Consider the following 114434-nt stretch of genomic DNA (forward strand, 5'->3'; position numbering starts at 1 on the left):
TGCGGGGGCACCCCGAACGTCCCGTACAAAGGCGTGCGGAACACCACGCGGCGCCTGCCACGTCCCCGACCGGACCGGCAGGCGCCGCGGCATGTCCGCCGCATCCCACGGACGGCGGCCGGGCGTCCCTACGAGACCTGGAACGTCTCCCCGTACACCTGCCAGCGCAGCGGCGGACGCAGGTCGAGGTTGCCCTCCCGCAGGAAGCGGCGCTGGGTGGTGTCGACGCGTGAGGTGTCGACGCCGGGGTGCCGGATCAGCATGGCGCGGCGGCGGGCGTCGAGGAACGCGCCGAGGTAGGCGGCCTCGCCGCCGCCTTGGGCCGGGGTGCGGGCCTGGCGCGTCGCACGCGCGCGGATGCCGTCGAAGCTGGTCGGTCCCGTGCCGGGGCCGTGGAAGACGAGAGCGTCGTAGTAGATGAACTGGCCCAGCGCGCCCAGTCCGTCGGCCCGGCCCCGGCGGACCGCCGGATCGAAGTAGACGCGGTCGCGCTCGGCGTCCTGGGCGGCCCGGAAGGCGGGGACCCGGGACTCGGCGCGCCAGGCGTCCGGGAAGCCGGGGTCCAGACCCTCGTGCGAGTCGCTGCCGTCGACGCGGCGCAGGGCGGGCAGATAAGGGGCGAGCGCGTTGTCCGGGTGGGCGCGGGTGTAGCCCTCGACGAGGGCCAGCAGATCGTGGGTGCCGGTGCAGAAGCCGATCAGGCCCGCGGTGTAGCCCTGGCCGTCGCCGATGTCCTCGACATAGCCGTACGCGCTGCGCCAGTCCAGGGTGCCGTTCTCCGCGCTGGCCACGATCTGCTGGGCGAGTTCCTTCTGTGCCGGGGCGGCGAGGCCGGGCGCGGTCGCCCGCGCCCCGGCCGCCGAACCGTCGCTCTGCGCGCGGTGCCGCGGCGGTGCGGATCGCTGGGCCTGTACGGGTCGTTCGGACGGTGCCGACCTGGCGGACTGTGCGTTGCGTTCGGCCTGTGCGCGGTGTTCGAGCCGCACCGGGCGTTCGTCCTGGGCGGGTTGTGCGGTCTGCGAGGGGGTGAGCAGGTACACCGTCGACGCCACTGCGGCGCAGACCAGGGCGGCGGCACGTTTCATGCCGCACACCCTAGAGCGGGAATGTCTTGTTCCTTGTCATTTCATCATCATTGGCCGGTGTGTGAACAGATGGGCGAGCCGGGGCCGGTAGGGGACGCTGTGCGCCATGGTCGCGATCTGTCGCACCCGGCCCGGGGGATCGTCACCGCGTAGCCGGTCCGACGCCCGCTGATTGTCCGCACCGTTGGCTCGGCCGGTCCGCCGTGGCACCCTGAGGACGTTGATCCGAGGGGGAGGCGACGACGCATGGCTGACGGCGCGCGATCGGTGAACGAGGGCGCGGGCGGCGGGAGTTCGGGGCGGCGGGGCGAGCCCGGCCGGGGCGAGCGGGTCGCCGACTGGGCCGACGGACGGCTGGGACTGTACGCGCTGGCCAGGGCCAACCTGCGCAAGGTGTTCCCGGACCACTGGTCGTTCATGCTGGGCGAGATCTGTCTGTACAGCTTCCTCGTCCTGCTCCTGACCGGCGTCTACCTCACCCTGTTCTTCGAGCCGAGCAGCGCCGAGGTCGTCTATCACGGCACGTACGTCCCGCTCAACGGCGTCACCATGACGAAGGCCTACGAGTCGACGCTGCACATCAGCTTCGACGTGCGCGGCGGGCTGCTGATCCGGCAGATCCACCACTGGGCGGCGCTGGTCTTCGTCACCGGCATGCTCGTGCACATGATGCGGGTGTTCTTCACCGGCGCGTTCCGCAAGCCGCGCGAGGTCAACTGGCTCTTCGGCTGGCTGCTGTTGTTCCTCGGCATCCTCACCGGACTGACCGGCTACTCGCTCCCCGACGACCTGCTGTCCGGCACCGGGGTACGGTTCGCGGACGGTGCGATCCTGTCCGTCCCGATCGTCGGCACGTACCTGTCGTTCTTCCTGTTCGGCGGGGAGTTCCCGGGGCACGACATCATCTCGCGGTTCTTCCCCATCCATGTGCTGCTGCTGCCCGGGATCATGCTGGGGCTCGTCGTCGCCCATCTCATCCTGGTGTTCTTCCACAAGCACACCCAGTACCCGGGGCCCGGACGCGACCAGGAGAGCGTGGTCGGCATGCCGTTCATGCCGGTCTACATGGCGAAGGCGGGCGGGTTCTTCTTCCTGGTCTTCGGCGTGCTGGCGGTGATGGGCGCGATCGCGAGCGTCAACCCGGTGTGGGCGTTCGGGCCCTACCGCCCGGACCTGGTGACGACCGGAGCCCAGCCCGACTGGTATCTCGGCTTCTCCGAGGGGCTGATCCGGGTCATGCCGGGATGGGAGATCGACGCCTGGGGCCACACCCTGGAGCTGGGCGTGCTGATCCCGTTCTCCCTCTTCCCGCTGATCCTGCTCGCCATCGGCGTCTACCCCTTCGTCGAGGCGTGGATCACCGGGGACGGGCGCGAGCACCACATCCTGGACCGGCCGCGCAACGCGCCCGTGCGCACCGGCCTCGGGGCGGCCTGGCTGGCGCTGTACGCGGTGCTGCTGATCGGCGGCGGCAACGACATCGTCGCCACGCATCTGCATCTGTCCATCAACACGATCACCTGGTTCGTGCGGGTGTCCGTGTTCGCCGCCCCGGTGGTCGCCTTCACGGTGACCAAGCGGATCTGTCTGGGGCTGCAGCGCCGCGACCGCGACAAGGTGCTGCACGGGCGGGAGACGGGCACCATCAGGCGGCTGCCGCACGGCGAGTACGTCGAGGTCCACGAACCCCTGGGCCCAGGCGCGCTGTTCACCCTCACCCAGCACGAGCAGAGCCCGCCGTACGCGATCGGGCCGCTCGTCGACCACAACGGCGTGCGGCGGCCGGTCACCGTGTCCCAGCGGGTGCGGGCGCGGCTCGCGCGGGCCATGTTCGGCGCCGGCAGCCGTATCCCCAAGCCGACGCCCGAGGAGTACCGGGAGCTGACCGGCGGGCACGGGCCCGGCCACGGCCACGGGCACTGACGCCCGCCCGGACCGGCCCTCGCCCGGCCGCTTCACCGCTCGGGCGGCCAGTTGCGCAGCAGCACGTCGAGGGCGTCCAGGATCCGCGTCCAGGTCTCCTGGGTGTCGGGGGCGCTGTGGCTGAAGCCGCCGCCCAGCTCCAGGCTGACGTAGCCGTGGAAGACGCTGCCCAGCAGGCGGACGGCGTGCGTCTGGTCCGGTTCGGCGAGGTCGTAGCCGCGCAGGATCGCGCGGGTCATCCGGGCGTGCCGGCCGCCCGCGCTCGCGGCCGCCGCCTCGGGGTCCAGTCGCAGCTGGGCGGCGGCGTAGCGGCCGGGGTGCTCGCGGGCGTAGTCGCGGTAGACGTCGGCCAGGGCCGTCAGGGCGTCCTTGCCGGCCCGCCCGGCCAGCGCGACGTCCCCCCGGTCGGCGAGCTCGGCCAGCGCCAGCAGCGCGATCCGGGTCCGCAGATCGTCGGAGTTCTTCACATGCGAGTACAGGCTCGCGACCTTGACGTCGAAGCGCCTGGCCAGCGCGGAGACGGTCACCTGGTCGAAGCCGACCTCGTCGGCGAGTTCCGCGCCCGCCCGGACCAGGCGTTCCGTGCTCAGCCCCACGCGCCCCATGATCGTCTCCCGCCCGGATCCGCCGCTCGGCGCGGCGGGCTGTCTGCCGACGGCCATTATGCGCTACCCGTAACGGATTAAGTATTTGCCTAAAGATTTTAGGCAAATTAGCCTGACGGACATGAAGCCGCTGACCGAACAAGAGATCCGCGCCGCGTTCGTGAACTGCACCAAGGGCGAGGCGAAGCGCCTGTCCGTGCCGCGCGACCTTGCCGACCGGCCCTGGGACGACCTCGACTACCTCGGCTGGCGGGACCCCCAGGCCCCCGACCGGGCCTACCTCGCCGCGGAGCTGGACGGCCGGCCCAGAGCCCTCCAGCTGCGCTCGACCGCCTCCGGCTCCTGGCAGGCCCGGCGCAGCATGTGCACGATGTGCCTGACCACCCACTCCGGCGGCGTCTCCCTGATGGTCGCGCCCAAGGCGGGCCGGGCCGGCCAGCAGGGCAACTCCGTGGGGGCCTACATCTGCAGCGACCTCGCCTGCTCGCTGTACGTGCGGGGCAAGCGGGACGCGGGCGCCGGCGCCCGGTTGCACGAGACGCTCACGCTGGAGGAGAAGATCGAACGCACCGTGGCCAACCTCGCCGCGTTCATCGCCAAGGTGACCGCCTGAGGCTACGCGTGGGCACGCAGCACCTCCGCCCGGCACTCGTCCGGCGTGCCCCAGGCCGTGCGCAGGGCGCGGGCCTTGGTGAGCCAGAGCGACAGGTCGTACTCCGCCGTGTACCCGATCGCGCCGTGCAACTGGAGCGCGGCGCGCGCGCTCGCGTACGCCGCCTCGCCCGCGCTCGCCTTCGCCGCCGCGACGTCCGCCGCCGTCATCGTCACGGCGGCCCCCAGCACCAGGGGGCGGGCGAACTCCAGGGCGATCTTCACGTCCGCCAGCCGGTGCTTGACCGCCTGGAACGAGCCGATGGGCGCCCCGAACTGGACGCGTCGGCCGACATGGGCCACCGTCCGCTCCAGCAGCGCCAGGCCGACGCCGAGGGCCTGGGCGGCGGTGGCGAGCCTGGCCCACAGCAGCGCCCGGTCCACGGCCGGGGCCGGGGTGAGGAGTTCGCCGCCCGGCAGCAGACGGGTCAGCCGACGGGCGGGGTCCAGGGACGGCCGCACCGGGCCGTGACCGGGCGCGAGGCGCAGGCCGTCGGCGGCCAGCGCCAGCCGGAGCGTGGCCGCGTCGCCGTCCAGGGCGTAGGAGCCCTCGCGGGCCACCGTCGCCGTCGACCGGCCCGAGGCCAGCGCCGCGAGGAACCGCTCGGCCGGCCCCGGGTCGCGCAGCAGGGCCGCCGCGGCGACCGTCTCCACCAGCGGGCCCGGAACCGCGTGCCGCCCCAGCTCCACGAAGGCCACGGCCAGCTCCACCGGCCTGGGCCCGAGCCCCTCGTACTTCTCCGGGACCGCCAGGGCGAAGACGCCCGCGTCGGCGATCCGGGACCACAGCGCGCGCCCGCTCCCCCGCTCCCCACGGCTCCAGTCCCGGACCGCCGCCGCGGTGCCGGCCGCGCCCAGCATCGCGTCCAGCGACTGCGCGAACGCCCGCTGTTCGGCGTCCAGCAGGAACCGCATCGGTCCGGACGCCTGCGGCCAGGTCATGTGCGGCGTCCCTTCGGCAGGCCGAGCAGGCGCTCGGCGACGATGTCGCGCTGGATCTCGTTGGCGCCCGCGTAGATCGGCCCGGCGAGGGAGAAGACGTACCGCTCGGCCCAGTCGGTGTCGCCCCGCTCCCCTTCCTCGCCCAGCAGGTCCAGCGCCGTCTCGTGCAGCGCTATGTCGTACTCCGACCAGAACACCTTGTTCAGGCTCGACTCCGGGCCGAGCCGCTCGCCGGCCAGGAAGCGGTGGGCGGCCGCCCAGGTGAACAGCTGGTACGCGCGGGCGCCGATCAGGGCGTCGGCGACCCGGTCCGCGGCGCCGGGCGGACTGCCCCGGTCCTGCCACAGCGCGTGCAGACGCTCGGCCGAGGCGAGGAAGCGGCCGGGGGAGCGCAGGGTGAGCCCGCGCTCGTTGGCCGCCGTCGACATCGCGATGCGCCAGCCCTCGCCGGGCCGGCCGATCACGTCCTCGTCGGGCACGAACACCTCGTCCAGGAAGAGCTCGGCGAAGGCCGGTTTCCCGTCGAGGCGGCCGACGGGGCGGACGGTGACGCCGGGGGCCCGCAGGTCGAACATGAAGTATCCGAGGCCCCGGTGCGGCGCGCCGGCGTCCGGGTCGCTGCGGAACAGACCGAAGGCACGATCGGCGAAGGCCGCGCGCGAGGACCACGCCTTCTGGCCGCTCAGCCGCCAGCCGCCGTCCGCGCGGACCGCCCTCGCGCGCAGCGCCGCCAGGTCCGAGCCGGCCTCGGGCTCCGACCAGGCCTGCGCCCAGACGACCTCGCCGGCGGCCATCGCGGGCAGCACACGGGAGCGCTGCTCCTCGGTGCCGTGGTCGAACAGGGTCGGGGCGAGCAGGCTCACGCCGTTCTGGCTGACCCGGCCCGGGGCGCCGGCCGCGTAGTACTCCTCCTCGAAGAGCAGCCAGCGCGTCAGCCCGCAGTCCCGCCCGCCGTAGCGCGTCGGCCAGTTCACCGCCGACCAGCCGCCCGCCGCCAGCTCGGCCTCCCACGCGCGGTGCGCGGCGAAGCCCTCGGCGGTCTCCAGGGAGGGCAGCGGCACCGCCGGCACATGCGCGTGCAGCCAGGCCCGGGCCTCGGCGCGGAACGCCTCGTCGGCGGGGGAGTGTGCGAGGTCCACGGCCACCCTCTTTCCCGGACGGTTCTTCCCTAACAAGTGTTTGGTAGGTTAGCGTGCTGTCATGACGAACGTCGAGGGTCCGCCGTACGTTCCCGGGCACGCGCTGCTCGACGGACGCAGCGCGGTGATCACCGCGGCGGCCGGCGCGGGCATCGGCGGAGCCACCGCGCGCCGCTTCCTCGAAGAGGGCGCGCGCGTCCTGATCAGCGACGCCCACCCGCGCCGGCTCAAGGCCCACGAGGCCGAACTCGCCGAGGAGTTCGGCCCGGCGGCCGTGACGGCACAGCCCTGCGACGTCACCGACGAGCGCCAGGTGCGCGCCCTGTTCGACGCCGCCGTCGCGGCGCACGGACGGCTGGACGTCGTCGTCAACAACGCCGGCCTGGGCGGCACCTCACCGCTCGCCGACATGAGCGACGACCAGTGGACACGGGTCCTGGACGTCACACTGAACGGCACCTTCCGCTGCACCCGGGCCGCGCTGCGGCTGATGCGGACGAGCGGCGGCGGCGTCATCGTCAACAACGCCTCCGTCGTCGGCTGGCGCGCCCAGGCCGGACAGGCGCACTACGCCGCCGCGAAGGCGGGCGTGATGGCGCTGACCCGCTGCGCGGCCGTGGAGGCGGCCGCCTACGGGGTGCGGGTCAACGCCGTCTCGCCGAGCCTCGCCATGCACCCGCACCTGGCGAAGGTCACCACGCCCGAACTGCTGGCGGAGCTCACCGAACGCGAGGCCTTCGGGCGGTACGCGCAGCCCTGGGAGGTGGCCAACGTGATCGTCTTCCTGGCGTCGGACTACTCCTCGTACATGACGGGCGAGGTCGTCGCCGTCAGCAGCCAGCACGCCTGACGACCGGAGCAGCCCACAATGGACCCGTGCCGACCAAGAAGAAGCCCCAGGTGACCGCCGCGCCCGCGCGCCGCGGCGAACTGCTCAACACGGCCGCCGAGGTCTTCGCCGAGCAGGGTTACAACGCGACCACCGTGCGCAAGATCGCCGACCACGCGGGCATGCTCGCGGGCAGCCTCTACTACCACTTCGACTCCAAGGAGTCGATGCTCGAGGAGATCCTGCGCACCTTCCTCGACGAGCTGTGGCACGGCTACGACACCGTCCTGGCCGCCGGCGAGGGCCCCCGCGAGACGCTCGAAGCGCTGGTCACCGAGTCGTTCCGGGAGATCGACCGGCACCGGGCCGCCGTCGCGATCTACCAGAAGGAGAGCCGCCAGCTCGTGGCGCAGGAACGGTTCGCGTTCCTCGCCGACTCGCAGCGCAGGTTCGAGAAGGCATGGCTGTCCACGCTGGAACGCGGCGTGGCGGAAGGGGTCTTCCGCGCCGACCTCGACGTCCGGCTCACGTACCGCTTCGTCCGCGACACCGTCTGGGTCGCCGCGTCCTGGTACCGGCCCGGCGGACAGCACAGCCCGGAGGAGATCGCCCGGCAGTACCTGTCGATGGTGCTGGACGGGATCGCCGTACGTCAGCGGCAGGCGCACAGCCGCAGGTGAACAGCGCATCTGGACAGCCGTATGCAACAGCGCATGTGAACAACCGCAGGTGAACAGTCCGAGCAAGTGCCCCTTTCCCTGAGGGAGTCGCCATGGCCGAGGCCTACATCGTCGAAGCGGTCCGTACGCCCGTGGGGCGGCGCGCAGGAGGTCTGTCCGGGGTCCACCCGGCCGACCTCGGGGCGCACGTGCTCAAGGAGCTCGTCTCGCGCGCGGGCGTCGATCCGGCGGCGGTCGAGGACGTCGTCTTCGGCTGCCTGGACACCGTCGGCCCGCAGGCCGGGGACATCGCGCGGACCTGCTGGCTGGCCGCGGGACTGCCCGAGGAGGTGCCCGGCGTGACCGTGGACCGACAGTGCGGCTCCTCGCAACAGGCCGTGCACTTCGCCGCGCAGGGCGTGTTGTCGGGAACGCAGGACCTGGTCGTCGCGGGCGGCGTGCAGAACATGTCGCAGATCCCGATCGCGTTCGCCACCCGGCAGGCCGCCGAGCCGCTCGGCTTCACCCAGGGCCCCTTCGCGGGCAGCGAGGGCTGGCGCGCCCGCTACGGCGACCGGCCCGTCAACCAGTTCGCCGGCGCGGAGATGATCGCCGCCAAGTGGGGCATCACCCGCCGCGACCAGGAGGAGTTCGCGCTGCGCTCGCACCGGCGGGCCGTCCGCGCCCTCGACGAGGGCCGCTTCACGCGCGAGACGGTCGCCCTCGGGGAGGTCACCGCCGACGAGGGGCCGCGCCGGGACACCTCCCTGGAGAAGATGGCCGCGCTCAAGCCCGTCATCGACGGCGGCACCGTCACCGCGGCCTGCTCCTCGCAGGTCTCCGACGGGGCGGCCGCCCTGCTGCTGGCCTCCGAGGACGCCGTCCGCGCACACGGGCTGCGGCCCCGGGCCCGCGTGCACCACCTCTCCGTACGCGGCGAGGACCCCGTCCGCATGCTCACCGCCCCCATCCCGGCCACCGCGCACGCCCTGAAGAAGACCGGGCTCACGATCGACGACATCGACCTCGTCGAGATCAACGAGGCCTTCGCGCCCGTCGTCCTGGCCTGGCTGAAGGAGACCGGCGCTGACCCGGACCGGGTCAACGTCAACGGCGGCGCCATCGCCCTGGGCCACCCCCTCGGCGCGACCGGCGCGAAGCTGATGACGACCCTCCTGCACGAACTCGAACGCACCGGCGGCCGCTACGGCCTGCAGACCATGTGCGAGGGCGGCGGCCAGGCCAACGTGACGATCATCGAACGGCTCTGAAACCCTCCAGGGACGCCAGCACCGTTTCCGCCTCCCCCATCACACGCCCCACCAGTTCCGCGCACGACGGCAGGTCGTCGATCACCCCGGCGACCTGCCCGGACGCCATCACCCCGGCATCCGTGCGCCCCTCCACCATCGCCGACCGCAACAGCATCGGCGTGTTCGCGGCGAGCAGCACCTGACTCCAGGAGAGGTCCTTGCCGTGGCGCAGCGCCAGCCCGTCGCGGGCCATCTGCCGCCAGGTCAGACCCGACAGCCTGCGGAAGGCGGCCGCGTGCCGCACCGCCCGCAGCAGGGCCCCGGTGCGCCCCGCGCCCTCCAGGGCGCCCACCAGCTCCGAGCGCAGCATGCGGTGCGGAAGACCGTCCACCGCCCGGGTGACGATGACGTCCCGCACGGTCGCCGCCAGATACCGGGCCTTCACCGCGTCCGGGACCGGCGAGTCCGAGGTGAGCAGGAACCGCGTGCCCATGGCCACGCCCGCCGCCCCGTACGCCAGCGCCGCCGCCAGCCCCCGTCCGTCGAAGAACCCGCCCGCCGCCACGACCGGGACGTCAACGGCGTCCACCACCTGCGGCAGCAGCACCGTCGTGGCCACCTCGCCGGTGTGGCCGCCGCCCTCGCCGCCCTGCACGATCACCGCGTCCGCGCCCCACGCGGCGACCTTCTCGGCATGCCGGCGGGCCCCGACGGAGGGGATCACGACGACGCCGGCCGCCTTGAGCTCGGCGATCAGCTCAACGGAGGGCGCGAGCGCGAAGGACGCCACCCGGACCCCCTCCTCGACGACGATCCGCACCCGCTCGCCCGCGTCCGCCGCGTCGGCCCGCAGATTGACGCCGAAGGGCGCGTCCGTGCGCGCCTTCACCTCCCGCACCGCTTCCCGCAACTGGTCCAGGGTCATCGTGGCGGAGGCCAGCACGCCCAGCGCCCCCGCGTTCGCCGTCGCCGACACCAGGCGCGGACCCGCGACCCATCCCATCCCGGTCTGCACGATCGGGTGGCGCACCCCGACCAGCCGGGTCAGTGCCGTCTCCATCAGCCGGCGACCTCCCGCGCGCGGGCCCCGTCCGGATCGATCACCTCACGGATCAACCGCAGCTCCGCGGCCGTCGGCTCCCGCGTGTACGGCACCTCGGGCGGCACCACGAGGTCAAAGGCCGTCGCCTCGCGCACCTGCTCGACGCTCACCCCCGGATGCAGCGACGCCAGCCGCATCGAGCGGTCGGGGGTCGCGAAGTCGAAGACGCCGAGGTCGGAGACGACCCGCGGGATGCGGTGGTGGCGCGCGCCGCCCGCACGGTCGTAGCCCACTCCGCACACCATGTCGACCCTCTCGACGAACACCCGCCGCGAATGCCTGGGGACCCAGTAACTGGTCGGATTGTTCAGGGTGTTGACCGGAGCGCCCCGCACGCCGAGCAGCTGGCGCACCGGCTTCGCCCAGTCGCCGATGCAGGAGATGTTCTGGTTGCCGTACCGGTCGATCTGGCTCGCGCCCATCATCACGTGCCGCCGCCCCCCGGTGACCAGCTCCAGATGCAGGCGGTAGGGCAGCCAGCCCTCCACCGTGCCGTCCACGCCGACGAGCAGCGCCTCGCCGTCGGTCAGCAGCAGCTCCGGCGAGAACGTCCGCCGGGCGAGCCGTGCGCCGACCGAGGGAATCACGCCCATCGGGCTCGCCAGGATCTCGCCCGCCCCGCGCCACGCCTCCGCGCAGGCGACGACGCAGTACTCCGCCCGTGTCGCCGTGCTCATGTCGCCTCCCCTGCCGCCGCCCGGTACGCCTGCTCGTCCCCGGCGAGGAACCGGTCCGCGAACTCCGGCCACGGCGTGCTCGCGTAGAGCTTCTGGAACGCCTCGTCCCGGCCGTAGTCGGGGGCGCAGGACGTGAAGTGCGCCCCCTGGGGCGCCTCGACGACACCCGTCACCGTGTGCCGCTTGATCAGCAGCGACTGCGGCGGCGCCTCCTTCGTCAACTCGGCCGTGTCGACGATCCGTTCACAGCTGACGTACGCCGCGTCCGCGGCCTCGCAGAAGAGGTCGTCGAAGTACGGGTCCGGGCCCAGGTACTGCCCGTTGCCCCGCCGGTCGGCCCGGTTGACGTGCACCAGGGCCGCGTCCAGCCGCAGGGCCGGCATGGCGACGAACGTCTCGGCGTCCTCGTACGGCGACGTCACCGTGCGCAGCCCGGGGTTGACCCGCATCACGTCCGAGCCGAGGCCCGCGCGCACCGGCAGGAAGGGCAGCCGGTGCGCGGCCGCGCGCAGCCCCCACAGGAACATCGCCTCGTCGACCTCCGTCAGCTCGAAGGCGCCCCGCTCACGGGCCGCCCGGTAGTGCGGTTCGAGGGGGATCGAGTCGAGGGTGGCGAACGCCGCGACCAGTCTGCGGACGCGTCCGGCCGCCGCGAGCATGCCGACGTCCGGGCCGCCGTACGAGACCACCGTGAGGTCGGTGACCGGCGAGCGCAGCAGCGCCCGCACCAGCGCCATCGGCTTGCGCCGCGAACCCCAGCCGCCGATGCCGACGGTCATGCCGCTCTCCAGACGGGAGACGGCCTCGTCGGCGCTCATCGTCTTGTCACTCACCCGAGCTCCTCTCGTCGGCCGCCGAGCCGAAGGCGGCGCGCACCCGGTCGGCGACCCCGCCGACGCTCGCCTCATAGGTGAAGCCCTGCTCGAAGCGGTAGCTGCGGCGCACGTCGACGGGATCGATGCCGTTGAGAGCCGCCTTCGCCAGCCGCAGCAGCTCGCCGTCCTTCGCGGCGATCTCCCCGGCCAACTCCAGTGCGGTCCCCTCCAGTTCGTCCGGGGGCGTCACCCGCCACACCGAGCCGTGCGCGTGCAGCTCGGCTGCCGAGACCGTCCGCGCCGTGTAGTACAGGGCCCGCAGCAGATGCTGGGGCACCAGCCGGGCCAGATGCGTGGCCGCGCCCAGCGCGCCCCGGTCCAGCTCGGGGAGCCCGAACACGGCGTCCTCGCTCGCCACGATCACGTCCGCGTTGCCCACCAGCCCGATGCCGCCGCCCAGACAGAAGCCCCGCACCGCCGCCACCACCGGGACCTCGCACTCGTACACCGCCGCGAAGGCCTCGAAGCAGCCGCGGTTGGCGCCGACGAGCGCCTCCCCGCCCCGCGCCTGGATCTCCTTGATGTCGACGCCCGCGTTGAACCCCCGCCCCTCGGCCGCGAGCACCACGCATCGCGTCGCCGGATCGCGGCCGGCCGCGCGCACCGCGTCCGCCAGGGCGAACCAGCCCGCCACCGGCAGCGCGTTCACCGGCGGGAAGTCGACCACGACCAGCGAAATCCCCTTTTCCGGGGACGAGGTGGAGACACCCATGGAAGCATCAGCTACCTTTCCACCAAACGTTTGTTAGGTGGAAGGTAGCAGCGAATGGAGCTGAACGGGAAGGTCGCCGTCGTCACCGGAGGCACCCGCGGCGTGGGCGCCGGCATCGCGCGCTCCCTCGCCCGCGCGGGCGCCGACGTCGTCGTCTGCGCCCGCCGCCCGCCGCCGAACCCCCCCGACCAGGCCCGGTTCGTCCCGCTGGACGTGTGCGACGCCGACGCCGTCCACGCCTTCTTCGCCGAACTGCCCCGACTGGACGTCCTCGTCAACAACGCCGGCGGCGCCCCCTACCGCCCGCTCGCCCACGCCGACGCCCGACGGCACGCGCGCGTGATCGAACTCAACCTCCTCGCCCCCCTGACGGTGTCCCTGGCCGCCCACGACCACCTCGCCCGCACCCAGGGCTCCGTTCTGATGATCGGCAGCGTCAGCGGAGCCCGCCCCTCGCCCGGGACCGCCGCGTACGGCGCGGCCAAGGCCGGCCTGGAGAGCCTCGCCCGCTCCATGGCCGTGGAATGGGCCCCCCGGGTGCGGGTGAACACCCTGGTCGTCGGCATGGTCCGCACCGAGCTGAGCCACCTCCACTACGGGGGCGACGACGGCCTGCGCGCCGTCGCCCGCACCGTCCCGCTCGGCCGGCTCGCCGAACCCGCCGACGTCGGCGCCGCGGCCGTCTTCCTCGCCTCCGACGCGGCCCGCTATATCAGCGGGGCGAGCCTGCTCCTGCACGGAGGCGGCGAACGGCCCGCCTTCCTCGACGCCGCAACGGCCAACAAGGAGACCTGAGATGAGCGCACTCTGCGACGGACGGGTCGTCGTCGTCACCGGCGCCGGACGCGGCCTCGGACGCGCCCACGCCCTCGCCTTCGCCGCGCAGGGAGCCCGCGTCGTCGTCAACGACCTCGACGTGGCCCTGGACGGCGCCCCCGGCGCCGCCCGTGCCACCGGCGCCGCCCGCCCCGACGGTCCGGCCGCCGCCGTGGCCGCCGAGATCCGCGCGGCCGGCGGCGAGGCGGTCGCCCACGGCGGGGACATCGCCGCCTCCGAGGGCGCCGCGTCCCTCGTCACGACCGCCCTGGAGGCCTACGGCCGCCTCGACACCCTCGTCAACAACGCCGGATTCCTGCGCGACCGCATGCTCGTCAACCTCGACGAGGACGACTGGGACGCCGTCCTGCGCGTCCACCTCAAAGGCCACTTCCTCACCCTGAAACACGCGGCCGCACACTGGCGCGCCGAGGCCAAGGCCGGCCGCACACCCGACGCCCGCGTCGTCAACACCTCCAGCGGCGCCGGACTGCTCGGCTCCGTCGGGCAGGGCAACTACAGCGCCGCCAAGGCCGGCATCGTCGCCCTGACGCTCGTCGCCGCGGCAGAACTCGCCCGCTACGGCGTCCAGGTCAACGCGATCGCTCCCGCCGCCCGCACCCGCATGACGCAACGCGCCTTCGCCGAGGCCATGGCCGCCCCCGCCACCGGCTTCGACGCCATGGCCCCCGAGAACGTCTCCCCGCTCGTCGTCTGGCTCGGCTCGGCCGCGAGCCAGGGCGTCACCGGGCGGGTCTTCGAGGCCGAGGGCGGCCGCATCACCGTCATGGACGGCTGGCGGCCGGGCCCGACCGCGGACCGCGGCGCGCGGTGGAGCGCCGCCGAGGCGGGGGAGGTCGTACGGAAGCTGCTGACGGCCGCGGCGCCCCCCGGGTCGGTCTACGGCGCCTGAGCCCCCGCCAAGAACGGTCCGGGCGCCCGCGTCGACCCCCCGAGTCGTCCGGTGAGCCGAGTCGTCCGGTGAGCCGGGTCATCCGGTGAGCCGGGCCGTCGCCCTGCGCTGCGCCTCGGTCATGACGGCGAGGAAGCGGTTCACCGTCTCCAGCTCCCCGGCGTCGAACTCCTCGCACGCGGCGACGATGTCACGCGCCCAGTCCTGGAAGAACACGGCCAGTTCGGCGAGCTCACCGCACCGGCCGCCGACACCCTCGCCGTGCGCTACGGCCGTCTCGTCCTGGGCGCCGGCGCACTGCTCATGGCCGCCGGCTTCGCCTGGGTGGGCGCGGCCGTCGCGGGCAGCGCCGACGCGCACACCGGGGCCTGGCCGCTGGCCCCGGTCTGTTCGTCGCCGGCGCCGGACTCGGCTTCCTCGTGGTGCCCCTGGTCAACGTCGTCCTGTCCGCCGTGCCCGCCGACCTCGCAGGCGGCGCGTCCGGCATCTTCTCCACCGCCCAGCAGTTCGGCGGAGCCCTCGGCGCCGCGCTCATCGGCACCGTCTTCTTCGGCCACACACAGGACGGTCCGACGCAGGCACTGGGCGCCGCCATGCCCTGGGTGACCGGCGGCTTCATTGGCTGCGCGATCCTGTGCGCCCTGCCCCCGCGCGCGGCGACCTCCCGACCGACCGACGCCTGACCACCCCTGGGCCAGTATCCGACGCCCACCGGCCGGCACCCACGCCCACCGGCCGACCGGTGTCCGAAGACCGCCCTGCCGACCCGTAGGACGGCCCTCGGGCCCCGCCCGCAGGACGGCCCTCGGGCCCCGCCCGTAGGACGGGCCTCGGGCCCCGCCCGTAGGACGGGCCTCGGGCCCCGCCCGTAGGACGGGCCTCGGGCCCCGCCCGCAGGACGGGCCCTCGGGCCCCGCCCGCAGGACCGGTCTACGTGTCGCACTCCAGCACCGTGCGGCACAGCCCGCACCGGGCCCGCACCCGGCCCCGCACCGGCACCCGGATCCGCTGGTGGCAGGTGGGACACGGGAACGTCACCCGCAACGGCCCGGCGGCCGGATCCGCGGCGAACGCGTACGGCACGTCTCCCGCGCCCGCGTTCCCCGCGGACCCGTGCCCCCGCCCCTGCCCGTGGCCCTGCGCCTGACGACGGTCGCGGGCGTACCGCCGACGGCCCGTCCAGCCCGCCGCCGTCAGCGGCGGCTGCCGCTCGTCGAGACGGGCCCGCTCCAGCCCCCGCTCGTACGCCGTGTACGCCTGGGCACTGGTGAACCACAACGACGGGTCCTCACCGAACGCCAGGGACCGCTTCGCCAGCACGTACCCGAACTCCTCCGGCGTGAGATACCCCAGCTTCTGCGACGACGCCCCGTCCTCCCGGTACGCGTCCAGCAGCAGCCAGCCCGCCCCCAAGTACGTCGTCGCCGTGTCCGTGAGGATCTCGTTGTCCCGCGTCCCCGGGAACGACAGATCCACCCGGTGCAGATACACATGCATGATCTCGTGGGCCAGAGCCGCCCCGATGTCCCGCCGATGCCCCCGGAAACGGTCGTTCAGCTCCACGAAGTACTCCGGGCCCGCCGTCAGCTCCACGTTCGCCGCATGCTGCATCTCACGGAACGCCACGACCATCCGCGCGTCCGGCAAGCGGAAATGCCGCACCAGCTCGCGCGCCACCCGCTGCGCGCCCAGATGCAGATCGTCCGTGTCGCAGAAGGCCACGTCGGCCGGCGGCACACTCGTCGCGAACTGCTGGACGGTGTCGTACGACAACCGCCGGTACAACGCCGTGACAGCCGCCCGCACCGTCTCCAGATGCGGAAAACCGTGCTCGACCGGTCCGCCGTCGGCCACGCCACCACCCCCAGGACGCGTGCACCCGGTTCCACTGTACGGGCAGCGCGTCCCCCCCCCCGCGAAGGCATGCCCTAGGGTGATCGCCCATGACCACCAGCAACACCCCCACCAGCAACAGCCCCACCAGCAACACCCCCACCGCTGACGCCTCCGGACCCGGCGCCCCCGCCGTCGACCCCGCCGTCCGCGAAGAGCTCGCCCGGCTGCGCGACAGCATCGACAACATCGACGCCGCCGTCGTCCACATGCTCGCCGAACGCTTCAAGGCCACCCAGCAGGTCGGCCACCTCAAGGCCCGCCACCAGCTGCCCCCCGCCGACCCCGCCCGCGAGGCCCGCCAGATCGAGCGGCTGCGCACCCTCGCCGAGAACGCCAAACTCGACCCCGCGTTCGCCGAGAAGTTCCTCACCTTCATCATCGCCGAGGTCATCCGCCACCACGAGCGCATCGCCGAGGACAACGCCGCCCCGACCGGTGACTGACCGGCGACGGACCGGCGACGGACCGGTGACCGCCCGGCGACTTATTGGCGACCGACCGGCGGCCCGGCGCTCGGCGCGAGAAGCGACATAGCGCGCGTACCGATCCGCCCCTGTGCCCGGCCTGCGGTATCAGGCAGCATGTCGTGCATGTCCGTACTGACGCGCGACGAAGCGCTAAGCCGTGCCAAGCTCCTCGACGTCCACCGCTACACCATCGAGCTCGACCTGACGACCGGCGACGAGACCTTCGAGTCCGTCACCGTCATCCGGTTCGCCGCGCGCGCCAACGGAGACACCTTCGTCGAGGTCAGGCCCGACACTCTGCACTCCGTCACCCTCGACGGCGAGCCTCTCGACCCCGGGACGCTCGACGGCGGCCGGCTCGCCCTCGACGGCCTCACCGCCGGCGACCACGAACTGCGCGTCCGGGCCGACATGCGCTACTCCCGCACCGGCGAGGGCATGCACCGCTTCACCGACCCCACCGACGGCGAGACCTACGTCTACACCCAGCTGTTCATGAACGACGTCCAGCGCGTCTTCGCCGCCTTCGACCAGCCCGACCTCAAGGCCGTCTTCGACGTCTCGGTGAAAGCCCCCGAGAACTGGACCGTCCTCGCCAACGGCATCACCGAACACCTCGGCGAAGGCCGCTGGCAGGCCGCCGCCACCCCCCTTGTCTCCACCTACCTCGTCGCCGTCGCCGCCGGCCCCTGGCACACCGTGCGCACCGAACACCGCGGCCTGCCCTTCGGCCTGCACTGCCGCCGCTCCCTGGCCTCCCACCTCGACGCGGACGCCGACGAACTCCTCGGCATCACCCGCGCCTGCTACGACCGCTACCACGAGAAGTTCGAAGAGCCCTACCCCTTCGACTCCTACGACCAGGCGTTCGTGCCCGAGTTCAACGCCGGCGCCATGGAGAACCCCGGCCTCGTCACCTTCCGCGACGACTTCGTCTACCGCTCCGCCGTCACCGACACCGAACGCCAGACCCGCGCCATGGTCATCGCCCACGAGATGGCCCACATGTGGTTCGGCGACCTCGTCACCCTCCGGTGGTGGGACGACATCTGGCTCAACGAGTCCTTCGCCGAGTACATGGGCTACCAGACCCTCACCGAAGCCACCCGCTTCAAAGACACCTGGACCGAGTTCGGCGTCGTCCGCAAGTCCTGGGGCTACGACGCCGACCAGCGCCCCTCCACCCACCCCGTCGCCCCCGAGAACGTCGACGACACCGCCTCCGCCCTGCTCAACTTCGACGGCATCTCCTACGCCAAGGGCGCCTCCGCGCTGCGCCAACTCGTCACCTGGCTCGGCGAGAAGGGCTTCCTCGCCGGCATCAACACCCACATCGCCCGCCACAGGTTCGCCAACGCCACCCTCGCCGACTTCATCGACTCCCTCGCCGCCCACACCGACCGCGACGTCCACGCCTGGGCCGACGCCTGGCTGCGCACCACCGGCGTCGACACCCTCACCCCCACCGTCAGCGGCGCCAACGGCGACCGCACCCTGACCGTCGCCCACCACGGCAGCCGCCCCCACCGCGTCGCCGTCGGCCTCTACGACCTCGACCTCGCCGACGAGGGCCGCCACCTCACTCTGCGCCGACGCCTCGAAGTCGACATCCCGCAGAGCGACCCCCAGCCCATCGGCAAGCTCCCCGCCCTCCTCCTGCTCAACGACGGCGACCTCACCTACACCAAGATCCGCTTCGACCCCGAGTCCTTCGCGACCGTCCGCGGCAACCTCTCCGGGCTGCCCGACCCGCTCACCCGCGCCGTCGTCTGGAACGCCCTGCGCGACGCCGTCCGCGACGACGAACTCGCCCCCACCGCCTACCTCGAAGCGGCCCGTGCCCACCTCCCGCAGGAAACCGACCTCGCCGTCGCCCAAGGCGTCCTCGCCTTCGCCGCCGGCCAGATCGCCGACCGCTACGTCACCCCCGAGCAGCGCCCCGCCGTGCTCGCCACCCTCACCACCCTGTGCCGCGACCTCATCCGCCGCACCGAGGACGGCGACCACCCCGGCCTGCGCCTCATCGCCGTACGCCACCTCATCGCCGTCGCCGCCCACCCGGACACCATCGCCGCCTGGCTCGCCGACGGCATCGTCCCCGGCGGCCCCGAACTCGACCCCGACCTGCGCTGGCGCGTCCTCGCCCGGCTCGCCGTCCTCGGCGCCACCGACGCCGACGCCATCGCCGCCGAACTCGACGCCGACCCCTCCGCCACCGGCCGGGAAGGGGCCGCCCGCTGCCGGGCCGCCCTCCCCGACGCGGACGCCAAGGAACAGGCCTGGGCGGCGATGTTCTCCTCCGACGGCCTCTCCAACTACCTGTTCAACGCCACCGCCCAGGGCTTCTGGCAGCCCGAACAGGCCGACCTCGTCAGCGGCTACGTCCCCCGCTTCTTCGAGGACGCCGTCACCGTCGCCGCCCGCCGCGGCCCCGCCATCGCCGAGGCCGTAGGACGCTGGGCGTTCCCCGCCCACGTCGTCGACCCCGAGATCCTGCGTCTGGGCGAGCAGTGTCTCGCGACCGCCGGACCGACCCCGGCCCTGCGCCGCAAACTCGTCGACCAGCTCGACGACCTCACCAGGGCCCTGCGAGTCCGCACCACCGGCCGGCCCCACCCGTGACCGATCGGCTGGCCCGCTGGTGACTGACCGGCGGGCCTGCCGGTGTCCGATCGGCTGGGTCTGCCGGTGTCCGACCGGCGGCCTGTGGGCGACAGCTCGCCGCGCTTGCACGCAAACGCGCGCACGAGGGAGGCGCGCCCGCCCACGCGCGCCCGTACGCAGATCCCTCTAACGCGGGTCCCGGCGCAGCACAGCCCGGCGCACGCCCCCTTCGCGCGGTCCCGCCCGCCGGTTGCCCACCCCGGCAGCCGGCGTCGGACCGGGGTCCTCCAGGACGAAGCCCGACCGCTCCAGGAAACGTTCCCCGGGCTCCCACCCCGGCGGGACCGTCGCCGTCACCCGCGTGACGCCCCCCGCACGCGCCAGCAACGCGCCGGCCACCGCCCGCCCCAGACCCCGCCGCCGGGCCCCCGGCGCCAGCAGGAACATCCCCACCGCCACCGCGCCCGGCTCCGGGTGATCCCGCACGGCGTCCACCACACCCGCCACCGACCCCGCCCACTCCACCAGCAGCACCACCTTGTCCTGCGGCGCCGCCCCCTCCGGCAGCGCGTAGAACAGGCTCTGCACATCACCCGGCGCCGACGGCAGCCCCGTCGCCGCGACGAACCAGTCCTCGCACTCCTCGAACAGTGCGAGCAGCGCGGCCTCGTCCCCGGGACCCGGCTCACGCAGCACCACCGGCTCACCCTCCCACTCCAGCCCCAGGCCCCGCCCGGGCACAGGCCCCGGACCCGGACCCGGCACAGACTCCGGCTTCCTCACGCTCCCCACCTCACTCGACCGTAGACGTCCGGCAGGGGCGCACACCCCCACCCGCAATTCCCCTACGGGAGTACCCCCTTTCGAGTACCGATCTCCGGGCTTTCGGGCGCGCCCGCGCAACCCCGTACAAGCTGGAATCCCGCTGCCCCGCGCCAGCCCGGAGAAGCCCCATGAGCACGCCACCCCTCGCCTCAGGGCCCCACGGACCCGACGCCCTGAGGCCGTTGCTCGCGACCGTCCTCGACGCCCTCGACGCCGGCGCCCGCTCACGCCGCGGCCCGCTCCCCGCCGGCGGACCCGACGCCGTGACCGCCCGACTCGCCCACGCGGTGGGCGACATCCTGCCGACCGACGGCGACCCCCACGCCCTGCGCACCCTCGTACACGCCCTCGCCGAAGGCTCCGCCGACCCCGCCCACCCCCACTGCACCGCCCACCTGCACTGCCCGCCCCTCGCCGTCGCCACCGCAGCCGACCTCGCCGCCTCCGCCCTCAACCCCTCCCTCGACTCCTGGGACCAGGCCCCCGCCGCCTCCGCCCTCGAAACCCTCGTCACCCGCACCCTCGCCGCCCTCGCCGGCCTCGCCGACGCCCTCGTCACCACCGGCGGCACCGAAGCCAACCAACTCGCCCTCCTCCTCGCCCGCGAGGCACACGGACCCGCCCTCCGGCTCATCTGCGGGGCCAACGCCCACCACTCCCTGCCCCGCGCCGCCTGGCTCCTGGGCCTCCCCCCACCTCTGATCCTCCCCACCCCCACCGGCACCCTCGACCCCGCCGCCCTCCACCGAGCACTCACCACCCGCCCCGGCCCCCACCCGCCCGTCGTCGTGGCCGCCACCGCAGGCACCACCGACGCAGGCCTCATCGACCCCCTCCCCGCCATCAGCGCCCTGTGCCGCACCCACGGCGCCCGCCTCCACATCGACGCCGCCTACGGAGGCGGACTCCTCTTCAGCGACCGCCACCGCCCCCGGCTCGCCGGACTCGACACCGCGCACACCGTCACCCTCGACCTGCACAAACTCGGCTGGCAACCCGCCGCCGCCGGACTCCTCGCCGTCCACGACCCCCACGACCTCGCCGCCCTGCACCACCACGCCGACTACCTCAACGCCGCCGACGACACCGACGCCGGCCTCCCCGACCTCCTCGGCCGCTCCCTGCGCACCACCCGCCGCCCCGACGTCCTCAAGATCGCCGTCACCCTCAAGACCCTCGGCCGCACCGGCCTCGGCGCCCTCGTCGACCAGGTCTGCGAACACGCCCGCCACCTCGCCGACCTCATCACCGCACACCCCCGCCTCGAACTCCACGCCCCACCCACCATCAGCACCGTCCTCTTCCGCCCCACCGACGCCACCGACGCCACCGTCGCCGAGATCCGCCGCCGCCTCCTCACCGACGGCCGAGCCGTCCTCGGCCGCGCCCGCCAAGACGGCCGCCTCTGGTTCAAAGCGACCCTCCTCAACCCCCACACCCGCCCCGCAGACCTGACCGCCCTCCTGCACCTGGTGGAAGGAAGCACCCCCACATGAGCACGCCCCCACCCCACGACACCCCCCGCGACACCGACACCCCCCGCGACCTCGTCGGCATCGGCATCGGCCCCGCCAACCTCTCCCTCGCCGCCCTCGCCCACCCCCTCGCCGAGCTCGACGCCGTCTTCTACGAACAACGCCCCCGCTTCGACTGGCACCCCGGCCTCCTCATCGACGGCGCCCGCGTCCAGGTCCCCTTCCTCGCCGACCTCGTCACCCTCGCCGACCCCACCAGCCCCTGGAGCTTCCTCAACTACCTCAGAACCCACCACCGCCTCTACCCCTTCTACTTCGCCGAGCGCTTCCACACCCACCGTGCCGAATACGACGCCTACTGCCGCTGGGTCGCCGACCACCTCCCCGGACTCCACTTCCGCCACCAGGTCGACGCCGTCCGCTGGAACACCGAACACGACGTCTTCGAAGTCGACTTCACCCACCTCGACGCCGACGGCGAAGCCGAAGCCCTCGGCCGCACCCACACCCGCAACATCGTCCTCGGCATCGGCACCCAGCCCCACGTCCCCGACCCCCTGCGCCCCCTCGTCGACGCCCCCGGCGTCCCCGTCGTCCACGCCGCCGACTACCTCACCCACCGCGACACCCTCCTCGCCGCCGGCCACATCACCGTCGTCGGCTCAGGACAGTCCGGCGCCGAGATCTTCCTCGACCTCCTCCGCCACCGCCCCACCGGCCGCGAACAACTCCACTGGATCGGCCGCACCCACGCGTTCGCCCCCATGGAGTACTCCAAACTCGGCCTCGAACACTTCACCCCCGACTACACCCGCTACTTCCACGCCCTCCCCGAGAACGTCCGGGACCGCCTCACCGACGCCCAGTGGCAACTCCACAAAGGCATCGACGCGGGCACCCTCTCCGCCATCCACGACGAGCTCTACCGCCGCACCCTGGACGGCGACTGGCCCGACACCGTCCTCACCCCCGGCGTCCGCGTGCGCACCGCCGGCCGCATCGCCACCACCAAAATCGAACTCCACCTCGAACACATCCAGCAGAACACCCGCACCCGCCTCACCACCGACGCCGTCGTCCTCGCCACCGGCCACCGCGAACGCCCGCTCGACCGCATCCTCGCCGGCCTCGACCCCTACATCCGCCGCGACAACAGCGAACGCCCCCGCATCGACGAACACTTCCGCCTCGTCCTCGACCCCTCCGTCACCGCCACCGGCTGCAACGTCTACGTCCAGAACGCCGAACGCCACACCCACGGCGTAGGCGCCCCCGACCTCGGCCTCGCCGCCTGGCGCAGCGCCACCATCCTCAACACCCTCACCGCCAAGGACCCCTACCCCCTCCCCACCCGCACCGCCTTCACCACCTTCGGCCTCGCACCACAACCCCAGCACCGCGTCCCACCCGCCCGACAGGCCCCCGCCCTCACCCCCCTCGTCGACCGCCGGTAGCAACCACCGCCCACCCCCACCCGCGAACGCGAAAGGCGGTGATCACGCAGGAGCCGACCCGGCCACCGCGCAACCACCGCCCACCGCCCACGGACCCCGGACGCCTAGAACACCGGCGTACCGTCCCGCGTCAGCTTCCAGTCCACCGACGCGAAGTCCTTCGGATCCAGCACACCCTTCGCCGTCACCCACTCCGCGATCCGTGTACGGATCTCCGTCGACTCCGACCACAACTCCTGCGCCGACGCCACATGCGGGAACGCCCCACCGCCATTGGCCCGGTAATTGTTCACCGCCAGCACGAACTGCTGCCCATCCGCCAACGGCGCACCCTGGAACGTCAGATTCCTGATCCGCGAACCGGCCGGCTGCGCCACGTCGATGTCGTACGACAACCCCGACACATAGTCATAGTTGTAATCCGGCCGGTTGTTCGCGTTCGTCAGCTTCTCCACGTCCACCACCGCACCGGCCGCCGTCTGCACGAAATACTCCGCCGAGTACTCCAGATACGCCCGCACCTGCGCACCCGTCAGCAACTTCGCCACCAACGTGTTGTCGTACACGTACAGACCCGACAGGTCCCGGATCGTCACCTTGCCCGCCGGGATCTCCGACGTCCGCGAGAACGGCGACGCCTGCGCGATCACCGGCAGCGACGCGTACGACGTCCCCGCCAGCGCCGCCTTCACCACGTCCTCCTGCACCTTGGTGATCAGGTCGATGATCGGGGCGTCCTTGTACCGCGCCTCCACCGTCGTCAACGTCTCCGTCGCCGACCCCACCACCTGATTGACGTACTTCACGACCTTCGCGTGCTCGTCGCTCAGCAACTTCGTGATCTTCGGGTCGTCCGCCACCGTGTTGGAGTTCAACACCTTCGACGCAACGGACTCGACGACCCACTTCCCCTTCTCGAACACCAACGACACGTCGAACACCGACAACCGCTCCGCGTAAGCCAACGGCTCCGAAAGCACCACCGTGCGGCCCGTCTTCGCGTTCGTCACCCGCAGCTCGGGAATCTCCACATGCGCGTGCCCGACCAGAATCGCATCGATGTCCGGCACCTGCTGCGCCACCAGAGCCGCGGAATTCTCCACATACGGCAGCTGATCACCGTACGACGACGTACCCGACGAACCCGAGTGCGCCGACACGATCACCACATCCGCGCCCAGCGACTTCAGCTTCGGCACCCACTTCGCCGCCTGCTCCTCCAGGCCCGGGAACGCCAGCTTCCCCTGCACATACGCCTTGTCCCAAATGGCGATACCCGGATTCGTCAGACCGAGCACCGCCACCTTGACCGGCGGCGCCCCCTTCACACAGAACGTCTTCATCACATACGGCGCGAAAGCCGGCCGCAGCGTCTTCGCGTCCACCGCATTCGCCCCGAGCAACGGGAACCGCAACTGCGACTCGAACTTCCGCAGCGTCTCGATCCCGTAGTTGAACTCGTGATTACCCAGCGCCGCCGCGTCATACCCGATCGCGTTCATCGCCAGCGCCATCGGATGCACCGGACCACCCTTGGCGGTGATCGGGTCCACCTTCGCGTAGTAATACGTCAGCGGAGTGCCCTGGATCGTGTCGCCCGCGTCCAGCAGCAGCGTGTTCTCGCGCCCCTTCTCCTGCCGGATCCGGTTCACCAGCGTCGAGATCCGCGCCAGCCCCTGCGCGTTGCCCGCCGCGTCCTTGTACTCCGCGTCCTTGAAGTAGTCCCAGTTGAAGACATGACCATGCAGGTCCGTCGTCCCCAGCACCGTCAACGCGTACCGCTTCGGCTGCCGCACCGGCTTCCCCGCAGCCGCCGCCTGCGCCGACGGAGCCGCCGCCGCACCCGCGATCGCCACCCCCGCCCCGGTCGCAGCGGACTTCTTCAGGAACTTCCGGCGGTTCAACGGCATGTCTCTTACTCCTCGGGGGAAGGCCAATGACGCGCGTAGATTCTGACCCGGCCACGGCCGACCGCAACAGATACAGGAGGTTGCGATCTGGTGACCAGCACGGTCAACTCCGCCCAGGGAACAGGGAAAGCCATGACAAGGTAGGACGTATGGCCACCCCCCGGAACCCCCCGTACGGCACCCCCCAAGCCCCCCTCCTCACCGTCCACGGCCAAGCCGAACTCGAAGTCGACCCCGAGATCGCCCGCCTCGCCGTCACCCTCACCGCCCGCGGCCGCGACCGCCGCACCACCCTCGACGACCTCACCCACCGCAACACCGCCACCCTCACCCTCATCAAGTCCTACGGCGAAGCAGTCGCCGACCTCTCCACCGGCGCCCTGTCCCTCACCCCCGAACTCGGCCAACACGGGCGCGGCGAACGCGTGCGCACCTACCACGGCACCGTCCACCTCACCGCCGACCTCACCGACTTCACCGCCCTCGGCGAACTCGCCACCCGCCTCGCCGACCTCGACCTCACCACCGTCGACGGCCCCTGGTGGACCCTCCGCCCCCACTCACCCGCCCACCGCCGCGCCCGACAGCAGGCCGTGCACGACGCACTGCGGCGGGCCAGGGAATACGCCGAGGCCCTGGACACGACCCTGGCCGCGCTGATCGAACTGGCCGACACCGGCTCCGCCGTCACCGGCCTGCACCCCCAAACCCGCCGCACCGCCCGCATGACCCGATCGGCCGCCACGGCCAAAGACGAATCCACACCCGAACCCCTGGATCTCGAACCCCAGCGCCAGCAGGTCAGAGCAGAGGTCAGCGCCCACTTCACGATGAATCCACCACAACTCTGACCGGACTCCGACCGGACTCCGACCGTCCCCCGAATTCACCCATTCGAGAAAATGCTCATCAGAGCGGCCGGCCGCACAATTTATAAGTTGTCAACAACCCTTCACCAAAAGGTTGTTGAGCAGCCATGTGCCACCAATTCCCTACCCGCCGGTAAGACATAAGCTCGAAACATGCGCCGAGCGAAAATCGTCTGCACCCTGGGCCCCGCCACCGACACATACGACCAGCTCAAAGCCCTGGTCGACGCCGGAATGGACGTAGCCCGATTCAACCTCAGCCACGGCACCCACGCCGAACACGAGGAGCGCTACCACCACGTACGCAAGGCCTCCGACGAGACCGGCCGCAGCGTCGGAACCCTCGCCGACCTTCAAGGCCCGAAGATCCGCCTCGGCCACTTCACGCACGGCCCCGTACTCCTCGAACGCGACGACATCTTCACCATCACCGTCGAAGAAGGCATCGCAGGCGACGGCACCCTCTGCGGCACCACCCACGCCGGCCTCGCCCAGGACGTCACCCCCGGCGAACGCATTCTCGTCGACGACGGCAAAGTCTGCCTGGAAGTCACCGACGTCGACGGCCCGTGCGTCCACACCCGCGTCATCGAAGGCGGCGTCGTCTCCGACCACAAGGGACTCAATCTCCCAGGCGTCGCCGTCTCCGTCCCCGCCCTCTCCAAAAAGGACGAAGACGACCTTCGCTGGGCCCTGCGCACCGGCTTCGACGTCATCGCCCTCTCCTTCGTCCGCACCGGCCGGGACATCCTCGACGTCCACCGCATCATGGACGAGGAAGGCCGCCGCCTCCCCGTCATCGCCAAGATCGAGAAACCCCAGGCCGTCGAGAACATCGACGACATCGTCGCCGCCTTCGACGGAATCATGGTCGCCCGAGGCGACCTCGGCGTCGAAATGCCCCTCGAACAGGTCCCCATCGTCCAAAAGCGCGCCATCACACTCGCCAAACGCAACGCGAAACCGGTGATCGTCGCCACCCAGATGCTCGACTCCATGATCGAGAACTCCCGCCCCACCAGAGCAGAGGCCAGCGACGTCGCCAACGCCGTCATCGACGGCACCGACGCCGTCATGCTCTCCGGCGAGACCAGCGTCGGCAAACACGCCGTCCAGACCGTCCGCACCATGGCGAAAATCGTCGAAGCGGCCGAAGAGGACATCCTCGCCAAAGGCCTCCCCGAACTCACCGAGAACAACAAACCCCGCACCCAGGGTGGCGCCGTCGCCCGCGCCGCCGCCGAGACCGGCGACTTCCTCGACGCCGCATTCCTCGTCGCCTTCACCCAGAGCGGCGACACCGCCCGCCGCCTCTCCCGTTACCGCTCGCCGATCCCGCTCCTGGCCTTCACCCCGGAACCCGCGACCCGCTCCCAGCTGAACCTCACCTGGGGCGTCGAGACCTTCCTCGGCCCGGCAGTGGCCTCCACCGACGCGATGGTCGACCAGGTCGACGAACTGCTGCTGCGCTACGGCCGCTGCCGCAAGGGCGACGTGGTCGTGATCACGGCAGGCTCCCCGCCCGGCGTCTCGGGCTCGACGAACCTGGTCCGCGTCCACCACGTGGGCGAGGACGACAGCCCGAAGTAGACCATCGGGGGGTCAGTGCTTGGGGCCTACGTGGGCGTCCATGAGGCCACGGACGCCTTGTGGGCGACGGAGATGTTGAACGGGATTCCGTTGCGCGTGCAGTAGGTCCAGTCGACACCCAGCTTGTCGAGCGTGTCCGTGTAGAGCCCCCGGATGTCGTCGGACAGGTTGGTGAAGAAGTAGCGCGGGTATGCGTAGCGCTTGCGCGCACCGCCGATGGTCTTCTCGGTCCAGTTGGCGATGCGACAGCCGTCGGAGTGGATGAGCCCGCGGATGAAGTGCCAGGGGTGTTCGTCGACGATGGCCTGCTGCCAGGGTTCCAGGGAGATTCGGCGCTCGTGTTTCCTGCCGGGTCCGTGCTGGGGTAACAGATCGGGCCAGTGCGCGTAGTAGCCGACGACCGATACGTGGCCCGCGGCCTGGACGCGGTACGCGGTGTGCGCGGGATTGACGGCGAGCAGAGCGGCTTCGCAGGCGTCGATCAGGCCGGGCCAGGAGTACGCCATTCGGTCGGTCGGCGGGCCGGGAAGCGGGGCCGCCATGCGGGGCAGCGGTTCGAGTCGGCCCCGCCAGGAGCGGATTGCGGCCCGCGAGATGCCTGTCTCCCGGCTGACCGAGTTGAGACTGCGGCCCTGGGCGATCAGTGCGACAGCTCGCTTGCGTGTGCTGACGTCGTACATGCGGCCACTCTGTGAGAGTGGTCGCGGCGGCACGCAGCAAAAAGCGGATGTTCACGAGAACGGGAACATCCGCTTTTCTTTCGCGACCTTGGGAACCAAGGAAAAGTGCCCCGAGTCGGATTCGAACCGACGCTGGATGGGTTTTGAATCCATGGCCTCTACCGCTGGGCTACCGGGGCCCCTTCGAAACGAAGGTCAGCGGTCACCCGCTGTGTCACCACCTTACCGCAGCTGGGTAGGCTCTTGTCAGCAGTACCCGCCCCTGAACGAGGAGCCCCCGTGACCGCCCCCGAGTCGCCCCAGCCCGTAGACGCGCCCGACGACGACAAGTCGCACGTGCCTCCGCTGACGACCCGTGTCGTCATCGCCGAGGACGAGGCGCTGATCCGCCTCGACCTCAAGGAGATGCTGGAGGAGGAGGGCTACAGCGTCGTCGGTGAGGCCGGTGACGGTGAGCAGGCCGTCGAGCTCGCCCGTGAGCACAAGCCGGACCTGGTGATTCTGGATGTGAAGATGCCGAAGCTGGACGGCATCTCGGCCGCGGAGAAGATCGCCGAGGAGCGCATCGCGCCGGTGCTGATGCTGACGGCGTTCTCGCAGCGCGACCTGGTGGAGCGGGCGCGGGACGCGGGTGCGATGGCGTATCTGGTGAAGCCGTTCAGCAAGAGTGACGTGGTGCCGGCGATCGAGATGGCGGTCTCGCGTTTCACGGAGCTGCGTGAACTGGAGAACGAGGTCGCCGACCTCACCCTGCGGCTGGAGACGCGCAAGCTGGTGGACCGGGCGAAGTCGATCCTGCAGACGGAGTACGGGCTGACGGAGCCGGCGGCGTTCCGGTGGATCCAGAAGACGTCGATGGACCGTCGGATGTCGATGCAGCAGGTGGCTGAGGCGGTCATCCAGGACGCGGAGGAGAAGAAGGCGAACAAGGGTTAGTCCCTGCGGCGCCCTGTGCGCATGACGAGGCCCGCGCCCGGAGAAGGGGCGCGGGCCTCGTCGTGTGTGAGGGGGGTGGGTCAGTCCTCGCCGAGGTAGGCCTTGCGGACGGACTCGTCGTGGAGGAGGTCCTGGCCGGTGCCGGAGAGGACGATCTTGCCGATCTCCATGACGTGGCCGTGGTCGGCGAGCGAGAGGGCGGCCTGGGCGTTCTGCTCGATGAGCAGGATGGTCATGCCCTGGGACTTCAGCTCGGCGATGGTGGCCATGATCTTCTGCATCATGATGGGGGAGAGGCCCATGGAGGGCTCGTCCAGCATGAGGAGTTTGGGCTGGGACATGAGGGCGCGGCCCATGGCGAGCATTTGCTGTTCGCCGCCGGAGAGGGTTCCTGCGGCCTGCTTGCGGCGTTCTCCCAGGATGGGGAAGAGGTCGTAGGCGCGCTGGATGTCCTTTTCGATGCCTGCCTTGTCGGAGCGCAGGAATGCTCCGAGCTGGAGGTTTTCGGCGATCGTCAGCCGGGGGAAGATATGGCGTCCCTCGGGGGAGTGGGCGAGGCCGAGGGCGACGATCTTGTGTGCGGGGATGCCGCTGAGGGGTTTGCCGTCGAAGAGGACGCGGCCTGCGGCGGGCTTGAGGAGCCCGGAGAGGGTGCGCAGGGTGGTGGTTTTGCCGGCGCCGTTGGTGCCGATCAGGGTGACGATCTGTCCGGCTTCGACAGAGAAGGAGATGCCCTTGACGGCTTCGATCTTGCCGTAGGCGACCTTGAGGTCTTCGACCTCGAGCAGCGCGGTCACTGGGCGGTTCCTTCCTTGCTGGTGGCGCTCTCCGCGTCGTCGCCGGCGGTGGCTTCCGCCGCTTCGACTTCGGCGAGTTCTTCGGCGCCGGGGGAGCCTTCGAACGGGGTGCCGAGGTAGGCGGCGATGACGCGTTCGTCGGCCTGGACCACCTCGGCGGGGCCTTCGACGATCTTCTCGCCCTGGACGAGCACGGCGACGCGGTCGCAGAGGTTCATGATGAACCGGATGTCGTGCTCGATGACGAGGACGGCGATGCCCTGGTCGCGGATGGCGAAGATGAGTTCTTCGGTGGCGCGGGTTTCCTGGGGGTTCATGCCTGCGGTGGGCTCGTCGAGGAGCAGCAGGCCGGGTTCGCTGGCGAGTGCGCGGGCGATTTCGAGCTTGCGCTGTTCGCCGTAGGGGAGGTTGCGGGAGAGGTGGTCGGCTTTGTGTGCGAGGCCGATGAACTCCAGCAGTTCCATGGCGCGTTCGCGTGAGGCGGTTTCCGCCTTGCGGAAGCCGGGGCCGCGCAGGAGGGCGGACCAGAGTCCTTCTTTTGTCCTCGTGTGGCGGCCGACGAGCACGTTTTCCAGGACGGTCATGTTGGCGAAGAGCCGGATGTTCTGGAAGGTGCGGGCGATGCCGGCGCTGGTGACGAGGTGGGGTTTGGGCGGGAGGACTTTGCCCTTGTAGGAGACCTTGCCTTCGGTGGGGACGTAGAGGCCCGTGAGGCAGTTGAAGAAGGTGGTCTTGCCGGCGCCGTTGGGGCCGATGAGGCCGACGATCTCGCCGGTGTTGACGGTGAGGTCGACGTCGCGGACGGCGGTGAGGCCTCCGAAGCGCATGATGACGCCGCGGGCTTCGAGGACGGGGCTGGTGCTTGTGGTGGTGGTCATGTGGGTTACGCCCCTGCCTTGGTGACGCCGACGGTGGAGGCGGGCAGGCCTTGTTCGGGGATGTCGAGCTGGTCTGTTTCGTGGAATTCGAGTTGGCGTCGGCGGTTGGCGATGATGCCTTCGGGACGGAAGCGCATGAGGATGACGAGGGCGACGCCGAAGGCGAAGAGTTGGTACTCCTTCAGGAAGCCGAGCTTCTCGGGGAGGAGGTAGAGCAGGGTGGCGCCGAGGATGGGTCCGTTGACCGTGCCCATGCCGCCGAGGACGACTGCGGCGAGCAGGAAGGCGGAGTTGGGCGGTACGGAGCCGGCGAACTGGTAAGGGGCCGGGTTGACGCTGTAGCCGACGTGGGCGCTGACGGTGCCGGCGAGGCCGGCGAGGGAGGCGCCGAGGGCGAAGGCGATGAGTTTGACCCGGAAGCCGTTGATGCCCATGGCGGTCGCGGCGGTCTCGTCTTCGCGGATGGCGATCCAGGAGCGGCCGATGCGGGAGTCGGCGGCGCGGTTGAAGACGACGACGACGATGCCGGTGATGATGAGCATCAGCAGGAAGTAGTTCGCGAAGCGGCCGAGGGTGATCGAGCCGATGTCGTGTGCGTTCCCGAAGTTGAACCCGAAGATGTCGAGGTCCGGGATCATCGAGATGCCGTTGGGGCCGTTGGTCAGGTTCGGGCCGGAGGATCCGTCGAGGTTGTTGACGGAGATGCGGAAGATCTCTCCGAAGCCGAGGGTGACGATGGCGAGGTAGTCGCCGCGCAGGCGGAGGGTGGGGGCGCCGATGAGGACGCCGAAGACGAGGGAGGCGGCCATGCCGGTGAGCATGGCGGCCCAGAAGGGGAACTGGACGCCGGAGAAGCGGGAGAACTCGGAGCCGGAGACGAGGGCCGCGGCGTAGGCGCCGACGCCGAGGAAGGCGACGTAACCGAGGTCGAGGAGTCCGGTGAGGCCGACGACGATGTTCAGGCCGAGGGCGACGGTGGCGACGACGAGGATGTTCACGCCGAGGTTGGCGTTGTGCTCGTTGTTCTCGACGAAGGGGAAGACCGCTGCGGCGAGGAACGCCATGGAGGTGGCGAATCCCTTGTGGCGGGCGTTGAGTTCGGCGAACCGGTCGAAGAGTCCGGCGGACTGGAGTGCCCAGGTGCCGAGGACGACGAGCAGCAGGTAGCCGATGAAGGTCTCGCTGGCGTCCGGGTCGACGCCGATGCCGTAGGTGAAGACGATCAGTGCGACGGCGGTGGCGCCGGTGATGACGAGGCGCTCGGCCCAGCCGGGGATCTGCTGGGCGGCGGGGATGCGGTCGGGCTTGCTGACCCAGTCCTTGAAGGTGTCGCCGGGGCTGGGGAGGGCGAGGGCGCCGACGAGGGCGATGAGGGAGCCGAGGGCGGCGATGTAGGCGCCGGGGTCGAGGGCGACCAGGCCCTTGAGGTCGACGGCGATGGCGATGGCGCTGAACCAGCTGACGGCGAACGCGGAGGCGGCGGCGAGGGCGACGGGCGCGGTGGCGCCTGCCGGGTTGAGCCAGCGCAGGCCGCGGACGTCGAAGAGGGTGAGCGCGAAGAGCAGGGTGAGCGCACCGGCGACGAGGTCGAGGATCTGCAGGCCGGCCGGGGAGCCGTAGTAGGTGAGGTCCCCGGGGAAGTCGGCCGTGTAGGTCCACGACATGAACGTGCTGGCGATGGTGGCGACGGCGCCGACGGCGATCAGGCTGCGCGCGGCGGTCTGGGGGAGTGCGATCAGGCCGCGTGCGGGGGCGGTGATCTCGGCGGTGTTGTCGGTGGTTGCCATGGTGTTCACGCCCTGTCCGCGACGCGTTCGCCGACCAGGCCTTGTGGCCTGAACAGCAGTACGAGGATGAGGAGGACGAAGGCCCAGACGGAGGACCAGCCGCCGCCGCCGAGCTGCTGCATGCCGGGGATGCCGTCGATGTAAGAGGTGGCCATGGTTTCGGCGAGGCCGAGGACGAGGCCGCCGATCATGGCGCCGTAGATGTTGCCGATGCCGCCGAGGACGGCTGCGGTGAAGGCCTTGAGGCCCATCTGGAAGCCCATGTTGTACTGGATCGAGCCGTAGCGCAGGCCGTAGGAGACGGCGGCGACGGCGGCGAAGAAGCCGCCGATGGCGAAGGCGATCACGATGATCTTGTTGGTGTCGATGCCCATGAGCTGGGCGGTGTCAGGGTCCTGGGCAGTGGCCTGCATGGCACGGCCGGTGCGGGACATGCTGACGAAGAGTGCGAGGGCCGCCATGCAGAGGGGGGCGGCGACGATGACGAAGAGGGATCCGCTGCTGATGCTGATGGACCCGAGGTGCCAGGGTCCGGCCTCGATCTGGGGGAAGTTGCGGTCCGTCTTGGCGTCCGGGTACCAGTTGAAGACGGCTTGCTGGAGTGCCAGGGAGAGGCCGATGGCGGTGATGAGGGGTGCCAGGCGTGGCGCGCCGCGCAGTGGTCGGTAGGCGAACCGTTCCGCCCCGACAGCGATGAGGACGGCGACGAGTCCGCCGCCGATGAGCATGGCGGGGAGGGCTATCCACATGGATGTGCCGTCGGGCAGGACGTACAGGTAGACCGTGAGGGCTCCGAAGCCTCCGGTCATGAAGATCTCGCCGTGGGCGAAGTTGATGAGCTGGACGATGCCGTACACCATCGTGTAGCCGATGGCGATCAGCCCGTACATCGAGCCGAGGAACAGCCCGTTGGCCAGCTGCTGCGGCAGGGTGTTCACCGCATGGCCTCCATGTGGGTGTGGAAGTGAAGGGGGGGGCATGAGCGGGCCGCGCGGTGACGTGTGGTCTTGGCCGCGCGGCCCAGGGGTCTAGCTAGCGGCGGAGTGGCGTCAGCCGTTGAACGTGCCGCTCTTGACGGCCTTCCACTTGCCGTCGACGACCTGGTAGACGGTGAGCTGCTTGTTGGTGGTGTCGCCGTACTCGTCGAACGAGACGGGGCCGGCGATGCCGTCGAACTTGGTCTTCTGGACTTCGTCCACGATCTTGGCGCGGGCGCCGTCGGGGATCTTGCCGTCCTTCACGACGTTGGCGATCGCCTTGATGATGGCGGTGGCGGCGTCGTAGGAGTAGCCGCCGTAGGTGCCGTAGTCGCCCTTGAGGCCGGAGGCCTTGTACTTCTTGATGAAGTCCGCCGCGGAGGGCAGGGAGTCGACGGGCTGGCCGACGGAGGTGACCAGGTCGCCTTCGGAGGTCTTGCCGGCGGTCTGGATGTAGGTGTCGCTGAACATGCCGTCGCCGCCGAACAGCGGGACCTTGACGCCGCCGTCCTTGAGCTGCTTGGTGAGCTTCTCGGACTCGTCGTACTGGCCGCCGTAGTAGACGAGGTCGGCCTTGGAGTTCTTGATCTTGGTGACGAGGGCGGAGAAGTCGGTGTCGCCGGTGTTGACGTGGTCTTCGCCCGCGACCTTGCCGCCGCTCTTGGTGAAGCCGGCCTTGAAGAGCTTGGCCAGGCCCGCGCCGTAGGTCTGCTTGTCGTCGACGACGAAGACGTTCTTCTTCTTCAGCGTGGTGGACGCGTACTCGGCGGCGAAGCCGCCCTGGAGGGCGTCGGTGGTGGCGGTGCGGAAGTACGTCTTGAACGGGCGGGTCTTCGACGTCTGCCAGTTCTTGCCCTGGGTGAGTTCGGGGGCCGTGTTCGAGGGCGAGATCTGGACGAGGTTGGCAGTGGCGAAGACCTGCTGCATCTGGGTGGCGACACCCGAGTTCAGCGGGCCGACGACGCCGAGCACCTTGTCGTTGTTGACGAGCGCGGTGGCGTTCTGCTGGCCGCTGGCCGGGATGGCCTTGTCGTCGAGCGCCTGGACCTTGAAGGTCACGCCGGGAACGGTGTTGTTCTTGTTGGCGTCGTCGACGGCGATCTGGACGCCGCCCTGGATGCCGAGTCCGGTGGCCGAGTTCTGACCGGTGAGCGGAGCGTCAACGCCGATGATGATCTCGGTCTTCCCGCCGCTGTCACCGCCCTTGTTGTCGTCGCGCGAACCGCAGGCGGTGAGGGTGAGCGCTCCCGCGGACAGCGCGGCGGTGATTGCGATGATCGAACGTTGACGCACGAATCAGGTTCCTTTCCCTGGCACGGCGGTCCCCCCTGGAACGCGCCGAGTCGAGCGCTGGGCCGAATTGACTTCCAAACCGGTGGCGCGGTGACTGGGCGTGACTCTAAGCGGGTGAAGGGAACGTGGAGGAGGGTCTGACGAAGGCTGTGACGCTCTTGTTATGACACGAGGTAATGCAGAGCGGTACTTGGCGGGTGGAACAGCTGAATGTGGGGTGATTCGTCCTGTCCACATGGTGAGAATGCGCAGGACGGCTCGGAGTGAGGTCAGGCGTCTCGGGCTTTTTGGTGGTGACGTTAAATCGTTGCTGCAGGCGACCTGTAGGGCTGCGGAGAGGTCGCGGGCGAAGCGGGGACCCAGGGGAAAGCGGCGAAGCCGTATTGCATGCGCATTACGTAGAGTTACGCCTACGAAAGCAAGTCCGGTATTTCTCGGCGGTTTTCTGTATTCCGTCACGTGCGGGGTGAGGACGATCTTGCGGGCGGCGCCCTTCCTCGTCCGGAACGGCGCTCGCGGGGCCGAGGTCGGTGCGAGGCCCGCGCCGGGCGGGGCAGCGTCGCCACGGTGACCGGCGGGCCCGACCGCACGCCGGGCAGCACCTCGAAGGCGATGGTGCGCGGGCGGGTGCCGGGCGGAACAGCGATCTCGCCGACGTGGCTCACGTCCACCGTCTGGGCGGTGAACGGCAGTTCGGCCCTCGTGGACCGGGCGGCGGGTGCGGAAGCCCCGGGGGTGTGCGGGAGGCGGTCGCGGGTGCCTGCGCCTTCGCCCGGCTCGACCGGGCCGATGCCGTTCACCGCCGGAGGCCCCGCACAGGCCCGCCGGGGCGGCACGGCTCGACGCGGCCTCCGCGGGCCTGACGGTGCGCGGCCTCCGGGGGGCCTGACGGTGCGCCAACTCGCTGGCCGCCGGTGTCTCTTGTGGACCGAGCGGCCGTGCCGTCGCTCTCGCCCCCCGGGCGCTCGCCGTCGTCATGCCTGTGACGCTAGGCCGCCGGGGCGGCGCCGGGCAACGGGTGGCGCCGCACGGGGTGCCTCAGCTCCCGGCGGCGGAGGCGTCGCGCAGCAGACAGGTGAGCCGGGCGGTGCACACGCGCCGTCCCTCCTCGTCGCTGATGACGATCTCGTACGTGGCGGTGGAGCGCCCCCGGTGCACGGGCGTGGCGACGCCGGTCACCAGGCCGGAGCGGGCGCCGCGGTGGTGGGTGCAGTTCAGGTCGACGCCGACGGCGATCTTGGTGCTGCCGCCGTGCAGCATCGAGCCGACCGAGCCGAGGGTCTCGGCCAGGACCGCGGAGGCGCCGCCGTGGAGCAGGCCGTAGGGCTGGGTGTTGCCCTCGACGGGCATGGTGCCCACGACGCGGTCCGCGGACGCCTCGACGATCTCCACGCCCATCCGGGAGCCGAGGTGCCCGGCGGAGAACAGGGCGGCGATGTCGATGCCGAGGGCGGCGTACTCGTCGATGACCTCTTGCGGGAACTTCACGTGCTGCTGCTCGCCCATCGGGCCCGGCTCCGTTCGTCGATCACATCCGGCGTCACTGAGCAAACGCTCGGTCGGTGCCCGATTGTTCCAGACGGACCACGACGGACTTGCTGGCCGGGGTGTTGCTGGTGTCGGCGGTGGCGTCCAGCGGAACCAGCACGTTGGTCTCCGGGTAGTAGGCGGCGGCGCAGCCCCGGGTGGTCGGGTAGAGCACGACCCGGAAGCCGGGCGCCCGCCGCTCCACGCCGTCCTTCCACTCGCTCACCAGGTCCACGTACGCGCCCTCGGCGAACCCGAGGGCGCGCGCGTCCTCGGCGTTGACCAGGACGACCCGGCGGCCGTTCCTGATGCCGCGGTAACGGTCGTCGAGACCGTAGATCGTGGTGTTGTACTGGTCGTGCGAGCGCAGCGTCTGCAGCAGCAGGCGGCCCTCGGGCAGCTTCGGGTACTCGACCGGCGCGGCGGTGAAGTTGGCCTTGCCGGTGGCCGTGGGGAAGCGCCGCTCGTCGCGCGGGGCGTGCGGCAGGGTGAAGCCGGCGGGGCGGCCGTCGGAGCCGGTCACGCGCGCGTTGAAGTCCTCGAAGCCGGGGATCACCCGCGCGATGCGGTCGCGGATCGTCGCGTAGTCCTTCTCGAACTCCTCCCACGGCGTCGCGCTGTTCTCGCCCAGCACCCGGCGGGCCAGCCGGCACACGATGGCCGGCTCGGACAGCAGGTGCGCGCTCGCGGGCGCGAGACGGCCCCGGGAGGCGTGCACCATGCCCATGGAGTCCTCGACGGTCACGAACTGCTCGCCGCCGCCCTGCAGGTCGCGCTCGGTGCGCCCGAGGGTGGGCAGGATCAGGGCGCGCGCACCGGTGACGACGTGCGAGCGGTTCAGCTTGGTCGACACGTGCACGGTCAGCCGGGCGCGCCGCATGGCCGCCTCGGTGACGTCGGTGTCGGGGGAGGCCGACACGAAGTTGCCGCCCATGGCGAAGAACAGCTTCGCCTCGCCGTCGCGCAGCGCGCGGATGGCGCGTACCACGTCGAAGCCGTGCGCGCGGGGCGGGGCGAACCCGAACTCCTTCTCCAGGGCGTCCAGGAAGGCCGGCGCGGGCCGCTCGAATATGCCCATGGTGCGGTCGCCCTGCACGTTGGAGTGACCGCGCACCGGGCACACGCCCGCGCCCGGGCGGCCGATGTTCCCGCGCAGCAGGAGGAAGTTGACGACCTCGCGGATGGTGGGCACGGAGTGCTTGTGCTGGGTGAGGCCCATGGCCCAGCAGACGATGGTGCGCCGCGAGGCGAGCACCATGCGCAGGGCTTCCTCGATCTGCGCGCGGGTGAGACCGGTCGCGGTGAGCGTCTCGTCCCAGTCGGCGGCCCGCGCCGTCTGGGCGAACTCCTCGAAGCCGTGGGTGTGTTCGGCGATGAACGCCTCGTCGAGCGCGCCCTCGGTCTCCAGGACGAGCTTGTTGAGGAGACGGAAGAGCGCCTGGTCGCCGCCGATGCGGATCTGCAGGAAGAGATCGGTGAGCGCGGCGCCCTTGACCATGCCCTGCGGGGTCTGCGGGTTCTTGAAGCGCTCCAGGCCCGCCTCGGGCAGCGGATTGACGCTGATGATCTTCGCGCCGCCCGCCTTGGCCTTCTCCAGGGCGGAGAGCATGCGCGGGTGGTTGGTGCCCGGGTTCTGACCGGCGACGATGATCAGGTCGGCCTGGTAGAGGTCCTCCAGCAGGACGCTGCCCTTGCCGATGCCGATGGTCTCCGAGAGGGCCGAGCCGGAGGACTCGTGGCACATGTTGGAGCAGTCCGGCAGGTTGTTCGTGCCGAGTTCGCGGGCGAACAGCTGGTAGAGGAACGCCGCCTCGTTGCTGGTGCGGCCCGAGGTGTAGAAGACGGCCTCGTCGGGGGAGACGAGGGCGGCCGTCTCCTCGGCGATGATGTCGAAGGCGCGCTCCCAGGTGACCGGCTCGTAGCGCTCGCCGCCTTCGGGCAGGTACATGGGGTGGGTGAGCCGGCCCTGCTGACCCAGCCAGTAGCCGCTGCGGCCGGCGAGGTCGGCGACGGAGTGCGCGGCGAAGAACTCGGGGGTGACCCGCCGCAGGGTCGCCTCCTCGGCGACCGCCTTCGCGCCGTTCTCGCAGAACTCCGCGGCGTGCCGGTGCTCGGGCTCGGGCCACGCGCAGCCCGGGCAGTCGAAGCCGTCCTTCTGGTTGACGCGCAGCAGCGTCAGGGCGGTGCGCTTCACGCCCATCTGCTGCCTGGCCATGCGCAGGGAGTGCCCGACGGCCGGCAGGCCCGCCGCGGCGTGCTGGGGCTCGGCGACCCGCGGCGCGTCCTGGACCGGATCAGCTTTGGGCGGCTTCGATGCCATCGCGCGCTCTCCTTCGACCTGCCGTGCGGGCCGGGGCCTTGTGTGCCGTGTGTGCCGTCTGACGGGCGTGACGCACGTCCTGCCGTGCGCGTTGCCACAGGGATCCTCGCACGCGCGGCCGACAAGGATCCCGTGTGGTACTGGTCACCTTCACGGCCACGGCCACGGCCACGGGCAAGAGCGGGGGCGGGGGCAGGGGCGGGGGCGGAGACAGAGGCCGCGTGCGCGGGGAGCCGAGGGTGCGCGCTCGCGGCGCGGGCAGGGCTCGGGCGGGGCGCGCGAGCACAGGGTGTGCGGGCCAGCGGAGTCGGCCGGAGCCGAGTGTCAGTGGGGCGTGGCAGGATCGGGGGCGTGGCAGAGACAGCAGCGAAGAAGACCGACACCCCCACCGGCGCAAGCCGCCCGCGCCTGATGCTCATGGACGGGCACTCGCTGGCGTACCGCGCGTTCTTCGCGCTGCCCGCGGAGAACTTCACCACCGCGACGGGCCAGCCGACGAACGCGATCTACGGCTTCGCGTCCATGCTCGCCAACACGTTGCGTGACGAGTCGCCCACGCACTTCGCGGTCGCCTTCGACGTCTCCCGCAAGACGTGGCGCTCGGAGGAGTTCACCGAGTACAAGGCCAACCGCTCCAAGACGCCCGACGAGTTCAAGGGCCAGGTCGAGCTGATCGGCGAGCTCCTCGACGCGATGCACGTCTCCCGGTTCGCGGTGGACGGCTTCGAGGCCGACGACGTCATCGCCACGCTCGCCACCCAGGCCGAGGCCGCCGGCTTCGAGGTCCTGATCGTCACCGGCGACCGCGACTCCTTCCAGCTGGTCTCCGAGCACACCACGGTCCTGTACCCCACGAAGGGCGTCTCGGAGCTGACCCGGTTCACCCCGGAGAAGGTCTTCGAGAAGTACGCGTTGACGCCCGCCCAGTACCCCGACTTCGCGGCGCTGCGCGGCGACCCCTCCGACAATCTGCCCGGCATCCCCGGCGTCGGCGAGAAGACGGCCGCGAAGTGGATCAACCAGTTCGGTTCGTTCGCGGAACTCGTCGAGCGCGTCGAGGAGGTCAAGGGCAAGGCCGGGCAGAACCTGCGCGACCACCTGGAGGCCGTCAAGCTCAACCGTCGCCTCACCGAGATGGTCCGGGACGTCGCACTGCCCAAGGCGGTCGCCGAACTGGAGCGCGCCCCCTACGACCGCACCGCCGTCGCGATGGTCCTCGACACCCTGGAGATCAGGAACCCCTCCCTGCGCGAGCGGCTGTTCGCCGTCGACCCCGGCGGCGAGGAGGCCGAAGCCACCCCAGTGATCACCGCCGGCGTGGAGCTGGACGGCACGGTGCTGGGCACGGGCGGGCTGGCCGGCTGGCTCGCCGAGCACGGCACGCAGACCCTGGGCGTGGCCACCGTCGACACCTGGGCGCTGGGCGCGGGCTCGGTCGCCGAGGTCGCGCTCGCCGCGGCCGGCGGAGCCGCCGCCTGGTTCGACCCGACCGAGCTGGACGAGACCGACGAGAGCGCGTGGGCGGCCTGGCTCGCCGCCGGGGAACGCCCCAAGGTCCTGCACGACGCCAAGGGCGCCATGCGCGTGTTCGCCGAGCACGGCTGGTCGGTCGCCGGCGTCCTCATGGACACCGCGCTCGCCGCCTACCTGGTCAAGCCCGGCCGCCGCTCCTTCGACCTGGACGCGCTGTCCCTGGAGTACCTGGGCCGCGAACTGGCCCCCGCCGCGACGGCCGACGGCCAGCTCGCCTTCGGCGCCGACGACGGCGCGGAGGCCGAGGCCCTCATGGTGCAGGCGCGCACGATCGTCGACCTCGGGGAGGCCTTCCGCGGTCGGCTGGAGGAAGTCGGCGCGACCGACCTGCTGCGCGACATGGAACTGCCCACCTCCGTCCTCCTGGCCCGTATGGAGCGCCATGGCATCGCGGCCGACCGCGCCCATCTGGAGGCCATGGAGCAGATGTTCGCCGGCGCCGTCCAGCAGGCCGTGAAGGAGGCGCACGCCGCGGCCGGGCACGAGTTCAACCTGGGCTCCCCCAAGCAGCTCCAGGAAGTCCTCTTCGGCGAGCTGGGCCTGCCGAAGACGAAGAAGACCAAGACCGGCTACACCACCGACGCCGACGCCCTGGCCTGGCTGGCCGGCCAGACGGACAACGAGCTGCCGGTCGTCATGCTCCGCCACCGCGAGCAGGCGAAGCTGCGCGTCACGGTCGAGGGTCTGATCAAGACGATCGCCGCCGACGGCCGCATCCACACCACCTTCAACCAGACGGTCGCCGCCACCGGCCGGCTGTCCTCCACGGACCCCAACCTGCAGAACATCCCCGTCCGCACCGACGAGGGCCGCGCCATCCGCCGCGGCTTCGTCGTCGGCGAGGGCTTCGAGTCGCTGATGACGGCCGACTACAGCCAGATCGAGCTGCGGGTGATGGCCCACCTCTCGGAGGACGCCGGTCTCATCGAGGCGTTCACCTCCGGCGAGGACCTGCACACCACTGCCGCCTCCCAGGTGTTCGGCGTCGAGCCCGGCGCGGTGGACGCGGAGATGCGCCGCAAGATCAAGGCCATGTCCTACGGCCTGGCGTACGGGCTGTCGGCGTTCGGCCTGTCCCAGCAGCTGAACATCGACGCGGGCGAGGCCCGTGCCCTGATGGACGCCTACTTCGAGCGCTTCGGCGGCGTACGGGACTACCTGCGGCGCGCCGTCGACGAGGCACGCGCGACGGGCTACACCGCGACCCTGTTCGGCCGCCGCCGCTATCTGCCCGACCTCAACAGCGACAACCGTCAGCGCCGTGAGGCGGCCGAGCGCATGGCTCTCAACGCGCCCATCCAGGGCACCGCGGCCGACATCGTCAAGATCGCCATGCTCAAGGTGGACGACGCACTGCGCGCGGCGGGCCTCACCTCGCGCATGCTGCTCCAGGTCCACGACGAAATCGTCCTGGAGATCGCCCCCGGTGAGCGGGTGGCCGTCGAGGAACTCGTCCGCCGCGAGATGGCCGGCGCCGTCCACCTCAGGGCCCCGCTGGACGTCTCGGTGGGCGCGGGCGCGGACTGGGAGTCGGCCGCGCACTAGCCCGCGCCGGCCGGGCAGCCGGGCAGCCGTCACGGCCCCGGCTGCGCGGGGAGACGGCGTGGGGGCCCTGTCCGCACGGACAGGGCCCCCACGCTCTCCACCCCTTCACTCCGCCCCGTCTCGCCTTTCGGCCCCGTGGGCGAAGCCGCCGCCCGTGGCGACGTCCTTCGTCACCGCCGGTCATCCCCCGAAGGGCCCTCACCCGCGTGGCCGTCGAGAACAGGCCCTCGGCCGTCGCCGACCGCCAGGATGCGCCCATGGGTATACGCATGCTTCACCGCCGCAAGGCCCACGCACGCGTTCACGCCACGGCCGTCGCCGGCACCCGGGCGGAACCCGGCACAGCGCCCTGGAGGCGTCCACGCCCCGCCCTCGCGCCCCGCGCCGCCACCGCCCAAGTCCCGAGCACGCCCGCCACGGCCTTGCACACGGCCGCGAGGATCCTGCGCACGGCCGCCGCGCGCGTGCGCCGCCCGGACCCGGCCCGACCGGTCCCCGCGCGGCTGCTCCCGCTCGTCCTGCGGACGCTGCCGCGGGGCGACGCCCTGCGGCTGTGGGCCGCGGTGGTGCACGGCCGGCCGGCGCTCGCACTCGGCTTCCTCGGCCGGCTCCTCAGGCTCCTCAGGCTGCGCAGGGTCCGCAGGGTCCGCCGCATCCCCGTCCTCGTCGCGACCGCGCCACCCGTCACGGACCGCCCGGACCGCCCCGCCGCACACTGACCGCACCCGTCTCCGCGGCCTCGCCCGCCTGCGCAGCCTCGCCCGCCTGCGCAGCCGCGCCCGCCTGCGCAGCCGCGCCCGTCTCCGCATCCGGCCGTTCGGGATGCCCGCGCCGGGCGGCCGGCCGCCACCGCCGCACGCCGGCCGCGTACAGCAGCAGGCCCAGCACCAGCCCCGCGCCCGCACCGAAGCACAGCGTCGGAATGAGCTCCCACGGCTTCGCCTCGCGCGCCCCCCAGTAGTCCCACCACCGGGTCGCCCGCCGCACGGCTGCGACCAGCGCACACCCGACGATCAGCGCGCCCGCCCACCACCGGTCCCGCGCCGAGAGCACCGGGACCCCCGCCGGTTCGGCGTCGGGCGCCCGGCGCAGCGCGTACGTGACGCACGCGGCGATGACGACCGCGGCCACGGCCGAACCCCCGTACTGCAGGTACCAGTACAGCGGCGAGCCGGCGATCTGCTCGCCGAGGACGGGAAACAGACGCATGCCCCAGCGGTCGAGGTGCGTGAAGGCGTCCCACACCACGTGCGTCAGCGCGCCCAGCGCCGCGGAGACGTACCACCGAAGGAGGAGCGGGGGCCGCACCCGCGCGCGTGGCGTCCCGCAGCGGGTCAGGGCGGCCACCCGGCCCTGCCGTCCGCGCGGCAGCAGCGCCACCAGCGGCTCGCGCACCAGCAGCCAGAGCATCACCAGCGCCCAGGCGACACCCACGTCGACCGTGAACACACCGGCGAAGGAGTGCGTGACGTCGCCGAACTCCATGGCCCCCGGCCGGACACTCGCCGCGTAGTAGGTCATGTCCGGAGCGAACGACCCCGCCACCAGGGCGGCCGGCACCAGCCGCCCGCGGCCGGATCCGTCGGCGCGCACGGCGGGCAGCACGGCCGCGGCATGACTCAGCGTGAACGGCAACGGTGCTCCCGGGGGCGGACGTCGAGGGCCCGAGCGGCCCGGCGGTCGACGACGTCCAGTATGCGGGGCAGGGTTCCCGGCCAACGGCGCGTGACCGGCCGGTGAAAACGACGCTCGAACGGGTGCCGGTCCAAAAGAAGTTGTCGTAGGGTCGCCTGGGTCGCCGCGGCTCGAACGTGTCGAACAAAAGAATAAAAAGCAGGGCAAAGCCCTTGCGAGTGCAACCCTCGCGGCGGGTAGACCGTCCCACCAGTGGCAACGGCAACCGGCAACGGCAACCGGCAACGGCCACCAGGCAGGACAGCGGCACCAAGGCACTTGAGCCACCAGGGCGCCAGGGCACCAGGGCGCCAAGGTGCCAAGGCGGCACGAGCAGCACGGCGGCAGGGTAACCGGGGCGTCCGGGCACCGGGCGGCGCGGCGACGACAACGGCACAACAGTGCAGGCGAAGACGGACGTTCGGCGTCCACGGGAGGGTTTCACTTCATGTCGGCGCATTTCGGCACGAGACTGCGCAAGGGAGCGGTCAACACGACCGTGGCCGCACTGGCCGTCGCGGCTCTGGCCGCGTCCCAGGCACCGGACGTCACGGCCGACGGCCAGGGCAGACAGACCGCCGCCGACACCCCCTCGTCCGCCGACGCGGGCACCGGCACCGCCGACAGCGCCACCGGCAACTCGCCGTACTACACGGACCTGCCGCCGCTGAAGAGCCCCGCCCCGGCCCCGACCGCCGGCTCGCCCACCGTCCCGGCTGCCGCCGGCACCGCCGAGGCCGGCATCCCCGCGACCGTCCTCGACGCCTACAAGAAGGCCGAGGCGGCGCTCGCGCAGTCCAAGCCGGGCTGCAACATGCCCTGGCAGCTCCTCGCCGCCATCGGCAAGGTCGAGTCGGGCCAGGCGGGCGGCGGCAACGTCACCGCCGACGGCACGACGATCACGCCGATCCTCGGGCCGGTCCTCAACGGCGTCGGCTTCGCCGACATCAAGGACACCGACCACGGCTCCTACGACGGCGACAGCATCCACGACCGCGCCGTGGGTCCCATGCAGTTCATCCCCTCCACCTGGGCGTGGGCGGGACGCGACGGCAACGGCGACGGCAAGAAAGACCCCAACAACGTCTACGACGCCGCGCTCGCCGCCGGCCACTACCTGTGCCGCTACGACTGGGACATGGCCACCACGGCCGGCATGCGCAGCGCGATCCTCAGCTACAACAACTCGACGGACTACCTCAACACCGTCCTGTCGTGGCTGGAGTACTACCGCAAGGGCACGCACGAGATCCCGAACGGCACCGGCAGCGTGCCCGCCAACCGCAGCGACGACTACCCGAGCACGCCCACCTGGCCGTCCGCCCCGTCGACGCCCGCCAAGCCCGGCAGCCCGTCGACGCCCGCCAAGCCGACGACGCCGAGCAAGCCGCCGGCCCCGCCCAAGCCGCCGGCCCCCACGCCTCCCACGCCCGGCAAGCCCACCCCGCCGGCGCCCACGCCGACCGACACGGTCGACCACCTGGAGGACGCGGGCACGGCGAGCCTCACCGCCATGGCGGGCCACGCCTACACCCAGCGGATCAGCGCCCGGGCGGAGACCGCGGCCGGCAAGGCCGTCGCCAAGGTCAGGATCCGCTTCACCATCGTCGGCGACACCGACGCCGTCTTCACCGGCGGCGAGAACGTCGCCGTGGTCGCCACCGACAGCAAGGGCGTCGCCCTCGCGCCGGCGCTCACGGCGGGCGAGAAGACCGGCGACTTCACCGTCCGCGCCACGCTCTTCGGCCGCACGATCTCCGCCCTCGACTACCGGGCCACCGTCACCGCCCGCGCCGCCGACGCCCTCGCCCGCACCGGCGACACCGCGCTCACCTGCGTCGTCGGCGGCGAGTTCGCCGACCAGGTCGAGGTCAAGGCCACCTACAAGGGCGCCGTCGCGGACAAGGTCGCGGCAACCGCCACCCTGATCAGGTCGGCCGACGACGCGACAGTGAACGACAAGGGCCCCTACTTCAAGGACGCCGCCGGCAACGCCGTGCGCGCCCTCGACCTCCAGACGGACGCGAAGGGCCTGCTGCACCTGCCCAAGCTGTACGCGGACGACACGGCTGGAACGTACCTGCTGCGCATCACCACCGAGGGCGGCGCGACCCTCACCGTGGAACTGACCGTCACGGCCGCCGCGACCACCTCCCCGAGCCCGGCGCCCAGCGAGTCGCCGTCCACGGATCCCACCCCGTAACTCCCGGCCGGCACCCCCCTTCCACACCATCACGACGGCGCCCCCGCGAACGCGGGGGCGCCGTCGTCGTGTGCGACGTGTTCTCATCTCGCGCGCCCGTTGCTACGGTGCCGCACCTGACGACCTGTCAGTTGCGCTGCGGGATCCCCTGGCCGGTTCCGGCAGCCGATTCCGTCGCCGTCGCGCAGGGAGGCCCGATGCGCGCCCTCATCGCCGCCGCGACCGGTCTCGCCGTCGCGCTCGCCCTCGTCCTCACGCTCACCGCACTGGGCGCGCCCACCGGCAAGACCTCCCCGAAACCACTGCTGACGACCGTCCCCGCCCACCCCTGACCGCCCCGCCCGCCCCTGACCGTCCCCGCCCGCCGGCACCGTCCGCGAAGGAGGCCGAGATGCGCCGCACCGCCGGCCTGGTCCTGCTCGCCCTCGCCGTGTTCTTCGCGGCGCTCGCCCCGCTGCTGCGCTGGTATGCCTACCCGCGCCTGGCCAAGATCCCGGCCGACGAGTACCAGACGATGGTCCTGCAGGCGAAGAACGCCACCCTCCTCGACTACGGCACCATGACCGCCCGCACGGTCCACCAGGTCACCATCGTGCAGACCCTCAAGGGCGATGTGCAGGCCTCCGAGAACATCGAGAAGACCGCGGGCCGGGACGTCGTCGTCTGGGACGGACTGTCCTACGTCCAGGGACCCGACGGCAAGATGGTCTCCAAGGTCCCCGAGCGCTACATCTTCGACGCCCACACACAAGAACCCGTCCACGCCACCGGCGAGATGGTCGACGGCGACCCGGTCCGCCGCACGGGCATCGAGTTCAAGTGGCCCTTCCTCACCCAGAAGCGGGACTACGAGTACTTCGACGCCCAGACCCGCACCACCGCCCCCATCCACTACCGGGGCGCCCGCGACTTCCGCGGCCTGAAGGTCTACTACTTCGAACAGACCGTCCCGTGGACCGAAGTCCCCATGCCCAAGACGATGCCCGTCCAGGGCATCACCCCCCAGACCGTCGCCAAGACCGGCACCACCCGCTGGTACACCACCGTCCGCAGGTTCTGGGTCGAACCCGTCACCGGAGCACCCGTCTACGGCGAGGAGATCCACCGGGAGGAACTGCGCGGCGGCACCCTCCTCGGCGGCCGCGCCAAGGTCACGGCATTCGCCGGGCACGTGAAGATGCGCGAGGACTACATCGAGCACACCGTGGCCCTGGTCAAGTCCAACCGCACCCTCATCCTGCTCCTGACCTCCTACCTGCCCTGGGGCTCCCTCCTGCTCGGCGTTCTGCTCATGTCCCTCTCCCTCCTCCTGGAGGCGCGCTCCCGCCGCCCACGCCACCCGGCCCCCGCCGAACCGGCCGAACCCCGGTCCGTCACCGCCTGAGCCGCGCGTTGGTGTACCGCGTCGCCTCCGCGCCCGCCGGATCCTCCGGCCACGGATGCTTCGGATACCGGCCCCGCAACTCCGCCCGCACCGCCCGGTAGCCCTCCCGCCAGAACGACGCGAGATCGGACGTCACGGCCGCGGGCCGTCCGGCCGGGGACAGCAGATGCACGACCAGCGGCGCCCCCGCCACCCGCGGCGACTCCTGCAGCCCGAACATCTCCTGCAGCTTCACCGCCAGCACCGGACGCCGCGGATCGGCGTAGTCGATCCGGATCCTGGATCCGCTCGGCACGGTGATCCGCTCCGGCGCCAGCTCGTCCAGCCGGCCCGCCTCGCCGGACGCCCACGGCAACAGCCGCCCCAGTGCCTGCCCGGCGTCGATCCGCCCCAGATCGGCCCGCCGCCGGGCCCGGCTCAACTCCGGCTCCAGCCATTCGTCCACGCGCGCGTGCAGTGACGCGTCGCCCACGTCCGGCCACGGATCCCCCACCCGCAGCCGCACGAACGCGATCCGCTGCCGCAGGGCGTCCGCCTCGGGCGACCACCGCAGCAGCCGCAGCCCCTCCTGGCGAAGCCCCTCCACGAGCGCACCGCGCACGAGCGAGGCGTCGGCGTCCCGCAGCGGACGCACCGCCAGCTCCACCGCCCCCAACCGCTCGACCCGCCGCGCCACCACGTCGCCGTCGGCCCAGTGCACCTCGTCCCGCTCCCGGAGCAGCGCACCCGCCGCGAGCCGGGCCACCCCCTCGTCCACGACTGCCGCGAGCTGCACACGCGCGTGCACCTGACCGACAGGCCGGTCGGCCACCGCCACCGCCAACCAGGGCGCCCCCCGCAGCCCGGTGCCCCGGCCGGCCTCGGCACGGGTCCCGGACACCATGAGATACGAGCCGCCGTCGGCCCTGGCGAGCCGCTCAGGAAACGCGAGAGCGACCACGAGCCCCACGAGACCCTCCACATCCCCCTCCGCCACCGAAGAGAGCGGGCCGGGCGGCCGGGAGACGTCCTGGGCGACGACGGCCCGCAGCCGCCGCACCTCGGCCCGCCACCGCCCGGAATACGCGTCACCCCCACGCCGGGCGGCGCGCAACGCGGCGGCCAGATCGTCCCCGTACTCCCGCGGAGCCTCCTCGCTCAGCAGCGCCACCACCTCGGCGGCCCGCTCCGCCCCCACCGCCTCCGCCCCGTCCAGCAGCGCCCGCCCCAGCCGCGGGTGCAGCCCCAGCCGGGCCAGCCGCACCCCGCGCCCGGTGGCCGCGCCGGACGCGTCCACCGCGCCGATCGCCGTCAGCAACTCCCGGGCCGCCGCCATGGCCCCGGCAGGCGGCCGGTCCAGCAACGCCAGCCCCGCCGCCTGCGGATCGCCCCAGCAGGCCGCCTGAAGAGCGAACGAGGCGAGATCGGCCACCTTGATCTCCGGCGCCGGAAACAGCGGCAGCCGCGCGTCCTCCGCCTGCGTCCAGCACCGGTACACCGCCCCCGGCGCCTCACGCCCGGCCCGCCCCGCCCGCTGCCGGCCCGCAGCCCGCGAGGCCCGCACGGTCGCCAGCGCGCTCAGCCCACGCGCGTGGTCCACCCGCGGCTCCCGCGCCAGCCCCGAGTCCACGACCACCCGCACCCCGGGCACCGTCAACGACGACTCCGCCACGGACGACGCGAGCACCACCCGACGCCGCGCCCCCGGCGCCAGCACCGCGTCCTGCACGGCCGCCGGCGCCCGTCCGTGCACCTGGAGCACGTCCACCCCGTCCGGCGCCCCGAGCAGCCCGGCGACCCGCGCGATCTCCCCGACACCCGGCAGGAAGCACAGGACGTCCCCCGAGCGCTCCGCCAGCGCCCGCCGCACCACCGACGCCACATGCGACAGCAACGCCGGGTCCACCCGCATCCCGTGCGGCGGCCGCACCGCGCCCGCCGGCGGCGCCCAGACCACCTCGACGTCGAAGGCGGCGCCGTGCGCCTCCACCACCGGCGCCCCGCCCAGCAGCCCCGCCCACCCGGCCGTGTCGGTCGTCGCCGAGGCGGCCACCAGCCGCAGCTCGGGCCGCAGCGTCTCGCGCACGTCCCACAGGAACGCGGCCGACGTGTCCGCGTCCAGGTGCCGCTCGTGGCACTCGTCCAGCATCACCACGTCCACACCCGTGAGCTCCTGGTCACGCTGAAGACGCTGCAGCAGCACACCGGTCGTGACGACCTCCACACGCGTGCGCCGCCCCACGACCCGCTCACCGCGGACCGTGTACCCGACGGACTCCCCGGTCCGCTCGCCCAGCAGCCACGCCATCCGCCGGGCCGCCGCCCGCGCCGCGATCCGCCGCGGCTCGGCCACCACCACCCGCCGAGCCGGCCCCTCGCCCAGCAGCCCGGCCAGGGCGAGCGGCACCAGCGTCGTCTTGCCCGTGCCGGGCGGCGCGGCGAGCACGACGGCCCCGTGCCCGTCCAGGGCGTCGTTCACGGAGGGCAGGGCGGCCCGCACGGGCAGCGCGTCCAGGGCGTCGTCACGGAGGCTCACGCCCCCAGTGTCGTACGAGGCCGGACACACGCCCCACGCGCGGGCGCCACCGGGAACGGCCCGACGTCCGGCGCCGCCGCGTCCCGGTCAGCCCCGCTCGGTCCCGCGCACCCCTGCGCGGCCCCGCTCAGCCCAGCACAGTCCCGCGCAGCCCTGCTCAGTCCCGCTCGCACACGAAAACGGCCGTCCCCGGGATCAGGTTGCCGCGCAACGGCGACCAGCCGCCCCACTCCGACGAGTTCCAGGACGGCCACTGCGGCTCGACCAGGTCCACCAGCCGGAAACCGCCCGCCACGACGTCGCGGACGCGGTCACCGAGCGTGCGGTGGTGCTCCACGTACACCGCCCGGCCCTCCTCGTCCTGCTCCACGTACGGCGTGCGGTCGAAGTAGGACGACGACACCGTCAGCCCCTCCGGCCCCGGCTCGTCCGGGAAGGCCCACCGGATCGGATGCGTCACGGAGAACACGAAACGGCCGCCCGGCCGCAGCACCCGCCGCACCTCCTTCAGTACCAGCACCGGATCGGCGACGAAGGGCAGCGCCCCGTACGCCGAGCACGCCAGGTCGAAGGAGGCGTCCGCGAACGGCAGCGCGCCCGCGTCCGCGCACACCAGCGGAAACGGACCGCCGATGCGCAGCGCGTGCTGGAGCTGGCGGTGGGAGATGTCCAGGGCGACCGGCAGCGCGCCCTGCGCGGCGAGCCAGCGCGCGCACTGGGCCGCGCCGGCGCCGATCTCCAGGACCGCCCTGCCCTTCAGCTCCTCCGGCGGGCCGAGCAGCTCCGCCTCCACCTCGTCGAGGCCCTCCGGGCCCCACACGAAGCGGTCGTCGCCCAGGAAAGTGCCGTGCTCGATCTGGTATTCGTCCGCGTTGCGGTCCCACCAGCCCCGGTTGGCCCGGGTGCTCTCGGCGACGTCGGCGTCACGTCGGGTGGCTTCCGGCTCGAAGGCCGTCTCGGACGATGCGGGCTCTTGGATGATCGGCTCCCTCGTCGTACTCTTCCGTGCAACCCGCCCGACGGCGGCACCCAGGTGTCACCGAAGGGGCTTCCTGCGGCCTGCGTGGCCTCAGGAGAAAGGTTGTGTGCCGGGTATGCGGTGATCCGCCCCGGGTGTGCGCCTTCGCGCATTGACCCTGCCCGGCTGCCCCCGTATGCTACAAGTTGCGCTGCGGGCCTGCGCACCTCAGACCTAGCAGGCTGCGCTCGCATCTGTTGTATGTCCCCTCGGTTCTCGAGGCGCCACCACCAGTTTCCTGGTGAGGCGCTTCCTTGGCTGTCCGGCTTCTTCAGAGCGATACGGGCTCCCGGCGTAGCAGTACCTACGACTTTCTGTCCGTAACCGGAGCCCTTTCCCACATGACGAGCAGCACCGAGACCACCGCCACCACCCCGCAGGTTGCGGTCAACGACATCGGTAACGAGGAAGCCTTCCTCGCCGCGATCGACGAAACGATCAAGTACTTCAACGACGGCGACATCGTCGACGGCGTCATCGTGAAGGTCGACCGGGACGAGGTCCTGCTCGACATCGGTTACAAGACCGAAGGCGTGATCCCGAGCCGCGAACTCTCCATCAAGCACGACGTCGACCCCAACGAGGTCGTCGCCGTCGGCGATGAGATCGAGGCCCTCGTCCTCCAGAAGGAGGACAAGGAAGGCCGCCTCATCCTGTCCAAGAAGCGCGCTCAGTACGAGCGTGCCTGGGGCACGATCGAGAAGATCAAGGAAGAAGACGGCATCGTCACCGGTACCGTCATCGAGGTCGTCAAGGGTGGTCTCATCCTCGACATCGGCCTCCGTGGCTTCCTTCCGGCCTCCCTCGTCGAGATGCGCCGCGTCCGCGACCTCCAGCCCTACGTGGGCAAGGAGCTCGAGGCGAAGATCATCGAGCTGGACAAGAACCGCAACAACGTGGTCCTGTCCCGCCGCGCCTGGCTGGAGCAGACCCAGTCCGAGGTCCGCCAGACGTTCCTCACGACCCTGCAGAAGGGTCAGGTCCGCTCCGGCGTCGTCTCCTCGATCGTCAACTTCGGTGCCTTCGTGGACCTGGGCGGCGTCGACGGTCTCGTCCACGTCTCCGAGCTGTCCTGGAAGCACATCGACCACCCCTCCGAGGTCGTCGAGGTCGGCCAGGAGGTCACGGTCGAGGTCCTCGACGTCGACATGGACCGCGAGCGCGTCTCCCTGTCGCTGAAGGCGACCCAGGAAGACCCGTGGCAGCAGTTCGCCCGCACGCACCAGATCGGCCAGGTCGTCCCCGGCAAGGTCACGAAGCTGGTTCCGTTCGGTGCGTTCGTCCGCGTCGACGAGGGCATCGAGGGCCTGGTCCACATCTCCGAGCTGGCCGAGCGCCACGTGGAGATCCCGGAGCAGGTCGTCCAGGTCAACGACGAGATCTTCGTCAAGGTCATCGACATCGACCTCGAGCGTCGCCGGATCTCGCTGTCCCTCAAGCAGGCCAACGAGTCCTTCGGCTCCGACCCGGCCTCGGTCGAGTTCGACCCGACGCTCTACGGCATGGCCGCGTCGTACGACGACCAGGGCAACTACATCTACCCCGAGGGCTTCGACCCCGAGACCAACGACTGGCTCGAGGGCTACGAGACCCAGCGCGAGGCGTGGGAGGGCCAGTACGCCGAGGCGCAGCAGCGCTTCGAGCAGCACCAGGCCCAGGTCATCAAGTCCCGCGAGGCCGACGAGGCCGCTGCCGCCGAAGGCGGCGAAGCCGCCGGTGCGGCTCCGGCCGCGAGCAGCGGTGGCGGTTCGTACTCCTCCGAGGGCGCCGACACCTCCGGCGCGCTGGCCTCGGACGAGGCGCTCGCCGCGCTGCGCGAGAAGCTGGCCGGCGGCCAGAGCTGACCTCCCCCAGCCGGGAGACCCCCAGCTGCTGAGGCTTGGCAGACAGTAGACGAAGGCCCGCACCTTTCGAGGTGCGGGCCTTCGGCGTTCCCCGTTGGCGTTCCCGAGGTGCGGGCCTTCGGCCCGGTTGTGGGACTGCCGACCGCATACGGCCCGGTTGTGCCACTGCCGACCGGGTACGAACTGGTTGCGAGACGGCCGACCGGGTGCCCGGTTTCCCGCGCCTCTCGGGCCGGAGGGCCTCGCCACCAGGGGAGAGGCAGCACGACGAGCCGGGGGATCCGCAAGAGTCCGCCGATCTTGACCGCCAGGCGGGAATGCCCACGCCGCAAGGCACGTTGTCCTCTAAGAACACGAGGAGGAGCGGTCCAAGTGCTTGATCCGCAGGGTTTGTACGCATGGGAGCCGAAAGGCCTGGCAGTCGTCGACATGGCGTTGGCCCAGGAATCGGCCGGACTTGTCATGCTCTACCACTTCGACGGATACATCGACGCGGGCGAGACCGGCGATCAGATCGTCGACCGACTCCTCGACTCGCTGCCCCACCAACTCGTCGCCCGCTTCGACCACGACCGGCTCGTCGACTACCGCGCCCGCCGCCCGCTGCTCACCTTCAAGCGCGACCGGTGGACCGAGTACGAAGAGCCGACCATCGAAGTGCGCCTCGTGCAGGACGCCACCGGCGCCCCCTTCCTTCTGCTCTCCGGCCCCGAACCGGACGTCGAATGGGAACGCTTCGCCGTAGCCGTGAAGCAGATCGTCGAACGGCTCGGCGTCCGCCTCTCGGTGAACTTCCACGGCATTCCCATGGGCGTCCCCCACACCCGGCCCGTCGGCATCACCCCGCACGGCAACCGCACCGACCTCACGCCCGGCCATCGCAGCCCCTTCGACGAGGCCCAGGTCCCCGGCAGCGCCGAGGCCCTCATCGAATACCGCCTCATGGAAGCCGGCCACGACATCCTCGGCGTCGCCGCCCACGTGCCCCACTACATCGCCCGCTCCGCCTACCCGGACGCGGCCCTGACGGTCCTGGAAGCGATCACCGCGGCCACCGGACTCGTCCTGCCCGGCATCGCCCACTCCCTGCGCACCGACGCCCACCGCACGCAGACCGAGATCGACCGCCAGATCCAGGAAGGCGACGAGGAACTCACCAGCCTCGTCCAAGGCCTGGAACACCAGTACGACGCGGCAGCCGGCGCGGAAAGTCGCGGCAACATGCTCGCCGAACCGGTCGACATCCCCTCCGCGGACGAGATCGGGCAGGAATTCGAGCGCTTCCTCGCCGAACGCGAAGGAGAGGGCTGACCCGCCCACCGCGCGGCCCCCACCAGGGCCTCCCGAAGCATTCCAGGGCCTGCCGAGTGCGATGTCACCGGCAGGCCCTAAGCTTCCCGTCATGCTGAAGGTGGGCCTGACCGGCGGGATCGGCGCCGGCAAGAGCGAAGTGTCCCGACTGCTCGTCGAATGCGGGGCCGTCCTGATCGACGCCGACCGCATCGCCCGCGAAGTCGTCGAGCCCGGCACCGAAGGCCTCGCGGCCGTCGTCGACGCCTTCGGCGAGGACGTCCTCACCGAAGACGGCAACCTCGACCGCCCCCGGCTCGGCTCCATCGTCTTCGCCGACGCCGAGAAACTCGCCCTCCTCAACTCGATCGTCCACCCCCTCGTCGGCGCCCGCTCCCGCGCACTGGAGACCTCCGCCCCGGACGACGCCGTCGTCGTCCACGACGTCCCCCTCCTCACCGAGAACGGCCTCGCCCCCCTCTACGACCTCGTCGTCGTCGTGGACGCCCGCCCCGACACCCAGCTCGACCGCCTCGTACGTCTGCGCGGCATGCCCGAACAGGACGCCCGCGCCCGCATGGCCGCCCAGGCCACACGCGAACAACGCCGCGAGATCGCCGACATCGTGATCGACAACGACGTACCCCTGCCCGAACTGCGACAGCGCGTCACCGACGTGTGGAACGACCTCGTCCGCAGAGCCCACACCCGCCACGGGACCTCCCCGGAATAGGGCCCCCGGCTCCGCGCGTTGAACCCTCCCAGCAAGGGAAGGATTTTTCCGTGCCCGATACCGCAGGTTCGACCGGACGTACTCCGGAGACGCACGTCATCGACTTCCGCGCCGCCGAGCAACTGCTCGCCGCACGGGACCCGCGGGGCGCGGTGAAGCTGCTCGACCAAGTCATCGCCGCCCACCCCGAGAACACCGCCGCCCGCCTGCTGCGCGCACGCGCCTTCTTCGCCGCCGCGCAACTACGGCCCGCCGAACTCGAGTTCACCGTGGTGCTGGAACGCGAACCGGACAACGCGTTCGCCCACTTCGCGCTCGCCCGCACCTACGAACGGCAAGGACGCGGCGACCAGGCCAAGCGCCACTTCCGGCTGGCCGCAGCGCTCGACCCCAACCCGCAGTACCTGAAGGCAGCCCGCTTCGAGACCTGAGAACCGCCCGACGACACCCGGTCCCGACGGCACCCGGTCCCGACGGCCCGACGACACCGCGTCCCCACGACACTACGTCCCACGGCCTCCGCCCCGCCTCACGCGTGGCACCGCCCCAACGCGTGCCACCGCTCAACTCAGCGGCACTCAGCAGCCGAGGCCGTCCCGTCTCAAGGACGCCGCTGCTCCGGCGGTCGGTACGGCGGAATGTCGCGGCCCGGCTGATAGTGGGGGCCCTGCCGGATGTGCCGGAGCACCACCGTCAGATCGACCGTCGTCACCACCCACAGCGCCGCGCACGCCGCCGCCCACCCCGGACGCCCCGCCAGAGCGAACGCGGCCGTACCGAAGACCGTCCAGACCACGCCCCACAGGGCCAGCCCGAAACGCAGCCGCAGCGCACTGCGCGCGGTCGTCGGCTCACTGCCCGTACGCATCGTGAAACACCGCTCCTCCCTTGAAACGTACTCTCCGCCCCGGACGTTCTCCACAGGGATCCGACGTCCGAAGACCCAGAGGGGGGCCGCTCTTCCATGCTGCCGAACACCGACGAACTGGCCGAAGTGCTCCTCGACCTCGCTGTCCCGCACCAGGACCTCGGCGAAGCCGTCCGGCTGAGCCGGCACGTCACGCGCGACGCGGAGAGCCTGCGGATCCTGGACAAGGCCGTGACAGAACTCGTCCAGGACATGGGACGGATCCGGGGGACGACCGTCGACATACCCGCCCTCCCCGACCCCTCCACCGCGACGGCCCGCTTCTTCCCCCTGTACGTCTTCGTCGCCGCGCTGCCCCACATCCGGGCCCACCACCGAGAGCGGGGCATCCCCGACGACGTCAGCCGGCACACCCTCGCAGACGTCGGCCGATGCGTCGCCTGGCACCGACGATGGCACGGCACGGGCGGCCTGCTCATCCCGCAATGGCTCACCCTGCACTTCCACGGCGAGCTGTACCAACTCGGACGACTGCAGTTCCAGCGCGGCCGCATCGGCCGCCGGACCGGCGCCTCGATCGCGGCGGCGGGACTGCCCCAGGCGCCCGGAGACCACGGACTCTCCGTCCACGTGCCCGACTTCATGGGACCCCTGACCCCGCAGGCCGTCGAGCGATCCCTCACGCTCGCCCGGGCGTTCTTCGCCCGTCACTACCCCGAGGAGACCTACTCGGTGGCCACCTGCGCATCCTGGCTGCTCGACCCCCAACTCAAGCGCCGCCTGCCGAACGACTCCAACATCGTCCGCTTCCAGGAACGGTTCCACCCCGTCCGGGTGCCCACGGACCCGGAAGCCCCCCAAGCCCCGGAAGCGTCCCAGGCCCCCGACGACATGGAAGCCGTCCGCTTCGTCTTCGGCACCACCGACGTGCCCCTGGACGAACTGCCCCGCCGAACCGTCCTCCAGCGAGCCGTCCTCGACCACCTCCGAGAGGGCGGCCACTGGTACGTCGGCCGAGGATGGTTCGAACTGTAGCCGCCGCAGCCGTGCCTACTGCCGCGGCCGCAGTCGGCGATCCCGGGTTCGAACAAACAGCCCTTCCCTCGAACGAGTGAACCCCACCAGACCCGGAACAGCCGCCCACAGCCCATCCGTTCGCAAGACATGACGCCACACATGCGAGACGGATACGAGGGAACCGGCCCCGGCGCGATCACCCCGGACGGCTGCGCGGTCGAGTTCTACTCACGCCTGCCGGTGGGCGACGAGCCGGACGTCATCTCCGCAGCGGTGCCCCCGGGCGCCCACATCCTCGAACTGGGCAGCGGCGTCGGGCGCGTGACCCACGCCCTGCTCCAGCGTGGCTTCACGGTCACAGCGGTGGACGAGTCCGCCGACATGCTTGAACGAGTCCACGGAGCGCGCACCATATGCAGCCCCATCGAGGACCTCGACCTGGGTGAGACGTTCGACGTGGTGATGCTCGCGTCGTTCCTCGTGCACAACGGCGAGATCGACATACGGCGAAGGATGCTCCAGGTCTGCGCACGCCACCTCGCCGAACACGGATGCGTACTGATCCAACGCGAAGGTGAGGACTACCACTCCGACCTGCCCCGCGAACGCGTCGACCCGAGCGGCTTCACGGTACGCATATCCTCGGCCGGGCCCGCCGAGGACGGCGTCCACGCCGTGCGCGCCGAGTACGAATTCCCCGACGCAGTGTGGACCCAGACCTTCCGTACCCGGCCACTGACCAAGGAACAGTTTGAAGAGGCGCTCGCAGAGGCAGACCTGCGCGTGGACCGATACCTGACCCGGGACCGGATCTGGGTGCGGGCGGTGCGGGCGGTGCAGAGGGCGTAGGCCGTGCCGGGGTGGCGGCAGGGGAGTAGGTGGGTGGGGAGGGCGGGAGGGGGGAGGGGGAGGGCCCCCTCCCGGCTCTGGATTCATCCGACCTGGTCTTACGGTGGAGACATGGACGCCTCCGCCTCCGCCGCCTCAGCCTCCGCCCGCTCCGCTCCCCCTTCCACCGCCTCTGCCGCCTCCGAGTCCGCCCCCACAGCATCCGCTCTGGACGTGCTCGACGGGCGGGTCGCGGGGTGCAGGGCGTGTCCTCGGTTGGTGGACTGGCGTGAGGAGGTGGCCCGTACGAAGCGAGCGGCCTTCGCGGACTGGACGTACTGGGGGAGGCCCGTGCCCGGGTTCGGTCCGTCCGACGCCCGGCTGTTGATCGTCGGGCTCGCTCCGGCGGCGCACGGCGGGAACCGCACGGGCCGTATGTTCACGGGCGACCGTTCCGGAGACGTGCTGTATCAGGCGTTGTACGACGTGGGGCTTGCCTCGCAGCCCACGTCCGTGGCAGCCGACGACGGCCTGGAGCTGTACGGGGTCCGTGTCACCTCGCCTGTGCACTGTGCGCCGCCGGCCAACAAGCCCACCCCCGGGGAGCGGGACACGTGCCGGCCTTGGCTGGTGCAGGAGCTGCGGCTGCTGCGGCCGACGCTGCGGTCGGTGGTCGTGCTCGGCGCCTTCGGCTGGCAGGCCGCGCTGCCCGCGTTCGCCGAGGCGGGCTGGAGTGTGCCCCGGCCCCGGCCTGCCTTCGCGCACGGGGTCCGGGTGCCGCTCGACGACCCGGACGGCGGCGACGGTCTGGAGGTCTTCGGCTGCTTCCACGTCAGCCAGCGCAACACCTTCACCGGCCGGCTCACCCCGCAGATGCTGCGGGACGTGCTGCGCACGGCGGCCGGGAGCGCCGAGGCCGGGGGCCGGTAATTCCGCGCGACGGCGGCGGTGCCGGGATCGTACGGTTTCTCGATGGGCCTGTATCCGGAGATCGAACCGTACGAGCACGGCATGCTGGACGTCGGGGACGGCAACCGCGTGTACTGGGAGACGTGTGGGAATCCGCGGGGCAAGCCCGCGCTGGTCCTGCACGGCGGGCCGGGGTCCGGCGCGACCCCGTATCTCCGGCGGTTGTTCGACCCCGCCGCGTACCGGATCGTGCTGCTCGACCAGCGCGGCTGTGGCCGGTCCACCCCGCATGCGAGCGTGTACGGCACCGATATGAGCGTCAACACGACGGCGCATCTCGTGGCCGATCTCGAGCTGCTGCGGCGGAGGTTGGGGATCGAGCGGTGGCTGGTGTGGGGGGTGTCGTGGGGGTCGGTGCTGGCGTTGCGGTATGCGCAGACGTGTACCGCGGCGGTGAGCGAGCTGGTGCTGACCGGCGTCGCGACCGGATCCGACGCCGAGGTGGACTTGCTGACCCGCGGGTTGGGGAAGGTGTTTCCGGAGGCGTTCGCGCGGTTTCTGGCGGGGTTGCCGGACGGCGGGGTGCGGGACGGCAATCTCGCCGCCGCGTACAACAGGTTGCTCGAGTCGCCTGATCCCGGTGTGCGGGAGCGGGCCGCGCGGGCGTGGACGGACTGGGAGACGGCGACGATCCCGGCGCCGCCGCGGTCCGTCGAGCGGTTCGAGGACCCGGTGTTCCGGGCGGGGTTCGCCCGCACGGTCACCCACTACTGGGGCAACGGTCACTTTCTGGACGGGGAGGACGCCGTTCTTCGCGACGCCCACCTCCTCGACGGTGTGCCCGGCACCCTCGTGCAGGGGAGTCTCGACTTCGGGAACCTCCTGGGCATCGTCTGGCGGCTCCATCACGCCTGGTCGGGCAGTGAGTTGATCGTCGTCGACCACGCCGGGCACGGCGCGAGGGCGCGGGGTGTGGCGGAGGCGCTGGTGGCGGCCACCGACGGTTACGCCGGGCGGTGACGCCGGACGACGATGCCGGGTGGCGGCGTCGCAGGCCGGACGTGACCGTTCGGCGGGCGGACGTCGGGCGGACGTCGGGGGAGTCGGGCGGACGTCGGGGAGTCCCCTGGCCGTCCGCCCGACGGTCCGTCAGGTGATGCGGGCCGCGGCGATCGGTCGTGAGGTGACCGGGTAGGCGTTGTCGCGCGGGGTGTTGACGCTCCACCGGTAGCGGGAGAACTCGCCGGTGGTCTGGGAGGCGTAGAACATCATGTGGCCGATGCCGACGCCTTCGCGTTGCTCTTCCTTCGCGAGGGCGACCACGCGGGTGTCGGGGTACTTGGGGTAGTTGGTCAGCCCGTACACGCCGTGCGGTTCGGCGGTGCAGTCGATCACCTCGACGGCGTACTGGGTCTCGCCGGTGATGTCGACGACTCCGGTGAAGACGCCTTTGACCTCGCGGACCATGACGATGTGGCCGGTGCTGTCCGGGACCTGGCCGCCGTAGTCCACCGCGACGAGGTCGCCGGGCCGTAGGTCGGCGACCTTGCGGATGGGCTGGAACCGCGGCCCGGCGGTGCCGTCGGTGAAGGCGTGCCGGTAGTCGGCGGCCTCGGGGATGCGGTCCTGGAAGTAGCGGGTGAAGTAGTCGTCGGAGGCCCATCCGTAGGTGTGCTTCAGCACGTGCGTGAGGAAGGAGGAGCAGCGGGCCCTGGCGATCCAGCTGGACAGGTCGTCGGGTGTGCCCCAGGTGACGGTGGACGAGGAGCCGACGAGGTAGACGTTGTTGTCGCGGGCGGTGGCGCCGCTGATCAGGTGGATCTCGTCTGCGGTGAGGGCGCGGCCGTAGGCGCGGACGTCGTCGACCGCGCCCTTGAACTGGTTCACGTAGGCGCCGTTCCAGCGGGCCCGGCCGATGTTGAAGCCCTGGGGCGCGGCCCAGGCCAGGGTCGTGTCGGCGCTGCCTTCCAGCGTGCCGTCGACGTACAGGTGGATACGGGCGCCGTCCCAGACTCCGGTCAGGTGAGTCCACTTGCCGGGCTGGGGCGCGGTGGTGGCGAGGGCGGAGATCTTGGCGCTCTGGTCCTCGGCGCGCACTTTGAACGCCCAGGTGCGGGCGGTGTCGTCGTACTGGAGGAGGAAGCGGCTGCAGCTGCCGCCGTCCTGGCTGACGGCCGTATACATGGTCGTGAGGACGGCGTCGTCGGCGAGACGCACCCAGGCGGAGACCGTGAACGGCGCGGTGGTGTCCAGTACGGAGGCCGTGGCGGCGTATGCGTCGTCCAGGGTCAGTTCGCCGCCCGCTCGCAGGGTCGTCCAGTGTGCGCCGGGGCCGAGGGAGACGGGGTGGTCGCGGCCGGAGCGGTCGGCTCCGGAGCCGTCGAGCGGCCAGTGTCCGCTCAGGCCGGTGGGGAGGTATCCGGCTGCCAGGAGTCGCTGGTAGCGGACCATGCGTTCGGCTTCGGCGAGGTGCGGCGCGTCGACCGGTGTGAAGGGGGTGTCGAGCGGGGTGTCCGCGGCGGCGGTCCCGGCTCCGACGCCGATCACGCCGGTCATGGCGCCGGCTCCCACGAGTGCGGCTCCGCTCAGCAGGCCACGTCTGCTCACCATGGTCGTTCTCCCCGTCCCGTTCTCGGTGTGTGGTGCGTCGTCGGACGTGTGTCCGTGTCCGACGGGTCGGGAGAGTCTAGGCGGACGGCCCCGAGGGGTGCGGGAGAGTCTAGGCGGGCGGTGTTTCCGCGGGGGCGCCGAACAACTGCCGCACGGTGGAACGGTGGTTGGCCTGGACGTGCCTGAGGGCGTGGGCGCGGGCGCGGTCGGGGTCGCCGGAGGCGATGGCGTCGTAGAGCTCCTGGTGTTCGGTGAGGAGCTGGGGCCATTCCTCGTTGCGGCGGGTGAGCCATTGCAGGCGTCCCGCGACGGGTTCCATGACCGAGATCAGCAGGGTGTTGCCGGCCAGGGCGAGGAGGCGGTCGTGGAAGCGGGTGTTGATGTCGGTGATGGCCTCGGCGTCTCCCGCTGCGGTGGCGTCGGCCGCGTTCGCCAGCAGCCGGCGCAGTTCGGCGAGGGCCTCGGGGGTCGCCCGGGTGGCGGCGAGCCCGGCGGCGTAGACCTCCAACGCCTCGCGCAGTTCGAAGAGTTCCTCGACGTCCGTGGGGCTCAGGGGTCGTACGACCGTGCGTCGGGGGGTCTCGAAGTGGACGAAGCCCTCGGCGACCAGGGCGCGGATGGCCTCGCGGACGGGAACTCTGGAGACGCCGAACCGCTCGGCCAGTTCCCGTTCGACGAGTCGGTCTCCGGGGCGCATCCGGCCGGCGATGATCTCCTGCCGCAGGGTTCCCAGGACGCGCTCGCGCACCGCTCCGAGCGGTTCGATCTTCGTCATGGGGCCATCTTCGCCGATGCGAGGGGGCTTTTACGGAGCCGTAACGGGACGGACATCGGTCGCAACGCTTGGTGGCGGGACCATGTGGACAGTTTGGTATACCAAACGACTCGGCCAGTTATCCTCCTCCGTCCCCTTGCTCAGGGAGGCCCCGTGTCCCTCGCCGACAGCGCCGAAGCCACCGGCGCGCCAGTGTTCGTGCCCGATCCCCGGCTCACCAACGAAGACCTCGCGCCCGCGCGGAAGCGGAACTGGAAGGTCTTCGACCTCTTCGCCATGTGGATGTCGGACGTCCACAACCTCGGCAACTACACCTTCGCGGCCGGTCTGCTGGTCCTCGGCATGAACGTGTGGCAGATCTTCACCGCCCTCCTCGTCGGCTTCGTGCTGATCTACGTCGGCATGAACTGGATGGGGAAGATCGGCCAGCGGCACGGGGTGCCCTTCCCGGTGATCAGCCGCATCAGCTTCGGCGTCTGGGGCGCGAACATCCCGGCCCTCATCCGCGCCGTGATCGCCATCATGTGGTACGGCATCCAGACCTACCTCGCCTCCGTCGCCGTCAACGTGATGCTGCTGGCGGCCTGGCCGGGCCTGGAGTCCTGGACGCACGGCTCCTTCCTGGGGCTCGACGCGCTGGGGTGGGTCTCCTTCGTCTCGCTGTGGCTGATCCAGGCGCTGATCATCAGCCAGGGCATGGAGTCGGTGCGCAAGTTCCAGGACTTCTGCGGCCCCGCGATCTGGCTGGTGATGATCGCGTTGGCGGTGTGGGTCCTGGCCAAGGCCGGCTGGACCATCTCGCTCACCAGCACCCCGCACCCCGTCTCCGTGGGCGAGCAGTGGCGGCAGTGGTTCGGCGCGATCGGGCTGATCCTCGCCACCTACGGCACGCTGATGCTCAACTTCTGCGACTTCTCCCGCTTCGCCCCCGACTACCGGACCGTGCGCCGCGGCAACTTCTGGGGTCTGCCCCTCAACTCGACGGCCTTCGTGGTCGTCTCCGTGATCGTCACCGCCGGCTCGCTGGAGGTGTTCGGCGAGGCCATCACCGACCCGGCGGAGCTGGTCGCCAAGGTCGGCAACACCTGGGTGCTGGTCCTGGGCGCGCTCACCTTCGCCATCGCCACCATGGGCGTCAACATCGTCGCCAACTTCGTGTCGCCTGCGTACGACCTCGCCAACGTGTGGCCCCAGAAGATCACTTTCAGGATCGGCGGCATGATCAGCACGGTCGCCGCACTCGTCGTCACCCCCTGGAACCTCTTCTCCAACCCGACCGTCGTCAACTATTTCCTCGGCGGTCTCGGCGCCTTCCTCGGCCCGCTGTTCGGCGTGATCATGGTCGACTACTACTGGGTCAAGCGCGGCCGGATCGACGTCGACGAACTGTTCGATGCCACCCCCGGATCCCGCTACTACTACCGCAGGGGCGTCAACCCCAAGGCGCTGTGGGCGTTCCTGCCCTCGGCGGCCGTCGCGGCGGTGCTGGCGCTGGTGAAGTCGTTCAGCGACGTGGCTCCCTATTCCTGGTTCATCGGGACGGCCCTCGGCGCCGGCCTGTACCTGCTGCTGTGCCGCAGTGAGCGGGCCGCCGGATCAGCGGTCGCCGTCGAGAAGCCCGCGGAGGTCTGAGAAGCGTGCGGAACGTGCGGATCATCGTCACCAACTGCAACACCACGCAGGAGATGACCGAGGAGATCGTGCGAGGCGCCCGGGCCGCTGCCGGCCCGGGCACCGCCGTGACCGGACTGACCCCCGCCTGGGGGCCGGAGTCCGCGGAGGGCTGGCTGGACAGCTACCTCTCCGCCGCCGCGGTCATGGACGCCCTGCGCACCTACGACGGGCCGCCCTACGACGCCGTGGTCATGGCCGGCTTCGGCGAGCACGGGCGGGAGGGTGTGAGGGAACTGGTGGACGTGCCCGTCGTCGACATCACCGAGGCCGCCGCCCATCTGGCGTGTCTGCTGGGGCGCCGGTACGCGGTGGTGACCACGCTGGAGCGCTCCTGCGGCCAGATCGAGGACAGTCTGGAACTGGCCGGAGTGGGCCGCAACTGCGCGGCCGTCGTGGGCACCGGACTGGGCGTTCTCGACCTGGCCGACACCGGCCGCACGCAGACCGCCTTCCTCGCCGCCGCCGAACGGGCCCGGGAGGCGGGGGCCGAGGTGCTGGTGCTGGGCTGCGCGGGCATGACGGGGCTGCGACGGGCGGTGGAGGACAAGCTGGGCCTCCCGGTGGTCGACGGGGTCGGTGCGGCGGTGAAGCTGGCGGAAGGGCTGGTGGGGCTGGGACTGAGCACCAGCAGGGCGGGCAGCTTCGCGAAGCCGGTGCCCAAGCGGAGGGTGTGGCAGGCCCGGTAAGGGAGGGGCGGCGACTTGTGGGTGGGCATCTGGGGTGATGATCTGGGTGGTCATCAGGACTCCTCGTGGCCGTGTGACTTGGGGGCGCGGCCCTTCCGGAACTCCTCGCCGCGTTCGGCCGCTTCGACCCGTTCGACGCGGTAGAGACGCAGTGACGGCGCGGCCCGCGCGCGAGGATCGATGCTGAGCCGGTCCGGCGGCCCCAGCAGCCGGCGCACCAGCGCACCCGTCCATCCCCGCATCCGCAGTCCCGCCAGCGACACGTACCGCCGCCCGTCCTCCTCGTACCTCTCCAAGACTCGCTCCCCCGCCGCACTCCGGTCGTGACGCTCTGTGACGACACCCCCCCATTGAAGCGCGCCCCACTGACAATCGCCTCGCGGCGGGTGTCCACTGGACACATCCCGAACCCTCCTCGCCTCGCTGCCGGCACCGCGGCCCGTTGGCGGATTCCGGGGTTGCGTTCATAAAGAACGCGGGATCCGGCGCACTCGTCACCTCGCCGAAACGCGACCGGCCGGTTCCGGCCGGGCACACCGCCTACCGTGGACACCTCAGCCCACGGCTGACCGCCCCGGCCACCGTCGCCCGAAGGCGCACCCCGCCCTCGTCACGACAGGAGCTCCGTGTCCCCGCGCCCGCACATTCCCGCTCGCGCACACTCCGTTCTGCCGCCCTGGCTCGCCCACGCCCTGCGCGCCCAGCGCGGGCCCGTCCCCTGGAGCGCGGTCACCCGCGGTGCGCTGGCGGCGGGACCCCTGCTGCTGGTCGCCGTACTCGTCGACCGCACCTCGCTCGGGGTGGTCGCCGCCGTCGCCGCCATGCTGGCCGGGATCAACGACCGGCCCGGCAGCCGGCGCGTCTCCGTCAAGCGGCTCGGGGCGCCCGCGCTGGCCGGAGCGGCAGGACTGCTGGCCGGGGTGTACGTCGCGGACCGGGTCGGAGCCGTCGCGCTGACCGCCGTCCTCACCGGTCTCGGGCTCCTCGCCGGCACGATGAGCGCGGTCGGACCGGTCGCCTCCGGCGCGGGCACGCAGCTGCTGGTGGGCGCGGCGATCGGCGCGGGGATGCCGGTTCCCGAGTCCGGCTGGACCCGCGCCCTCGCGTTCCTCGCCGGGGCGGGCTGGCTGCTCGCGCTGCGGCTGGCCCTGCCCACGCCCGGCGCGATGACCGGGGACTTCCGGTTCGACGGGGAACGGGACGCGGTGGCCCGCGTGTACGACGCCGTCGCCGAGCTCCTCGACGCGGCCGGCGCCGAGGACGCGATCGCCCGCCGCGCCGCGCTCACCGCCGCCCTCGACCACGCCCAGGACGCCCTGGCCGGGCCCCGGCTGCGGCGCTACGCCAGCTCCTCGGCCGAACGCAGGCTGCACGCCCAGTACGCCGCCGCGCTGCCGCTCGCCGAGGCGGCGACCGCGCTCGCCTGGGCCGGGGAACCCCTCTCCGAACGGTCCTCCGCCGGCCCCCGGCGGCTCGCCGTCGCCGTGCGCGAGAACACGCCCACCGGGCCGCTGCCCGCGCCGTCGCGGTCCGGGCCCGCCCTGCGCGCCCTCGACGACGCCTTGTTGCGCGCCGCCGACGCCTTCGACCAGGGCGGCGGAGGCGACCTGCACACCCGTCGGCGCAGCGCGCGCGACCTGCTGCGCGCCGCCTTCGGGGCGGGCGGACGCGAGTACGGACTGCGGGTCGCGCTCTCCTTCGGGGCCAGCGCCGCCGTCGCACAGGCCCTCTACCACTCCCAGTGGTACGGCCGGCACACCCACTGGTACTGGCTGCCCGCCACCGCCGTCTTCCTGGTCAAGCCCGACCTCGGGCCGCTGGTGTCGCGCGTGCTGTGCCGGGCCGCGGGGACCGTGCTCGGGGCGCTGCTCTTCGCCGGCTTCGCCGCCGTGCTGCCCCGGCCCGAGGGTCTGGTGGCGCTGGTGGCGCTGTGCGGGGCGCTCATCCCCGTGTCGACCCGGCACTTCGCCGCGCAGACCGCCGTCGCCACCGTGCTCGTGCTGTCCTTGGTCATGGTCGGCGGGGAGCCGCAGGCCTCCGCCGCGCGGATCGCCGAAACACTGCTGGCCTGCGCGATCGTCCTGATCGTCGGACATCTGCCGATGCCGGGGGAGCGGGGCGGGCAGGTGCGCGCCCGACTCGCCGCGGCCGCCGACGCCGCGCACGCCTACCTCGTACACGTCCTCGACGGCTCCGACGGCTCCGACGGCTCCGACGGCTCCGACGGCTCTGACGGCTCTGACGGCTTCAAGAGCTCCGACGGCTCCGGCGGCTCCGATGATCGAGTCACCCGTTGGACCCTGCGCCGCGAGGCCTACCGCACGCTCGCCGAGGCCCGTGCCGCCAGCGCTCTCGCCGCCCATGAACTGCCCGCCCTGGCCCGGCACACGGAGGGCACCGATGACGTCGCCGCCGTCCTCGAACGGCTCGTCGACACGACCACCGCCTGCGCCGTCCACCTCGACGACGCCGGGCGGCTCACCGACCGGCACCGTGAGCGGCTCGCCGAACTCCTCGACGAACTCGCCGAGGGCCGGAAAAGGGTGGGACTGACCCCGCCCGCTCCGCGGCCGGCGCGGGCGAGATGACGCTGTGTCCGCCGTTCCCGCCGTTCCCGCCGTTTCCGCCGCATCCGGGTGCGTCGTCTGAAATACGTTCCGGGACGGCGATGAGTCCGTTGCGCAGAAGGGGCAGCCATGGCGTATCCGGAGCGTCCGCAGACCGTCTCGCGCGAGGGAAATCTCGGTCGGCTCGGCTCGACCGTCGGTCTGGTGGATCTGACGGCGTGGGGGCCGCGTCCGGCGTGCCGGTCCGATATCACGAAGAGTACGATCGCTGACACGAAGAGTGCCCGAGGCGTTCTTAAAGTGACCGGATTGTCACGCTCAGCGGTGTACCCGTGTCAACTACGTCTCAGTCCCGCAACTGGCCGAGGCGTTCCACCTCCCAAGAGCGTTAACTCCTACAAGCATCATGCTTATCGGAGGTAGGTGGCGAGATGGTGAACGGGCGAACGGTGCTCGAACGCTTTCCCGCGGGCGGGCCGCGCGGCTCGTGGCCGGCGGAGGAGTTCGCGCATGCCCGGCGCTTGGAGGGGCTGGCCGCGGAAGTCGTCATGGACCTCACCACGGACACGTTCCTGGTGGTCGTGCGGGGCGGCGGCACGCCGAGGTGAGCGGTCAGCCCGTCTGTGACGGGGCGGGCGCCTGCACCGCGAACTGCTCGGCCTGCAGCGCGTACAGCTCGGCGTAGACGCCACCGCCCGCCAGCAGCTCCTGCGGAGTTCCCGACTCCACCAGCCGCCCCTGATCCAGCACGTGCACCAGATCCGCGTGCCGGACCGACGCCAGCCGGTGGGTGATCAGGACGACGGTCTGGCCGCTGTCGGCCAGCGCGCGGATCTTCTCGAACACCTCCAGCTCGGCCCGTGCGTCCAGGGCCGCCGTCGGCTCGTCCACGATGAGGATGCGCCCGCGCCGGTACGCCGCCCTGGCGATCCCGAGGCGCTGCCACTGGCCGCCGGACAGTTCGTGCCCGCCGCTGAAATGCCGCGCCAGCAGGGTGTCCAGGCCGCGCGGCAGGTCCGCGACCACCTCTTCGGCGCCCGCCTCGGCGATCGAGGCGGCCATCCGCTCCTCGGTGAGCGGCTCGGCGGAACGGCCCACGGCCACGTTGACCCGGGCCGTGAACGGCCATCGCTTGAAGTCCTGCGCCACCATCGCGATGCGCTCGGCCAACGCGTGCCGGTCCGCGCCCGCCGCGTCGACGTCGTCCCACAGGATGCGCCCCCGGTCCGGCTTGTACAGCCCGGCCAGCAGCTTCACCAGGGTCGTCTTGCCGGAGCCGTTCTCGCCGACCAGCGCGATGATGCGGCCCAGCGGCAGGGAGAGCGTGACGTCGTCGAGGGCGGGGCGCGCCGACTCGCCCGGGTAGCCGAAGGTGACGTGCTCGAAGCGGACCTCGCGCGGGTCCTCGGGCAGGGCCGCACCGCCGACCGGGATCGCCCGTTCGGCCGCCTCCACGTAGAGCCGTTGCAGATCGCCCACGAACAGCGCCTCCTCGTGCAGCTGGTTGACCTCCAGGACGAGGGTGTTCAGGCTCGCCGAGCCGCCGCGGATCGCGATCACGGCCGTGCCCGCCACCGCCAGCGCCATCGTCCTGGTGAGGAGCAGACCGCCGAGCGTGGCGTACGTGGCCAGCGTCGCCAGTCCCGTCCAGGTCGCCGCGATCAGGCCGGTGCGGGCGGCGAGCCGGGCCAGCCGGGCCTGCTCCGCCTCCGCGGTCTCCGACATGGCGCGAAAGTGCCGCAGCAGGAACGGCCCGACGCCGTGCACCCGGATCTCGGGCGCGGCCGCCGGCTCGGTGAGCAGACCGGCGATCAGGTGCCCCGCGCGCGCGTGCTGCACCCACGTGTGGAAGGACTCGTAGCGGCGCCGGGCGTTCGTCAGGGCGCTCCAGGCGCTCGGCAGCGTCATCGTCACGAGCAGGGGCAGCAGCAGCGGGTGCAGCACGGTGAGCACGCCGGCCGACGCGGCCAGCGAGATCATCGCGTTCACCACGCGCGTGCCATGGCTGATCATGTAGCGGCTGGACCGCGCCCCGTACTGCGCGGTGTCCAGCAGCTTGTGGAAGGCGTGGTCCTCGATGGCGGCGAGCTCCACCGCGGCCGCCCGCTCCAGGTACAGCTCGGTCGCCACCCGCTCGACCTTGGGCTCCAGCCGGCCGGTGGCGTACGTCGACGCGGCCCGCAGCAGGGTCCCGGCCAGGAGCACGGCGGCCATCACGGCCAGGGCGGGGACGGCGCCGCGCAGCCGTTCGTCGATCGGGCCGCCGCTGATGAGCCGGCCCAGCACGGTGTTCATCGCGAGCAGGCTGACCGCCTGCGTCACCCCCCGGGCGATCTCGGCGGACAGGACGATCCGTGCGGCGGCCGGGTCGGCCTGCCGGGCCAGGCGGAGGCTGGCGGTGAGCAGGGCGGGCAGCCGGGTCACCATGGCGCGGAGGTTCAGTTCGAGGAAGGCGTCCGTGTGCTGGTTCCAGCCCATGTCGTAGCGCAGCGGGCCGCCGAACAGCAGCTGCTCCGACTCGGACACGTCCCGCCCGTCGCCGTCGCCCGTCCTGCGCTCTTTCCCTGTCTGCTGTGCCGTGTCGGGCTGCCCCGTCCGCCGTGTCTCGTCCGTCCGCTCCTGCTGCCGTGCCTGCCCCACCGTCGGCCTCCCCCGATCGCGATAGCCGGACGACGGCCACTATTGCGGGACGCGGTCGGTGAGGGCAGGGCGCAGGAGGGGAGAACCGGGACGCGCGGGCGTGCGCCTCGCCGGCGACGCCGATCACCCCGGGGAGACGCGGGTCAGGCGCTGATGGGCCGTGACCAGGTGGGCGTCGCCCCGGTGAGGCGGCACAGGGTCAGGTAGAGGGGGATCGGCGGGGTGTACGGAAGGGTGCCGTCCGGCCGGTGGATCAGCTCGGGGGCGCGCGAGGCGCCCGGGAGGATCGCGCCCGTGGCGTACTGCGCGGGGGCGGGCCATTCCAGGGCGTAGTCGGAGTCGGACGGGACCAGCCACCACCAGTGCGTCCGGTCGGCGTAGACGCATCCCATGCGCGGCAGGCGCGGCATGAGCAGCCGGCCGAGGCGGGCGGGGACCGAGACGGCGTCGCAGCCCAGGGGAGCGGTCATGCCCTCGGGCAGGGCCAGTCGGCGCGGGGGTTCGGCGGCGGCGTCGCCGCCCAGCTCGCGCCTCAGGCGTACGAGGGTGTCCAGGGTGAGAAGGTGTGCCCGGCCGGGCACGGTGTTCATATTCGCCCTCGCTCGCGGCCGTGTCCGAGAGGCAGGGCGCGGGCGGCGGGGTGGCCGGGCGTCCATCCGTCGCGGCCGTCGTGCCGACCGTGGTCGGCGGTGCGGTGCCACTGCGGCGCGACGCGTGGGAGCAGCCCGTCAGCGGGCGCCGGGGCGGTGGGGTGCGGCCGGGGCGCGGCCGCGTCGCCCGCACCCGGGTGCCGCTGCTCGGGGCGGTCGTCCTCGTCGTCCGGACCCTCGGCGGGGCCGGGCTTCGGGCGGGCGCCCCAGCCGAGGTCGTTGCGAGGCTCGTTCGGGTCGCCGTGCGGCGCGGCCGGGCTCTCGGGGAACTCGTCCAGGGTGCCGAGGACCTCGACGGGGCCGGCGTGGTGCGTCTCGACGACGGGGTCGAGGACGAGGTCGTTGCGGGGTTCGGCGGGATCGCGCGGGGCGTCGGCCTTGCGGGGCAGGTCGGCCCAGACCAGCAGGCCGAGCCCGTGCTCCTGGGCGCCCCAGGCGTGACAGAGCGCCTCGACGAGCAGCAGCCCCCTCCCGTGCTCCTCCTCGGGACGCTGCGGGGAGGGGTGGGGCTCGTCCGGCGAGCAGCCCTGGTCCCGCACGGCTATGCGGACCAGGTCGTCACCGTCGTGCAGCTCGCACACGACGATGTCGCTCGCGGTGTGCACGATCGCGTTGGTGACCAGCTCGGAGACGACCAGGGCGGCGGTGTCACAGGTGTCCTCGCACACCGACCAGCCGGTCAGCCGGGCCCTCGTCAGGCGTCTGGCCTGGGCGGGGGAACCCGGATGGGCGGCCAGTTCGAATCGGAACCGGCGCTCGGCAGCGGCCTGGTCAGGGCCTGCTCCCGCGCTGGCACCGAGACCCTGGGGGCGGCCTGCGGCGGCGTCTGTTCCTAAGGGCGCGGACGGAATCACGCTTGCCACTATCGCCCCGCCATGAACACTTGGCAAGTGTCACTCTGAAAATTGCAGAGTGCCGTGTGACGCGGTGGAGGGCCGTGGCACACTGCTCGCAACAGCACGTTGAACGGCGCCAGTCGGGACCAACGGAGATCCGTACGCATTCGCGCGGATCGTCCGATCGGTCCTCGGCGGGCGCCGTAGGGCTGTCGGGATTCTTTTCGTGACCGGCCGGATCGGGGCTCGTGAGGCCCCCGCGCGCGGCCGGCCGGGCTCTTCGTGGAGGTGGAGCGTGAGCGAACCGCGGTCCGCGCCGACGGTCGGACAGGTCGTCCTCGGTCGGCGTCTGCTGGACCTGCGGGAGCGCGCCGGCCTCAAGCGCGAGGAAGCCGCCCGCATCCTGCGTGTCGCGCCCGCCACGATCCGCCGCATGGAGATGGCCGAGGTCAGCCTCAAGATCCCCTACCTCCAGCTGCTGCTGAAGGCCTACGGGATCACCGACGAGGAGGCCGCCGGCTTCGTCCAGCTCGCCGAGGAGGCGAACAGGCCCGGCTGGTGGCAGCGGTTCCACGACGTCCTGCCCGGCTGGTTCTCCATGCACGTCAGCCTCGAAGGCGCGGCCGCCCTCATCCGTCAGTACGAGCCCCACTTCGTCCCCGGTCTGCTGCAGACCGAGGACTACGCGCGTGGTGTGCTCACCTCCGGCGCCATCGGCCAGACCCGGCCCGAGGACATCGAGCGCCTGGTCGACCTGCGCATACAGCGCCAGGGTCTGCTCACCCGCGAGGACGCGCCCAGGCTGTGGGTCGTGATGGACGAGACGGTGCTGCGCCGCCCGGTCGGCGCCCCGGAGGTGATGCGCGCACAGATCGACAAACTGCTCGAGGCCGCGAAGCTGCCCAATGTCACGCTGCAGATCGCCCCGTTCGCCAACGGGCCGCATCCGGGCACGTACGGGCCCTTCGTGCTGTTCCGATTCGCCATGCCGGAACTCCCGGACATGGTCTACAGCGAGTACCTGACCGGCGCCGTCTATCTCGACGCCCGCACCGAGGTGGCGACCCACCTCGAGGTCATGGACCGCATGGCGGCGCAGGCCGCTACAGCACATCGCACGAAGGAGATCCTCCGGGATCTCCGCAAGGAGTGGTGAATGGACCGCATCAAGACCCAGCCCAGGCCGCGTATCCGCGCTCAGCGGATCTACAACGGCATGCCCGCCCGGGACCTGGGCAGCGAGGGCTGGCACAAGCCGTGGAGCGGCGGCAACGGAGGCAACTGCCTGGAGGCCATGAAGCTCGCCGACGGCCGGATCGCCGTCCGTCAGTCCACCGACCCCGACGGGCCGGCCCTGATCTACACCTCCGACGAGATGACGGCCTTCATCGAGGGGGCCAAAGCGGGGGAGGCGGACTTCCTGCTCTCCTGAACGAACGATCCGGCCCTGTGGGAGTCCGGCCCCCTTTTTTCTGCTGACCTCCGTGTTCCGTTCGCGTCCCCTACATGCTGATTCTGCTCCATGCTGATTCTGCTGAATTCCTTGATTTGGTACTGACTTGATCACTAATCACGTCACATGTTCACCGAGTGCCACCGAGTGCCACATGACCGGACAGGACCGCACCGGCGCGGTCGAGATCGACACGAGCAAGCCGCACCCGGCGCCGACGGGCGACTGACGCCCAGCACGCCCGAAGGACGTCACGGCCGCGTGCCGTCCTTCGGGGGGAGGGGAAGGGAGGGCCGGGGAAGAGGGGGCGGTCTCAGCCGGAGGCGCGAGCGGGGCGTGCAGAGGGCGACAGCGCCCGGCACAGGGCGTCCAGCGCCGCGCCGTAGGCGTGTTCCGACGGCGTCGCGTATCCCACGACGACACCGTCCTGCGCCGCCATGTCCGTCGCCGGATGCCGGAAGGCGGCCAGGCCGTCCAACGCGACGCCCTGTTCGGCGGCGGCCCTGAGCACGGACCGCTCGGCTCCGGACGGCAGCCGCAGCACCGCGTGCAGACCGGCCGCGACGCCGGTGACCTCGACGTGCGACGCCCGGGCGGCGAGCGCCTCGACCAGCCGGTCCCGGCGGGCCCGGTAGCGCTGCCGCATGCGCCGCACATGACGGTCGTACGCCCCCGACGAGATGAGGTCGGCCAGGCTCAGCTGGTCCAGGACGCTCGCCCAGGCCTCCCGTTCGCCCTTGGCCGCCAGGACGCCGTCGACGTACCGCTCAGGTAGCACCATCCAGCCCAGACGCACCGCGGGCGACAGGCTCTTGCTCACCGAGCCGACGTAGATCACCCGGTCCGGATCGAGCCCCTGGACGGCCCCGACCGGTCGGCGGTCGTAACGGAACTCCCCGTCGTAGTCGTCCTCGACGATCACCCCGCCCCGCGCGCGTGCCCAGTCGACGACGGCGGCCCGGCGGCTCGCGTGCAGGGGGCCGCCGGTCGGGAACTGGTGAGCGGGGGTGAGGAGGACGGCCCGCTCGCGCCCGAGGAGGTCGACGCGCGCCCCGTCCTCGTCCAGCGGCAGCGCGGTCGTGCGCACGCCCGCCGCGGCCAGCAGTTCGCGGTGGAACTCCAGCCCGTACGCCTCCACGGCCAGCGGACCGCGCAGCACCGCGCCGCCCGGGGCGAACAGCAGACGCAGCGCATGGGCGAAGCCCGAGCAGATCACGACGCGTCCCGGTTCGGTGCGTACCCCCCGCGCGCGGGCGAGGTACTCCGTCAGGGCCTCGCGGAGCTCCCGGCGGCCGGCAGGATCACCGGGACCGAACACCTCGTTGGGCGCCTGCTGCAGGGCCCGCCGGTAGGAGGCCAACCAGGCCGTACGCGGAAAGGACGATGCGTCCGGGGTTCCCTGCAGCAGGTCGTGCCGGGGGCCACGCGCGGGTGCGGGCGTCCTGGCGGGCGAGCGCTCGGCCGGTCGCAAAGGAGCGGCGCGGTCGGCGACCCGGGTGCCGGATCCCTGCCGGGCGGTCAGCCAGCCCTCCGCGACCAGTTCCGCGTACGCGTCGGCCGCCGTGTTGCGGGCCACGCCCAGGTCGGCGGCGAGCGAACGGTACGGCGGCAGCCGGGTTCCCGGGGCGAGCCGCCCACTGCGCACCGCCTCGCGCAGCGCCCGGATGAGAGCGGCGCGCCGCCCGCCCGGACCGGCCGGCTCCAGGTGCAGGTCGGCACCGATCCGCTCCGCGGAATCGACCCACGAATCCACCATGGAAACGCACCCTACAGGCGGTCTCTCGGCCCGGGGACCGGGCCGGGTGGCCGGGCGCCGCCGACATCCGATCCAGCGCCGTCCGGGCGCCGCAGACGTCCGAGCCGGCACCGGCCGCGCGCCGCGGAGGGTCGATGCAGCGCCGTCCGGGCGCCGCAGACGTCCGAGCCGGCGCCCGCCGCGCGCCGCGGACGTTCGATCCGTCGCGGGTCGGGCACTGCGGACGTTCGATTCCTCGCGGATCGGGCGCCGGACGTCCGGCCCGTCGCGGGGTCCTAGACGCTCATCGGCCGGTCGTACGGCCCGATCGGCGTCGGCAGCCGTGAACTCCCGGTCAGATGACGGTCGACGGCCGCCGCCACCGCCCGTCCCTCCGCGATCGCCCACACGATCAGCGACTGCCCGCGCGCCGCGTCCCCCGCGGCGAACACACCGGGGACGTTCGTCTCGAAGCCGCCGCCCCGCGCGATCGTGCCCCGCGACTCCAGCGCCAGCCCGAGCTGCTCGACGAGCCCGTCCTCCCGGTCGGGTCCGGAGAAGCCCAGGGCGAGCAGCACGAGGTCCGCGGGAAGCGCCCGAGCGGTGCCCTCCACCGGCCGCCGCCGCGCGTCCACCTCGACGAGGTGCAGGGACCGCACGTGCCCGGTCGCGTCGCCGGTGAAGCGGAGCGTGGACGCCGCGAACAGCCGCGCGTCCGCGTCCGCCGCCGGCGCGGACTCCAGCTCGCGCGCCTCCTCGTGCGCCGCCGAGAGCCGGTAGATCTTCGGATACGTCGGCCAGGGGTCGGTGTCCTCGTCGCGCTCCGTCGCGGGCTGCGCGTAGATGTCCAGTTGCGTGACGGACGCGGCGCCGTCGCGTACCGCCGTGCCCAGACAGTCGGCTCCCGTGTCACCGCCGCCGACGATGACGACATGCTTGCCCGCGGCGGACATCGGGGACGCCACCAGGTCCCCCTCGCACACCCGGTTGGCCAGCGGCAGGTACTCCATCGCCTGCTGGATGCCGGTCAACTCACGTCCGGGAACGTGCAGTTCCCGCCACTCGGTCGCCCCGGTGGCGACGACGACGGCGTCGTAGCGCGTCCGCAGATCTCCGGCCATGACGTCCCGCCCGACGGTGGTCGACGTGCGGAACTTCGTGCCCTCCGCCCGCATCTGCTCGATCCGCCGATCCAGATGACGCTTTTCCATCTTGAACTCGGGGATGCCGTACCGCATCAGCCCGCCGATCCGGTCGTCCTTCTCGTAGACGGCCACCGTGTGCCCGGCCCGGGTCAACTGCTGTGCCGCGGCGAGCCCCGTGGGCCCGGAGCCGATCACGGCGACCGTCTTCCCCGAGAGCCGGTCCGGCGGCCGCGGCGGGGTGAGGCCGTCGGCCCAGGCCCGGTCGGCTATGGCCACCTCGACGTTCTTGATGGTGACGGCCGGCTGGTTGATGGCGAGCACGCACCCGGCCTCGCACGGCGCCGGACACAACCTGCCGGTGAACTCGGGGAAGTTGTTCGTCGCGTGCAGCCGGTCGCTCGCCGCCCGCCAGTCATCCCGCGAGACCAGGTCGTTCCACTCGGGAATCAGATTGCCGAGCGGACAGGCCTCGTGGCAGAACGGAACCCCGCAGTCCATGCACCGGTCGGCCTGCTTGCTGATCAGGGGCAGCAAGGCCCCGGGGACGTACACCTCGTCCCAGTCCCGAACCCGCTCCTCGACCGGCCGGCGGGGCCAGTCCTGGCGCGGTGTGGTGATGAATCCCTTGGGATCGGCCATGGGGTGTTCCTCGCGTACGCGTACGACAGGCCGAGCGTCATCGGGCGGCACTCTTCCGGCCACGATACGTGCCGCCGGCCGCCCACGCAGAGGCGGCGGACAGCGCTTTCGTCAGGATAGATCGGACAGAAGGCGCGTATCCGATCGATCTGATCCGATCCAATCTGATCCGGCCTGATCCGGTCTGGCCTGGTCTGGCCTGATCCGGTTTGCTCTGGTCTGGTGAGTTCAGATCAGGGCGAGGGCGTAGACCAGGGCCGCGACCGCGGAGGCGACCGCCCGCACATGGTTCCATCTCGTCCACTCGCGCAGGTAGGTCGGCCAGTAGGCGACGGCCTCCGGGGCGCCCGGCGCCGGCTTCGCCAGCGCCTCGTTGCGCGGCACGTTCGCCATCACGGTCACGCCGAACGCGCCGCACAGATACAGGGCGCTGCCCAGCAGCAGGTGCACCGTCCCGTGGTCCGGCCACAGCACGAACGTCACGACGGCGATCACCGCGCACAGGACGGCCACGCCCAGGAAGAGGACCATGAAGGCGGGTGCCATCGCCGAGGAGTTGATCGCGTTCATCGCCGCCACGCCCTGCGCGGCCGGCAGGACGGCGAGCCCGCGCATCACCAGGACCGAGAAGGCGCAGAAGACTCCGGCCATCAACCCCGTCGCCAGCGCGCCCAGCAGCGCGAGCACCGGATACGGTCCATCGATCATGACAACGTCAACTCCCACCCGTCGAGCGGAGATCTTGCCCGGTACGCTCCGTCACCTCAAGTGAAATCCTGTCCGTGATCGGTGACCATGGCCGAGACGCGCGCCGGCCTACGCGTCCGTCGACCGGCCCGCACGCCTCAACCGGACGTCGCCCGAGCCGCGCGACCCTCGCTTTCCCCCGCGCCTGTCGGTGACCCCTCCCGCCACGTCCGTAACTGCGCCTCCACGCCGGCCGCGATCTGCCGGCGCGCCTCGTACCGCGGCAGCCCGCTCATCAGCAGCCGGTCGTACGGCGTGTCGACATGACGTACGGACGCCACGACCGCCGAGACGACGGCCCCCTCGGACAGCGCCCGGCCGGCGGCGCTGCGTCCGACCCGACCGCTGCCCCGGAGCGAGGCGTGCCCGGCGATCCCGTGCGCCCGGTCGTCCGGGCAGCCGGGAAACAACCGCAGGATCTCCGCAGCGAACGCCTCCGCGAACCGCGCGTCCTGTGCGGTCCGCCTGCGGGCGTCCCGGACCCGGCGCCGCCGTCGTGCCTCCGCGTCCGCGAGGCAACGCTCCTCCGCCCGCGTGAGCGCCGCCTCCTCGACGAGGACGCCCTGCCGCTCGTAACGCCCCTTGCGCCGGTTGAACCGGACCACCACCGCCGACAGCCCGCTCTCCTCACGCGCTCTGCGGGTCAGCGCCGTGTCCCCGCGCGCGAGGAACACCAGATGACCGAGATCCGCGCAGTCGAGACAGCGGGGCGCGGCGTCTTCCAGGATCAGCATCGCCAGCGGCCCGCGACGACACCCGGCGCACACCTTGCGCCGCAGCGGTTGGACGACGACGAACCGGTTGTGCGGCGCGGAGACTGTGCGGGCTGCGGGTGCCATACGGGCTTCATTCCCCCTGGTGGCCGTGCCGGCACCCGACCGCCCACCATGGCCCCTCCCCGCCCGCCTTCGCCTGCCCGCCCGCTCCCGGATGCCTGACCGCCCCCGCGTGCCCGTCTGCCACACAGCACCGGTACGCGGGCCCCGGCACCGATGGCCTCCGACTGCGACGCACGGCGACCGGCGCCTGACGCATCATGGGCCGTGTGCGACTCGAAGCGATCACCTGGGAACGGCTCGGCGACCTCCTCGCCGAGCGGCTGCTCGACCTGAAGCCGGACGACGGGAGCCCCTGGCCGCGCGTCGCGTTCGACGGCGCCCCGGCGGCCTGCCCCGGAGATCTCGCATCGCGCGTCGCCGAGGCCCTGCGCACGCGCGGTCGTCCCTCCCAGGTGGTGGACACGCACGGCTTTCTGCGCCCCGCCTCCCTCCGCCTGGAGTACGGCCGGCAAGACGTCGATGCCTATTACGACGGCTGGTTCGACACCGGCGCGCTGTGGCGCGAGGTCTTCAATCCCCTCGAAGCCGGCGGCGACGGACGCGTCCTGCCCGATCTCCGTGATCCCGTCACGGACCGCGCCACCCGCAGCTCCTACGTCCCCCTGCCGCCAGGCGGCTTCCTGCTGCTGCACGGTCCCTTCCTGCTGCGACCCTGGTTCCCCGTCGACCTGAGCGTCCATGTGCTGCTCTCCCCGGCCGCCCTGCGCCGGCGCACCGCAGAAACCGACCACTGGACCCTGCCCGCCTTCGAGCGCTACGACCAGGAGACCGACCCGGCGGCGACGGCCGACGTTCTCGTGCGGGCGGACGACCCTCGCCATCCGGCCTGGCGTCGCTGACCCTGCCGGACCTGCCGGACCTGCCGGACCTGATGGCCGGGAACTGGGAGCCGGGCGTGCCGCTCAGAGCCAGCCGTTGCGCCGGAAGCCGCGGTGCAGGACCCAGCAGGCGACGGATATCACCCCGATGACCAGGGGATAGCCGAACCTCCAGTGCAGTTCCGGCATGTGGTCGAAGTTCATGCCGTACACCCCGCAGACCATCGTCGGCACCGCGATCACCGCCGCCCATGCCGTGATCTTGCGCATGTCCTCGTTCTGCGCGACCGTGACCTGCGCCAGGTGCGCCTGCAGGATCGAGTTCAGCAATTCGTCGAAGGCGGCGATCTGCTCCGTGGCCCGCAGCAGATGGTCGGAGACGTCCCGGAAGTAGGCCTGTATCTCCGGATCGACCACCCGGACCGGCCGGTCCGCCAGGTCCAGCAACGGCCGGCCGAGCGGCACCACCGCCCGCTTCAGCTCCAGGAGTTCACGCTTGAGCTGGTAGATGCGCCCGGGATCCGCCCGCGCGCCGTTCTCCGCGAACACATCCGTCTCGACCTGGTCGATGTCCGCCTGCACCGCGTCGATGACGTTGAGGTAGTCGTCGACCACGTGGTCCGCGATGGCGTGCAGCACCGCCGACGGGCCCTTCGTCAACTGGGCCGTGTCGGACTCCAGCGCCTCGCGCAGCGGGCCCAGCGAACCGTGCCGTCCGTGGCGCACGGTGATCACGAAGTCCTGGCCGAGGAACACCATGATCTCCCCGGTGTCGACCACCTCGCTCGTCGCGGTGAGTTCCTCGTGCTCGACGTAGCAGACCGTCTTGAACACCGCGAACAACGTCTCGCCATAGCGCTCGACCTTCGGCCGTTGGTGAGCCTCGACGGCGTCCTCGACCGCCAGCGGGTGCAGGTCGAAGAGTTCGGCGATGCCCGCGAACTCGTCGTTGGTCGGTTCGTGCAGGCCGAGCCACACGAAACCGTGGCCGCTCTTGCGCACCCGCGCCACCGTGTCGACCAGATCCCCGCCGCGCGAGGCCCGGACGCCGTCCAGGTACGTCACGCAGTTCACCACGGACGACCCCAACGGGGAGCGGGCATGGTGACTCAGATCGACCCGCGGGCGCCGTCGGGCCAGCCGCGCCACCCTGCGCAGGCCGCCGACCCTTCCGAAGTCGGCGACCTTCCGCAGATTCCCCGCCATGGTCATCTGGGTCTCCTTGCGTGAAGCTCCTCGTGCCGCATTCCTGCGCCCTGGCGCGCCAGTCTGCCAGGCCCGGGTACGTCCTGCGTAAGCCTGTGGAAAGGGAAGGTTCCGTTTTGTTCCCGCCTGTGGACAACGGGACTTCGGACGCTTCGATCCCTTCGTGCGACGGGATGCCGGACGCTTCGTCCCCTTTCGCGCGACGGGGTTTCCGACGCTTCGCGAGGGCGGCTGCGGGCTGTCCGGGGTGGGGAGCCCGGCCGCGTCGACCACCGTCAGCACGCCGGACGACTGGGATGATCGCCGCATGACGCGATCCGACGGATACCTCCTCGACAACCGGCAGCCGGAGGCGGGGGAACGCTTCGACGCCTTCGCCGCGCTCTTCGATCCGACGACGTTCCGCCATCTCGAAGGGCTCGGGGTGGGCCCCGGCTGGCGCTGCTGGGAGGCGGGCGCCGGCGGCGCCTCCGTGGTGTCCTGGCTGGCGAAGAAGGTCGGTCCGACGGGCAAGGTCCTCGCGACGGACATCGACACCTCCCGCCTGCGGTCCGTCGCCCGCCCGCCGGTGGAGGTCCGCGTCCATGACCTCGGCCTCGACGAACCGCCGATGGAGGGGCTCGACCTGGTGCACGCCCGGCTCGTCCTGGTCCATGTGCCTGACCGGGAACGCGCGTTGCGGTCGATGGTCAGTGCTCTCCGCCCCGGCGGACGGCTTCTGATCGAGGACGCAGACCCCGCCCTGCAGCCTCTGCTCTGCCCCGACGAGCACGGCCCAGAACAGCAGTTGGCGAACCGCCTGCGACACGGCTTCCGCCAGCTCCTCGCCGGCCGGGGCGCCGACCTCTCCTACGGTCGCAAGCTCCCGCGTCTGCTCCGCGAGGCCGGGCTGGTCCGGGTCGAGGCCGACGCCTGCTTCCCGCTCACCTCCCCGGCCTGCACCGCCCTGGAGTCGGCGACGGTCCGCCAGATCCGCGACGAACTCGTCAAGGAAGGCCTCGCGACCGACGAGGAGATCGACCAGCACCTCGCGAACGTCGCCTCCGGCGGCATGGACCTCGCGACCGCACCGATGATCTCGGCGTGGGGCCGCAAGGAATAGCGCTCACCGGCCCACCGGCCCACTCGCCCGCCACTTCCGCAGCTCGGCGACCGTCCGCGGTGCGTGACCAGTGCGCCGCTTCGTGGCGCGTCCGGCTGCCGCTCGGGCGGCTCGACCGGGCTGCCGCTCCGCCTCGCCGCTCCCCTCAGGGCACGTGCGTGTTCCGGGCCGTCGCCGTCGCCGCCGTGTCGCCGGGGGCGGGCGGTCTGCCGCCGACGCGTTCCACCGCCAGGGCCCCGGCCAGGCAGCCCTCCTCCGCGGCCGCCACCGCGTCGTCGCCCGTGAGCAGCGCGGCCAGGAACGCTCCGGTGAACGCGTCCCCGGCGCCCGTCGTGTCCTTCGGGGTCGCCGCGACGGCGGGAACGCGGGCGAGGACGGCGCCGTCCCGGGCCACCAGAGCGCCGTCCGCGCCGTGCTTGGCCACCACCAGAGGGATGTGGCGGCTCAGCTCGGCCGCGGCCTCCGCCGGATCGGACAGCCCCGTCAGCAGACCGGCCTCGTCGCGGCTGGGCAGCAGCACGTCCACGTCCTCGACGAGGGCCAGGAAGCGGTCGACGCCCAGTTCCGTCAGGAAGCCCGCCGACGCGGGATCGAGGCTCACCGGCGTCCCCCGCGCGCGGGCGGACGCCGCCGCCGTGCGCACCAGAGCGCGCCCGGTCTGCGAGAACAGCAGATAGCCCGACAGGTGCAGTCGGGCGACCCCGTCGAGAAGGGCGTCCGACCAGTCGTCGGGATCGAGCCGCAGGGACGCGCCGCTGTCGGTGAGAAACGTCCGCTCGGCGGCGGCGTCCCTGTCGACCAGACAGATCACCGTGCCGGTGGCCGCGTGCGGATCGACGACGAGGCGGGGCCGCACCCCGCAGGCGGTCAGCTCCCGCTCGTGCCAGGCCGCCGACTCCGCGCCCACCCGCCCGAGCAGTCGTACGTCCGGGCAGCCCCGATGCGCCGCCCAGCAGGCCACGTTGGCGCCCGCGCCGCCCGGCAGTGTCCGGATCACGGCAGCCGTGTCCGTGCCAGGGGCCAGCGGCCCCCGATGCCGCGCGACGACGTCCGTCACGACGTCCCCGACGACGAGCAGCGCCCCGCCGCCTCCCGCCCCCGACGGGGAACCCGCCCCCGGCGCAGACCCCGCTCCCGTGACGGACCACGTGCCAGTGCCCCTTCTCCGGGCCTGTCCCCGGCCCCTTACCGGTCCGTTTCCTGTGCCCTCACCCGTGTCCCCAACCGAGCCGCCAGGACCGCGGCCCGCCCCGTCCGCCCGTGCCGCCCCGTCCGCCCGTACCGCCCGGTCCGAGCCGTCGGCTCCCTCCGCTCCGTCGGCTCCCTTCGCCCCGTCCGCTTCGTCCGGCCCGCCGGTCATGCCTCGGTCCACGCCGTCGCGATCCGTGCTGCCAGCCGCACATTGCCGCGCACCGCCGCCAGGTTGGCGGTAAGAGACGCGCCGTCGGTGTGCCGGACCAGATAGTCGAGCAGGAACGGCGTGACGCCCTGGCCGGTCACGCCCGCCTCGGCGCACGCGTGCAACGCGTCACCGAGCACACGCGCATGCAGCCCGGGATCCAGCTGCTCCTCCTCGGGCACCGGGTTCGCGACGATCAGCGCCGAGTCCGGCATCCCGAGCGCGTCCTGAGCACGCATCACCTCGGCCGCCTGCTGCGGGGTCTCCAGCGTCCAGTCGACGGGATGGCCCGAGTCGGAGAGATAGAACCCGGGGAAGCGGCCGGTGCCGTACCCGGCGACGGCGACGCCCAGGGTCTCCAGCCGCTGCAGGGTCGCCGGCACGTCCAGGATCGACTTGACGCCCGCGCACACGACCGTGATCCGGGTGCTCGCCAGGAGCCCCAGGTCGGCCGACTCGTCCTGGGTGAGCGTCCACTCCCGGTGCACCCCGCCGAGCCCGCCCGTCGCGAACACCCGCACCCCCGCCCGCGCCGCCAGCAGGGCCGTCGCCGACACCGTGGTCGCCCCGCTCGCCCCGGCGGCCACCGCGAGCGGCAGGTCGCGATGGCCCAGCTTGCGGAAGCCGTCCTCGTTGGCCACCCGCTCCAACTGACCCTTGTCCAGACCCACATGGGGCTGTCCGTCCAGCACCGCGATCGTCGCCGGCACGGCGCCCTGCGCGCGTACGACCGCCTCCAGTTCCAGCGCCACCTGCAGGTTGCGCGGGCGGGGCAGCCCGTGCGAGATGATCGTGGACTCCAGGGCCACCACGGGTCGACGCGCGTCGACCGCGTCCCGCACCTCTTCCGACACCACCAGCACCACGCGCCCGCCTCCTGTCTGTCGGTCTCTCCCTCATCTCTGGCGAGTGGCACGACCGGTCAAACCAGTTGACCTGTACGGGACGACACCGTCGCGGAACGCATGGCGAGCCCAACGGGCAGAAAACCGCTCCCCTCGGTGCCCGTCCGCGAAGAGAACGCTCAGAACAGAGGCTCGGGCAGGACGCCTTCCAGCGCGAGCAGCTTCCGCTTGGTCTCCAGACCTCCGCCGAACCCGCCGATGCCGCCGTCGCGCTCGACCACCCGGTGGCAGGGCACGACGACCGGCAGGGGATTGGAGCCCATCGCCGCCCCCACCGCCTGCGCCGCGCCCGGCTGCCCCACCCGCCTGGCCAGATCGCCGTAGCCGACGACCGCCCCGTAGGGAACGCCAGAGGCGAGCTCGCGCAGCACCTGCCGGTTGAAGCCCGAGATCAGGGACCAGTCCAACGGCAGCTCGAAAGCGCGCCGCTCGCCGGCGAAGTACGCCTCGATCTGCCGTATCGCCTCGGCCAGCAGAGGGGAGCCGGGCGCCTCGACGGGCTCGGCGCCCATGCGGCCCGCCAGCCGGTCGAGCGCCCTGTCACGCACCGTGTCGGTGGCGTGGAACACGATGGTCAGCAGGCCCTCGCCGGTCGCGGCCAGCAACAGAGGACCGATGTCGGTGCCGAGGACGCTCCACACCACCTGCTGCTCGTACTGCCCATGGCTGTCCATGCGCCCACCGTACGACCAGCCACTGACAAGGCTCCGGGACGCCGCCGCCGGCGGGGGGCTAGTACCAGTACAAGGCGCGCCGCACCACGTCCGCCTTGTCGGTGATGACGCCGTCGACGCCGTACCCGGCGACGGTCCGGGCGGTCGCGGCGTCGTCGACGGTCCAGGAGAAGACCCTCATGGGCGTGCCGTGCGGGCCGCTCAGCGCGTGCACGGCGTCGACGTAGGCCGAGGACAGCGCGGTGTGCGACGGGTTGATCAGGTCGGCGTAGCCGGCGTACCGGCGCAGGTCCCGCACGGCAGGCGTGCCGAGCAGTCCCGTCCGCACCTCCGGCCTGAGCCGGTGCACGGTTCGCAGGCTGACGGCGCTGAAGCTCTGCACGATCAGCCGGTTGGCGAGATGCCGCCGGTCCAGCCAGCCCTCGTTGCTCAGCACCTTGAGGATCTGCTGCTCGATGCCCGGGTACAGCTCGGGGTTCTTGACCTCCAGGAGCAGTTTCTGATGGTGGTGCTCGACCCGGTCGAGGTACGCCTTGAGCGTCGGCACGCGCGCGCCCGTGTAGGCGGCGCCGAACCAGCCGCCCGCGTCGAGCCGCGCGATCTCGGCTCCGGTGAAGTCCTTCACGTTCCACGGACCGCGGCCGGGAAAGACCTCCTCGGCGTCGGTCGTGCGGCGGAGCGTGTCGTCGTGGATCACCACGAGCTCGCCGTCCTTGGTGCGCTGGACGTCGTTCTCCACCCACAGGACGCCCATGGAGGCGGCCTTGTCGACGGCTTCGAGAGTGTTCTCCGGGGCGTACGCCGACGCGCCCCGGTGGGCGATCACCAGGGGCCGGACGGCTATGGTCGCCCTGACGTCGCGAACGGGAGGCAGAAGGGCGACGCAGCCCACGACGGCGGCGGCGGTGGCGGCGACTACGCGCGCGTGCATGCGTACTCCTCGCGTCGAGCGATCACCTACAGCCCCACTGTGACAGCAGAGAGTCGGCGGCGGGGGAGCGCAGGACGACCACCGGAGGAACAAGGGCGTCCGAGGCCCCTCACCAGGGCCGCACATGTGCGGCAAGGCCGTGTTTCTTTGCCGGAAAATCGTTCGACCATTCCGGTGGGAGTCATACTCTCTCTCAGCCTTGACCGCGCTCGGCGGTCGTGGGGCGGGCGCGTATTCGAAGATCCAGCAACAGGGCGAAGGGCAACCGCGCATGCAAGGCACGGTCGACGGTTTCAGCTACGGACTCGTCACACCGCTGGTGGCCTACCTCATGGCCTGCCTCGGCGGTGCTCTCGGTCTGCGCTGCACCACCAGAGCCATGCTCGTCGCCCATACCTGGCGGCCGGGATGGCTCGCCCTCGGCTCGGCGGCCATCGGCTCCGGCATCTGGACCATGCACTTCATCGCGATGATCGGCTTCACGGTCGAAGGCGCCCCGATCCACTACGACAAACCGACGACCTACGCCAGCCTGGCCGTCGCCATCCTCATGGTGGGCGTCGGGATCTTCATAGTCGGCTACAAGGGCGCGACGGGCACCGCGCTCTTCACGGGGGGCACGATCACCGGCCTGGGCATCGCCTCGATGCACTACCTGGGCATGGCAGGGATGCGCTTCAACGGTGACTTCGAATACAACACGTTCACCGTGGGCGCCTCCGTCGTCATAGCGATGGCCGCCGCCACCGCCGCCCTGTGGGCCGCGGGGCAGGTCAGGGGCTTTCTGTGGAGCGTGGGCGCCAGCCTGGTCATGGGGCTGGCCGTCACCGGCATGCACTACACCGGCATGACCGCCCTGAGCGTTCACCTGCACGCCGCCGAGACGCCGACCGCGGGCGACTCGCCGGCCGCCCTCCTCGCGCCGATGCTGGTCGGCCCCCTCGCCTTCCTCTGCCTCGCCGGGGTCGTCGTCATGTTCGACCCGCTGATGGTCATGGGCAGGCCCGACTGGACCCCCGCCGAGCACAAGCCCGGCGTGCCCGCGCACCCGCCGGCCCAGCCCGCCCCGCACTCCTCGCGCCGCTCCCAGCTCCGCAGCCGCCGGAGGGTTGCGTACCGCGAGACCCGCACCCCGCAGAACCGCTGAGCGCGGGCCCCGCCGGATCGGGGCGAAGTCCGCGGAAGCCCTGATCGGGCCCCGTTGTCAGTGGGGGGTCGTACGGTTGATGCATGCGGCCCGTTTCCCACATCGAACGCACGGTGGCGCCTTTCGAGGTCGTCAGTCCCTATCAGCCCAGCGGTGACCAGCCCGCGGCCATCGCCGAGCTGGCCAAGCGCGTCGAAGCAGGCGAGAAGGACGTCGTCCTGCTCGGCGCCACCGGCACCGGAAAGTCCGCGACCACCGCGTGGATGATCGAGAAGCTCCAGCGCCCCACCCTGGTGATGGCGCCGAACAAGACCCTGGCCGCCCAGCTGGCGAACGAGTTCCGCGAACTGCTGCCGAACAACGCGGTCGAATACTTCGTCTCGTACTACGACTACTACCAGCCCGAGGCGTACGTACCGCAGTCGGACACCTACATCGAGAAGGACTCCTCGATCAACGAGGAGGTCGAGCGTCTGCGTCACTCCGCGACCAACTCGCTGCTCACCCGGCGTGACGTCGTGGTGGTCGCCTCGGTCTCCTGCATCTACGGCCTCGGCACCCCGCAGGAGTACGTGGACCGCATGGTCCCCCTCCGGGTCGGTGACGAGCTCGACCGGGACGAGCTGCTGCGACGCTTCGTCGACATCCAGTACACGCGCAACGACCTGGCCTTCACCCGCGGCACCTTCCGGGTGCGCGGCGACACCATCGAGATCTTCCCGGTCTACGAGGAGCTCGCCGTCCGCATCGAGATGTTCGGCGACGAGATCGAGGCCCTGTCCACCCTGCACCCGCTCACCGGCGAGATCATCAGCGACGACCAGCAGCTGTACATCTTCCCGGCCACCCACTACGTCGCGGGCCCCGAGCGCCTGGAGCGGGCCGCGAACGACATCGAGAAGGAACTGGGCGAGCGCCTGGCCGAACTGGAGAAGCAGGGCAAACTGCTGGAGGCCCAGCGGCTGCGGATGCGCACCACGTACGACCTGGAGATGCTCCGCCAGATCGGCTCCTGCTCCGGCGTCGAGAACTACTCGATGCACTTCGACGGCCGTCTGCCGGGCTCTCCGCCGAACACCCTGCTCGACTACTTCCCGGACGACTTCCTGCTCGTCATCGACGAGTCCCACGTCACCGTCCCCCAGATCGGCGCCATGTACGAGGGCGACGCCTCCCGCAAGCGCACCCTCGTCGATCACGGCTTCCGGCTGCCCTCCGCCCTCGACAACCGTCCCCTGAAGTGGGAGGAGTTCCAGGAGCGCATCGGGCAGACCGTCTACCTGTCGGCGACGCCCGGCAAGTACGAGCTCTCGCGCGGGGACGGCGTTGTCGAGCAGATCATCCGCCCCACCGGCCTCATCGACCCCGAAGTCGTCGTCAAGCCGACCGAGGGCCAGATCGACGACCTGGTGCACGAGATCCGCACGCGCGTGGAGAAGGACGAGCGCGTCCTGGTCACCACGCTCACCAAGAAGATGGCCGAGGACCTCACGGACTACTTCCTGGAACTCGGCATCCAGGTGCGCTACCTGCACAGTGACGTCGACACGCTGCGCCGTATCGAGCTGCTGCGCGAACTGCGTGCGGGCGAGTTCGACGTCCTGGTCGGCATCAACCTGCTGCGTGAGGGCCTGGACCTGCCCGAGGTGTCCCTGGTGGCGATCCTCGACGCCGACAAGGAGGGCTTCCTGCGCTCGGGAACCTCGCTGATCCAGACGATCGGCCGCGCGGCGCGCAACGTCTCCGGTCAGGTCCACATGTACGCCGACAAGATCACCCCGGGCATGGAGCGGGCCATCGAGGAGACCAACCGCCGCCGGGAGAAGCAGGTCGCCTACAACACGGCGCGCGGCATCGACCCGCAGCCGCTGCGCAAGAAGATCAACGACATCGTCGCCCAGATCGCCCGCGAGGAGGTCGACACCGAGCAGCTGCTGGGCTCCGGCTACCGGGCGAAGAAGGACGGCGGCGGCACGAAGGCGCCGGTGCCCTCCCTCGGCGACAAGGCGGCCAAGGGCGCGAAGTCCAAGGCGGCCAGGGGCAAGGCGAAGGAGACGGTTCCGACCGACCGTCCCGCGGCCGAACTCGCGGAGCAGATCGAGGAGATGACCGAGCGTATGCGGGCCGCCGCGGCGGACCTCCAGTTCGAGGTCGCCGCCCGGATCCGCGACGAGGTCTCCGAGATGAAGAAGGAACTGCGCCAGATGAGAGAGGCCGGACTGGCCTGACGGAGAGGCCGGACCGGCCCGCCGGGGCGGGAGCGGCCGCTGTGGCGGGGTCGGGCACGCGCTGTGTTGCAAGACCGACACAAAGTGCGGGCCCGGCTACGGCAGTGTCCGTGCATTTGCGTAGTGTTTCGGTCAACCGCGGGGGCCGCGGCAACAGGGGACAGTCCGAGAGGGGAATCAGCGCGTGACCGTCAACATGACCAAGGGTCAGGCCATCAGTCTGCAGAAGAACGACGGGGGCAGCCTGACCGCGGTGCGCATGGGTCTCGGCTGGCAGGCGGCCCCGCGGCGCGGCCTGTTCGGCTCCCGGACCCGGGAGATCGACCTCGACGCCTCCGCCGTTCTGTTCGCGGACAAGCAGCCGGTCGACGTCGTCTTCTTCCGTCACCTGGTGAGCGACGACGGCTCCGTGCGTCACACCGGCGACAACCTCGTCGGCGGTGTCGGCCAGGGCGGTGACGACGAGGCGATCCTCGTGGACCTCGCGCGCGTGCCGGTCCACATCGACCAGATCGTCTTCACCGTGAACTCGTTCACCGGCCAGACGTTCCAGGAGGTGCAGAACGCCTTCTGCCGGCTGGTCGACGAGACCAACGGCCAGGAACTCGCGCGTTACACGCTCGCGGGCGGCGGCGCGTACACGGCACAGATCATGGCGAAGGTGCACCGGGTGGGCGGTGGCTGGAACATGACGGCCCTCGGCACTCCCGCCAACGGCCGCACCTTCCAGGACCTGATGCCCGCGATCCTCCCGGCGCTGTAGCAGCCCCGGCGAGCGGCACACGACGACACCACACGCGACGCAGGGGGACGACAGGCGATGGTGGCCGAGCTGGTGCGGGGGCAGAACCACCCGCTCTCCCAGGTCCGGCTCGAGATCCGGGTCTCGGCCGGCCGGCCGGTCGTGGCGGCTGCCACGCTCGGGGACGAGAGCGGCAGGATCCACGGCGTCGAGTGGGTGGCCCACCCGGGGGCGCCCACACTGCCCGGCCTGGAGGTTTCCCGGCAGGCGGCGGCCGACCACCGCCTCGCGGTGGACCTGGACGCCATGCCGGCGACCGTGCACCGGGTCGACGTCCTGCTCGCGCTGCCCCCCGGTGCCGGCGGGCCGGTCAGCTTCGGCTCGCTCTCGGCCCCCTTCGTCGCGGTCACCGGGCTCGACGGCGTCGAGGTCGCCTCGTACACCATCACCGGCCTGGACGCGGAGTCGGCGGTCGTCGCACTGGAGCTCTACCGACGGCAGGGCGCCTGGAAGGTGCGCGCCGTCGGCCAGGGCTATGCGGGCGGCCTGGCCGCACTCCTCACCGACCAGGGACTGCCGCAGGCGCGCCAGCTCGCGGCCGCCATCGACGACGCCGTCGCCCAGGGCCTGGCCCGCTCGGTTCCGGCGCCGCCGCGCACGGCCGACGGGGACCGCTCCCGTCAGGCGGCCGCGTCCGCGCTCGGCCCGGACCAGAGCGGCTCGCCCCACGGCGCCCAGCAGGGCGGGCACAGTGCGGTCGGCCCCTACGGGGCGGTCCAGAACCCGCAGGGCTCCCCGGGGCAGGGCCGTCCGGCGGGTTCCCCGTCGGCGGACCCGGACGCCACCCAGCCGACGCCGACGGCGTCACCCGGCGCGCCGATCGACTACAGCCACCCGCGTCGGCAGAACGCGGCACCGCCCCCGCCCCCGCCGAGCGCGCCCCCGGCGCCGCCCGGACAGCCCGCACGTCCCGTCGCCGGCGACGCGACCGGCTGGTCGATGGAGGAGCGGCTGTACAACCAGGTCTGGGGGATGTTCGAGGACCTGGCCCGCACCACGGCCGCGTATCGCAGCGCCGTCGACTTCGCCGACGCGCGGATGGAGAAGGAACTCGACCAGGTCCTGTCCGACCCGCGCAGCAGGATCGGCGGACAGGGCGACGCGGCCCGGGAGGCTGCGCAGTCCAAGCGCATGCAGCTCGTCGACCAGGCCCGCGAGGCGCTGGAGCGGGATCTCGTCCAGCTCGGCGCCGAGGCCGACGTGGTCGAACCGGCGTTGCCGGCGGCGTTCGCGCGCTGGGACAACCCCGTGTGGCACGCCTACCGGGTGCCCATGGAGATGCCCATGGCACTGCGGCTGGGCGACCTCCATCTGCCCGAGAGCGACCCGCTGCGCATCCCCATGCTGGTCCGGCTCCCGCTCGAACGCGGCCTGTGGATCGACAGCGGCCGGCCGGGCTCGTTCGACGGGGCGATCGTCGACTCGCACGAGGTGCGCCGCCTCGCGATGGAGTCCGCCGTGGCGCACATCGCCCGTCTGCTGGCGGTGCATCCGGCGGGCGAGTTCACCGTGCACGTCGTCGATCCGGCCGGTTCGGGCGCGAGGGAGCTCGCACCGCTGGTGCAGAGCGGGGTCCTCACGGCCCCGCCCGCGGCGGGCGCGGCAGGCGTCGCGGCGGTCCTCGGACAGCTCACCGAGCGGGTCGACCTGGTGCAGATGGCGGTGCGCGCAGGCGCGGCCGACTCGTTGCCGCCCGGCTTCGACACCTCCCAGCAGCTTCTGGTCGTCAACGACTTCCCGCACGGTTTCGACGACCGGGCGGTGACCCGGCTTCGCTACCTCGCGGACGAGGGCCCCGCCGTGGGCGTGCACCTGATGATGGTCGCCGACCGGGAGGACGCCGGCGATTACGGTCCGTTGCTGGATCCGCTGTGGCGCGGGCTGCTGCGGCTGACGCCGGTGGCCGAGGACCATCTCGCCGACCCCTGGGTCGGGCACGCCTGGACGTACGAACCCGCGATGGTGCCGCCTGGCAGTCAGGTGCTCCAGCAGGTCCTCGCCCAGGTGGCGAGAGCGCGCACCAAGCACTCGTAAAGTTCTCTGACCAGGCAATTTGGCATTTCTTTTGCCAATCGCTTTACCTTTTCTTGGTGGTTGGGGTACTGTTTTCCTCACGGAGGGGAGTACTCCTGCTGCGGCGTACCCGTCAATACGGATCACCGATGATCCCGGGGCGTCGGCTCGTTCCCGAGCGGACGGGTGGAAGAGACCTCCGGCAGCGCAACGACGCTGATTACCTGCCGTTACGTACTGCCGGAGGCGCAGTGGATGTTTCCGTGACCCTATGGGTCCTCACCATCGTGGGCCTTGCCGCCCTCATCGCGGTCGACTTCTTCATCGGTCGCAAGCCGCACGACGTGTCCATCAAGGAAGCCGGGATCTGGACCGTCGTCTGGATCGCCCTGGCCGGGCTCTTCGGGGTCGGGCTGCTCCTCTTCGGCGGCGGCGAGCCGGCCGGGGAGTTCTTCGCCGGCTTCATCACCGAGAAGTCGCTCAGCGTCGACAACCTCTTCGTCTTCGTCCTGATCATGGCGAAGTTCGCGGTCCCGTCGCAGTACCAGCAGCGGGTTCTGCTCGTCGGCGTCCTCATAGCGCTCGTCCTGCGGGCGATCTTCATCGCCGCCGGCGCCGCGATCCTCGCCAGCTTCGCCTGGGTGTTCTACCTCTTCGGCGCCTTCCTGATCTGGACCGCCTGGAAGCTCATCCAGGAGGCCCGGGCCGACGAGGAGGACGAGGAGTTCGAGGAGAACAAGCTGCTCAAGGCAGTCGAGAAGCGTTTCGGCGTCGCCGACCGTTACCACGGCACGAAGCTGTGGATCGAGCAGAACGGCAAGCGGGTCATGACGCCGATGCTGGTCGTCATGCTCGCGATCGGCACGACCGACGTGCTCTTCGCCCTCGACTCGATTCCCGCGATCTTCGGTCTGACGCAGGACCCGTACATCGTCTTCACGGCCAACGCGTTCGCCCTGATGGGTCTGCGGCAGCTGTACTTCCTCATCGGCGGCCTGCTGAGGAAGCTGGTCCACCTCAGCTACGGTCTGTCGATCATCCTCGGCTTCATCGGCGTGAAGCTGGTGCTGCACGCCCTGCACGAGTCCGGGGTGCACGTCCCCGAGATCAGCATCCCGGTGTCGCTGGGCGTGATCTGCTCCGTCCTGATCGTCACCACGATCACCAGCCTGCGCGCCTCGAAGAAGAAGGCGGCGGACGAGGCGGCGCAGACCGCGAGCGAAGGCGCTCCGAAGGACAGCATCGAGGCCTGACCACGGACGACGTAGGAACAACCGCCCCAGGCAGCGGTGCGCGGCGAATTGCCGAGCACCGCTCCCGGTGCTTCGTTGAGAGGTGCGCGTCTCCCGTCCGGGAGCGCCGGACGGGCCGGAGGCACCATGAGTACACCGCAGAGGTTCGTGCAGATCCTGGAGTTCGAGACCGACCGCATCGACGACATGCGGGCGCTGGGCGAGGAAGGGGATCAGCGTCTCGCCGGCCGGCCCGACGGTCCGGTCCGCCGCCTCGTCCTCAAGGACAGGAGCCGGCCCAACCGCTATCTGGTGATGGTCGAGTTCGACTCCTACGAGGAGGCCATGCGCAACAGCGACGACCCCGAGACGGGCAAGTTCGCGCAGGCGATGGCCGCCCTGTGCACCTCACCCCCGTCCTTCACGGACTGCGACGTGGTGGACGCCGCCGACTTCAGGTGACGTAGACCGCGGTCAGGGCCGCACCGGGCGCCGGGAGTACCGGTCGCACCGGACCCACAGGTCACCCGGGCCGCGCAGAGCCGTACGGGCTGGCATGCGAAGCCCGTACGGCTCTGCGACGATCACTGCATGATCGCTCGGCTCACGTCGGTCGCGGCCCGGTGGACGTCCCTCGTGCCGGCGTTGGCGGTCGTCCTGCTGGCCCTGACCTGGGGACGCGATCTGCCCGGCGCGGTCGTCGCCCTGGTGACGCCGGTCCTCGCCGGAGCCGTCCTGGCCGCCGTGCACCACGCGGAGGTCGTCGCCCACCGGGTGGGAGAGCCGTTCGGCTCCCTCGTCCTGGCGGTCGCCGTGACGATCATCGAAGTAGCCCTGATCGTCACCTTGATGGTGGACGGCGGCGACAAGAGCGCGACGCTGGCCAGGGACACGGTCTTCGCCGCCGTCATGATCACCTGCAACGGCGTCGTCGGCCTGTGCCTGCTGGTCGCCTCCCTGCGCCACGGCACGGCGGTCTTCAACCCGGAGGGCACCGGCGCCGCCCTGGCCACCGTCGCGACCCTGGCCACGCTCAGCCTGGTCCTGCCGACCTTCACCACCAGCAGACCGGGCCCGGAGTTCTCCGACGTCCAGCTCACCTTCGCCGCCGTGTCCTCGCTGATCCTGTACGGCCTGTTCGTGACGACCCAGACCTTCCGGCACCGCGACTACTTCCTGCCGGTCACCCGCCAGGGAGAGGTGATCACCGTTGACGACCACGCCGGCGTCCCGACCTCCCGGGCCGCGCTGACCAGCCTCGGTCTCCTCGGCCTCGCCCTGATCACGTGGTGGGCCTCGCCAAGGGCGTCTCGCCCACGATCGAGTCGGTGGTCGAGACCGCCGGCCTCCACCAGGCCGTCGTCGGCGTCGTCATCGCGCTGCTCGTGCTGCTCCCCGAGACCATCGCCGCGCTGCGCTCCGCCCGCCGCGACCGGGTGCAGACCAGCCTCAACCTCGCCCTCGGCTCCGCGATGGCCAGCATCGGACTGACCATCCCCGCCGTCGCGCTGGCCTCCTTCTGGCTCTCCGGGCCGCTCGTCCTCGGCCTCGGCTCCACCTACACGGTGCTGCTCGCGCTGACGGTCGTGGTCAGCTCGCTGACCGTGGTCCCCGGCCGGGCCACGCCGCTGCAGGGCGGCGTCCACCTCGTGCTCTTCGCGGCCTACCTGGAGCTGGCGATCAATCCGTAGCCGGCTGCGCGACGGCCACCGGCGCCGGACGGGTCTCCGGGAGCAGCGCGAAACAGCCCAGACTGAGCAAGGCGACCCCGGTCAGATATGCCCCCACACCCCAGGGGACCGGGCCCGAGCGCTCCGCGAGCGCCGTCGCAGCGATCGGCGTGAGCGCCCCGCCGAGAACCCCGCCCAGGTTGTAGCCGACCGCCGCTCCGGTGCAGCGCACCCGCGGCGGGTACAGCTCCGGCAGATAGGCCGCGATCACCGCGAACATCGTGACGAAGGCGAGCAGCGCGCCCAGGATCCCCAGGAACATCGGCAGCGGCTCGCCGGTCGCGAGCAGCGCGACCATCGGCAGCATCCACAGAGCGGCCCCCGCGCAGCCCGCCAGACACAGCGGCCTTCGGCCGAAACGGTCGCCGAGCAGCGCCATCACCGGTGTCAGCGTCCCCTTCACCGCCACGGCGCCCATGATGCAGGCCAGCATCACCGTGCGGCTGACCCCCAGTCGTCCGGTCGCGTACGCCAGGGACCAGGTCGTCACGGCGTAGAAGATCGCGTACCCGACGGCGAGCGCGCCGGCGGTCAGCAGGACGAGCCGCCAGTGCTCGCGCGCGACCTCGGCGAGCGGTACGCGCGCGTGGTCGTCGATCTCCAGGAACCGTGGGCTCTCGGGCAGCGACGTCCGCAGCCACAGCCCGCACACGGCGAGGGCCCCGGCGGCCCAGAACGGCACCCGCCATCCCCATTGCGCGAACTGCGCCTCCGTCAGCGTGGCCGACAGGGCCAGCATCATGCCGTTGGCGAGCAGGAACCCCACCGCCGGGCCGACCTGCGGGAAACTCGACCACAGCGCGCGCCGCCCGGCGGGCGCGTGCTCCGCGGTCAGCAGCACCGCGCCGCCCCACTCCCCGCCGAGCCCCAGCCCCTGCAGGAAACGCAAGCCGAGCAGCAGCACAGGGGCGGCCGCCCCGATCGTGTCGTACGCCGGCACACAGCCCACCGCGACCGTCGAGGCGCCGGTCAGCAGCAGCGAGACGACCAGGACAGGCCGCCGCCCGCGCCGGTCCCCGACGTGCCCGAACAGCACCGCGCCCAGCGGCCGGGCCACGAACCCCACGCCGAACGTCGCGAACGCGGCCAGCGTCCCCGCCTGCGGCGAGAACGTCGGGAAGAACAGGGGGCCCAGGACCAGCGCGGCCGCGGTCCCGTAGACGAAGAAGTCGTAGAACTCGATGGCCGTCCCGGCGAGCGAGGCGGCCGCGAGCCGGGGCATGGAGGGCGCCTTCACGGTGCGTACGTCGTGCATGCCGCGTCAACCACCCACGGTGATCGCGGGTTACGGGGGCGTGCGGGGCACGGACCGCCGCGCGGGAGCTCAGTAGGTCACGGTGATGCGCCGTGCGGGACCGTCGACGCGGACCGTTCCGCCGTAGGGGATGACGAGCTGCGGGTCGGTGTGGCCGAAGTCCACGTCGAAGACGGCCAGCGTGTCGGGGGCGTACGCCCGCAGCGCGCGCTCCACTGCCGCCCGCTGGTCGGTGGCGTAACGCGCCGCCTCCCGCGGGCTGTTGGGACGCTCGAAGGACCAGCTCTTGGCGCGTGCCGTCAACAGTGCGGGGAAGCGCCGCAGCAGACCGCGCTCGCCCATGCAGCGCAGGATGCGAAAGACCTCGACCGCGCCGGGCATCTCCTCCGAGGTCTCCAGGACGAGCACGCCCCCGTCGTACGTCGACTCGTCGCGCGCGATCGCCCGGTCGGCCATCAGCAGCCAGGAGAGGATCTCCAGGTTCCCGCCCCAACTGCGGCCCTCCACCACGCGGTCGGCGTTGATCCAGCTCCACCCGCGGCCGGGCCGGGACCCCGGCTCCGACTCGAAGGTCGCCGGATCGGCCCAGTCGCGGTCGACGTCGTTCCAGCTCTCGGCGGGCCGCAGCTCGTAAGGCCCCGAGGTGAAGAGCGCGGCCCGCAGCGACTCGGCGGTCAGCGGATGCATGGCGCCGGGCCGCCCGAACTCGCACATGACGCTCCCGCCGTGGTACGCGACCACGCCACAGTCGTACAGGAACGCCAGCAGATTGGTGTTGTCGCTCCAGCCGAAGAACGGCTTGGCACGGGAGCGCAGCAACTCCCGGTCCAGCAGCGGCAGCACGGTGATCTGGTCGTCGCCCCCGGTCGACGCGACGACCGCCTTCACCTCGGGGTCGGCGAACGCGGCGTGAAGGTCGTCCGCACGCTCCTGTGGCGTCGCCCCCATCCGGCGCGTGGCCCGGTACTCGACCGGCTCCAGCCCGAACTCCTCGCGCAGCCTCGCCAGACCGAGCTCGTAGGGGCGCGGGAAGAGCCCGGGCAGGCCCGAGGAGGGCGAGACGACGGCTATGCGGTCGCCGGGCGACGGTTTGGGAGGGTACGTGGGCGTCGGCATGCCGGGAGGATACGGGCTGCTGCCCCGCGGATTCACCGTGATAAACCGGTCCGAGCGGCGGTCCTCGACGGACCGCTCCCGAACGGACCGGAGGAACCGTGCCCCGCACCCTGGCCAACGCCCCGATCATGATCCTCAACGGCCCCAACCTGAACCTCCTGGGCCGGCGCCAGCCGGAGATCTACGGCACCGACACCCTCGCCGACGTCGAGGCGATGTGCGCCAAGGCGGCGGCCGCCCACGGCGGCACGGTGGACTTCCGCCAGTCCAACCACGAGGGCGAACTGGTCGACTGGATCCACGAGGCGCGGCTGCACCACTGCGGCATCGTGATCAACCCGGGCGCCTACTCGCACACCTCGGTGGCGATCCTGGACGCACTCAACGCCTGCGACGGCCTTCCGGTCCTGGAGGTCCACATCTCCAACATCCATCGGCGCGAGTCGTTCCGGCACCACTCGTACGTCTCGCTGCGCGCCGACGGCGTCATCGCCGGGTGCGGGGTGCAGGGCTACGTGTTCGGCGTGGAGCGCGTCGCCGCGCTGGCCGGCGCGGGGAAGGCCGACGCGTAAGGACCCGCCTCCAGGGCGACGGGTCTTACCTGCCCCCGGTCACAGACGTCCGGCCTTCACGATCCGCCGCAGGAAGCGCTGGGTGCGCTCCTGCTGCGGGTCGGCGAAGACCTGCTCGGCGGTGCCGCGCTCCAGCACCACGCCCGCGTCCAGGAAGCACACCTGGTCGGCCACCTCGCGCGCGAAGCCCATCTCATGGGTGGCCAGCACCATGGTCATGCCGTCCCCCTTCAGATCGCGGACGACGTCGAGGACCTCGCCCACCAGTTCCGGGTCGAGGGCCGCGGTGATCTCGTCGAGCAGCAGCAGCCGGGGGCGCACGGCGAGGGCGCGGACGATGGCCACACGCTGCTGCTGGCCGCCGCTGAGCCGGTCGGGGTACTCGCCCGCCCGGCCGCCCAGCCCGAGCCGCTCCAGAAGCTCCCCGGCGTGTTCCTCGGCCTCCGCGCGCGGGACGCCGTGCACCCGGCGCGGGGCGAGCGTGACGTTCTCCAGCACCGTCATGTGGGGGAACAGGTTGTACGCCTGGAAGACGACGCCGATCCTGCGCCGTACCGCGTCCTGGTCCACGCGCGGGTCGGTGATCTCCTCGCCGTCCAGCCAGATCGCGCCGTCGTCGACGTCCTCCAGCAGGTTGGCGCAGCGCAGCAGGGTGGACTTGCCGGACCCGGAGGCGCCGATCAGCGCGGTCACCGTGTGCGGGGCGACGTCCAGGTCGACGTCGCGCAGGACGACGGAGTCGCCGAAGGTCTTGCGGACGGACTCCATCCGCAGCACCGGTGCGTCGCTCATGTCGTTCCTCCCTGTGCGCGCCGGCGGTCCATCCGGGCCGTCACCCAGTCCGTGAAGCGGGTCATCGGAATGGTGAGGGCGACGAAGACCAGCCCCGCCACGATGTACGGCGTGTAGTTGAGGCTGCGGCCCACGATGATGTCCGCCGCGCGGACGGCGTCGATCGCGCCGCCGATCGAGACGAGACCGGTGTCCTTCTGCAGCGACACCAGGTCGTTGAGCAGCGGCGGCACCTGGCGGCGCACGGCCTGGGGGAGCACCACGTACCGCAGCGCCTGCCGGTTGGACAGGCCCAGCGAGCGGGCCGCCGCGCGCTGCGAGGGATGCACGGACTCGATCCCGGCCCGGAACACCTCGGCGACGTAAGCCGAGTACGTCAGCGTCAGCGCCGTGCCGCCCAGCCACACCGGGTCGACCGTCACGCCCTGCAGACGCAGCGCCGGGACGCCCAGAACCACGATCATCAGGTTGATGATCAGCGGCAGCCCGCGGAAGAAGTCCGTGTACGCCGCCGCCAGCGCCCGCAGCGGGAAGAACACGGGGCCGCGCAGCGTGCGGGCCACGGCGATGAGCATGCCGAGCACCAGCACGGCGACGCCGCACACCAGCAGGAGCCGGACGTTCAGCCACAGCCCTTCGAGGACCTTCGGCAGCGCCTCGCGCGCGTACTGCCCGTTGAAGAAGGTCTCCTTCGTGCGCGGCCAGCCGGGCGCGCTGACGACGACGAAGTACAGGACGACGCCGGTGACCAGGGTGGACAGCGCGGCGATCGCCGTGGCGCGACGGGCCCGCGCGCGCCGGTGGCGCTCGCGCTCCAGCCGCCGCGGCGACGGCGTGTAGAGCGCACCGCCGGCCCCCGGCATGTCGCCCTCGTCGTCCGATCCCTCCGGTCCGGACTCCTGTTCCGTGACCGTCACTTGAGCACCGGGGCGTCGACGGCGTCGGAGAGCCACTGCTGTTCGATCTTCGCCAGGGCGCCGTCCTTGCGGAGCGCGTCCACGGCGGCGGTCACACACGGCGTGAGGGCGCTGCCCTTGTCGAGGACCAGCCCGAACTGCTCGGGCGCGGCCCCCTGGTTCTCGAACTGGCCGACGATCTCGGCGTCGGTGACCTCGGCGGCGGTGATGTAGAAAGCGGTCGGCAGGTCGACCACGACGGCGTCGACCTGACCGTTCTTCAGCGCCGACTTGGCCTGGTCGTTCTTGGCGTAGACGGCGGCGTCCCGGGTCGGCTTCACCACGTCGTCGATGTAGTCGAGGCTCGTGGTGCCCACTTGGGCGCCCAGCTTCAGGCCCTTGAGGTCCGCGACGGTCGTCGCCTCGGCGGCCTTGGAGCCCTTCAGGGCGATGACGGCCTGGCGCACGTCGTAGTAGCCGGAGGAGAAGTCCACGGCCTTCTTGCGCTCGTCGCTGATGGAGACCTGGTTGATGTCGAAGTCGAAGGTCTTCGCACCCGGTGCGAAGGCCTTGTTGAACGGAACGCTCTGCCAGACCACCGCGCTCTTGTCGTAACCGAGCTGCCGAGCCACCGCGTAGGCCACCGCGGACTCGAAGCCCTTGCCGTTGGACGGCTTGCCGTCCTTGAACCACGGCTCGTACGCGGGCTCGTCGGTGGCGATCGTCAGCTTCCCCGAGGTCTCGGTGGCCAGTTTGCCCTTGGCGCAGGCGCTCGCACGCGAACCGGAAGGCGCGGAAGCCGCCTTCTCCTCCGGCTGGGGAGCGCAGCCCACGGCGGTCGCGAGGAGGGCTACGGTGGCGCCGGCTACGGCGCGGCGCAGTACACGAGGGGCGAGGTGCATGGCGGGAGAGTGGCAGCGAAACGCCTGTTTGTCGAGGTCACACCATCATCTGTCCGCATTCTGGGAACGGGTGTTGCGTTCTCGTGAACAGGTCGGGGGAGCGGCCTGGGCCGCCGGCCGAGGGCGGGGATCGTTGGCCGGCGGCCCCTTCCGCGCCGGAGCCTTCATCCCGCGCGGGGCTGCCACCAGTTGACCGCGCCACCACGTGCGCCGGGAGCGCGCTCAGGGGGTCGGCGCGTGCGTGCCGTTCACACGGGGCGCGCGTTGGACAACGCGCGCCCCGAGACCTGCCCGGACGGACCTCACCATCCGCGCGCGTGCCACTCCGGAAGGTGTGGCCGCTCGGCGCCCAGGGAGGTGTCGTCGCCGTGTCCCGGGTAGACCCAGGTCTCGTCCGGCAGGACGTCGAAGATCTTCGTCTCGACGTCGTGGATCAGACGGGCGAACGCCTCGGGGTCCTTGCGGGTGTTGCCCACGCCTCCGGGGAACAGGCAGTCGCCGGTGAACACGTGGGGATGGCCGTGCGGGTCGTCGTAGATCAGGGCGATCGAGCCGGGCGTGTGCCCGACCAGATGGCGCGCGGTGAGCTCCACGTTCCCCAGCCGGATGACGTCGCCGTCGTCGACGAGGACGTCGGTCGGCACCGGGATGCCCTCGGCGTCCTCGCGGCCGGCGTAGGTACGCGCGTGCGTGGCCGCCACGACCTCGGCGAGCGCCTGCCAGTGGTCGCCGTGCCGGTGGGTGGTGACGACGGACGCGATGCCGTCGTCGCCGATCGTGCCGAGCAGGGCGTGCGCGTCGTTCGCCGCGTCGATCAGCAGCTGCTCGTCCGTGGCCCGGCAGCGCAGCAGATAGGCGTTGTTGTTCATCGGGCCGACCGCGATCTTGGTGATCATCAGGTCCTTGAGCTCGTGCACGTCCGCCGGGCCGCCGACCGTCACCTGTCCGCTGTACGTCATGACCGCAGCCTATAGCGGGGGGAGAGCCGGCAGCGGCCCACCGTCGACCGCCAGCCCGGATCCGTCGCGGCGCCCCGAGAGCCAGCCCAGGAGGTCCGCGGGGGCGCCTGTGACGGTCACCTCGGGTCCCTCGGCCTTCCGGCCGGTGTGCCACGCGCGTGTGCCGTCGGTCACGCGGGTCGGCGGTACCTCGGGATGCCCCTCGAAGCGGTCGGCGAGGAACTCGATCTCCCGCTCGGTGAACTCCTCGGGCAGGTCCTCCAGCTCATGGCCGATGCCGAGGTCCACGTGGTGCAGCTCGACCTCCGCCCACCGGCGGAAGGGCACCCGGGCCGCCGCGTCGACGACCCCGTTGCGCAGCTCCACCGTGCGCGACCAGTCCGCGGGCGCCGCCCCCGCCGCCTGGAAGCGGGCCGCGCTCTCCCGTACGTCCGCGAGCTGGACCTCCAGCGGACGCGGGGCGTCGCGCTCGATGTCCGCGTCGCGGACGTGGGCGTCGGCGTACATGGGACGGCCTTCGAGGACGTTCACGAGCGCGTCGGCGTTGCGGGCGATGTGAGCCAGGACATGGCCACGGCTCCAGCCGGGCAGGCGTGACGGCCGGGCCGCGGACGCGTTGTCCAGTTCGGCGACTGCGCTGAGGAGCCGCTCGGTCGCCTCACGTACAGACTCCAGGTCATGAGCGTGATCAATCATGGTCATGACCCTAGCCCCACCACCCCTTCGGGTGAAGGTGGCCGACGGAGCCCGCAAATCGAATGCACGTGCTATAAGGTCGGTGGCGGCGTCGGGCATGCTGGAAGGCCGGGGATTGTTGTGAACCGGTGAATCCGGGATCCGTCCCGACCGGCGTTGTCAGTGGCTCCCCCTAGTCTGGAAAAGACGGGGGCCTCGCCCCTGTCACTTCTCTCAAGAAAGGTGCGGACCGGCGTGGCCGACCGTCTCATCGTCCGTGGCGCGCGCGAGCACAACCTCAAGAATGTCTCGCTCGACCTGCCACGCGACTCGCTCATCGTCTTCACGGGCCTGTCGGGGTCGGGCAAGTCCTCGCTGGCCTTCGACACCATCTTCGCCGAGGGTCAGCGGCGCTACGTCGAGTCGCTCTCCTCGTACGCCCGCCAGTTCCTCGGCCAGATGGACAAGCCGGACGTCGACTTCATCGAGGGCCTCTCCCCGGCCGTCTCGATCGACCAGAAGTCGACCTCGCGCAATCCGCGCTCCACGGTCGGCACCATCACCGAGGTCTACGACTACCTCCGGCTGCTCTTCGCCCGCATCGGCAAGCCGCACTGCCCCGAGTGCGGCCGGCCGATCACCCGCCAGTCGCCGCAGGCCATCGTCGACAAGGTGCTGGAGCTGCCCGAGGGCAGCCGCTTCCAGGTGCTGTCGCCGCTGGTGCGCGAGCGCAAGGGGGAGTTCGTCGACCTGTTCGCCGACCTCCAGACCAAGGGCTACAGCCGCGCCCGGGTGGACGGCGAGACGGTGCAGCTGTCCAGCGCGCCCGCCCTGAAGAAGCAGGAGAAGCACACCATCGAGGTGGTCATCGACCGCCTCACGGTGAAGGACACCGCCAAGCGTCGTCTCACCGACTCCGTGGAGACCGCCCTCGGGCTGTCCGGCGGCATGGTCGTGCTCGACTTCGTCGACCTCCCCGAGGACGACCCCGAGCGCGAGCGCATGTACTCGGAGCACCTGTACTGCCCCTACGACGACCTGTCCTTCGAGGAGCTGGAGCCCCGCTCCTTCTCGTTCAACTCGCCCTTCGGCGCCTGCCCCGAGTGCACCGGCATCGGCACGCGCATGGAGGTCGACCCCGAACTGATCGTCCCGGACGAGGACAAGTCCCTGGACGAGGGCGCCATCCACCCCTGGTCGCACGGCCACACCAAGGACTACTTCAGCCGTCTGATCGGCGCGCTCGCCGGCGCCCTCGGGTTCCGCACGGACATCCCCTTCGCCGGTCTGCCGCAGCGGGCCCGCAAGGCACTGCTGTACGGCCACAAGACGCAGATCGAGGTCCGCTACCGCAACCGGTACGGCCGCGAGCGGGTCTACACGACCCCGTTCGAGGGTGCCGTGCCGTTCGTGAAGCGCCGGCACAGCGAGTCCGAGAGCGACGCCGGCCGGGAGCGCTTCGAGGGCTACATGCGCGAGGTGCCCTGTCCCACCTGCCAGGGCACCCGTCTGAAGCCGCTCGTCCTCGCGGTCACCGTCATGGGCAAGTCCATCGCCGAGGTCTCCGGCATGTCCATCAGCGACTGCGCGGACTTCCTGCGCGAGCTCAAGCTCGACGCCCGTGACAAGAAGATCGCCGAGCGGGTCCTGAAGGAGGTCAACGAGCGGCTGCGGTTCCTGGTCGACGTCGGCCTGGACTACCTCTCGCTCAACCGCGCCGCCGGCACGCTCTCCGGCGGCGAGGCCCAGCGCATCCGGCTGGCCACCCAGATCGGCTCCGGCCTCGTCGGGGTCCTGTATGTCCTCGACGAGCCGTCCATCGGCCTGCACCAGCGCGACAACCACCGGCTGATCGAGACCCTCGTCCGGCTGCGCGACATGGGCAACACGCTCATCGTCGTCGAGCACGACGAGGACACCATCAAGGTCGCCGACTGGATCGTCGACATCGGCCCCGGGGCCGGCGAGCACGGCGGCAAGGTCGTGCACAGCGGCTCCCTGAAGGAGCTGCTCGCCAACGACGAGTCGCAGACCGGGCAGTACCTGTCCGGCAAGAAGGCGATCCCGCTGCCCGACATCCGGCGCCCGCAGGATCCCTCCCGCCGGCTCACCGTGCACGGCGCCCGCGAGAACAACCTGCAGGACATCGACGTGTCCTTCCCGCTGGGCGTGTTCACCGCGGTCACCGGCGTGTCCGGTTCGGGCAAGTCCACGCTGGTCAACGACATCCTGTACACGCACCTGGCCCGTGAGCTGAACGGCGCGAGGAACGTCCCGGGGCGGCACACGCGCGTGGAGGGCGACGACCTCGTCGACAAGGTCGTGCACGTCGACCAGTCGCCCATCGGCCGCACCCCGCGCTCCAACCCGGCCACGTACACCGGTGTCTTCGACCACGTCCGCAAGCTGTTCGCGGAGACGACCGAGGCGAAGGTCCGCGGCTACCTGCCCGGCCGCTTCTCCTTCAACGTCAAGGGCGGCCGCTGCGAGAACTGCGCGGGCGACGGCACGATCAAGATCGAGATGAACTTCCTCCCGGACGTCTACGTCCCGTGCGAGGTCTGCCACGGCGCCCGCTACAACCGGGAGACCCTGGAGGTCCACTACAAGGGCAAGTCCATCGCCGAGGTCCTGAACATGCCGATCGAGGAGGCGACGGGCTTCTTCGAGGCCGTCCCCTCGATCGCCCGGCACCTCAACACCCTGAAGGACGTCGGCCTCGGCTACGTCCGGCTCGGCCAGGCCGCGACCACCCTGTCCGGAGGCGAGGCCCAGCGCGTGAAGCTCGCCAGCGAGCTGCAGAAGCGCTCCACCGGCCGCACGGTCTACGTCCTGGACGAGCCGACCACGGGCCTGCACTTCGAGGACATCAGCAAGCTCCTCAAGGTGCTCTCCGGCCTTGTCGACAAGGGCAACACGGTCATCGTCATCGAGCACAACCTCGACGTGATCAAGACCGCCGACTGGGTGATCGACATGGGCCCGGAGGGCGGCGCGGGCGGCGGTCTCGTCATCGCCGAGGGCACGCCGGAGGAGGTGGCCGGAGTGTCGACCAGCCACACCGGCAAGTTCCTGCGCGAGATCCTCGACTCCGACCGCATCAGCGACGCGGCGTCCGTCCCGGCCCCGCGCCGGGCGGCGGCGAAGAAGACGGCCGCCGCCAGGAAGACGGTCGCGGCGAAGACCTCCACGCGCAAGACGGCGACGGCCAAGACGGCGACCGCGAAGACGGCGACGACCGCCAAGACCGCGACGGCGAAGAAGGCCGCCGAGACGGCCAAGGCGACCCCCGCGAAGAAGACGACGCGGGCCCGCAAGGCCTGAGGGCACGCACAACGGGCGGCGCTGCACGGGAACTCCCCGTGAGGCGCCGCCCGCTTGCGTCGGCTGCCGCTGCCTACGCGGCCGCTAGGCCGTGTATCGAAAGTGGATCTTGGGCTGTGAATGATCACGGTTCATGGGGCGGGGAGATCTCACGGACGAACAGTGGGCGGTGCTGGAGCCGCTGTTGCCGAACGGTGCCAGGGCGGGGCGGCCGCCGGTCTGGCCTCGGCGGCAGTTGATCGACGGCATACGGTTCCGGGTCCGGACCGGCGTTCCGTGGCGGGACGTGCCCGTCGAGTACGGGCCGTGGGGCCGGATCTACGACCTGTTCCGCAGATGGCAGCGGGCCGGCACCTGGCACCGGATCCTCACCCGTCTTCAGTCCCTGGCCGACGCGGAAGGTGCTATCACGTGGGACCTGAGCGTCGACTCCACGGTGTGCCGTGCTCATCAGCATGCGGCTGGGGCCCGGAAAGAGGGCGGCCTGCAGAAGGAACCGCCGGGCGGCGTGTTTACCGAGCCCGGTGATCACGGGCTGGGACGCTCGCGCGGCGGGTTCACCACCAAGCTGCACCTGGCCGTCGAGCAGGGCCAGAAGCCCATGTCGATCGTGGTGACCGCCGGGCAGCGCGGGGACTCGCCGCAGTTCGAACCCGTGCTGGAGAAGGTCCGAGTGCCCCGCATCGGGCCGGGCCGGCCACGCGTCCGCCCCAATCGCGTGCGGGCTGACAAGGCGTACGCCTCCCGCAAGAACCGCGCCTACCTGCGCCGCCGCGGTATCCGCTGCACCATCCCGGACAAGGCCGACCAGGTCCGCAACCGCCAGAAGCTCGGCTCCCGCGGCGGCCGGCCGCCGCGCTTCGACCCGGTCGACTACCGCGAACGCCATGCGGTCGAGTGCGGGATCAACCGTCTCAAGAGGAACCGCGCTGTCGCCACGCGCTACGACAAGCTCGCGGTCCGCTACGAGGCGACTGTGCTGGTCGCAGCGATCAACGAATGGCTATGACCCTGGCTCACGCGTCATCACGTATGTGTTCCCGATGTCGGGATCGCCGTAGAAGAAGAACAGCTTCAACTCGTCGTGCTGATCGCGGTCCACATAGAAGGACCACGCGTATGTCGGTGGGGGTTCAGGAGGCGAGGTGCCAGTGGCCGTCGCGGGGGAACGGCTCTCCACTCGGGTCCGGGCAGTCAGCGCGAGTCGGACGACCTGTCCGCCGCCGCCGTCCGTCAGTTGCCAAGTTCCCGTACCGGAGAGGCGCCAGCCGTCCTCGAAGTCGAAGTCCTGCCCGTCGAGCTTTTCGAAGAGAGCCGTTCGGTCTTTGCGAAGCACTACGCGGGTCCCCTCGACGTTTTCCCAGCCTCCGGCGACTTCGGTCGTCGTGGCGTCGTGGACCCCTGTTCCCTCGTAGTACTGATAGGGGCCGGCGCACGCAGTCAGAGCAGCCAAAACCACCATCAAGCCACCGACGGCCGCCCCCCACGCACACAGCCTGCTTCCGCCCGCCACCAGGACCTCCCGCCCTCAGCCCGTCTCGGCCAACTGATAGGAGCGGGCCATGGAGGGATACCTTGTCAGACTTGTTGAACGTGTTCAAATACGCGACTGAAGGGATGTCGCGTACCACCCCCGGCTCGTGCATCCAGCGCCGTCCGCAGCCACCGATGAGCACCGCGAACAGCGTTTTCGATACACGGCCTAGAAGCTCCCGCGCGCCCCCAGTTCGGCGGCGTACGGCGGTTCCGCGCCCGCCCGGGAGCAGGTGATCGCCGCGGCGCGCGCCGCGAACCGCAGCAGCTCGTGCCAGCCGGTGGGGCCCAGAGCCGCCGGCGCGGCCGGGGACAGCGCGTCCCGTGCCGAAAGCCCGTGCAGCAGAGCCGCGTTCACGGTGTCCCCGGCACCGATGGTGTCCACGACGTCCACGTGCTCGCCCGGCACCGAGTACACGGCGCCGTCGCGGGTGAACGCGGTCAGTCCGGCGCCGCCCTGGGTGATCACGACGGCCGAGGGGCCTGCGGACAGCCACTCGTGCGGTGTGCCGCCGAGCCACGCGGCGTCCTCCTCGGAGAGCTTCAGCAGCGACACCGAGGGCAGCCAGCTCTTGAAGCGGGCGCGATACGCGTCGGCGTCCGGTATCAGCCCGGCGCGGATGTTCGGGTCCAGCGCGGTGAACAGGCCCTGCGACGCGGCGGTGCGCATCAACTCCTCGTACGCGCTCGCGCCCGGCTCCAGCACGAGCGAGCAGGTGCCGAAGGACACCGCGCGGGTCCCCGCGGGCAGCGCGTCCGGGGCCGCGAACAGCCGGTCGGCGGTGCCATCGACGTAGAAGGAGTAGGCGGCCGAACCGTTCCCGTCGACAGAGGCGACCGCGAGCGTGGTCGGCTCGGCGCCGCGCTGCACCGCGGACAGGTCCACGCCGGCTTCCCGCAGCCTGTCCAGCAGCGCCTCTCCGAAGGCGTCCCGCGAGACGCGGGAGGCGAAGGCCGTGGGGGAGCCGAGACGGGCCAGAGCGACCGCCGTGTTGTACGGCCCGCCGCCGAGCGCCGGCCGCAGCCCCGCGAGGGCGCCCGTCCCCTGCGGCACCAGGTCGATCAGGGCCTCACCGGCGACGACGATCACGGGGCGGTTCCTCTCTCTGGCTGTCTGCGACCGCTCGGAGCGCTGCTCTCGGGGCAGCCGCACGACGTGCGGCGGACGAAGGAGCAGGTGAGCCGCCGGCCGGGAAGTTATCCCATTTCGCAGCCGCGCCCCAAAAGACCGGTGTCGAGCGCCGCCCAGGAGCGCCGGCGGTCGCCGTCACCGCCCAAGGCCCATGACGGTCGCCGGAGTCCCGCAGCGGGACGCACACGGTCGCCGGAGTCCGCAGAGGACGCAGACGGTCGCTGGGCCCGGCTGGCAGAGCGGCACGAGCGGTCGGCTGGGCGCGGGCCGGGCGTGGCGGCGGACGGTCCGCGAAAGCGCGGCCCGCTCACCGACGGCCGGGGGTCACTCCCAGTCCCACCCGATGCCCACCATGCCCGAGCGCACCCGTGGCTCGACGAGGTGCACCGAACGGTGCCGCCCGCTGAGGGGCAGTTCCTGGCGGCCGCCGCGCGGGGCCGCGGCCGAGTGCTGGGTGAACCGGTGGCAGCGCACGGGCACGGCGAGCTCGTCGAAGCGGACCTGCAGGGCGTACTGCCCGCCCGCCGCGCCGAAGCCGCGGACGTACTCGGTGGAGGCGCCGCCGGTGCCGTCCTCGACGCCGTAGCGGAAGAGGAAGGTGTCCCCGGCCCTCAGGCGGGTGTCGAAGAGGAGCTCGGCCACGAGCACGCCGGTGCCGTGGTGGCGCCGGACGCGGCCGGCCCGGCAGTTCTCCAGGGCGTGCACCTTCATCCCCTCCGGTGCGCACCCCGGGTCGCCGTGGTGGACGGCCACGAACCGGTCGACGCCGTCACGATGGGCGCGCACGATGTGCTGCGACTCGCGTCCCATCAGCTCGCGGCGCGCGCCGATGCGGACCCGCTCGTGGTGGCCCAGCGTGTGCAGTCCGCCGTCGAGTGGGCACTCCAGTTCGCCGAGCAGCTGTTCGAGAGCGCCGGAGGCCTGCAGGAGCGAGCGGTAGGAACGTCCCGCGGACCGGCCGCCGGCCGTGCCGGCCTCCCCGCGGTGCCCCCCGTGTCCGCCGTCCGACTCGGCGAGCAGCCGGATCAGGGACTCGTCCGGCAGCCGCAGGATCTCCTCCAGCGCGCGTACGGCGCGCAGCGACTCGGGGCGCTGCGGCCGCCGGGCGCCCTGCTGCCAGTAGCTGAGACTGGTCACGCCGACCTTGACCCCGTAGCGCGACAGGTGGTGCTGGACACGCTGCAACGGCAGTCCACGGGCCGCGATCGCGGCCCGCAGCGCCACGTGGAAGGGCCCGCCCCGCAGGGCCGTGTCCAGTTCCGCGGTGAGGGCGTCGACGGCGTCGGCGGCGTCCGCGTGCTGTGTGGCGTGCGGCATGCAGGAGCCTCTCTGTGAATGCTCACGACGGCTGGTCGGACCGTACGTGGGGTGGTCGGGGCCCTTACCGGGCCGCCGGAACTCCTTCACATCCGTAGGGCGGCCTTCAGGGCCCCGAGTTCCCCCGCATTGAAGCGTGTTGACCTAGTCCCGACAACACCTGAGGTCCGAGTGGCACGTGCGGGTGGCCGAGTCCACGCCTGCGGACCCCCGTCCTCCGGATCCCGCTCGTGCGAGGTCGCGCCGCGGACGCCGGGCGTTGTCCACAGGCCCGCCGGAGTGTCACCCCGCGCCAGTAGGGTGTGAGACATGGCCGACCCCTCCAGCTACCGCCCCGAGCCGGGACAGATCCCGGACTCTCCGGGGGTGTACCGATTCCGCGACGAGCACCGCAGGGTGATCTACGTCGGAAAGGCGAAGAGCCTGCGCCAGCGCCTGGCGAACTACTTCCAGGACCTGGCAGGCCTGCACCCACGCACCCGCACGATGGTCACCACGGCCGCGTCGGTGGAGTGGACGGTGGTGTCCACGGAGGTCGAGGCGCTCCAGCTGGAGTACTCCTGGATCAAGGAGTACGACCCCCGGTTCAACGTCAAGTACCGCGACGACAAGAGCTACCCCTACCTCGCGGTGACGATGAACGAGGAGTACCCGCGCGTGCAGGTGATGCGCGGCCACAAGAAGAAGGGCGTCAGGTATTTCGGTCCGTACGCGCACGCGTGGGCGATCCGGGACACCGTCGACCTGCTCCTGCGCGTCTTCCCCGTGCGCACCTGCTCCGCCGGCGTGTTCAAGAACGCCGCCCGCACCGGCCGCCCCTGCCTGCTCGGCTACATCGGCAAGTGCTCCGCGCCCTGTGTGGGCCGGATCGCCCCCGACGACCACTGGGAACTGGCCGACGAGTTCTGCGACTTCATGGCCGGCCGCACCGGCACCTACCTCCGCCGCCTGGAGAAGCAGATGATGGAGGCGGCCGAGGAGATGGAGTACGAGCGGGCCGCCCGCCTGCGCGACGACATCGAGGCGCTGAAGAAGGCCATGGAGAAGAACGCGGTCGTGCTCGCCGACGCGACCGACGCCGACCTGATCGCGGTCGCCGAGGACGAGCTGGAGGCGGCCGTCCAGATCTTCCACGTCCGCGGCGGGCGCGTGCGCGGTCAGCGCGGCTGGGTCACCGACAAGGTCGAGGACGTCACGACCGGCGCGCTCGTCGAACACGCTCTGCAGCAGCTGTACGGCGAGGAGCGCGGCGACTCCGTCCCCAAGGAGGTCCTGGTCCCCGCGCTGCCCGACCCGGTGGAGCCGGTGCAGGAGTGGCTCACCGAGCGTCGCGGGTCCAACGTGTCGCTGCGCATCCCGCAGCGGGGCGACAAGAAGGACCTGATGGCGACCGTCGCCCGCAACGCGCAGCAGGCGCTCGTCCTGCACAAGACCAGGCGCGCCTCCGACCTGACCACGCGCTCGCGCGCTCTGGAGGAGATCGCCGAGGCCCTGGACCTGGACAGCGCCCCGCTGCGGATCGAGTGCTACGACATCTCCCACCTCCAGGGCGACGACGTCGTGGCCTCCATGGTCGTCTTCGAGGACGGTCTGCAGCGCAAGAGCGAGTACCGCCGCTTCCAGATCAAGGGCTTCGAGGGCCAGGACGACGTCCGCTCCATGCACGAGGTGATCACCCGCCGCTTCCGGCGCTACCTCGCCGAGAAGGAGAGGACGGGCGAGTGGACCGACGGCGCGGGCGCCCTCGCCGGCGGGACGGGGAAGGCCCCGGACGGCACGGGGACGGCCCTCGACGGGACGCGCACGGCTCTCGGCCGGACCGAGGCGGTTCTCGCCGACGGCACGCCCGCGGTCCTCGCCGACGGCACCGCGGCGGTTCTCGCCGACGCCGGCGAAGCGCCCCTCACCAGCAGCCTCAAGGACGACGACGGCCGTCCCAAGCGCTTCGCCTACCCGCCCCAGCTCGTCGTCGTCGACGGCGGGCAGCCGCAGGTCGCCGCCGCCAGGAGGGCGCTGGACGAGCTGGGCATCGACGACATCGCCGTCTGCGGTCTGGCCAAGCGGCTGGAGGAGGTCTGGCTGCCGGACGACGACGATCCGGTCGTCCTGCCGCGCAGCAGCGAGGGCCTCTATCTGCTGCAGCGCGTCCGCGACGAGGCGCACCGCTTCGCGATCACCTACCAGCGCACCAAGCGGGCCAAGCGCTTCCGTGCCGGCCCGCTGGACGAGGTGCCCGGTCTCGGCGAGACGCGGAAGCAAGCGCTGATCAAGCATTTCGGCTCGGTGAAGAGGCTGCGCGCCGCCACCGTCGAGCAGATCTGCGAGGTTCCGGGCATAGGCCGCAAGACGGCGGAGACCATCGCCGCGGCCCTCGCCGAGGCGGCGCCGCCCGCCCCCGCCGTGAACACGGCGACGGGAGAGATCATTGATGATGAGGAACCCGACACCACGACGGGTTCCCCCGGAGCCCCCGTGACGTCGGGCGCCCCGGAGGAACGACGGGGGCAGGAGACATGAACGAGCACGACGCACACCCCACGGCCCAGCCGGAACAGACGCCCACTACTGTGCCCACAGCCGATTCCCGGCCCGACCCCCAAGGGCCCGGCGAGGCTGCCGCACCGCTCCCCGCGGTCGCCGGCAGCCCAGGGCAAGAAGCACGCCACGAAGACGGAGCACAGGTGAGTACGGACGTCACGCCGCCCGGGATCCCCGACGCGGCCATCCCCGAGCTGGTGATCATCTCCGGCATGTCCGGAGCCGGCCGCTCGACGGCGGCCAAGTGTCTGGAGGACCTCGGCTGGTTCGTGGTCGACAACCTCCCGCCCGCCCTGATCCCCACCATGGTGGAGCTCGGCGCCCGCTCCCAGGGCAACGTGGCCCGCATCGCGGTCGTCGTCGACGTCCGCGGGCGGCGCTTCTTCGACAACCTCCGCGATTCCCTCGCCGACCTCGAGTCGAAGAGCGTCACCCGGCGCATCGTCTTCCTCGAGTCCTCCGACGACGCCCTGGTGCGCCGCTTCGAGTCCGTGCGCCGGCCGCACCCCCTCCAGGGCGACGGCCGCATCGTCGACGGCATCGCCGCCGAGCGCGAACTCCTGCGCGAGCTGCGCGGAGACGCCGACCTGGTGATCGACACCTCCAGCCTGAACGTGCACGAGCTGCGGGCCAAGATGGACGCCCGGTTCGCCGGCGAGGAGGAGCCCGAGCTGCGGGCCACCGTCATGTCGTTCGGCTTCAAGTACGGCCTGCCGGTCGACGCCGACCTGGTGGTCGACATGCGCTTCCTGCCCAACCCGCACTGGGTCCCGGAACTGCGCCCCTACACCGGCCTCAACGAGGAGGTCTCCGCGTACGTCCTCAACCAGCCCGGCGCGAAGGAGTTCCTCGACCGGTACGCGGAGCTCCTCCAGCTGGTCGCCGCGGGCTACCGCCGGGAGGGCAAGCGCTATGTGACCATCGCGGTGGGCTGTACCGGCGGCAAGCACCGCTCGGTGGCCATGTCGGAGAAGCTCGCCGCGCGCCTCGCGGCCGAGGGCGTGGAGACGGTGGTCGTGCACCGGGACATGGGACGGGAATGACAGGACGTTCTCCACGGCTCGGCCGTCTGCGCAGGACCACGCCCGACGGGCGCGTGAGCCGGCCGGTCGAGGCCCGCGGCGGCAAACCACGCCGCCGCGGCACCCAGCCCAAGGTCGTCGCCCTGGGCGGCGGCATGGGCCTGTCCGCCTCGCTCACCGCGCTGCGCCGGATCACCGGCGACCTCACCGGGGTCGTCACGGTGGCCGACGACGGCGGCTCCAGCGGCCGCCTGCGCGACGAGCTGGGCGTGCTGCCCCCGGGCGACCTGCGCAAGGCGCTGGCCGCGCTGTGCGGCGACGACGACTGGGGCCAGACCTGGGCCCGGGTCATCCAGCACCGCTTCCAGTCGCAGGGCGAGATCAACGGGCACGCCGTCGGCAACCTGCTGATCGTCGCCCTGTGGGAGCAGCTCGGCGACCACGTCCAGGCGCTGGACCTGGTCGGCAAGCTGCTCGGCGCGCAGGGGCGGGTGCTGCCCATGTCCGCCGTGCCGCTGGAGCTCCAGGCGCTGGTCAAGGGCCATGATCCGCTGCGGCCGGACGACGTGGACACCGTCCGCGGGCAGGCGACCGTGGCGCTGACGCGCGGCGAGGTGCAGTCCGTGCACCTGGTGCCGCACGACCCGCCGGCCGTCCCGGAGGCGGTCGACGCCGTCCTGGACGCCGACTGGGTGGTGCTCGGGCCCGGCTCCTGGTTCTCCTCGGTCATGCCGCATCTGCTGGTGCCCGATCTGCTGGACGCCCTCATGGCGACGAAGGCGCGCCGGGTGCTCTCGCTGAACCTCGCGCCGCAGCCGGGAGAAACCGATGGCTTCTCCCCGCAGCGTCATTTGGAGGTTTTGGGACGACACGCCCCTAAACTCGCCCTGGACGTGGTGCTGGCCGACGAGGCCGCCGTGCCCGACCGCGACTCGCTGGCCGAAGCCGCCGAACGGTTCGGGGCGGCGGTCGAACTGGCGCCGGTGGCCCGGCCCGACGGAACCCCGAGGCACGACCCGGAGCTGTTGGCCGCCGCGTACGACCGTATTTTTCGGATGCATGGAAGGATCGGCCCATGGCGATGACGGCAGCGGTGAAGGACGAGATCTCCCGGCTCCCCGTCACCCGGACCTGCTGCAGAAAGGCGGAGGTCTCCGCCCTTCTGCGGTTCGCCGGCGGCCTCCACCTGGTGAGCGGGCGCATCGTGATCGAGGCGGAGCTGGACACCGCGATGGCGGCCCGCCGGCTCAAGCGGGACATCCTGGAGATCTTCGGCCACGGCTCGGAGCTGATCGTGATGGCCCCCAGCGGCATCCGCCGCGGCTCGCGCTATGTGGTGCGCGTGGTCGCGGGCGGTGACCAGCTGGCCCGGCAGACGGGTCTCGTGGACGGCCGTGGCCGCCCGATCCGGGGCCTGCCCCCGCAGGTGGTCTCCGGCGCGACCTGTGACGCGGAGGCGGCCTGGCGCGGCGCCTTCCTGGCGCACGGCTCGCTCACCGAGCCGGGCCGCTCGTCCTCCCTCGAGGTGACCTGCCCCGGCCCGGAGGCCGCGCTCGCGCTGGTCGGCGCGGCACGCCGGCTGTCCATCGCGGCGAAGGCCCGCGAGGTGCGGGGGGTCGACCGGGTCGTCGTCCGCGACGGCGACGCGATCGGCGCGCTCCTCACCCGGCTGGGCGCGCACGAGTCGGTGCTGGCCTGGGAGGAGCGCCGGATGCGCCGCGAGGTGCGTGCCACGGCGAACCGGCTCGCGAACTTCGACGACGCCAATCTGCGCCGCTCGGCGCGCGCGGCCGTCGCCGCCGGAGCCCGCGTCCAGCGCGCTCTGGAGATCCTCGCGGACGAGGTGCCCGAGCATCTCGCGGCGGCCGGCCGGCTGCGCATGGACCACAAGCAGGCCTCCCTGGAGGAGCTGGGCGCGCTCGCCGACCCGCCGCTGACGAAGGACGCGGTCGCCGGCCGGATCCGCCGGCTGCTGGCGATGGCCGACAAGCGCGCCTCCGACCTCGGCATCCCGGGCACGGACGCCAACCTCAGCGACGAACTCGCCGACAACCTGGTCGGCTGACGCTTCTTCAGAACGCCGGTGGCGTCGCCCGATCGGGCGACGCCACCGGCGTTTTCCGTGACGTCGAGGCGCTCTTGACTGGATCATGAACTGTCATGAGCCTGGCAGGGTTCGCTGCTGGGGCGAACTCAGGCAAGGGGGGTTCATGAGACGAAGAGCGAGATCGATCCTCGCTGTCGGCGCGCTGCTGCTCGGTGGAGCGGCACTCGCACCCGTCGCCCAGGCGCAGCCCGGCGCCACACCGAAGTCCGACGCCGACGAGGTGAAGGTCTTCCGCGCCGACGTCACCCAGCAGCAGGTACCCCTGCTGCTGGCGGCCGGCCAGGACGGTCAGGAACTCAGCGCGCAGGTTCCCCGCAAGGGCACCGCGACGGTCGAGGTCTACCTCACCGACAAGCAGGCGAAGAAGCTCGGCAAGCAGGGCGTCCACCTCACCGAGCACACCCTGACGGCCACGGCGGAGCACCGCCTGGACGCGGCCGCCGGCGGAGTGTTCCGCCCCTACGGCGGCAGCGGCGGCCTCAAGGAGGAGATCCTGCGCACCGCCCAGCAGAACCCGGGCCTCACCAAGGTCGTCTCCATCGGCAGAACCGTCCGCGGCCAGGACATCCTCGCGCTCAAACTGACCACGAACGCGAAGAAGTCGAAGGACGGCGCGAAGCCCTCGGTGCTGTACCTGTCCAACCAGCACGCGCGCGAGTGGATCACCCCGGAGATGACCCGGCGGCTGATGCACTACTACCTGGACAACTACCGGACCGACCGGCGCGTCAGGAAGATCGTCGACACCAGCGAGCTGTGGTTCGTCCTGTCGGCCAACCCCGACGGCTACGACTACACCTTCCAGGACCCCGCCAACCGGCTCTGGCGCAAGAACCTGCGGGACGTCAACGGCGACGGCGCGATCTCCGCCGGCGACGGCGTCGACCTCAACCGCAACTTCGCCTACAAGTGGGGCTACGACAACGAGGGTTCGTCGCCCAACCCGACCAGCGAGACCTACCGCGGCGCGAGCCCCGCCTCCGAGCCCGAGACCAGGGCGCTCGACGCCTTCGAGAAGCGGATCGGCTTCACGTACGGCATCAACTACCACTCGGCCGCCGAGCTGCTGCTCTACGGCGTCGGCTGGCAGGTCGCCACCGACACCCCGGACGACGTCGCCTACAAGGCGCTCGCCGGCACCCCCGACCACTCCGCGGTGCCGGGCTACCACCCGCAGGTCTCCTCGGAGCTCTACACCACCAACGGCGAGGCCGACGGCCACGCGGGGAACGTCAACGGCATGGGGATGTTCACCCCGGAGATGTCGACCTGCCAGACCGCGTC

At 71.6% G+C, this 114434-nt stretch carries 97 protein-coding genes, 1 tRNA gene and 3 pseudogenes (1 of these 101 cut by a window edge); 51 read left to right on the plus strand and 50 right to left on the minus strand.

All coding sequences use genetic code 11. From position 1 onward, the window contains the following. Positions 1-128 precede the first annotated feature (128 nt). A complete protein-coding gene (locus Sri02f_RS05610) occupies positions 129-1085 on the minus strand; it encodes a chitosanase (protein WP_245970458.1) in 957 nt (318 codons plus the stop codon). A gap of 246 nt (positions 1086-1331) precedes the next feature. Here Sri02f_RS05610 and qcrB point away from each other — a divergent pair, with 246 nt between their 5' ends. Beyond that, positions 1332-3008 (plus strand): cytochrome bc1 complex cytochrome b subunit, encoded by a 1677-nt coding sequence (gene qcrB, locus Sri02f_RS05620; RefSeq protein ID WP_108999955.1) that lies wholly within the window; start codon positions 1332-1334, stop codon positions 3006-3008. Positions 3009-3040: 32 nt separating this feature from the next. Here the strand turns inward: qcrB and Sri02f_RS05625 are convergent, their stop codons facing one another. After that, entirely contained in the window at positions 3041-3613 is a 573-nt protein-coding gene (locus Sri02f_RS05625) for a TetR/AcrR family transcriptional regulator (RefSeq protein WP_109000197.1), read from the minus strand. 121 nt (positions 3614-3734) lie between these two features. On the opposite strand from Sri02f_RS05625, the gene Sri02f_RS05630 reads away from it, so the two are divergent. Further along, positions 3735-4226 carry an FBP domain-containing protein gene (locus Sri02f_RS05630; RefSeq protein ID WP_108999956.1) on the plus strand — a complete coding sequence of 164 codons (492 nt, stop codon included), beginning with the start codon at positions 3735-3737 and terminating at the stop codon, positions 4224-4226. A 2-nt stretch (positions 4227-4228) separates the two neighbouring features. Here Sri02f_RS05630 and Sri02f_RS05635 read toward each other — a convergent pair whose 3' ends face one another. After that, positions 4229-5179 carry an acyl-CoA dehydrogenase family protein gene (locus Sri02f_RS05635; RefSeq protein WP_109000198.1) on the minus strand — a complete coding sequence of 317 codons (951 nt, stop codon included), beginning with the start codon at positions 5177-5179 and terminating at the stop codon, positions 4229-4231. A 23-nt stretch (positions 5180-5202) separates the two neighbouring features. Continuing rightward, on the minus strand, positions 5203-6345 hold the full coding sequence (locus Sri02f_RS05640) for an acyl-CoA dehydrogenase family protein (protein ID WP_109000199.1): 1143 nt from the start codon (positions 6343-6345) through the stop codon (positions 5203-5205). Positions 6346-6406: 61 nt separating this feature from the next. Here Sri02f_RS05640 and Sri02f_RS05645 point away from each other — a divergent pair, with 61 nt between their 5' ends. From Sri02f_RS05645 to Sri02f_RS05655, 3 genes are all read left to right on the plus strand, one after another. Further along, a complete protein-coding gene (locus Sri02f_RS05645; protein WP_108999957.1) occupies positions 6407-7195 on the plus strand; it encodes an SDR family oxidoreductase in 789 nt (262 codons plus the stop codon). 26 nt (positions 7196-7221) lie between these two features. After that, complete coding sequence (locus tag Sri02f_RS05650) at positions 7222-7854, plus strand: TetR/AcrR family transcriptional regulator (protein ID WP_108999958.1); 633 nt, start codon at positions 7222-7224, stop codon at positions 7852-7854. A 92-nt stretch (positions 7855-7946) separates the two neighbouring features. Then, entirely contained in the window at positions 7947-9104 is a 1158-nt protein-coding gene (locus Sri02f_RS05655) for an acetyl-CoA C-acetyltransferase (RefSeq protein ID WP_108999959.1), read from the plus strand. On the opposite strand, the gene Sri02f_RS05660 is transcribed toward Sri02f_RS05655, so the two are convergent. The 4 genes from Sri02f_RS05660 to Sri02f_RS05675 are packed head-to-tail and all read right to left on the minus strand — an operon-like array spanning position 9088 to position 12452. Continuing rightward, a complete protein-coding gene (locus tag Sri02f_RS05660) occupies positions 9088-10146 on the minus strand; it encodes an NAD(P)H-dependent flavin oxidoreductase (protein ID WP_108999960.1) in 1059 nt (352 codons plus the stop codon). The genes Sri02f_RS05655 and Sri02f_RS05660 overlap by 17 nt on opposite strands. Further along, positions 10146-10865: a CoA-transferase subunit beta gene (locus Sri02f_RS05665; RefSeq protein ID WP_108999961.1), complete on the minus strand. Its 720-nt coding sequence runs from the start codon at positions 10863-10865 to the stop codon at positions 10146-10148. The genes Sri02f_RS05660 and Sri02f_RS05665 overlap by 1 nt, the downstream gene beginning before the upstream one ends. After that, positions 10862-11698, minus strand: coding sequence for a CoA transferase subunit A (locus tag Sri02f_RS05670; protein WP_108999962.1), 837 nt, complete (start codon positions 11696-11698; stop codon positions 10862-10864). Before Sri02f_RS05670 ends, Sri02f_RS05665 begins: the two co-directional genes overlap by 4 nt. Next, positions 11691-12452 carry an enoyl-CoA hydratase family protein gene (locus Sri02f_RS05675; protein ID WP_108999963.1) on the minus strand — a complete coding sequence of 254 codons (762 nt, stop codon included), beginning with the start codon at positions 12450-12452 and terminating at the stop codon, positions 11691-11693. The genes Sri02f_RS05670 and Sri02f_RS05675 overlap by 8 nt, the downstream gene beginning before the upstream one ends. Positions 12453-12506: 54 nt before the next feature. On the opposite strand from Sri02f_RS05675, the gene Sri02f_RS05680 reads away from it, so the two are divergent. Next, a complete protein-coding gene (locus tag Sri02f_RS05680; RefSeq protein WP_108999964.1) occupies positions 12507-13247 on the plus strand; it encodes an SDR family oxidoreductase in 741 nt (246 codons plus the stop codon). Position 13248: 1 nt separating this feature from the next. After that, on the plus strand, positions 13249-14181 hold the full coding sequence (locus Sri02f_RS05685; RefSeq protein ID WP_108999965.1) for an SDR family oxidoreductase: 933 nt from the start codon (positions 13249-13251) through the stop codon (positions 14179-14181). Between the two features lie 78 nt (positions 14182-14259). Here Sri02f_RS05685 and Sri02f_RS42550 read toward each other — a convergent pair whose 3' ends face one another. Further along, entirely contained in the window at positions 14260-14541 is a 282-nt protein-coding gene (locus Sri02f_RS42550; protein ID WP_245970460.1) for a hypothetical protein, read from the minus strand. Between the two features lie 59 nt (positions 14542-14600). Between Sri02f_RS42550 and Sri02f_RS42555 the strand changes: the two genes are divergently transcribed. Continuing rightward, entirely contained in the window at positions 14601-14864 is a 264-nt protein-coding gene (locus Sri02f_RS42555; RefSeq protein ID WP_245970461.1) for a hypothetical protein, read from the plus strand. Between the two features lie 247 nt (positions 14865-15111). Here the strand turns inward: Sri02f_RS42555 and Sri02f_RS05695 are convergent, their stop codons facing one another. Then, entirely contained in the window at positions 15112-16035 is a 924-nt protein-coding gene (locus tag Sri02f_RS05695) for a hypothetical protein (protein ID WP_108999966.1), read from the minus strand. 89 nt (positions 16036-16124) lie between these two features. Here Sri02f_RS05695 and Sri02f_RS05700 point away from each other — a divergent pair, with 89 nt between their 5' ends. Both Sri02f_RS05700 and pepN read left to right on the plus strand, forming a co-directional pair. Then, complete coding sequence (locus Sri02f_RS05700) at positions 16125-16520, plus strand: chorismate mutase (RefSeq protein WP_108999967.1); 396 nt, start codon at positions 16125-16127, stop codon at positions 16518-16520. A 147-nt stretch (positions 16521-16667) separates the two neighbouring features. Then, complete coding sequence (pepN, locus tag Sri02f_RS05705; protein ID WP_167467493.1) at positions 16668-19166, plus strand: aminopeptidase N; 2499 nt, start codon at positions 16668-16670, stop codon at positions 19164-19166. Positions 19167-19334: 168 nt separating this feature from the next. Here pepN and Sri02f_RS05710 read toward each other — a convergent pair whose 3' ends face one another. Continuing rightward, on the minus strand, positions 19335-19847 hold the full coding sequence (locus Sri02f_RS05710; protein ID WP_159106666.1) for a GNAT family N-acetyltransferase: 513 nt from the start codon (positions 19845-19847) through the stop codon (positions 19335-19337). A gap of 254 nt (positions 19848-20101) precedes the next feature. On the opposite strand from Sri02f_RS05710, the gene Sri02f_RS05715 reads away from it, so the two are divergent. Together Sri02f_RS05715 and Sri02f_RS05720 are read left to right on the plus strand one after the other, a co-directional pair. Continuing rightward, positions 20102-21469: a pyridoxal phosphate-dependent decarboxylase family protein gene (locus tag Sri02f_RS05715; protein WP_108999970.1), complete on the plus strand. Its 1368-nt coding sequence runs from the start codon at positions 20102-20104 to the stop codon at positions 21467-21469. Next, the gene (locus tag Sri02f_RS05720; protein ID WP_108999971.1) at positions 21466-22902 is read left to right on the plus strand and encodes a lysine N(6)-hydroxylase/L-ornithine N(5)-oxygenase family protein; all 1437 of its coding nucleotides are present in this window, start codon (positions 21466-21468) and stop codon (positions 22900-22902) included. The genes Sri02f_RS05715 and Sri02f_RS05720 overlap by 4 nt, the downstream gene beginning before the upstream one ends. 104 nt (positions 22903-23006) lie before the next feature. Here Sri02f_RS05720 and Sri02f_RS05725 read toward each other — a convergent pair whose 3' ends face one another. Next, entirely contained in the window at positions 23007-24812 is a 1806-nt protein-coding gene (locus Sri02f_RS05725; protein WP_108999972.1) for a bifunctional metallophosphatase/5'-nucleotidase, read from the minus strand. A 149-nt stretch (positions 24813-24961) separates the two neighbouring features. Here Sri02f_RS05725 and Sri02f_RS05730 point away from each other — a divergent pair, with 149 nt between their 5' ends. Next, positions 24962-25663, plus strand: coding sequence for an SIMPL domain-containing protein (locus Sri02f_RS05730; RefSeq protein ID WP_108999973.1), 702 nt, complete (start codon positions 24962-24964; stop codon positions 25661-25663). Positions 25664-25834: 171 nt separating this feature from the next. Continuing rightward, a complete protein-coding gene (gene pyk, locus Sri02f_RS05735; RefSeq protein WP_108999974.1) occupies positions 25835-27271 on the plus strand; it encodes a pyruvate kinase in 1437 nt (478 codons plus the stop codon). Between the two features lie 12 nt (positions 27272-27283). On the opposite strand, the pseudogene Sri02f_RS05740 reads toward pyk, so the two are convergent. Next, a pseudogene (locus Sri02f_RS05740) lies at positions 27284-27951 on the minus strand (helix-turn-helix domain-containing protein). 106 nt (positions 27952-28057) lie between these two features. Next, positions 28058-28130, minus strand: a tRNA-Leu gene (locus Sri02f_RS05745). A gap of 100 nt (positions 28131-28230) precedes the next feature. Here Sri02f_RS05745 and Sri02f_RS05750 point away from each other — a divergent pair. Then, a complete protein-coding gene (locus Sri02f_RS05750; RefSeq protein WP_108999975.1) occupies positions 28231-28887 on the plus strand; it encodes an ANTAR domain-containing response regulator in 657 nt (218 codons plus the stop codon). Between the two features lie 80 nt (positions 28888-28967). Here Sri02f_RS05750 and Sri02f_RS05755 read toward each other — a convergent pair whose 3' ends face one another. From Sri02f_RS05755 to Sri02f_RS05790, 7 genes are all read right to left on the minus strand, one after another. Beyond that, positions 28968-29684, minus strand: a complete 717-nt coding sequence (locus Sri02f_RS05755; protein WP_108999976.1) for an ABC transporter ATP-binding protein — start codon at positions 29682-29684, stop codon at positions 28968-28970. Further along, positions 29681-30562, minus strand: a complete 882-nt coding sequence (locus tag Sri02f_RS05760) for an ABC transporter ATP-binding protein (RefSeq protein WP_108999977.1) — start codon at positions 30560-30562, stop codon at positions 29681-29683. The genes Sri02f_RS05755 and Sri02f_RS05760 overlap by 4 nt, the downstream gene beginning before the upstream one ends. Before the next feature lie 5 nt (positions 30563-30567). Next, a complete protein-coding gene (locus Sri02f_RS05765) occupies positions 30568-32349 on the minus strand; it encodes a branched-chain amino acid ABC transporter permease (protein ID WP_109000200.1) in 1782 nt (593 codons plus the stop codon). Positions 32350-32354: 5 nt separating this feature from the next. Next, positions 32355-33287: a branched-chain amino acid ABC transporter permease gene (locus tag Sri02f_RS05770; RefSeq protein WP_108999978.1), complete on the minus strand. Its 933-nt coding sequence runs from the start codon at positions 33285-33287 to the stop codon at positions 32355-32357. Positions 33288-33398: 111 nt separating this feature from the next. Then, positions 33399-34619 carry a branched-chain amino acid ABC transporter substrate-binding protein gene (locus Sri02f_RS05775; RefSeq protein ID WP_174855588.1) on the minus strand — a complete coding sequence of 407 codons (1221 nt, stop codon included), beginning with the start codon at positions 34617-34619 and terminating at the stop codon, positions 33399-33401. Positions 34620-35657: 1038 nt separating this feature from the next. After that, positions 35658-36125: a PaaI family thioesterase gene (locus Sri02f_RS05785; RefSeq protein WP_108999980.1), complete on the minus strand. Its 468-nt coding sequence runs from the start codon at positions 36123-36125 to the stop codon at positions 35658-35660. Positions 36126-36159: 34 nt separating this feature from the next. Continuing rightward, the gene (locus tag Sri02f_RS05790) at positions 36160-38466 is read right to left on the minus strand and encodes an FdhF/YdeP family oxidoreductase (protein ID WP_108999981.1); all 2307 of its coding nucleotides are present in this window, start codon (positions 38464-38466) and stop codon (positions 36160-36162) included. A gap of 351 nt (positions 38467-38817) precedes the next feature. Between Sri02f_RS05790 and polA the strand changes: the two genes are divergently transcribed. Both polA and Sri02f_RS41085 read left to right on the plus strand, forming a co-directional pair. After that, positions 38818-41544 carry a DNA polymerase I gene (gene polA / locus Sri02f_RS05795; protein WP_108999982.1) on the plus strand — a complete coding sequence of 909 codons (2727 nt, stop codon included), beginning with the start codon at positions 38818-38820 and terminating at the stop codon, positions 41542-41544. A 257-nt stretch (positions 41545-41801) separates the two neighbouring features. Continuing rightward, positions 41802-42263, plus strand: coding sequence for a hypothetical protein (locus Sri02f_RS41085; RefSeq protein WP_159106667.1), 462 nt, complete (start codon positions 41802-41804; stop codon positions 42261-42263). Here the strand turns inward: Sri02f_RS41085 and Sri02f_RS05805 are convergent. Then, the gene (locus tag Sri02f_RS05805) at positions 42229-43179 is read right to left on the minus strand and encodes a DUF4184 family protein (protein WP_108999984.1); all 951 of its coding nucleotides are present in this window, start codon (positions 43177-43179) and stop codon (positions 42229-42231) included. The genes Sri02f_RS41085 and Sri02f_RS05805 overlap by 35 nt on opposite strands. 487 nt (positions 43180-43666) lie before the next feature. Between Sri02f_RS05805 and Sri02f_RS05810 the strand changes: the two genes are divergently transcribed. From Sri02f_RS05810 to pgfA, 3 genes are all read left to right on the plus strand, one after another. Further along, on the plus strand, positions 43667-45421 hold the full coding sequence (locus Sri02f_RS05810; protein ID WP_108999985.1) for a lytic transglycosylase domain-containing protein: 1755 nt from the start codon (positions 43667-43669) through the stop codon (positions 45419-45421). Between the two features lie 197 nt (positions 45422-45618). Then, the gene (locus Sri02f_RS05815) at positions 45619-45753 is read left to right on the plus strand and encodes an SPW_0924 family protein (protein WP_108999986.1); all 135 of its coding nucleotides are present in this window, start codon (positions 45619-45621) and stop codon (positions 45751-45753) included. 59 nt (positions 45754-45812) lie between these two features. Next, entirely contained in the window at positions 45813-46805 is a 993-nt protein-coding gene (gene pgfA / locus Sri02f_RS05820) for a cell envelope lipid trafficking protein PgfA (RefSeq protein WP_108999987.1), read from the plus strand. Here the strand turns inward: pgfA and hrpB are convergent. Both hrpB and Sri02f_RS05830 read right to left on the minus strand, forming a co-directional pair. Further along, positions 46795-49320 (minus strand): ATP-dependent helicase HrpB, encoded by a 2526-nt coding sequence (gene hrpB, locus Sri02f_RS05825; protein ID WP_108999988.1) that lies wholly within the window; start codon positions 49318-49320, stop codon positions 46795-46797. The genes pgfA and hrpB overlap by 11 nt on opposite strands. 157 nt (positions 49321-49477) lie before the next feature. Beyond that, the gene (locus Sri02f_RS05830) at positions 49478-50302 is read right to left on the minus strand and encodes a class I SAM-dependent methyltransferase (RefSeq protein ID WP_373865073.1); all 825 of its coding nucleotides are present in this window, start codon (positions 50300-50302) and stop codon (positions 49478-49480) included. 377 nt (positions 50303-50679) lie between these two features. Between Sri02f_RS05830 and rpsA the strand changes: the two genes are divergently transcribed. From rpsA to Sri02f_RS05850, 4 genes are all read left to right on the plus strand, one after another. After that, positions 50680-52182: a 30S ribosomal protein S1 gene (gene rpsA, locus Sri02f_RS05835; protein WP_108999990.1), complete on the plus strand. Its 1503-nt coding sequence runs from the start codon at positions 50680-50682 to the stop codon at positions 52180-52182. Positions 52183-52554: 372 nt separating this feature from the next. Continuing rightward, a complete protein-coding gene (locus Sri02f_RS05840; protein ID WP_108999991.1) occupies positions 52555-53493 on the plus strand; it encodes a PAC2 family protein in 939 nt (312 codons plus the stop codon). A 91-nt stretch (positions 53494-53584) separates the two neighbouring features. After that, complete coding sequence (gene coaE, locus Sri02f_RS05845; protein WP_108999992.1) at positions 53585-54205, plus strand: dephospho-CoA kinase; 621 nt, start codon at positions 53585-53587, stop codon at positions 54203-54205. 50 nt (positions 54206-54255) lie between these two features. Further along, a complete protein-coding gene (locus tag Sri02f_RS05850) occupies positions 54256-54636 on the plus strand; it encodes a tetratricopeptide repeat protein (RefSeq protein WP_079663016.1) in 381 nt (126 codons plus the stop codon). A gap of 170 nt (positions 54637-54806) precedes the next feature. Here the strand turns inward: Sri02f_RS05850 and Sri02f_RS05855 are convergent, their stop codons facing one another. Next, the gene (locus Sri02f_RS05855) at positions 54807-55073 is read right to left on the minus strand and encodes a DUF6343 family protein (RefSeq protein ID WP_108999993.1); all 267 of its coding nucleotides are present in this window, start codon (positions 55071-55073) and stop codon (positions 54807-54809) included. A gap of 96 nt (positions 55074-55169) precedes the next feature. Between Sri02f_RS05855 and Sri02f_RS05860 the strand changes: the two genes are divergently transcribed. From Sri02f_RS05860 to pip, 4 genes are all read left to right on the plus strand, one after another. Beyond that, positions 55170-56108 carry an acyltransferase domain-containing protein gene (locus tag Sri02f_RS05860; protein WP_108999994.1) on the plus strand — a complete coding sequence of 313 codons (939 nt, stop codon included), beginning with the start codon at positions 55170-55172 and terminating at the stop codon, positions 56106-56108. A 141-nt stretch (positions 56109-56249) separates the two neighbouring features. After that, a complete protein-coding gene (locus tag Sri02f_RS05865) occupies positions 56250-56939 on the plus strand; it encodes a class I SAM-dependent methyltransferase (RefSeq protein ID WP_108999995.1) in 690 nt (229 codons plus the stop codon). Positions 56940-57050: 111 nt separating this feature from the next. Beyond that, positions 57051-57848: a uracil-DNA glycosylase gene (locus Sri02f_RS05875; RefSeq protein ID WP_245970462.1), complete on the plus strand. Its 798-nt coding sequence runs from the start codon at positions 57051-57053 to the stop codon at positions 57846-57848. 42 nt (positions 57849-57890) lie between these two features. Continuing rightward, entirely contained in the window at positions 57891-58847 is a 957-nt protein-coding gene (gene pip / locus Sri02f_RS05880; RefSeq protein ID WP_108999996.1) for a prolyl aminopeptidase, read from the plus strand. 129 nt (positions 58848-58976) lie between these two features. On the opposite strand, the gene Sri02f_RS05885 is transcribed toward pip, so the two are convergent. Together Sri02f_RS05885 and Sri02f_RS05890 are read right to left on the minus strand one after the other, a co-directional pair. Further along, a complete protein-coding gene (locus tag Sri02f_RS05885) occupies positions 58977-60437 on the minus strand; it encodes a LamG domain-containing protein (protein WP_108999997.1) in 1461 nt (486 codons plus the stop codon). A gap of 109 nt (positions 60438-60546) precedes the next feature. Continuing rightward, the gene (locus Sri02f_RS05890) at positions 60547-61212 is read right to left on the minus strand and encodes a GntR family transcriptional regulator (RefSeq protein ID WP_108999998.1); all 666 of its coding nucleotides are present in this window, start codon (positions 61210-61212) and stop codon (positions 60547-60549) included. 153 nt (positions 61213-61365) lie between these two features. Between Sri02f_RS05890 and Sri02f_RS05895 the strand changes: the two genes are divergently transcribed. Both Sri02f_RS05895 and Sri02f_RS05900 read left to right on the plus strand, forming a co-directional pair. Then, a complete protein-coding gene (locus Sri02f_RS05895) occupies positions 61366-62844 on the plus strand; it encodes an NCS1 family nucleobase:cation symporter-1 (RefSeq protein ID WP_108999999.1) in 1479 nt (492 codons plus the stop codon). Positions 62845-62858: 14 nt separating this feature from the next. Continuing rightward, complete coding sequence (locus tag Sri02f_RS05900; protein ID WP_109000203.1) at positions 62859-63572, plus strand: aspartate/glutamate racemase family protein; 714 nt, start codon at positions 62859-62861, stop codon at positions 63570-63572. 53 nt (positions 63573-63625) lie between these two features. On the opposite strand, the gene Sri02f_RS05905 is transcribed toward Sri02f_RS05900, so the two are convergent. After that, the gene (locus Sri02f_RS05905; protein WP_174855589.1) at positions 63626-63868 is read right to left on the minus strand and encodes a hypothetical protein; all 243 of its coding nucleotides are present in this window, start codon (positions 63866-63868) and stop codon (positions 63626-63628) included. Positions 63869-64198: 330 nt separating this feature from the next. Here Sri02f_RS05905 and Sri02f_RS05910 point away from each other — a divergent pair, with 330 nt between their 5' ends. Together Sri02f_RS05910 and Sri02f_RS41670 are read left to right on the plus strand one after the other, a co-directional pair. Next, on the plus strand, positions 64199-66160 hold the full coding sequence (locus tag Sri02f_RS05910; RefSeq protein ID WP_174855590.1) for an FUSC family protein: 1962 nt from the start codon (positions 64199-64201) through the stop codon (positions 66158-66160). A gap of 410 nt (positions 66161-66570) precedes the next feature. Continuing rightward, entirely contained in the window at positions 66571-66747 is a 177-nt protein-coding gene (locus Sri02f_RS41670) for a DUF8839 family protein (protein ID WP_167467494.1), read from the plus strand. A gap of 4 nt (positions 66748-66751) precedes the next feature. Here Sri02f_RS41670 and Sri02f_RS05915 read toward each other — a convergent pair whose 3' ends face one another. The 3 genes and pseudogenes from Sri02f_RS05915 to Sri02f_RS05925 form a co-directional block, all read right to left on the minus strand. Then, positions 66752-68617 (minus strand): ABC transporter ATP-binding protein, encoded by a 1866-nt coding sequence (locus Sri02f_RS05915; RefSeq protein ID WP_245970474.1) that lies wholly within the window; start codon positions 68615-68617, stop codon positions 66752-66754. Positions 68618-68922: 305 nt separating this feature from the next. Then, positions 68923-69369, minus strand: coding sequence for a hypothetical protein (locus Sri02f_RS05920; protein WP_109000000.1), 447 nt, complete (start codon positions 69367-69369; stop codon positions 68923-68925). A 206-nt stretch (positions 69370-69575) separates the two neighbouring features. Then, a pseudogene (locus tag Sri02f_RS05925) lies at positions 69576-70319 on the minus strand (ATP-binding protein); the annotation flags it as partial. Between the two features lie 241 nt (positions 70320-70560). Here Sri02f_RS05925 and Sri02f_RS05930 point away from each other — a divergent pair. Both Sri02f_RS05930 and Sri02f_RS05935 read left to right on the plus strand, forming a co-directional pair. Continuing rightward, complete coding sequence (locus Sri02f_RS05930) at positions 70561-71421, plus strand: Sco1979 family transcriptional regulator (RefSeq protein WP_109000001.1); 861 nt, start codon at positions 70561-70563, stop codon at positions 71419-71421. After that, complete coding sequence (locus Sri02f_RS05935; RefSeq protein WP_109000002.1) at positions 71422-71697, plus strand: DUF397 domain-containing protein; 276 nt, start codon at positions 71422-71424, stop codon at positions 71695-71697. 334 nt (positions 71698-72031) lie between these two features. On the opposite strand, the gene pdxR is transcribed toward Sri02f_RS05935, so the two are convergent. From pdxR to Sri02f_RS05955, 4 genes are all read right to left on the minus strand, one after another. Continuing rightward, positions 72032-73474 (minus strand): MocR-like pyridoxine biosynthesis transcription factor PdxR, encoded by a 1443-nt coding sequence (gene pdxR, locus Sri02f_RS05940; protein ID WP_109000003.1) that lies wholly within the window; start codon positions 73472-73474, stop codon positions 72032-72034. A 275-nt stretch (positions 73475-73749) separates the two neighbouring features. Further along, positions 73750-75237, minus strand: a complete 1488-nt coding sequence (locus Sri02f_RS05945; RefSeq protein WP_109000004.1) for a glutamate synthase subunit beta — start codon at positions 75235-75237, stop codon at positions 73750-73752. Between the two features lie 228 nt (positions 75238-75465). Continuing rightward, positions 75466-75945, minus strand: a complete 480-nt coding sequence (locus Sri02f_RS05950; protein ID WP_109000005.1) for an anthrone oxygenase family protein — start codon at positions 75943-75945, stop codon at positions 75466-75468. A 137-nt stretch (positions 75946-76082) separates the two neighbouring features. Further along, positions 76083-76823: a DUF2293 domain-containing protein gene (locus Sri02f_RS05955; RefSeq protein ID WP_167467495.1), complete on the minus strand. Its 741-nt coding sequence runs from the start codon at positions 76821-76823 to the stop codon at positions 76083-76085. 197 nt (positions 76824-77020) lie between these two features. Here Sri02f_RS05955 and Sri02f_RS05960 point away from each other — a divergent pair, with 197 nt between their 5' ends. Beyond that, on the plus strand, positions 77021-77662 hold the full coding sequence (locus Sri02f_RS05960; protein WP_174855591.1) for a nucleoside/nucleotide kinase family protein: 642 nt from the start codon (positions 77021-77023) through the stop codon (positions 77660-77662). Positions 77663-77725: 63 nt separating this feature from the next. Here the strand turns inward: Sri02f_RS05960 and Sri02f_RS05965 are convergent, their stop codons facing one another. Then, entirely contained in the window at positions 77726-78853 is a 1128-nt protein-coding gene (locus Sri02f_RS05965; RefSeq protein ID WP_109000006.1) for a magnesium and cobalt transport protein CorA, read from the minus strand. A 301-nt stretch (positions 78854-79154) separates the two neighbouring features. Here Sri02f_RS05965 and Sri02f_RS05970 point away from each other — a divergent pair, with 301 nt between their 5' ends. Beyond that, positions 79155-79949 (plus strand): class I SAM-dependent methyltransferase, encoded by a 795-nt coding sequence (locus Sri02f_RS05970; RefSeq protein ID WP_109000007.1) that lies wholly within the window; start codon positions 79155-79157, stop codon positions 79947-79949. Between the two features lie 145 nt (positions 79950-80094). On the opposite strand, the gene Sri02f_RS05975 is transcribed toward Sri02f_RS05970, so the two are convergent. The 4 genes from Sri02f_RS05975 to Sri02f_RS05990 all read right to left on the minus strand — a co-directional run bounded on the left by Sri02f_RS05975 (position 80095) and on the right by Sri02f_RS05990 (position 83858). Beyond that, entirely contained in the window at positions 80095-81309 is a 1215-nt protein-coding gene (locus tag Sri02f_RS05975; protein ID WP_373865072.1) for a carbohydrate kinase family protein, read from the minus strand. Continuing rightward, a complete protein-coding gene (locus Sri02f_RS05980; RefSeq protein ID WP_109000008.1) occupies positions 81306-82214 on the minus strand; it encodes a pseudouridine-5'-phosphate glycosidase in 909 nt (302 codons plus the stop codon). Before Sri02f_RS05980 ends, Sri02f_RS05975 begins: the two co-directional genes overlap by 4 nt. Positions 82215-82372: 158 nt before the next feature. Continuing rightward, positions 82373-82927: a methylated-DNA--[protein]-cysteine S-methyltransferase gene (locus tag Sri02f_RS05985; protein WP_109000009.1), complete on the minus strand. Its 555-nt coding sequence runs from the start codon at positions 82925-82927 to the stop codon at positions 82373-82375. Between the two features lie 58 nt (positions 82928-82985). Beyond that, on the minus strand, positions 82986-83858 hold the full coding sequence (locus Sri02f_RS05990) for a glycerophosphodiester phosphodiesterase (RefSeq protein ID WP_109000010.1): 873 nt from the start codon (positions 83856-83858) through the stop codon (positions 82986-82988). A 271-nt stretch (positions 83859-84129) separates the two neighbouring features. On the opposite strand from Sri02f_RS05990, the gene Sri02f_RS05995 reads away from it, so the two are divergent. The 7 genes and pseudogenes from Sri02f_RS05995 to Sri02f_RS06025 all read left to right on the plus strand — a co-directional run bounded on the left by Sri02f_RS05995 (position 84130) and on the right by Sri02f_RS06025 (position 92971). Continuing rightward, positions 84130-85005: an MHYT domain-containing protein gene (locus tag Sri02f_RS05995; protein WP_109000011.1), complete on the plus strand. Its 876-nt coding sequence runs from the start codon at positions 84130-84132 to the stop codon at positions 85003-85005. 83 nt (positions 85006-85088) lie between these two features. Continuing rightward, positions 85089-87233 (plus strand): excinuclease ABC subunit UvrB, encoded by a 2145-nt coding sequence (gene uvrB / locus Sri02f_RS06000; RefSeq protein ID WP_109000012.1) that lies wholly within the window; start codon positions 85089-85091, stop codon positions 87231-87233. A 184-nt stretch (positions 87234-87417) separates the two neighbouring features. After that, a complete protein-coding gene (locus Sri02f_RS06005; protein WP_057580284.1) occupies positions 87418-87996 on the plus strand; it encodes a TerD family protein in 579 nt (192 codons plus the stop codon). 57 nt (positions 87997-88053) lie between these two features. Continuing rightward, positions 88054-90069, plus strand: a complete 2016-nt coding sequence (locus Sri02f_RS06010) for a TerD family protein (protein WP_109000013.1) — start codon at positions 88054-88056, stop codon at positions 90067-90069. 230 nt (positions 90070-90299) lie between these two features. Continuing rightward, a complete protein-coding gene (locus Sri02f_RS06015) occupies positions 90300-91301 on the plus strand; it encodes a TerC/Alx family metal homeostasis membrane protein (RefSeq protein WP_109000014.1) in 1002 nt (333 codons plus the stop codon). 126 nt (positions 91302-91427) lie between these two features. Next, entirely contained in the window at positions 91428-91742 is a 315-nt protein-coding gene (locus Sri02f_RS06020; RefSeq protein WP_109000015.1) for a hypothetical protein, read from the plus strand. Positions 91743-91871: 129 nt separating this feature from the next. Then, positions 91872-92971: pseudogene (locus Sri02f_RS06025) on the plus strand (calcium:cation antiporter). Here the strand turns inward: Sri02f_RS06025 and Sri02f_RS06030 are convergent. Together Sri02f_RS06030 and Sri02f_RS06035 are read right to left on the minus strand one after the other, a co-directional pair. Next, positions 92961-94265 carry an MFS transporter gene (locus tag Sri02f_RS06030; protein WP_174855592.1) on the minus strand — a complete coding sequence of 435 codons (1305 nt, stop codon included), beginning with the start codon at positions 94263-94265 and terminating at the stop codon, positions 92961-92963. The pseudogene Sri02f_RS06025 and the gene Sri02f_RS06030 sit on opposite strands and share 11 nt — an antisense overlap. 69 nt (positions 94266-94334) lie before the next feature. Then, positions 94335-95381: a S66 family peptidase gene (locus Sri02f_RS06035; protein WP_109000016.1), complete on the minus strand. Its 1047-nt coding sequence runs from the start codon at positions 95379-95381 to the stop codon at positions 94335-94337. 98 nt (positions 95382-95479) lie between these two features. Between Sri02f_RS06035 and aroQ the strand changes: the two genes are divergently transcribed. After that, the gene (gene aroQ, locus Sri02f_RS06040; RefSeq protein ID WP_109000017.1) at positions 95480-95953 is read left to right on the plus strand and encodes a type II 3-dehydroquinate dehydratase; all 474 of its coding nucleotides are present in this window, start codon (positions 95480-95482) and stop codon (positions 95951-95953) included. Positions 95954-95992: 39 nt separating this feature from the next. On the opposite strand, the gene Sri02f_RS06045 is transcribed toward aroQ, so the two are convergent. The 5 genes from Sri02f_RS06045 to Sri02f_RS06065 all read right to left on the minus strand — a co-directional run bounded on the left by Sri02f_RS06045 (position 95993) and on the right by Sri02f_RS06065 (position 100198). Next, positions 95993-96745: an amino acid ABC transporter ATP-binding protein gene (locus tag Sri02f_RS06045; RefSeq protein WP_245970463.1), complete on the minus strand. Its 753-nt coding sequence runs from the start codon at positions 96743-96745 to the stop codon at positions 95993-95995. Beyond that, on the minus strand, positions 96742-97662 hold the full coding sequence (locus Sri02f_RS06050) for an amino acid ABC transporter permease (protein ID WP_109000018.1): 921 nt from the start codon (positions 97660-97662) through the stop codon (positions 96742-96744). The genes Sri02f_RS06045 and Sri02f_RS06050 overlap by 4 nt, the downstream gene beginning before the upstream one ends. Continuing rightward, positions 97659-98543: an ABC transporter substrate-binding protein gene (locus Sri02f_RS06055; protein WP_109000019.1), complete on the minus strand. Its 885-nt coding sequence runs from the start codon at positions 98541-98543 to the stop codon at positions 97659-97661. The genes Sri02f_RS06050 and Sri02f_RS06055 overlap by 4 nt, the downstream gene beginning before the upstream one ends. Before the next feature lie 302 nt (positions 98544-98845). After that, positions 98846-99502, minus strand: coding sequence for an MBL fold metallo-hydrolase (locus Sri02f_RS06060; RefSeq protein ID WP_109000020.1), 657 nt, complete (start codon positions 99500-99502; stop codon positions 98846-98848). Between the two features lie 9 nt (positions 99503-99511). Next, positions 99512-100198 (minus strand): maleylpyruvate isomerase family mycothiol-dependent enzyme, encoded by a 687-nt coding sequence (locus Sri02f_RS06065; protein WP_109000212.1) that lies wholly within the window; start codon positions 100196-100198, stop codon positions 99512-99514. A 234-nt stretch (positions 100199-100432) separates the two neighbouring features. Here Sri02f_RS06065 and uvrA point away from each other — a divergent pair, with 234 nt between their 5' ends. Next, on the plus strand, positions 100433-103501 hold the full coding sequence (gene uvrA / locus Sri02f_RS06070; protein WP_109000021.1) for an excinuclease ABC subunit UvrA: 3069 nt from the start codon (positions 100433-100435) through the stop codon (positions 103499-103501). 133 nt (positions 103502-103634) lie between these two features. Then, positions 103635-104510, plus strand: coding sequence for an IS5 family transposase (locus tag Sri02f_RS06075; RefSeq protein ID WP_109000022.1), 876 nt, complete (start codon positions 103635-103637; stop codon positions 104508-104510). Here the strand turns inward: Sri02f_RS06075 and Sri02f_RS06080 are convergent. From Sri02f_RS06080 to Sri02f_RS06090, 3 genes are all read right to left on the minus strand, one after another. Further along, entirely contained in the window at positions 104505-105014 is a 510-nt protein-coding gene (locus tag Sri02f_RS06080) for a hypothetical protein (protein WP_109000023.1), read from the minus strand. The two genes, Sri02f_RS06075 and Sri02f_RS06080, sit on opposite strands and share 6 nt — an antisense overlap. Before the next feature lie 189 nt (positions 105015-105203). Continuing rightward, complete coding sequence (locus tag Sri02f_RS06085; protein WP_109000024.1) at positions 105204-106124, minus strand: carbohydrate kinase family protein; 921 nt, start codon at positions 106122-106124, stop codon at positions 105204-105206. A gap of 366 nt (positions 106125-106490) precedes the next feature. Further along, positions 106491-107483: a hypothetical protein gene (locus Sri02f_RS06090; RefSeq protein WP_109000025.1), complete on the minus strand. Its 993-nt coding sequence runs from the start codon at positions 107481-107483 to the stop codon at positions 106491-106493. Positions 107484-107792: 309 nt separating this feature from the next. On the opposite strand from Sri02f_RS06090, the gene uvrC reads away from it, so the two are divergent. The 5 genes from uvrC to Sri02f_RS06115 all read left to right on the plus strand — a co-directional run. After that, complete coding sequence (gene uvrC / locus Sri02f_RS06095) at positions 107793-110000, plus strand: excinuclease ABC subunit UvrC (RefSeq protein WP_109000026.1); 2208 nt, start codon at positions 107793-107795, stop codon at positions 109998-110000. Continuing rightward, the gene (gene rapZ / locus Sri02f_RS06100) at positions 109997-111064 is read left to right on the plus strand and encodes an RNase adapter RapZ (protein ID WP_109000027.1); all 1068 of its coding nucleotides are present in this window, start codon (positions 109997-109999) and stop codon (positions 111062-111064) included. Before uvrC ends, rapZ begins: the two co-directional genes overlap by 4 nt. Beyond that, positions 111061-112128, plus strand: a complete 1068-nt coding sequence (locus tag Sri02f_RS06105) for a gluconeogenesis factor YvcK family protein (RefSeq protein ID WP_109000028.1) — start codon at positions 111061-111063, stop codon at positions 112126-112128. Before rapZ ends, Sri02f_RS06105 begins: the two co-directional genes overlap by 4 nt. Beyond that, positions 112119-113108 carry a DNA-binding protein WhiA gene (gene whiA, locus Sri02f_RS06110; RefSeq protein ID WP_109000029.1) on the plus strand — a complete coding sequence of 330 codons (990 nt, stop codon included), beginning with the start codon at positions 112119-112121 and terminating at the stop codon, positions 113106-113108. The genes Sri02f_RS06105 and whiA overlap by 10 nt, the downstream gene beginning before the upstream one ends. Positions 113109-113253: 145 nt before the next feature. Continuing rightward, a protein-coding gene (locus Sri02f_RS06115; protein ID WP_109000030.1) for a M14 family metallopeptidase crosses the window boundary here: on the plus strand, positions 113254-114434 show its beginning. It continues 1774 nt past the right edge of the window; 1181 of the gene's 2955 nt are visible here — the first part of the coding sequence; its start codon is at positions 113254-113256; its stop codon lies off the right edge, out of view.

It is taken from the genome of Streptomyces rishiriensis, assembly GCF_003112535.1.
Lineage (GTDB): Bacteria > Actinomycetota > Actinomycetes > Streptomycetales > Streptomycetaceae > Streptomyces > Streptomyces rishiriensis.

Excerpts from the sequence above, each read along its gene's own strand:
- Sri02f_RS05610 (WP_245970458.1), bottom strand. The coding sequence starts at position 1,085 with ATGAAACGTGCCGCCGCCCTGGTCTGCGCCGCAGTGGCGTCGACGGTG.
- qcrB (WP_108999955.1), top strand. The coding sequence starts at position 1,332 with ATGGCTGACGGCGCGCGATCGGTGAACGAGGGCGCGGGCGGCGGGAGT.
- Sri02f_RS05625 (WP_109000197.1), bottom strand. The coding sequence starts at position 3,613 with ATGGGGCGCGTGGGGCTGAGCACGGAACGCCTGGTCCGGGCGGGCGCG.
- Sri02f_RS05630 (WP_108999956.1), top strand. The coding sequence starts at position 3,735 with ATGAAGCCGCTGACCGAACAAGAGATCCGCGCCGCGTTCGTGAACTGC.
- Sri02f_RS05635 (WP_109000198.1), bottom strand. The coding sequence starts at position 5,179 with ATGCGGTTCCTGCTGGACGCCGAACAGCGGGCGTTCGCGCAGTCGCTG.
- Sri02f_RS05645 (WP_108999957.1), top strand. The coding sequence starts at position 6,407 with ATGACGAACGTCGAGGGTCCGCCGTACGTTCCCGGGCACGCGCTGCTC.
- Sri02f_RS05655 (WP_108999959.1), top strand. The coding sequence starts at position 7,947 with ATGGCCGAGGCCTACATCGTCGAAGCGGTCCGTACGCCCGTGGGGCGG.
- Sri02f_RS05660 (WP_108999960.1), bottom strand. The coding sequence starts at position 10,146 with ATGGAGACGGCACTGACCCGGCTGGTCGGGGTGCGCCACCCGATCGTG.
- Sri02f_RS05665 (WP_108999961.1), bottom strand. The coding sequence starts at position 10,865 with ATGAGCACGGCGACACGGGCGGAGTACTGCGTCGTCGCCTGCGCGGAG.
- Sri02f_RS05675 (WP_108999963.1), bottom strand. The coding sequence starts at position 12,452 with ATGGGTGTCTCCACCTCGTCCCCGGAAAAGGGGATTTCGCTGGTCGTG.
- Sri02f_RS05680 (WP_108999964.1), top strand. The coding sequence starts at position 12,507 with ATGGAGCTGAACGGGAAGGTCGCCGTCGTCACCGGAGGCACCCGCGGC.
- Sri02f_RS05685 (WP_108999965.1), top strand. The coding sequence starts at position 13,249 with ATGAGCGCACTCTGCGACGGACGGGTCGTCGTCGTCACCGGCGCCGGA.
- Sri02f_RS05700 (WP_108999967.1), top strand. The coding sequence starts at position 16,125 with ATGACCACCAGCAACACCCCCACCAGCAACAGCCCCACCAGCAACACC.
- pepN (WP_167467493.1), top strand. The coding sequence starts at position 16,668 with ATGTCCGTACTGACGCGCGACGAAGCGCTAAGCCGTGCCAAGCTCCTC.
- Sri02f_RS05715 (WP_108999970.1), top strand. The coding sequence starts at position 20,102 with ATGAGCACGCCACCCCTCGCCTCAGGGCCCCACGGACCCGACGCCCTG.
- Sri02f_RS05720 (WP_108999971.1), top strand. The coding sequence starts at position 21,466 with ATGAGCACGCCCCCACCCCACGACACCCCCCGCGACACCGACACCCCC.
- Sri02f_RS05725 (WP_108999972.1), bottom strand. The coding sequence starts at position 24,812 with ATGCCGTTGAACCGCCGGAAGTTCCTGAAGAAGTCCGCTGCGACCGGG.
- Sri02f_RS05730 (WP_108999973.1), top strand. The coding sequence starts at position 24,962 with ATGGCCACCCCCCGGAACCCCCCGTACGGCACCCCCCAAGCCCCCCTC.
- pyk (WP_108999974.1), top strand. The coding sequence starts at position 25,835 with ATGCGCCGAGCGAAAATCGTCTGCACCCTGGGCCCCGCCACCGACACA.
- Sri02f_RS05760 (WP_108999977.1), bottom strand. The coding sequence starts at position 30,562 with ATGACCACCACCACAAGCACCAGCCCCGTCCTCGAAGCCCGCGGCGTC.
- Sri02f_RS05765 (WP_109000200.1), bottom strand. The coding sequence starts at position 32,349 with ATGGCAACCACCGACAACACCGCCGAGATCACCGCCCCCGCACGCGGC.
- Sri02f_RS05785 (WP_108999980.1), bottom strand. The coding sequence starts at position 36,125 with ATGGGCGAGCAGCAGCACGTGAAGTTCCCGCAAGAGGTCATCGACGAG.
- Sri02f_RS05790 (WP_108999981.1), bottom strand. The coding sequence starts at position 38,466 with ATGGCATCGAAGCCGCCCAAAGCTGATCCGGTCCAGGACGCGCCGCGG.
- Sri02f_RS41085 (WP_159106667.1), top strand. The coding sequence starts at position 41,802 with ATGGGTATACGCATGCTTCACCGCCGCAAGGCCCACGCACGCGTTCAC.
- Sri02f_RS05810 (WP_108999985.1), top strand. The coding sequence starts at position 43,667 with ATGTCGGCGCATTTCGGCACGAGACTGCGCAAGGGAGCGGTCAACACG.
- Sri02f_RS05815 (WP_108999986.1), top strand. The coding sequence starts at position 45,619 with ATGCGCGCCCTCATCGCCGCCGCGACCGGTCTCGCCGTCGCGCTCGCC.
- pgfA (WP_108999987.1), top strand. The coding sequence starts at position 45,813 with ATGCGCCGCACCGCCGGCCTGGTCCTGCTCGCCCTCGCCGTGTTCTTC.
- rpsA (WP_108999990.1), top strand. The coding sequence starts at position 50,680 with ATGACGAGCAGCACCGAGACCACCGCCACCACCCCGCAGGTTGCGGTC.
- coaE (WP_108999992.1), top strand. The coding sequence starts at position 53,585 with ATGCTGAAGGTGGGCCTGACCGGCGGGATCGGCGCCGGCAAGAGCGAA.
- Sri02f_RS05855 (WP_108999993.1), bottom strand. The coding sequence starts at position 55,073 with ATGCGTACGGGCAGTGAGCCGACGACCGCGCGCAGTGCGCTGCGGCTG.
- Sri02f_RS05860 (WP_108999994.1), top strand. The coding sequence starts at position 55,170 with ATGCTGCCGAACACCGACGAACTGGCCGAAGTGCTCCTCGACCTCGCT.
- Sri02f_RS05865 (WP_108999995.1), top strand. The coding sequence starts at position 56,250 with ATGCGAGACGGATACGAGGGAACCGGCCCCGGCGCGATCACCCCGGAC.
- Sri02f_RS05875 (WP_245970462.1), top strand. The coding sequence starts at position 57,051 with ATGGACGCCTCCGCCTCCGCCGCCTCAGCCTCCGCCCGCTCCGCTCCC.
- pip (WP_108999996.1), top strand. The coding sequence starts at position 57,891 with ATGGGCCTGTATCCGGAGATCGAACCGTACGAGCACGGCATGCTGGAC.
- Sri02f_RS05885 (WP_108999997.1), bottom strand. The coding sequence starts at position 60,437 with ATGGTGAGCAGACGTGGCCTGCTGAGCGGAGCCGCACTCGTGGGAGCC.
- Sri02f_RS05890 (WP_108999998.1), bottom strand. The coding sequence starts at position 61,212 with ATGACGAAGATCGAACCGCTCGGAGCGGTGCGCGAGCGCGTCCTGGGA.
- Sri02f_RS41670 (WP_167467494.1), top strand. The coding sequence starts at position 66,571 with ATGGTGAACGGGCGAACGGTGCTCGAACGCTTTCCCGCGGGCGGGCCG.
- Sri02f_RS05915 (WP_245970474.1), bottom strand. The coding sequence starts at position 68,617 with ATGGGCTGGAACCAGCACACGGACGCCTTCCTCGAACTGAACCTCCGC.
- Sri02f_RS05920 (WP_109000000.1), bottom strand. The coding sequence starts at position 69,369 with ATGAACACCGTGCCCGGCCGGGCACACCTTCTCACCCTGGACACCCTC.
- Sri02f_RS05935 (WP_109000002.1), top strand. The coding sequence starts at position 71,422 with ATGGACCGCATCAAGACCCAGCCCAGGCCGCGTATCCGCGCTCAGCGG.
- pdxR (WP_109000003.1), bottom strand. The coding sequence starts at position 73,474 with ATGGTGGATTCGTGGGTCGATTCCGCGGAGCGGATCGGTGCCGACCTG.
- Sri02f_RS05945 (WP_109000004.1), bottom strand. The coding sequence starts at position 75,237 with ATGGCCGATCCCAAGGGATTCATCACCACACCGCGCCAGGACTGGCCC.
- Sri02f_RS05950 (WP_109000005.1), bottom strand. The coding sequence starts at position 75,945 with ATGATCGATGGACCGTATCCGGTGCTCGCGCTGCTGGGCGCGCTGGCG.
- Sri02f_RS05955 (WP_167467495.1), bottom strand. The coding sequence starts at position 76,823 with ATGGCACCCGCAGCCCGCACAGTCTCCGCGCCGCACAACCGGTTCGTC.
- Sri02f_RS05960 (WP_174855591.1), top strand. The coding sequence starts at position 77,021 with ATGGGCCGTGTGCGACTCGAAGCGATCACCTGGGAACGGCTCGGCGAC.
- Sri02f_RS05965 (WP_109000006.1), bottom strand. The coding sequence starts at position 78,853 with ATGACCATGGCGGGGAATCTGCGGAAGGTCGCCGACTTCGGAAGGGTC.
- Sri02f_RS05970 (WP_109000007.1), top strand. The coding sequence starts at position 79,155 with ATGACGCGATCCGACGGATACCTCCTCGACAACCGGCAGCCGGAGGCG.
- Sri02f_RS05975 (WP_373865072.1), bottom strand. The coding sequence starts at position 81,309 with ATGACCGGCGGGCCGGACGAAGCGGACGGGGCGAAGGGAGCCGACGGA.
- Sri02f_RS05985 (WP_109000009.1), bottom strand. The coding sequence starts at position 82,927 with ATGGACAGCCATGGGCAGTACGAGCAGCAGGTGGTGTGGAGCGTCCTC.
- Sri02f_RS05990 (WP_109000010.1), bottom strand. The coding sequence starts at position 83,858 with ATGCACGCGCGCGTAGTCGCCGCCACCGCCGCCGCCGTCGTGGGCTGC.
- Sri02f_RS05995 (WP_109000011.1), top strand. The coding sequence starts at position 84,130 with ATGCAAGGCACGGTCGACGGTTTCAGCTACGGACTCGTCACACCGCTG.
- uvrB (WP_109000012.1), top strand. The coding sequence starts at position 85,089 with ATGCGGCCCGTTTCCCACATCGAACGCACGGTGGCGCCTTTCGAGGTC.
- Sri02f_RS06010 (WP_109000013.1), top strand. The coding sequence starts at position 88,054 with ATGGTGGCCGAGCTGGTGCGGGGGCAGAACCACCCGCTCTCCCAGGTC.
- Sri02f_RS06020 (WP_109000015.1), top strand. The coding sequence starts at position 91,428 with ATGAGTACACCGCAGAGGTTCGTGCAGATCCTGGAGTTCGAGACCGAC.
- Sri02f_RS06030 (WP_174855592.1), bottom strand. The coding sequence starts at position 94,265 with ATGCACGACGTACGCACCGTGAAGGCGCCCTCCATGCCCCGGCTCGCG.
- Sri02f_RS06035 (WP_109000016.1), bottom strand. The coding sequence starts at position 95,381 with ATGCCGACGCCCACGTACCCTCCCAAACCGTCGCCCGGCGACCGCATA.
- Sri02f_RS06045 (WP_245970463.1), bottom strand. The coding sequence starts at position 96,745 with ATGAGCGACGCACCGGTGCTGCGGATGGAGTCCGTCCGCAAGACCTTC.
- Sri02f_RS06055 (WP_109000019.1), bottom strand. The coding sequence starts at position 98,543 with ATGCACCTCGCCCCTCGTGTACTGCGCCGCGCCGTAGCCGGCGCCACC.
- Sri02f_RS06060 (WP_109000020.1), bottom strand. The coding sequence starts at position 99,502 with ATGACGTACAGCGGACAGGTGACGGTCGGCGGCCCGGCGGACGTGCAC.
- Sri02f_RS06065 (WP_109000212.1), bottom strand. The coding sequence starts at position 100,198 with ATGATTGATCACGCTCATGACCTGGAGTCTGTACGTGAGGCGACCGAG.
- Sri02f_RS06075 (WP_109000022.1), top strand. The coding sequence starts at position 103,635 with ATGGGGCGGGGAGATCTCACGGACGAACAGTGGGCGGTGCTGGAGCCG.
- Sri02f_RS06090 (WP_109000025.1), bottom strand. The coding sequence starts at position 107,483 with ATGCCGCACGCCACACAGCACGCGGACGCCGCCGACGCCGTCGACGCC.
- uvrC (WP_109000026.1), top strand. The coding sequence starts at position 107,793 with ATGGCCGACCCCTCCAGCTACCGCCCCGAGCCGGGACAGATCCCGGAC.
- rapZ (WP_109000027.1), top strand. The coding sequence starts at position 109,997 with ATGAACGAGCACGACGCACACCCCACGGCCCAGCCGGAACAGACGCCC.
- Sri02f_RS06105 (WP_109000028.1), top strand. The coding sequence starts at position 111,061 with ATGACAGGACGTTCTCCACGGCTCGGCCGTCTGCGCAGGACCACGCCC.
- whiA (WP_109000029.1), top strand. The coding sequence starts at position 112,119 with ATGGCGATGACGGCAGCGGTGAAGGACGAGATCTCCCGGCTCCCCGTC.